The organism is Ruficoccus amylovorans (assembly GCF_014230085.1).
In the GTDB taxonomy this organism is placed as follows: Bacteria; Verrucomicrobiota; Verrucomicrobiia; order Opitutales; family Cerasicoccaceae; genus Ruficoccus; species Ruficoccus amylovorans.
This window is the reverse complement of the sequence record NZ_JACHVB010000035.1, coordinates 342,527-457,869: the sequence shown is the minus strand read 5'-3', so window position 1 is coordinate 457,869 and position 115,343 is coordinate 342,527. Positions and strand designations below refer to the sequence as shown.

General features: G+C 59.9%; 80 protein-coding genes and 1 pseudogene (2 of these 81 running past the window's edge). 35 read left to right on the top strand and 46 right to left on the bottom strand.

What is annotated here, in order from left to right; genetic code table 11:
- Nucleotides 1-542 carry the 3' end of an FAD-dependent oxidoreductase gene (locus tag H5P28_RS13480; protein WP_185676229.1) on the top strand. Its footprint begins 1,345 nt before the window's first position, so 542 of the gene's 1,887 nt are visible here — the last part of the coding sequence; the start codon falls outside the window, past its left edge; the stop codon is at nt 540-542.
- 147 nt (nt 543-689) lie between these two features.
- Nucleotides 690-1,802 (top strand): DUF481 domain-containing protein, encoded by a 1,113-nt coding sequence (locus H5P28_RS13475; protein WP_185676228.1) that lies wholly within the window; start codon nt 690-692, stop codon nt 1,800-1,802.
- Nucleotides 1,803-1,984: 182 nt separating this feature from the next.
- Here the strand turns inward: H5P28_RS13475 and H5P28_RS13470 are convergent, their stop codons facing one another.
- From H5P28_RS13470 to H5P28_RS13435, 8 genes are all read right to left on the bottom strand, one after another.
- Entirely contained in the window at nt 1,985-2,512 is a 528-nt protein-coding gene (locus tag H5P28_RS13470; RefSeq protein ID WP_185676227.1) for a hypothetical protein, read from the bottom strand.
- Between the two features lie 242 nt (nt 2,513-2,754).
- Complete coding sequence (locus H5P28_RS13465) at nt 2,755-4,458, bottom strand: flotillin family protein (protein WP_185676226.1); 1,704 nt, start codon at nt 4,456-4,458, stop codon at nt 2,755-2,757.
- Between the two features lie 107 nt (nt 4,459-4,565).
- Nucleotides 4,566-5,312: an OB-fold-containig protein gene (locus tag H5P28_RS13460; protein ID WP_185676225.1), complete on the bottom strand. Its 747-nt coding sequence runs from the start codon at nt 5,310-5,312 to the stop codon at nt 4,566-4,568.
- Between the two features lie 23 nt (nt 5,313-5,335).
- Nucleotides 5,336-6,019, bottom strand: coding sequence for a PspA/IM30 family protein (locus H5P28_RS13455; RefSeq protein WP_185676224.1), 684 nt, complete (start codon nt 6,017-6,019; stop codon nt 5,336-5,338).
- A 144-nt stretch (nt 6,020-6,163) separates the two neighbouring features.
- Nucleotides 6,164-6,679: a hypothetical protein gene (locus tag H5P28_RS13450; protein ID WP_185676223.1), complete on the bottom strand. Its 516-nt coding sequence runs from the start codon at nt 6,677-6,679 to the stop codon at nt 6,164-6,166.
- A gap of 272 nt (nt 6,680-6,951) precedes the next feature.
- Nucleotides 6,952-8,064: a ChaN family lipoprotein gene (locus H5P28_RS13445; protein WP_185676222.1), complete on the bottom strand. Its 1,113-nt coding sequence runs from the start codon at nt 8,062-8,064 to the stop codon at nt 6,952-6,954.
- 245 nt (nt 8,065-8,309) lie between these two features.
- Complete coding sequence (locus tag H5P28_RS13440) at nt 8,310-9,149, bottom strand: PEP-CTERM sorting domain-containing protein (protein WP_185676221.1); 840 nt, start codon at nt 9,147-9,149, stop codon at nt 8,310-8,312.
- Nucleotides 9,150-9,282: 133 nt separating this feature from the next.
- Nucleotides 9,283-12,651 (bottom strand): hypothetical protein, encoded by a 3,369-nt coding sequence (locus H5P28_RS13435; RefSeq protein ID WP_185676220.1) that lies wholly within the window; start codon nt 12,649-12,651, stop codon nt 9,283-9,285.
- Between the two features lie 584 nt (nt 12,652-13,235).
- Between H5P28_RS13435 and H5P28_RS13430 the strand changes: the two genes are divergently transcribed.
- A complete protein-coding gene (locus H5P28_RS13430; protein WP_185676219.1) occupies nt 13,236-14,078 on the top strand; it encodes a PEP-CTERM sorting domain-containing protein in 843 nt (280 codons plus the stop codon).
- 79 nt (nt 14,079-14,157) lie between these two features.
- Here the strand turns inward: H5P28_RS13430 and mnhG are convergent, their stop codons facing one another.
- From mnhG to H5P28_RS13395, 7 genes are all read right to left on the bottom strand, one after another.
- Nucleotides 14,158-14,460: a monovalent cation/H(+) antiporter subunit G gene (gene mnhG, locus H5P28_RS13425; RefSeq protein ID WP_185676218.1), complete on the bottom strand. Its 303-nt coding sequence runs from the start codon at nt 14,458-14,460 to the stop codon at nt 14,158-14,160.
- Nucleotides 14,457-14,741 carry an MrpF/PhaF family protein gene (locus H5P28_RS13420; RefSeq protein ID WP_185676217.1) on the bottom strand — a complete coding sequence of 95 codons (285 nt, stop codon included), beginning with the start codon at nt 14,739-14,741 and terminating at the stop codon, nt 14,457-14,459. The genes mnhG and H5P28_RS13420 overlap by 4 nt, the downstream gene beginning before the upstream one ends.
- The gene (locus tag H5P28_RS13415) at nt 14,738-15,103 is read right to left on the bottom strand and encodes a Na+/H+ antiporter subunit E (protein WP_185676216.1); all 366 of its coding nucleotides are present in this window, start codon (nt 15,101-15,103) and stop codon (nt 14,738-14,740) included. Before H5P28_RS13415 ends, H5P28_RS13420 begins: the two co-directional genes overlap by 4 nt.
- Nucleotides 15,100-16,566 (bottom strand): proton-conducting transporter transmembrane domain-containing protein, encoded by a 1,467-nt coding sequence (locus tag H5P28_RS13410; RefSeq protein ID WP_185676215.1) that lies wholly within the window; start codon nt 16,564-16,566, stop codon nt 15,100-15,102. Before H5P28_RS13410 ends, H5P28_RS13415 begins: the two co-directional genes overlap by 4 nt.
- 10 nt (nt 16,567-16,576) lie before the next feature.
- On the bottom strand, nt 16,577-16,924 hold the full coding sequence (locus tag H5P28_RS13405; RefSeq protein WP_185676214.1) for an NADH-quinone oxidoreductase subunit K: 348 nt from the start codon (nt 16,922-16,924) through the stop codon (nt 16,577-16,579).
- Nucleotides 16,925-16,940: 16 nt separating this feature from the next.
- A complete protein-coding gene (gene mbhE, locus H5P28_RS13400) occupies nt 16,941-19,700 on the bottom strand; it encodes a hydrogen gas-evolving membrane-bound hydrogenase subunit E (RefSeq protein WP_185676213.1) in 2,760 nt (919 codons plus the stop codon).
- 99 nt (nt 19,701-19,799) lie between these two features.
- Nucleotides 19,800-20,306, bottom strand: a complete 507-nt coding sequence (locus H5P28_RS13395) for a hypothetical protein (RefSeq protein WP_185676212.1) — start codon at nt 20,304-20,306, stop codon at nt 19,800-19,802.
- 941 nt (nt 20,307-21,247) lie between these two features.
- Between H5P28_RS13395 and H5P28_RS13390 the strand changes: the two genes are divergently transcribed.
- Nucleotides 21,248-27,493: a hypothetical protein gene (locus H5P28_RS13390; protein ID WP_185676211.1), complete on the top strand. Its 6,246-nt coding sequence runs from the start codon at nt 21,248-21,250 to the stop codon at nt 27,491-27,493.
- A gap of 230 nt (nt 27,494-27,723) precedes the next feature.
- Here H5P28_RS13390 and H5P28_RS20010 read toward each other — a convergent pair whose 3' ends face one another.
- The 5 genes from H5P28_RS20010 to H5P28_RS13365 form a co-directional block, all read right to left on the bottom strand.
- Nucleotides 27,724-30,594 carry a Calx-beta domain-containing protein gene (locus H5P28_RS20010; protein WP_185676210.1) on the bottom strand — a complete coding sequence of 957 codons (2,871 nt, stop codon included), beginning with the start codon at nt 30,592-30,594 and terminating at the stop codon, nt 27,724-27,726.
- A 186-nt stretch (nt 30,595-30,780) separates the two neighbouring features.
- Complete coding sequence (locus H5P28_RS13380; RefSeq protein ID WP_185676209.1) at nt 30,781-31,518, bottom strand: hypothetical protein; 738 nt, start codon at nt 31,516-31,518, stop codon at nt 30,781-30,783.
- A 54-nt stretch (nt 31,519-31,572) separates the two neighbouring features.
- Entirely contained in the window at nt 31,573-32,211 is a 639-nt protein-coding gene (locus H5P28_RS13375) for a hypothetical protein (RefSeq protein WP_185676208.1), read from the bottom strand.
- A 51-nt stretch (nt 32,212-32,262) separates the two neighbouring features.
- The gene (locus H5P28_RS13370; RefSeq protein WP_185676207.1) at nt 32,263-32,970 is read right to left on the bottom strand and encodes a hypothetical protein; all 708 of its coding nucleotides are present in this window, start codon (nt 32,968-32,970) and stop codon (nt 32,263-32,265) included.
- A gap of 125 nt (nt 32,971-33,095) precedes the next feature.
- A complete protein-coding gene (locus H5P28_RS13365; protein ID WP_185676206.1) occupies nt 33,096-36,791 on the bottom strand; it encodes a hypothetical protein in 3,696 nt (1,231 codons plus the stop codon).
- A gap of 481 nt (nt 36,792-37,272) precedes the next feature.
- On the opposite strand from H5P28_RS13365, the gene H5P28_RS13360 reads away from it, so the two are divergent.
- From H5P28_RS13360 to H5P28_RS13285, 16 genes are all read left to right on the top strand, one after another.
- Nucleotides 37,273-38,844 (top strand): sodium:solute symporter family transporter, encoded by a 1,572-nt coding sequence (locus H5P28_RS13360; RefSeq protein WP_185676205.1) that lies wholly within the window; start codon nt 37,273-37,275, stop codon nt 38,842-38,844.
- A 133-nt stretch (nt 38,845-38,977) separates the two neighbouring features.
- The gene (locus tag H5P28_RS13355) at nt 38,978-40,309 is read left to right on the top strand and encodes a sialidase family protein (RefSeq protein ID WP_221773426.1); all 1,332 of its coding nucleotides are present in this window, start codon (nt 38,978-38,980) and stop codon (nt 40,307-40,309) included.
- Between the two features lie 105 nt (nt 40,310-40,414).
- Nucleotides 40,415-41,299 (top strand): LamG domain-containing protein, encoded by an 885-nt coding sequence (locus H5P28_RS13350; protein WP_185676204.1) that lies wholly within the window; start codon nt 40,415-40,417, stop codon nt 41,297-41,299.
- Nucleotides 41,300-41,548: 249 nt separating this feature from the next.
- Nucleotides 41,549-43,534 carry an autotransporter-associated beta strand repeat-containing protein gene (locus tag H5P28_RS13345; RefSeq protein WP_185676203.1) on the top strand — a complete coding sequence of 662 codons (1,986 nt, stop codon included), beginning with the start codon at nt 41,549-41,551 and terminating at the stop codon, nt 43,532-43,534.
- A 125-nt stretch (nt 43,535-43,659) separates the two neighbouring features.
- Nucleotides 43,660-44,415, top strand: a complete 756-nt coding sequence (locus H5P28_RS13340; protein WP_185676202.1) for a type II secretion system protein — start codon at nt 43,660-43,662, stop codon at nt 44,413-44,415.
- Between the two features lie 176 nt (nt 44,416-44,591).
- Nucleotides 44,592-46,580 (top strand): FG-GAP repeat domain-containing protein, encoded by a 1,989-nt coding sequence (locus tag H5P28_RS13335; RefSeq protein ID WP_185676201.1) that lies wholly within the window; start codon nt 44,592-44,594, stop codon nt 46,578-46,580.
- A gap of 91 nt (nt 46,581-46,671) precedes the next feature.
- Nucleotides 46,672-48,666 (top strand): FG-GAP repeat domain-containing protein, encoded by a 1,995-nt coding sequence (locus tag H5P28_RS13330; RefSeq protein WP_185676200.1) that lies wholly within the window; start codon nt 46,672-46,674, stop codon nt 48,664-48,666.
- Nucleotides 48,667-48,838: 172 nt separating this feature from the next.
- Complete coding sequence (locus H5P28_RS13325; protein ID WP_221773425.1) at nt 48,839-50,320, top strand: sialate O-acetylesterase; 1,482 nt, start codon at nt 48,839-48,841, stop codon at nt 50,318-50,320.
- Between the two features lie 34 nt (nt 50,321-50,354).
- The gene (locus H5P28_RS13320) at nt 50,355-52,394 is read left to right on the top strand and encodes an FG-GAP repeat domain-containing protein (RefSeq protein WP_221773424.1); all 2,040 of its coding nucleotides are present in this window, start codon (nt 50,355-50,357) and stop codon (nt 52,392-52,394) included.
- 122 nt (nt 52,395-52,516) lie between these two features.
- On the top strand, nt 52,517-53,842 hold the full coding sequence (locus H5P28_RS13315; RefSeq protein ID WP_185676198.1) for a sialidase family protein: 1,326 nt from the start codon (nt 52,517-52,519) through the stop codon (nt 53,840-53,842).
- 37 nt (nt 53,843-53,879) lie between these two features.
- Nucleotides 53,880-55,343: a sulfatase gene (locus tag H5P28_RS13310; protein WP_185676197.1), complete on the top strand. Its 1,464-nt coding sequence runs from the start codon at nt 53,880-53,882 to the stop codon at nt 55,341-55,343.
- Between the two features lie 74 nt (nt 55,344-55,417).
- Entirely contained in the window at nt 55,418-56,872 is a 1,455-nt protein-coding gene (locus H5P28_RS13305) for a sulfatase (RefSeq protein ID WP_185676196.1), read from the top strand.
- A 46-nt stretch (nt 56,873-56,918) separates the two neighbouring features.
- On the top strand, nt 56,919-58,934 hold the full coding sequence (locus tag H5P28_RS13300) for an FG-GAP repeat domain-containing protein (RefSeq protein WP_185676195.1): 2,016 nt from the start codon (nt 56,919-56,921) through the stop codon (nt 58,932-58,934).
- Nucleotides 58,935-59,115: 181 nt separating this feature from the next.
- A complete protein-coding gene (locus tag H5P28_RS13295) occupies nt 59,116-60,690 on the top strand; it encodes an autotransporter-associated beta strand repeat-containing protein (RefSeq protein WP_185676194.1) in 1,575 nt (524 codons plus the stop codon).
- A gap of 65 nt (nt 60,691-60,755) precedes the next feature.
- A complete protein-coding gene (locus H5P28_RS13290; protein WP_185676193.1) occupies nt 60,756-63,200 on the top strand; it encodes a glycoside hydrolase family 32 protein in 2,445 nt (814 codons plus the stop codon).
- A 73-nt stretch (nt 63,201-63,273) separates the two neighbouring features.
- Complete coding sequence (locus H5P28_RS13285; RefSeq protein ID WP_185676192.1) at nt 63,274-64,944, top strand: glycoside hydrolase family 32 protein; 1,671 nt, start codon at nt 63,274-63,276, stop codon at nt 64,942-64,944.
- 29 nt (nt 64,945-64,973) lie between these two features.
- On the opposite strand, the gene H5P28_RS13280 is transcribed toward H5P28_RS13285, so the two are convergent.
- Complete coding sequence (locus H5P28_RS13280; RefSeq protein WP_185676191.1) at nt 64,974-66,167, bottom strand: GntR family transcriptional regulator; 1,194 nt, start codon at nt 66,165-66,167, stop codon at nt 64,974-64,976.
- A gap of 116 nt (nt 66,168-66,283) precedes the next feature.
- On the opposite strand from H5P28_RS13280, the gene H5P28_RS13275 reads away from it, so the two are divergent.
- Complete coding sequence (locus H5P28_RS13275) at nt 66,284-67,618, top strand: sugar porter family MFS transporter (protein WP_185676190.1); 1,335 nt, start codon at nt 66,284-66,286, stop codon at nt 67,616-67,618.
- A gap of 92 nt (nt 67,619-67,710) precedes the next feature.
- Here the strand turns inward: H5P28_RS13275 and H5P28_RS13270 are convergent, their stop codons facing one another.
- The 15 genes and pseudogenes from H5P28_RS13270 to H5P28_RS13200 form a co-directional block, all read right to left on the bottom strand.
- The gene (locus H5P28_RS13270; RefSeq protein ID WP_185676189.1) at nt 67,711-68,409 is read right to left on the bottom strand and encodes a prepilin-type N-terminal cleavage/methylation domain-containing protein; all 699 of its coding nucleotides are present in this window, start codon (nt 68,407-68,409) and stop codon (nt 67,711-67,713) included.
- A complete protein-coding gene (locus H5P28_RS13265) occupies nt 68,406-69,203 on the bottom strand; it encodes a PEP-CTERM sorting domain-containing protein (protein WP_185676188.1) in 798 nt (265 codons plus the stop codon). The genes H5P28_RS13270 and H5P28_RS13265 overlap by 4 nt, the downstream gene beginning before the upstream one ends.
- Before the next feature lie 18 nt (nt 69,204-69,221).
- Nucleotides 69,222-70,097, bottom strand: coding sequence for a PEP-CTERM sorting domain-containing protein (locus H5P28_RS13260; protein ID WP_185676187.1), 876 nt, complete (start codon nt 70,095-70,097; stop codon nt 69,222-69,224).
- Nucleotides 70,098-70,260: 163 nt separating this feature from the next.
- Nucleotides 70,261-70,770 carry a response regulator transcription factor gene (locus H5P28_RS13255; RefSeq protein WP_185676186.1) on the bottom strand — a complete coding sequence of 170 codons (510 nt, stop codon included), beginning with the start codon at nt 70,768-70,770 and terminating at the stop codon, nt 70,261-70,263.
- Nucleotides 70,751-72,058: a sensor histidine kinase gene (locus H5P28_RS13250; RefSeq protein WP_185676185.1), complete on the bottom strand. Its 1,308-nt coding sequence runs from the start codon at nt 72,056-72,058 to the stop codon at nt 70,751-70,753. Before H5P28_RS13250 ends, H5P28_RS13255 begins: the two co-directional genes overlap by 20 nt.
- Before the next feature lie 161 nt (nt 72,059-72,219).
- Nucleotides 72,220-73,608: a sulfatase-like hydrolase/transferase gene (locus tag H5P28_RS13245; protein ID WP_185676184.1), complete on the bottom strand. Its 1,389-nt coding sequence runs from the start codon at nt 73,606-73,608 to the stop codon at nt 72,220-72,222.
- A gap of 113 nt (nt 73,609-73,721) precedes the next feature.
- Nucleotides 73,722-74,423 carry a hypothetical protein gene (locus H5P28_RS13240; protein WP_185676183.1) on the bottom strand — a complete coding sequence of 234 codons (702 nt, stop codon included), beginning with the start codon at nt 74,421-74,423 and terminating at the stop codon, nt 73,722-73,724.
- 12 nt (nt 74,424-74,435) lie between these two features.
- A complete protein-coding gene (locus tag H5P28_RS13235) occupies nt 74,436-77,939 on the bottom strand; it encodes a pilus assembly PilX family protein (RefSeq protein ID WP_185676182.1) in 3,504 nt (1,167 codons plus the stop codon).
- A gap of 740 nt (nt 77,940-78,679) precedes the next feature.
- Nucleotides 78,680-79,954: pseudogene (locus H5P28_RS20135) on the bottom strand (sodium:solute symporter family transporter); the annotation flags it as partial.
- Between the two features lie 214 nt (nt 79,955-80,168).
- Nucleotides 80,169-81,977 carry a right-handed parallel beta-helix repeat-containing protein gene (locus tag H5P28_RS13225; protein ID WP_185676180.1) on the bottom strand — a complete coding sequence of 603 codons (1,809 nt, stop codon included), beginning with the start codon at nt 81,975-81,977 and terminating at the stop codon, nt 80,169-80,171.
- 317 nt (nt 81,978-82,294) lie between these two features.
- Entirely contained in the window at nt 82,295-83,737 is a 1,443-nt protein-coding gene (locus tag H5P28_RS13220; protein WP_185676179.1) for a PEP-CTERM sorting domain-containing protein, read from the bottom strand.
- Nucleotides 83,738-84,341: 604 nt separating this feature from the next.
- Nucleotides 84,342-85,676 (bottom strand): hypothetical protein, encoded by a 1,335-nt coding sequence (locus H5P28_RS13215; RefSeq protein WP_185676178.1) that lies wholly within the window; start codon nt 85,674-85,676, stop codon nt 84,342-84,344.
- Between the two features lie 226 nt (nt 85,677-85,902).
- A complete protein-coding gene (locus H5P28_RS13210) occupies nt 85,903-86,835 on the bottom strand; it encodes a helix-turn-helix domain-containing protein (RefSeq protein ID WP_185676177.1) in 933 nt (310 codons plus the stop codon).
- A 219-nt stretch (nt 86,836-87,054) separates the two neighbouring features.
- Nucleotides 87,055-88,575: a sulfatase family protein gene (locus tag H5P28_RS13205; protein ID WP_185676176.1), complete on the bottom strand. Its 1,521-nt coding sequence runs from the start codon at nt 88,573-88,575 to the stop codon at nt 87,055-87,057.
- 49 nt (nt 88,576-88,624) lie between these two features.
- Nucleotides 88,625-89,758, bottom strand: coding sequence for an exo-alpha-sialidase (locus H5P28_RS13200; protein ID WP_185676175.1), 1,134 nt, complete (start codon nt 89,756-89,758; stop codon nt 88,625-88,627).
- Between the two features lie 419 nt (nt 89,759-90,177).
- Here H5P28_RS13200 and H5P28_RS13195 point away from each other — a divergent pair, with 419 nt between their 5' ends.
- Both H5P28_RS13195 and pgmB read left to right on the top strand, forming a co-directional pair.
- Nucleotides 90,178-92,496, top strand: coding sequence for a glycoside hydrolase family 65 protein (locus tag H5P28_RS13195; protein ID WP_185676174.1), 2,319 nt, complete (start codon nt 90,178-90,180; stop codon nt 92,494-92,496).
- A gap of 4 nt (nt 92,497-92,500) precedes the next feature.
- The gene (pgmB, locus tag H5P28_RS13190) at nt 92,501-93,175 is read left to right on the top strand and encodes a beta-phosphoglucomutase (protein ID WP_185676173.1); all 675 of its coding nucleotides are present in this window, start codon (nt 92,501-92,503) and stop codon (nt 93,173-93,175) included.
- Nucleotides 93,176-93,406: 231 nt separating this feature from the next.
- On the opposite strand, the gene trpB is transcribed toward pgmB, so the two are convergent.
- Nucleotides 93,407-94,609: a tryptophan synthase subunit beta gene (gene trpB / locus H5P28_RS13185; protein ID WP_185676172.1), complete on the bottom strand. Its 1,203-nt coding sequence runs from the start codon at nt 94,607-94,609 to the stop codon at nt 93,407-93,409.
- A gap of 222 nt (nt 94,610-94,831) precedes the next feature.
- Between trpB and H5P28_RS13180 the strand changes: the two genes are divergently transcribed.
- Nucleotides 94,832-96,091, top strand: a complete 1,260-nt coding sequence (locus tag H5P28_RS13180; RefSeq protein WP_185676171.1) for a DUF2254 domain-containing protein — start codon at nt 94,832-94,834, stop codon at nt 96,089-96,091.
- Nucleotides 96,092-96,247: 156 nt separating this feature from the next.
- Here H5P28_RS13180 and H5P28_RS13175 read toward each other — a convergent pair whose 3' ends face one another.
- Nucleotides 96,248-97,249 (bottom strand): potassium channel beta subunit family protein, encoded by a 1,002-nt coding sequence (locus tag H5P28_RS13175; RefSeq protein WP_185676170.1) that lies wholly within the window; start codon nt 97,247-97,249, stop codon nt 96,248-96,250.
- Nucleotides 97,250-97,347: 98 nt separating this feature from the next.
- On the opposite strand from H5P28_RS13175, the gene H5P28_RS13170 reads away from it, so the two are divergent.
- The 3 genes from H5P28_RS13170 (at nt 97,348) to H5P28_RS13160 (ending at nt 100,302) form a co-directional block, all read left to right on the top strand.
- The gene (locus H5P28_RS13170; protein ID WP_185676169.1) at nt 97,348-97,776 is read left to right on the top strand and encodes a GNAT family N-acetyltransferase; all 429 of its coding nucleotides are present in this window, start codon (nt 97,348-97,350) and stop codon (nt 97,774-97,776) included.
- A gap of 118 nt (nt 97,777-97,894) precedes the next feature.
- A complete protein-coding gene (locus tag H5P28_RS13165) occupies nt 97,895-99,415 on the top strand; it encodes a sulfatase (protein WP_185676168.1) in 1,521 nt (506 codons plus the stop codon).
- A gap of 113 nt (nt 99,416-99,528) precedes the next feature.
- On the top strand, nt 99,529-100,302 hold the full coding sequence (locus H5P28_RS13160; RefSeq protein WP_221773423.1) for a superoxide dismutase: 774 nt from the start codon (nt 99,529-99,531) through the stop codon (nt 100,300-100,302).
- Between the two features lie 318 nt (nt 100,303-100,620).
- On the opposite strand, the gene H5P28_RS13155 is transcribed toward H5P28_RS13160, so the two are convergent.
- The 6 genes from H5P28_RS13155 to infA form a co-directional block, all read right to left on the bottom strand.
- On the bottom strand, nt 100,621-101,160 hold the full coding sequence (locus H5P28_RS13155; RefSeq protein WP_185676167.1) for a DNA-3-methyladenine glycosylase: 540 nt from the start codon (nt 101,158-101,160) through the stop codon (nt 100,621-100,623).
- 5 nt (nt 101,161-101,165) lie between these two features.
- The gene (gene dtd, locus H5P28_RS13150) at nt 101,166-101,621 is read right to left on the bottom strand and encodes a D-aminoacyl-tRNA deacylase (protein ID WP_185676166.1); all 456 of its coding nucleotides are present in this window, start codon (nt 101,619-101,621) and stop codon (nt 101,166-101,168) included.
- A gap of 4 nt (nt 101,622-101,625) precedes the next feature.
- Complete coding sequence (locus H5P28_RS13145) at nt 101,626-102,513, bottom strand: TIGR01777 family oxidoreductase (RefSeq protein WP_185676165.1); 888 nt, start codon at nt 102,511-102,513, stop codon at nt 101,626-101,628.
- An 80-nt stretch (nt 102,514-102,593) separates the two neighbouring features.
- Complete coding sequence (locus H5P28_RS13140) at nt 102,594-104,069, bottom strand: cryptochrome/photolyase family protein (protein WP_246456192.1); 1,476 nt, start codon at nt 104,067-104,069, stop codon at nt 102,594-102,596.
- A gap of 329 nt (nt 104,070-104,398) precedes the next feature.
- Nucleotides 104,399-105,358: a cysteine synthase A gene (gene cysK, locus H5P28_RS13135; protein WP_185676164.1), complete on the bottom strand. Its 960-nt coding sequence runs from the start codon at nt 105,356-105,358 to the stop codon at nt 104,399-104,401.
- A gap of 71 nt (nt 105,359-105,429) precedes the next feature.
- Complete coding sequence (infA, locus tag H5P28_RS13130; RefSeq protein WP_185676163.1) at nt 105,430-105,705, bottom strand: translation initiation factor IF-1; 276 nt, start codon at nt 105,703-105,705, stop codon at nt 105,430-105,432.
- Between the two features lie 233 nt (nt 105,706-105,938).
- On the opposite strand from infA, the gene H5P28_RS13125 reads away from it, so the two are divergent.
- The 6 genes from H5P28_RS13125 (at nt 105,939) to H5P28_RS13100 (ending at nt 111,928) form a co-directional block, all read left to right on the top strand.
- Complete coding sequence (locus H5P28_RS13125; RefSeq protein ID WP_185676370.1) at nt 105,939-106,706, top strand: exodeoxyribonuclease III; 768 nt, start codon at nt 105,939-105,941, stop codon at nt 106,704-106,706.
- A 167-nt stretch (nt 106,707-106,873) separates the two neighbouring features.
- The gene (locus H5P28_RS13120) at nt 106,874-107,914 is read left to right on the top strand and encodes a TQO small subunit DoxD (RefSeq protein WP_185676162.1); all 1,041 of its coding nucleotides are present in this window, start codon (nt 106,874-106,876) and stop codon (nt 107,912-107,914) included.
- The gene (locus tag H5P28_RS13115) at nt 107,911-108,582 is read left to right on the top strand and encodes an ArsR/SmtB family transcription factor (RefSeq protein ID WP_185676161.1); all 672 of its coding nucleotides are present in this window, start codon (nt 107,911-107,913) and stop codon (nt 108,580-108,582) included. The genes H5P28_RS13120 and H5P28_RS13115 overlap by 4 nt, the downstream gene beginning before the upstream one ends.
- A gap of 252 nt (nt 108,583-108,834) precedes the next feature.
- The gene (locus tag H5P28_RS13110) at nt 108,835-109,674 is read left to right on the top strand and encodes a hypothetical protein (protein WP_185676160.1); all 840 of its coding nucleotides are present in this window, start codon (nt 108,835-108,837) and stop codon (nt 109,672-109,674) included.
- 41 nt (nt 109,675-109,715) lie between these two features.
- Nucleotides 109,716-110,465 carry a DUF1559 family PulG-like putative transporter gene (locus H5P28_RS13105; RefSeq protein ID WP_185676159.1) on the top strand — a complete coding sequence of 250 codons (750 nt, stop codon included), beginning with the start codon at nt 109,716-109,718 and terminating at the stop codon, nt 110,463-110,465.
- A 95-nt stretch (nt 110,466-110,560) separates the two neighbouring features.
- Nucleotides 110,561-111,928, top strand: a complete 1,368-nt coding sequence (locus H5P28_RS13100) for a sialidase family protein (RefSeq protein WP_221773422.1) — start codon at nt 110,561-110,563, stop codon at nt 111,926-111,928.
- Here the strand turns inward: H5P28_RS13100 and H5P28_RS13095 are convergent.
- Nucleotides 111,922-112,071, bottom strand: coding sequence for a hypothetical protein (locus tag H5P28_RS13095; RefSeq protein ID WP_185676158.1), 150 nt, complete (start codon nt 112,069-112,071; stop codon nt 111,922-111,924). The genes H5P28_RS13100 and H5P28_RS13095 overlap by 7 nt on opposite strands.
- Before the next feature lie 68 nt (nt 112,072-112,139).
- Here H5P28_RS13095 and H5P28_RS13090 point away from each other — a divergent pair, with 68 nt between their 5' ends.
- Nucleotides 112,140-112,835, top strand: coding sequence for a hypothetical protein (locus H5P28_RS13090; protein ID WP_185676157.1), 696 nt, complete (start codon nt 112,140-112,142; stop codon nt 112,833-112,835).
- Complete coding sequence (locus H5P28_RS13085; protein ID WP_185676156.1) at nt 112,832-114,043, top strand: TolB family protein; 1,212 nt, start codon at nt 112,832-112,834, stop codon at nt 114,041-114,043. The genes H5P28_RS13090 and H5P28_RS13085 overlap by 4 nt, the downstream gene beginning before the upstream one ends.
- A 123-nt stretch (nt 114,044-114,166) precedes the next feature.
- Here the strand turns inward: H5P28_RS13085 and H5P28_RS13080 are convergent, their stop codons facing one another.
- Nucleotides 114,167-115,343, bottom strand: partial view of a Gfo/Idh/MocA family protein gene (locus H5P28_RS13080; protein ID WP_185676155.1) — the 3' portion only. Its footprint extends 137 nt past the window's final position; the window shows 1,177 of its 1,314 coding nt (coding positions 138-1,314); its start codon lies off the right edge, out of view — the gene reads right to left on this strand; its stop codon occupies nt 114,167-114,169.

Genomic DNA, 115,343 nt, shown 5'->3' with positions numbered 1-115,343 from the left:
AAGTCCGCCGCCTGCTCGATGGCCATGAGCGCATCATGGGCAAGGAAGACCACGCCTGGGAAGCCCCCGCCGGAACCCCGCTCACGGTTTCCTGGGACAGCCCGCGCAAGCTCGAATGCCTGCGCCTGGTCTTCGACAGCGACCTGAACGACTCCAAGCGCCTGCCCGAACGCTACCGCCTTCAGGAGCGCCATTGCTCCATGCCCAAGCAGCTCGTGCGCGACTACCGAATCGAGGTCCAGACGCCTTCCGGCCAGTGGGAAACGGTCCACCACGAGACCGAGAACCGCCGCCGCCTGGCCGTGCTTCCGCTCCAGCGCGAGATTCGCGGGCTGCGCTTCACCGGAGAAGCCGCCTGGGGAGACTCCCCGATCCGCGTCTTCAGCCTCGAAGCCCATGACACACCGCTTCCCCTCAGCCGCGAACCCGCCCCCGGCGCGAGCTGGGTTGAGGTCATCGCCGGGATCGACCCGGAAGACCTCAAGGAGCCTGATCACGGACTGGAGAAGGATCATCCGCATCCTTCACGCGTCGGAGCGTAACTGCCAAACCTCTGGACGCCTTTGTTCATCAACAAACGGAGAGCCTGTCGCGCTCTCCGTTTTTTTGCATAAAACCTTGGCATACGCGGTGACCTTCTCACCATGGTCCCGATGCGTTTGGCCATATCTACGCTCCTTTCCGTATCCATGCTAAGTCTGTTTCCGTTGCTGGCACAGGGCACGGAATCGGCGGCCATGCCGCATGACGTCTATACCGCCGGGGAGACCCCCGTGGTCGAGCTGCCCTCATGGATCCCCGCCGGAGTCGACCCGAACAGCAATGACGACTGGATCGAACTGACCTCGGGCGAAGTCCTGCGCGGCGAGATCAAACGCATGTACGACGAAGACCTCATCTTTAACAGCGACAAGCTCGGCGATCTCACACTGGACTGGGACGACATCCGGCAGGTTTACAGCAAACGACCCTTGAGCATGCGGCTGAACAACCGTACGACCATCACCGGCAACGTCAGCCTCAAGGACAATAACGTCGTCATCACTGAGGCCAACGGCACCGAACTGGTTTACAGCCGTGAGGAAGTCGTCTCCCTCGTCACGGCCAAGGACAGCGAACTCAAGCGCTGGAACTTCGAAGTCAGCCTCGGCGTCGATATCCAGAGCGGCAACACCAACGAGGTTTCCTACAGCGCCAGTGTGGACATCAAGCGCCGCACCGCCCTGACCCGCTTCTCCATCGACTACCTCGGCAACTACTCCAAGAACGACGGCGTCGAAAACTCCAACAACCATCGCGCCAGCAGCTACTTCGACTACTTCTGGGACAAGGACCTTTTCTTCCGCCCCGTCTTCATCCAGTACTACCGCGACCCCTTTCAGAACCTCGACTTCCAGGGGCTCATCGGGTTGGGTGCCGGTTATCAGATCGTGAAGGATTCCGACTTCGAATGGGATGTCGTGGCCGGTCCGGGCTTTCAGTACAACATTTATAACAATGTGCAGCCTGGCGAAAACAAAAGCGACAGCAGCCCCGCCGGCATGCTGACCACGACCTTCAGCTACGACGTCACCGATGATGTCACCCTGAAGGGCAACTACCAGTTCATCGTCACCGATAAGTCCTCGGGCCTGTTCACCACGAACTTCACCACGACCCTCTCCTACGAGATCAACGACATCTTTGACATCAACACCTCGCTCATCTGGAACCGCATCCAGAACCCGACCCCGAACGCCAACGGCACCCTGCCCAAGCGCAACGACCTCAACCTCATCCTCGGACTCGGCATCAGCTACTAGGAAATGGTTAAATAGCTAAATGGCTAATTGTTGTTTTCTACCTGCATCATCCAACAATTAGCAATCAGGCCACTTAGCCGACCATTCAATCATTTTGCCCACGTGGCTTAGGGGCGGGTCATAAACGCTCGGGAACAGCGCGGTGTATCGCCGGGTCTCACCTGCTCGGGCGGGGCCAAGGATTACCTCAGGCTCAGCACATAAGATGCTCCATTTTTGCTCATAATGGTCTCGGACGCTGACCGGTTCAGCTCGACTACCGCCTTCCAGCCCATGTTTCGATACTGAATCACCGTATCGTCACTGGCAAAGGGCAGGCTCTGAGTGATCGAATAATCCACCCGGTACACATTTTCCCCGACCGGGGTAATTTTTCCCGAGAAACGAAGCGTGGCCGGCCCCAGCTTATTTTCCATCACCTGATCGATCATAAAGTCCGTCTCGGCGTCTATCAGGCGAAGCTCAATGGTTTCCACGCTCCCGTCCCCGCTAATCTGCAAAGCCAGCGTGAGGTTTCCACGCGCCTGCCTCTCCTCTTCGCTCACCTGGTCCGGCATCCGCACGTAACGACGGGCAATCGGCGGCGCAGACAACGGAGTGGCCGGAGGAGTGCTCGGCTCCGGAGGAACCTGGGCGGACAGGGACAATGAACTGACAAGCAACACAGCCGCAAAAGCGGCTACGAACATCCGGGGCAGTGGTTTTTTCATATAGAGTATTTTAACCAAATACTTCGCGGACGGGAAGCATAATCGTCCCCTCGTTATGACATGACCAACCGGCAAAATAAAACGCGACGCACGCCGAAGCGTGCCACATCAAAGGCATAAGCCCCCGTATCCGAAAATGGATACAGCAGGAGGCTTTTAAAAATCACGCCTCCGATCTGCAACGTGGCAGGCGAAAAACGCCCCCTGACGGGGGGCGTTGGTTGAGGGAAAAAGCGTACAACTCAGGATTTTTTCGACTTCTCCCGTCCCCCGTCAAGGGCATCGGCCAAGTCGCTGGACAGGCCACCTGGACGGGAAGGATCGATCCCCAGCTCATGCAGCAACTTGTCCACGATGGGCGAGTTCATCCGATAGGCCAGCAGCGATTCCATCAACTGGTTGGGCATCCCGCCCGTGGCCGGGGCCAGCGACCCCGAGCCGTCGGCAGTGCCACCGTTTCCTCCGCCATTCGATCCGGGGATGTGAAATCCGTTGGTGGAAACGATCTTGATGCTGTCGATCTTTTCCATCGGCTTGACGCTGGCCTCGATGATCTGCGGCGCGACCTGGGCGAGGATCTTGCGGATCTCGAAGCTGATGATCTCCTGGCTGAGCAGGTTCTTGGCCTCGTTGATCGCCTTCTCGCCGTAAGCCTCGACCTCCAGACGCTTGTGGTCGGCCTCAGCCACGATGCGGATACGCTCGGCTTGCGCCTTGGCCTCGGTCACGGCGGCCTCGGCCTTGTCGAGGGCGGCCTGCTTCTCGGCTTCGGCGGCGACCTTCACGTCGATGGCGTCCTTTTCGGCGGCTTCGCGGGCCTTGATCAACTGGATTTCCTTTTCGCGGTTGGCCACGGAAGTCTGGCGCACGGTGACGACGTTTTCCTCTTCGCGGACCATGAGGGCGCGGGCCTTCGCGGCCTCAGCCTCGGCACCGGACTGCTCTTCGGACTTCTTGGCCACGGCAATGTCGGCGGTCTGCTTTTTGATTTCAACCGACTGGTGCCGCTCGATGTCGGCCTCCTCGACCTGACGCTTGGCATGAATGTCCCGCTCCTTAATCGCCTGATCGGCTGTAATCGCGGCTTCTTTTTCCTTCTGTTCCTGCACGATGCGGGACTCCTCGGCCTCGCGCTTGCGGGTGGCCTTTTCCGTGGCCACAAGCGCCTCCTGCGAGGCCGTGGCAAAGGCGACCTCCCGCTCCTGGTCGAGACGGGCCATCTCCTCGTCGCGCTTGATGTGGAAGCTCTGCCGGGCCGCTTCGAGGTTCTTCGTCTCAATCTTCACGCGGGTGTCCTGCTCGATGCGGTTGCGCTCCTCGCGCTTGGCTTCGGTGATGAGCGTGAGCTTGGCCAGACCCTGCGCGTCAAAGGCGTTGTCCTCCTTAAAGTAGGCGCGACCGGTCTGGTCGAGTGCGGTCAGCGAGACCGATTCGAGTTCGAGACCGTTCTTGAGCAAGTCCTCGCTGACGGACGACTGCACGGACTGGACAAACTCAGCCCGCTGCTCGTGCAACTGCTCCATGCTCAGCCCGGCGGCCACGGCGCGGAGCGCATCGACGAACTTGCCTTGCAGCAGCTCCTTGAGCATCTCCGGCTGGAGCGTGCGGTCGCCAAGGGTCTGTGCGGCCTTGGCGATGGATTCCTTCTCCGGGCGCACCCGAACGTAAAACTCCGCCGTCACGTCCACACGCATGCGGTCCGCGGTGATGAGGCCGTCCTCGTTTTTGCGGTCCACCTGGAGGCGGAGCGTGCGCATGTTGACAGCGACGATTTCCTGAAAGACAGGGAGCTTGATCGCCCCGCCGTCGAGGATGACTTTCTCCCCGCCAAGGCCGGTTCGCACGAAGGCGATTTCCTTGGAGGAGCGCTTGTAAAGCCGAGTGATAGCGACACCGAAGAAGACAAGTGCGGCAAAGGCGATGCCGACCCAGATCAAGATATTCATATCAAATATGGATTAATCGGGATATTGTTGTGGTTGGTTAGCGAAAAAAAGGGACGGCGCCTGCCCTGGCCAGGTGATGGCGGTGGCGCGGTTCCAGGTGGCGCGTCTCAATCATCGTCAAGGTTCGGATTGTTGACCGCGATGCAGGTAAAATGCCCTTCCTCTTCGGCCACGAGGAGCACATGCTCGCCCTGTCCGAAGCGCGCCCCCTCGCGGTCGGCCCGCACCATGACGTAGTGCGTGCGCCCGAGCGGCCCCCGGAGCTTGGCCTCAGCGGTACGCTCATGCGTCGCCTCGCCGATGGTGATGGTGGCAACGCGTCCGATGTAGCTGTTTTTGGATACAGCATTGGTCTCGTCGCGCGGCAGCACGCGTCCCATCAGCGCGTTCCCCCACTTGAGCGGGAAGACCGCCACGACCAGCGCCAGCGGAGCCATGAGCAGCGAAGGCCACGGGCCAATGCCCGCCTCGGTTAACAGCAGTTGGGCATTGTAGCCGATGCAGGAGAACAGAAACAGGAAGAGCAGGAAGCTGATAATGAAGGGCACCTTGCCGAAGTTCATCCAGGCGAAGGCATCGGCGATCCACGAGCCATCGCCCGGGGAGTCCGCCACGTCCGCGTCCGCTCCTGTGTCGAGATCCGCCTCCAATGCCCCGTCGAGTCCGCCCTCAACACCATCCAGCCCGAGATCACCGGGCAGATCCGCCTCGAAGTCCGGCAGCAGATTGTCAAGCCAGCCAAAGAGGCTGATGCCTGTCAGCAGGCTGACTGTCTGCAGAATGCCGATGAGGAAAAACAGCCCGAGCGCAACGGCGAAGGGAAGGTTTTCCGGGGCGGTGAAGTGAGCGAACATGCGGGGTGGCTAACAGGGTGCGGTTACTGGTTGGAAAGGGCCTTCATCCGTGCCTCGATGCGGGCCTTCTTGTTCAGGTGGGCGAGCTCGACCAGTTTGGCGCTTTCTTCGGACCCGGCTTTGATCGCCGTCCGGCGCACGCCGGTGGCATCCTGAAGGACGCGGGAAAAGGCGCGCTCGGCCCGGTCGGCGCGGGCGGCGGCTCCAGTGCCCGAAGGCTGCCCTGCAACCGTGCCGGAGTCGCCTCCGGTGGTGGCGGCTTCCTTCTGCGCCTGCTTGAACTCGAAAAGTTCGTCGTCCATCTCGTTGCGCTTGGCCACGAGCCCGGCGATGGCTTTGTTCAACTCCTCTTCCTGACGGCCCAGTTCGCCGAGCTGACTTTCCAGGGCCGGAAGCTGGTCCTCAATGTCGAGCTGGCGCGAAATCGCAGCCTCCACCAAGTCTTTGCGTCCTTGTTTATGGGCTTCGAGCGTCTGGTCCTCGATGGTCGAGTGCTCCTCGTTGAGTTTGGTCATGGCCTTGGTGACGTGGTACTTCTGCGCGGTCACGCGGCCCAGCTCGGCCTTGACCTCGTCGAGTGCGGAGTCCACCTCGGCGATGGCCTGCTCAAGCACGACCTCCGGGGCGAGGCCCTCGATTTTGGAAACAATGGAACTGGCGGTCCCGGTGATGATGCGCCGGATACGGTTGCTGATGCTATCGTTCATGACAGTGTGGCGTTAGGGGTTAAGGTCGGCACGGCAGCCGCCGCGCGGGAAAGGAAATAAAGTTACCGAATACGCAGGCCGTCCGACTGGAATGTCGCTGGCCAGAAAATCGGAAAAACAAGCTCATGGTAACCGGGGGTGAGATTAACTGTGGTCGCGTTTGGAAAGCAGTCCAACCAATTCGGTGATCGTGCCCAGTTTATCCTCCAGCAGATGAGGGTTATAAGCCGGCGCCTGCGTGGTCAGCCCCAACCGAAGTACCTGCTCCAGCAGGCGCAGCACCAGCGCGAGCAGGCGCTCCTCGGTCTCCAACAGGTAGGGCAGTTGGTCCTTTTTCGCGGGGCGTTGCTGGCGGCTGGCCAGGTAGGCCACCCCGAGCGGGAAAAGGTTCGCCGCCGCATCGACCAGTTCGGAGTGCACGCCCTGCTCGTATTCGAGGTGCTTGATATTCTTGCGGGCGGGCTCGGACAGGCGGTTCAGTTCCTCGATGCCCTCGGCGTAGCTGCCGAAATGCTCGTGATACTGGCGAAAGAAGGAGGCGACATGGCGCAGCTTTTCGCTCGCGGTGACTTTTCCACCGAAGGAGTGCTGCATCATGAAATCGTAATCCTGCTGGCTGATACGGCCACTGATGGGCACGGTTTTGACCGGTTCGTTCATGGCTTTTTACATCGGGGTGAGAGTAAGAACAAGGGGTTTGGATGGCGGGAGGCTTGCTCTGTATAAGATTTATACAAACGAATTTAATGCATGCAAGCGAAAAACAAACAAACGCGCCGTTTTTCACTCAACTCCATCCAGCAACCTCTCCCCCGCCCCGCTCGACACATCGACAAAAAGAAAGCCCGCCAACGACGGCGGGCCTTCTATCAGTAGTAGTGAAGCGATAAAAACAGGCGTTCCGGCAGGCACACGCACAGGACCGTACGCGCCTACTCCTCCGGCTCGGTCAGTTGTAGGTAGTCGGCCTTAGGGCGGCGGAGGTAACGCAAGTCCCCATGCGTAATGGTGACGGGACGGGCCATTTTCTCCTCTTGCTCGGAGAGCACGAGTTCTCCGCTCACGGTCATCAGCACGATGCGGTCGTCCAACTCAGGAAGGCGGGCGCGCACGCGGTCCACCGTCCCCAGCCCGTAGGCCAGGTGCCCGGAACCTGCGACCACCATGACCGCGTAGCCGGGGTTCTTTTCCAGAAAATCGGCCAGCGCCTGCGCCATGTTTTCGTCTCGGGCGACCTGCGCCTGAAAGATCCGGTCGAGCACACTCTCGTCCACGCTGGCGTGGACCATCATCAACTGGTCCAGTAAGCGGCGGTAGTCGGGGTCGTCGAAGTTCATCTGCCGGGGCAATTCCTTGCGTTCGCCGCGGTCGAGCGAATCGAGGCCCTTGCGACCGATCTTACGGATGGTCTCGGCCCTGCCATTGAGCGCGAGCACGGTGACGCCTTTGGCTTGGGCAAGCTCCAGCAGAGGCCGGTAGTCCTCGTAGTTGCTCCAGCGCCGACGCCAGTCGATCTCCTTCGCCAGTTCGTCGAAGTCGATCTCGCCCGCGTTGAAGCGGTCCACCTGCGGCTGGTAAAATTGCTCGATCTGCTCCAGCCCGAGCACGAGCTTGCCGTCGCGGGCCTCGATCAGGCTTTCCAAAATCTCGGCCTGCCACTGGTGGTGACGCTTGAGCGTATGCGTCTCGCCCACATAGACGACGTCCACCGCCCCGAGGTCTTCGAGCACATTGGCGAAGGGCAGCGGCTCGGCCCGGTACATGTCGAGCCAGAGCGTGACCCGTTCCGGCGCGGCGGCGGAAGACTCCGGCTCGCCGCTCCCCTGCCCTGCCGACTCCACCGGCACCATCTGGCCGTCCTCACCGACGGCAAACGTCTGCCCCGTGACCGGACACGTGACTTGCGTAGTGCCGCCTTGCGCGGAGGCGTCGGGTTTCGCGTCGGGCTTCATGCCGGGCATGGCCATGCCCGCACACGGCAAAAGCAGGGCAGCAGCCACCACCAGAAGCGGCAGCCGGACGTTACAGTTATCAATTGTAGTCATCGACGATAAGAAAGATGGCTTCATAGGAATAAAGAAAAAGCTCACACGGAGGCACAAAGGCACGGAGTTTTTTAGTGAAAAAAATAAGTGCGGTTCCGGACGGGCTTCACCGTCACGGAACCGCTTCGAGTCTCAATACAAATAGAATGCCCTGTCACCGGGCGGCGTTGCAACCGCTTCTTCGGAGAATCCGCCGCTGGCAACAATCCCCACGGCGACAGGGCGCGTGAACCATAAAAGCTCTATCAGGCAGCGAGAGCGGCGGCCTTGGACTGCGCAGCGCGGCGGCGCAGGGCGACGAACGCGAACACGGCCCCACTGATCATGAGCGCCCAGGTGGACGGCTCCGGCACGGCGTTGCTGGTCACCTGCAAGGCGATGGTGTCCACCGAGAAGCCGAACCCGAGCTGGTCCTCCAGGCTGGAGAAGTCGATGAGGAACGCCTCCAGCGCCCCGATATTCAGGTTCGACCAGGTATATTCGTAGTAGCCGTTGTTCATGCTCATGCCGATAGCATCGGAGAAGTTACCGAGGTTCGCGCCCTCAGTAATGCTGTCCGGCGACAGCGTGATGCCGCCATAGGAAAGCTCCGCGTCAAAGGCGATCATTGGGTTGAACTCCGCGTCGAAGAACGGCGTGTGCTTGATCTGAAGCGTGATGCTCGAGATCCCGTAGTCCGCCACCCCGTCGATGGTGAAGTCGTACCCACCGGTCACCAAACGACCATAGTAGTTCGTCCCACCGACATCAATAAGGCCGGTGTTGCTCGTGCCGGAAAGCTCGTCCGAAAGGCCGGCACCGCTGTTGCTCTGCGAGAGCGTTGCGTTCAGACCCATGCCGCCCGCGGTGTACTGCGCGGCCAACCCGGAGAAGGTCGGTGAGCTGAATTTTTCCCAGGCCGAGAGGCCGACATCGGCCCCGTCAAAGGAGCCATAGGAGGCGGTCAGTCCGGAGAGCTGCGCGTTGTTGGACACGCCGGTGTCCGGAGTTTCAAAACCGGTCGCGGTGTTGATCGCGCCGTAGCTCATCGTAGCGGCGCCACAGGCGAAGGAAGCCAGCAGCGTAAACCATTTGCAGGATTTCATTATCTTGGATTTTTTTAGTGTTCTTGGGCTGCGGAATCCGCGCCACCGCGTCAGGCGGCTCAGGGGACGGATTCAACAGTAGAGAGAGTTTTCATGTGAAAGACAGTGGGCGGTCGCGAAGGGGCGGCGGGGATCAGATTTCGTTTCCGCTCAGCCAGCGGAAGGAGAGTACGACAAAGCGCCGCCCCAGCGTGTCCGCCGTGGAGTCGCTGGGTTCGTAGTAATCGGCGCTCAACGGGTCGTCTCCGCGGCGCTCGACCGGATCGGGCAGACGCTGCACGACGGCCTCACACCAGGCGGTGACGGTCGGCTCGCCGCCCGCCGAGAGCGACTCGACGGCATCTCCATAGGCGCGAATGACAAAGGTATCGCTGCGCACACTCAGGACCGGCCCGAGCACGGCGAGAATGTCCGACTGCGTCAGATACGCAGGCGCATCCGCCGAACGCGGCTCCAGCGCGAGAAAATCCTCCGGGTAGCTGTTGGCCGGGGCGGTGCCGACCAGGCCCATCGAGTCCATCCCGATGACAGAGTTATCGACGATGTCGTTCTTGAGCACATCGACATTGATCGCGGGGAGGGCTTCGTCGGAGCCGCTCCAGCGGGCGAGCACCGCGTCCTCGTCTTCACCGGCCCAGGGGCCGTCGTCGATGGCGAGTTGAAGCACGCCCTTGAGCCGGGTTGCCGGTTCGCCGTCCACCTCGTCCAGCGAGCGGTTGACAAAGCCGCCCATCGACAGGAACGGCCCGCCGAAAAACGCCCCGTTGCGGCGGATCTCGCGCACGATGTTGCCAGCCAGGTTTTCGATTTCCACATCCGTGAGCACACGGATGCCCTGGTAAATATACTCCCGTTCGTCACCCTTGTGGATGTCGTTGCTCCCGGTCGTGAAGACGCCGCCTCCGGTCAGGTACGCCCCCGCCTCGTTGTTCAAAAGCGTGCGGCTGAAGCGCGGGAAAGGCGTGCCCGCCAGTGTGTCGTCGTCGCGATAATCACTGAGCGCGTCCCGCATCGAGGCCAGCACGGCCCGCCAGGCCGCCTCCGAAGTCGAGTTGACGTTAAAGCTGCCCTTGACCATGAGCTGCGAGGCAGCCGACTCAGCGTCCGTGAGCAGGCTCCGACGTTGCGCGGCTTCGAGGGAGTTGTCCGTGCGAACCGTCAGGCGGCTGCTTGGCAGCGCCGGGAGTTTCACCCAATCCTGCTCACTGCCGAGGGTGGCCTGAAACTCGGGCGTCAATGAGGAGAAGAAGTAGCGATCCCACAGCAGGTTGTTGAGCCGGAACAAGTCGTCTTCGTCACCGAGATCAACGCTGGCCGGAAAGGCCGGAGCCCAGGATGAGCCGACCGAATACGCAGGCGTGTATCGAGAATCGGATACACCCGCGTGCCGGAGCGCGCCGAGCGAATAGGGCTTCTGCGCGGGCACGTCGAAATAGACCGTCCCGACATCCACATCGCGCATGGTGGAGGTGCTGCCGCCCGTTCCATTGGTGTCCGCGCCAAAGGGACTCGGCCCGGCCCAGCCGAACTCTTCGCTCAGGTCGTCCTTCGCCGCCGGGATCCAGAAGACGCTGTGAGCCCAGGTCGCCCGCTGCTTGGTGCGCTGTGCGTAGATATCATGAAAGCTCCACTTCAGCGGCGTCAGCACCTTCGTGTAGGCGGCCTGGTTGATGGTGGACACCCGACGGTAAAAACCGTCCGGCTCGATGTAGTCCGTCGCCGGGTCGTTCCACGACTCGGGCACGGCGCGCATGTTAAAGTCCACCAGCGGGCGCACGGCAAAGCCTCCCCGCTCCGACTGGCGGCGCGACATCGGCATCTCGAAGCTCAGGCCGAAACCATCCGATAAGGAGCTGCCTGGCGGGCGAAATGTCGTGCCAATAAACTCCAGGCGGCAGTCGTCACTGGCATAGCCGTCGAGGTCAAGTGGTGAGCGAAAGCCGCTGAACCATGTCGGTTCACCACCGTCTTCGCCGGGCAGCCCGACCCGCAGTTGCACATAGAGATTGGCGTTGCGATCGAGCTCGAAAACGACCTGAGAAAACTGGTCATCGGTGCCCAGTCCGAGCTTGCTGGCATAGAGCCCGTCGTACGTGTCCGCCGCGTCTGGCTCCTGCAAAACGGCCTGCGTGTAAAGAAAGTCCGGATCGCCCACAGTCGGCTTGAGCTTTGCCACAATGGCGTCGTTGGTGTAGCCGGTGATGTCCTTGTCCGCCCCGTTCAGGTCCACGGAAAAGAGTCGCGTCTGCCCAGCGGCAAAAGTCACGGCCTCATCCATTTCCACCCGAAAGTAGAAGCGCGAGAGCCCGCCGTTATCCAAAGCCGTCCCAAGCTCCTCTTCCGTGCGGTCGGCGCCGTTACGCGCCTTCGCGGAGGCCACGCGGAAGTGGTTGACGGCGTTGCTGGTGTCGTCGGCGGGGTTGGCCTCGGCGGGCAGGATCACCTCAGCCACGAAGCCCTCGGGCAGCGTCAGCTCGGCGTTGTACGGGTTGTGCAGCGAGAAGGAAAGACACAGCCCGACGTACACCTTGCGCCCGTCCGCCCAGTGTGGAATCTCGGCAACAGTCTCGGCGGGGCCGTAAAAAAGTGTCGTCGCGAAGTTGGCCTTCACCAGCACCGGGAAGTAGCTCTGCGCCTGCCCGTCCGTGTCCACCCGCGCCGTCAGCGAGGCGTTTCCGGCGGAGCCGTAGTAGTCCCGCAGGCGGTTCCACCAGGCAGCCGGGAAGCCCGGCGGAGCCGACTGGCCCGTCTCGAAGGCCGCCGTCAGGTCGCGCTTGAGTCCGCCCGCGCTGGCATCCGCCAGCACGCCCAGGCTGTACAGGGTCACGTCGTGCACGAGTTTGTCCGCCTTGAACAAATCCGAACCCGACGGCGACAACTCAAGCTGTCCCAGCGACAACACCCGCTCCAGAAATTCCCGCTCGTCGGCCACGGCGGGATTTACCGACTGGCCCGTGTGATCCGCGCCCAGCAGCAGCGCCGCCCCCGTCTCCTGCGCGACCAGCAGGCGGTAGCGCTCACGCAGAGCGGCGGCATCCTGCGCGGCGGCGTCTTCCGCGTCCGTCGAATCGGCCACGTCCGCCAACTCGCGGTACGGATCGAGCACGTTGACCCGGGCCTTCACGCCTTCATCACTGATCCACCAGGCGTAGCCCCCGTCGCCGTCCGGCATCTCGACCCGGGGCACCCGTACCTGCTGCGCCGCCTCCAAATTGGAGAAAAAAACAACTCCCTCGCCCGCTCCCGCCCCGGCGCCGGAGAAATCGCCCTCGTTGCTGACCAGCCATTGCACGAGGTCGCCACTCTCGCTGTTCCAGACGCCCGTCCAGTGCTCACGGTCCTCTCCGAGTCCGGCCATGTCGGACGTAGCCGTCACCCGCCGGTCCGGCCCCGCAGAGGCCTGAAGCTCCCCCAGCGCGACCAGCAGACCCATGCGCGCATTGGCCCGGGCCACAGCTTGCAGCCGGTCGGCGCCGGTCGATTGCAGGCTCACGTTGGTCATAGTTCCGAGACTGACCAACAGCAAAAAGATAAAGCCCATCAGGACAATGGACACCACCAAGGCAAAGCCCCCCTTGCCTTGGTAGCCCCGGCCATATCCCTTACGGGAACGTCTGCCTGTTGCGGTAAAGTGATTCTTCATTTTCGGATCTCCGGCAATCCCCTTCCGCCCGGTGTGGACGGATGAATTCCCTGCACACAGCCCCGCTACCCAGATTACAACGTAAAAGCGCACACTTAGGATAACGAGACTCAGTCTCATATTTTATTCGTCTTCAGAAAAGCGAGCTATTGAGACAGGTCAAGCAATAAAGAACCGTTCTCTCCGAGGGGATCAACAATACCACACAAAGAATAAATCCATAAAACACTAACAAACAGAACTATAAATTAAAAAACGTACTCTCAAACACAAGGCACTTTATAGCTCCAACATATGCCTCAACAACCTCACCAAGAACACAGACTCAAAAATGAGACTCACTTTCATTTCAATTGACAACCTTTGGAAACCCGGCCTATTACCATCCGTATCCATCTCCCCCACTGCGGGTTTATCCACCCAATCCTTCCTTAACCCATACCATGACCAAGCCTTTCCTCTCTCTGCTTGCCCGTCTGGCGGGCAGCCTCGTCTTCACAGCCGGAGCCTTTGCCGGGCCTATCATTGTCGATGGCAACATCCAGCTCCCGAACCCAGCCGGCAGCACGGTGATCGCCCTGTGGAGCGGCAGCAACGCCAGCATCGTCTCTGCTCCCACCAGCGAAGACCCCGAGGCCACCCAACTGGAGTGGAGCGGCAACTGGGTCAACTCCGCCGCGACCACCACGGCCGAGGAGAAAAAGATGATCAACATCAACGCGAACTACTCGCTCGGCGGCAGCTTTGCGCTCAACTCCAGCAACAGCCTGGTCAACGCCACCTCCCCAACTTCGGTGTACACGATGAACGCGACCAACACGGTCTTTACCGGCAGCACCGACAACTACACCGGCGCGGTCTTCGGCAAGGTCATCCTCCAGCTCACCCCCAACGCCTCCAACGACCGTGACCTCCAACTCGACCCGACTTTCACCATCGGCGGAGTCAGCTACACCGCCGCCCAGGCCGGATTCAGCTACGAGCGCGGCTTCGATGGGGTGGACGGCACGGGCGGCATTTATTCCAACCCCGACAGCCAGTACAACGGCTACTACGGTACGCTCTCGCTCGTCACCTACGAGTGGGACTTGATCGCCCTCGGCTATGCGGGCAGCTACGAGGAGTTCGCTTTCACGTTCAACCTCCCCCAGACTCACACCTCCCTTTATGAGGTCCAGCTCTCCGTTGTCCCGGTGCCCGAGCCCTCGGCCTACGCCCTCTCCCTGGCCGCCCTTGTCGGCTTGCTCGCCTTCCTGCGACGCAGGCAGTATGCCGGGCGCGCGTAGCGAGACTCCCCCAGGGGAGAACTCGGATAAAACGCCCAGCTTCCGCGGTCAAGATCGGGCGGTAAGTATCCTGACCTCTTCAGCCCTCGTCCAAGCCGTCACGGGGCTTTTCACGGGTCAGGACAGAGCGCGAAAGCAGGTGCGCGGCGATGGGCAGTGTAACGAAAATAAACAACACGGCGGCGAGCATTTTCAGCCAGGCCGAGAATGTCCCCAGCGCCAACGCCACCGCCAGCGCCGAGAACCCCAACCCGAAGGTGCTCGCCTTGGTGGCGGCGTGAATGCGCGAGTAAAAATCCGGAAAGCGGTACAGGCCCAGCGCGGCCACGAGGGAGAAAAAGCCCCCTACCAGCAAGCAAAACGATGCGATGACGGTGATCATGATTTGTCCGAAGGGTTCGAGGATTCGCGCTGGAGGTAGTGGGCCAGCGCCACGGTCCCAAAAAAGGCGATAACCGAGAACACCAGCACCACATCGAGCACCGTCTCGTCGCCGCTGCGGATGACATGCGCGATCATCAGGACGGCGATCAGGAGCCCCAGCAGGTCGATGGCCACCATCCGGTCCGCCGCGCCCGGCCCCTTGATCATGCGGATCAGACACAGCACGATGGCCACCACCAGCAGGATGTCGAAGAGCGTGATTACAATAGACGGGATCATACCGCTTCCTCCTTCTTGGGCTCGCCGAGCGCTTTTTTGAGCAGGCGGTACAGGTCGGTCTTCACGGCCTCGGCGTCGGTCAGGTAAAGCGCGTGCACGCGCAGAGCGTTGGACGCGTCCGGCAGATCCACCGAGAGCGTGCCCGGTGTCATCGAGATCAGACAAGCCGCCGCCCAGCGCTGGAAAGGCCCGTATCCGGCCAGGCTGATCGTGACAAAGCCGGGCTTGAAACGCGGGCGCGGGCGAAAGGCATCCCGCGCGATGCGGAGATTCGAGAGCGTCATTTCGCGCACATAGTACGGCAGGAACCGCGGCAGGTGCGCCGCGACCAGAAGGAGAGTTTTCCAGGGTGCAGGTTTCATCGCGCGGGTGGTGTCAGCAGATCATGAGCCGCAATCTGCGCCAGTTCAAAAAGATAAGTCGGGTAAACGCTCAGGACAACCGTCCCGGCAGCCAGCAGTACCATTGGCACGACGTGCCCGGCATGGATGCGTCGCACCGGCGCGGCGTCTTCGGGACGGTCTTTCCAGAAGGCTTCGGCCCAGATCTTGGTCATGGAAAAGAGGGTAAAAATCCCCACCACCAGTGCAATCGTAGCCGCCACCCAGGCGTCCACCCCGAGGATCTCGCGCAGCAGAGCCAGCTTCGCCCAAAAGCCCGAGAAGGGCGGAATCCCCCCGAGCGAGAGCGCCGGGATCAGGAACAGCGCCGCCAGCCACGGAGCCTTCGAGTAGAGGCCGCCCGTTTTTTTCAAATCCTCCCCGCCCCCGATGCGGTCGATGGCCGAGGCCGCGAAAAAGAGGTTCGTTTTTACCAGGATGTGGTGGATGACGTAAAAGATGGCCGCGGCAATCGCGCCCGCCGTCCCCAGCGCCAGCCCGAAGGTCATGTACCCGATCTGGCTGATGATGTGGAAGGAAAGGATTTTGCGGATATGGAACTGGCTGGCCGCGCCGAGCACGCCCGTCACCATGGTCAGCAGGGAAACGACCCAGAGCACGGGCAGGACAAAACCATCCTCCACCGCAAAGGCCGCCCCGAAGGTCCGGATCAGCGCGTACACGCCAACCTTGGTCAGCAGCCCGGCGAAAACCGCCGAGACGGTGTGGTTCGGCGTGTGATAGGAGGACGGCAGCCAGGCGTAGAGCGGGAAGAGCCCGGCCTTTACACTAAAGGCCAGCAGCAGAAACACGGCTGCCAGACGAATGCCCGCCGCCCCGCCCTGCCCTTCGGCCACGCGGTGCGCGATGTCGGAAAAGTTCAGCGTCCCCAGCGTGGCATAGACCAGACCCGCCCCGATCAGGAAGACCATCGAGGCCACGATGTTGAGCACGACGTACTTGACCGCACCTTCGAGCTGGTCCTTTTTCCGGCCCATCGAAAGCAGGACAAAGGACGACAGCAGCATCACCTCGAACCACACGTAGAGGTTGAACAAGTCGTTGGTCAGGAACGACCCGCACACCCCGAAGAGCAGGAACTGATAAACCACATGGTAGCCGCGCCGCACTTCGCTGGCCGCCGCCTCGGGCAGGCTGTGCAGCGCCCCGCAAAAACCGATCACCCCGGTGATCGCCACCATCAGCGCTGAGAGCATGTCCGCCTGCAGGCGCACCCCGACCGGAGCCGTCCAGCCGCCCACATCGAGCACGACCGTACCGTTGGCTTTCACGTAGCCGACCAGGGCGATTCCACAGATCATGAGCAGTCCCGTCGCGACGACGCCGACAATGCCCTGCGCCCGCCCGCGCCCCTGCAAGAGCACTTGCAGCAGGGCCGCCCCGAGCGGGATCAATGGACAAAGATAGAGAGGAAATGTTGTCATCTTGCGCAGGTCAGGAATCCGTGTGGGTCATGCGGTCGAGGTCATCGACCTGGAGTCGCAGGTGGGCCTGCTTGAGCAGGACGATAGCGAAGGCGATTACGCCGAATCCGATCACGATGGCGGTCAGGATCAGCGCCTGCGGCAACGGATCTGGATAACCGGCGGGCAGGTAGGATTCGCCCTCCGGAATAATGGCCGAAAAGCCCGGCCCCAGTCCCGGAGCCACGAAGATGGCGAGGTTGCCCGCTTGCCCCAAAAAAAGGATGCCGATGAGCATACGCGCGAGGCTCCGGCGAAGCATCAGGTAAATGCCGCATCCGAACAAAAAGCCCGTTAATAGTATGATAAGAATTTCCATGGCTTGCTTCGTGGGCTCAGGTAGTTTGCGTGGTTTCGATCCGCTCGCGGCGCATGAGGCGGGAAAGGATCAGCAGGGCCGCCCCGATCACCGCGAAGAACACCCCCACGTCGAAGAGAAACGGCGTGCCGAGCTTAATTTTACCCGCCAGCGGCAGCCAGATAGACCCGCCCCAGACGCCCTTCATAAAGACCTGGTCCGAGAGGATCGAGGGCAAGGTACTGACAAACGCGGCCAGTATCCCCGCTGCGATCAGCAGCAAGGGCTTGCGTTGCGGGTGCAGCGGACGGCGCGTACTGGCCAGGCCACGCAACACGAGCGCAGTAGCCGCGACCAGCCCGCCGATGAAGCCGCCACCGGGGTCATTATGTCCGCGCAGCAGCAGAACCACCCCCATCAACAGCAGGAGCGGGCTAACCCACTTGATCGCCGTCCGAAACAGCGGTGTCGCCACCGTGGACTCGGCCCGGACGCGTTGCTTGCGGTCCCCCAGCAGCAGGCCCGCCACCCCGATGGCCGCGACGACCAGCACGCAGACTTCGCCCAGCGTGTCGAAGGCGCGGAAATCGACCAGGATCACGTTGACCACGTTGCGGCCGTGGGCTTCGGTCAAGCTCTTCTCGGCCATCACGGTCGAGACGCGGTCCTCCTGCGCCGAGGGGGCCATGCGCACCGCCAGCAGCGCCGCCGCCACTGCCACCCCGGCCACGGTCGCGATCACCGCGTCGCTGACACGGCGGCGTTTTGAGGAGTAAGCCTTTACCGCTGGCAACTGCCGCAACACAAAGGCGAAGAGTGCCAGCGTCAGCGTCTCCACGAGGATCTGCGTCAGGGCGAGGTCGGGTGCGCCGAAGAGCGCAAAGAGCAGCGCGATACCGAAGCCAACGCCTCCCATCGCCAGCACGGCCATAACCGTGCCGCGAGAACGCAGCGCCGCCACTGCGCCGAAAAACATCAGCGCCACCACGCCGAGCGTGACGAAACGCACCGGCCCGGCCTGCGGAATCGCCCAAGTCCAGCTACTCGCCAGCGCCGCCGCGACCAATAGCGAAAGGCACCCGACCACCACCGCAATGTAGAGCCGCAGGTTCCCGTGCTGAAAAAGCCTGGTCGTCCTCAACGCGCCCAACAGGGTGCGGGCCAGACCCAGGTCGAAACCGTTCGAAGCGTTGAACGGCAGCCGCTTCAAAATCGCCCCCGCCGCTGTCCGCACACGCTCCCGGAAGACATAGAGCAGGATCCCCGCCACGACCGTGGCGAAACTCAACACCAGCAGCAGCGTAAAGCCGTGCCAGAGCTTGAGCTTCGTATCGACCGGGCCGTGCACGATGGTCCCGACCGCGGCGTTGATAACGCCCTCTCCCAGCAGAAAGGGGAAGATGCCCACAATCATCCCGGCCAGCACCAGCACGAGCGGCCCGAGCAGGAGCGAGAATTTCTTGGCCGCCGGGTTGAACTTCGGCAGCTCGGCATGGCCGCTGAAGGGCGAGATCCCGACTTTCAGGGCGACGGCGACATTGATTGTGTTCGCGGCAAAGCCCATCACCGTCACCAACAGGGCAAAGTTGTACGCGCCCATCTGCGCCTCGTAGAGCAACTCCTTGCCGATGAAGCCGATGAATGGCGGGATGCCAGACATTGAAAACGCCGCCCCGGCCGCCGCCACCGCCAGCAATGGCATGCGTTTGCCCAGCCCTGAAAGCAGGGTGATGTTGCGCGTGCCGGTGGCCTTGTCCACCACCCCGGCAATCATGAAAAGCGGGGCCTTGTAGAGCGCGTGCACGACGAGAAACACCATCGCCGCCTGGATGGCCAGGTCCGTCCCCAGCCCCAGCAGCATGACCAACGTGCCCAGCGCGCTCATGGTCGAGTAGGCCAGCAGGCGCTTGAGGTCCGTCTGAGCCAGTGCGAAGACCCCCCCCAGCAGCATCGTGAGCGCCCCAAACAAGGTCAACGTATCGTGCCAGAGCGCGGTGCCTCCGAGCACGGGCGTCAACTGCGCCAGCAGAAAGATCCCGGCTTTCACCATAGTGGCGGAGTGCAGATAGGCGCTCACCGGAGTGGGCGCGGCCATCGCGTCGGGCAGCCAGAAATGGAAGGGAAACTGCGCCGACTTCGTAAAGGCCCCGAGCACGACCAGGACCAGTATTGCCACGTAGAAGGGACTGCCGTGGACCAGCTCACCGCGATCCTGAAGCTCGGCCAGGCTGTACGAGCCGCCCACCGTCGCCAGCAGGATGATGCCCGCCAGCAGCGCCAGCCCGCCAGCGCCGGTGATGAGCAGCGCCCGCAGGGCCGACTTGCGGGCGGCGGGGTTGGAGTGGTTGAGTCCGATCAGCAGGTAGCTGGCCAGGCTGGTCAGCTCCCAGAAGACGAACATCACCAGCAGATTGTCCGAGACGACCAGCCCCAGCATCGCCAGCATGAACAACTGCACGAACCCGAAAAACGGCCCCGCCTGCGCCGACCCCTTGAGGTAGCCGCCGCCGTAAATTAAAATCAAGGCCCCGATCCCGCTGATGAGGATCGCCAGCAGCAGGCCGAGCCCGTTGAGCTGCAAGCCGAACTCCACCCCCATCTGCGGTACCCACTGCAGGGTGCAGGCCGGGAAATCCTCCCGCACGACGTTCCCGATCTGCCCGATCAGCCAACAGAAAATCACCGTCGGCGCGATCGCCGACAACCACCCCGCCAGTACCGCGTTGCGGCGGCTGACCAGCGGCCAGACGAGCGCCCCAAGCGCAATCGCCGCCATGCCCCCAAGATACCATACCATAGATGATCCCATATATTACCCTATTCAGCTACAACCATACACACTCCTCCTGTCCGGCGACGACACGCCAGTAACCGCGCAGCAAGGCCAACCCCCAACCTATTGATTAAGAGAACGGGTTTCCCCGCCGCGCGCAAGGGTGCGTTTTCGCTCCGCGCCGATCATCACCACAATCCATACGGCCATGGCAATAATCAGAAAAACGTCTCCCGCGCCCAACGCATGGTCCCGTAGGATCAACGCCATCATGGCGACCGCCACCGTCGCGAAGATCAGCCTCCGCACCGCCCGTCGGGTCTTGAAGTACCGCGGAAAATAGAGAAACCCAAGCACCCAGGCCGTGACAGACACTACGATCAGCGTCCACTCAAAGGCCTGGATCGAGCTGTCCGTCGAAGTATTGATGACCCGCAAAAGCAGTTTCGTGCACAAGGCAACCGCCACAAACGAGGTCAGGCTGATGAATGAGCCAAGCGTCAGCGAACGGAACCGCGAATTAACATTTTCCTGCGTCCGATTACGCCATGCATTCAGAAAAATCGATGCACCAAGCACCGCCAGAAGTGGTCCGCACGCAGCGTTAAATATATGGCTCAACAGGGTCATAACAAAGTAATCATAGTTACCTGCAATGGCGACCCTACCACTGCTATTTAACTTATCACCGCTGAGTGCTGGTGAACCCTTTAAGGCAAACAAGTACGCACGAGAATATCTTTGTCAAGCGACTTTGAAAAAAAAATCCGCCGCCCGAAAACCACCATTCAGAGTCCTCCCAGGTCTGTCCCCGACGAGCCTACAGCTTTTTTTTACGCGCAAGCAAATACCACGAAATTCTCTTTTTGTAATGTTTTTTCGAATACAATTCACCTTGAATAAACCATGCCTTCCCGGGCTGTTTTGCCCCGCTTACCCTTTGGCTATAAAAAGCTCATCATAAGAGTTTCTCCACGCATTTCCTGTCGCGTGTGCCCAACCCGTTCTGCCTATTCTATCAGTCGCTAGTTCTAGTCTCATCACAACAAGGGCGCTTTGACCAGGAAGCACCCAGGCTGATGCATAAGTCGGGATTGAGGGGAACCGTAGTCCGGCTCATCATTTCCGTTCATGGTAGACGATCTGGACAAAAACATCGGCGAAACCCACAATATCGATGAGGAAAAGCAATCAACCGCCCCTTTCCCATCTAACAGACAGACACCCCCACTGGGAGTTAAGGCCAACCCCCTAACTTTAGCGACTGGCATCCCTTAGGAAATCTTATTGCTTTGATAAGACTGCGTCATTGTTTATTGGGTATTTGCCTTGGGTCAGTCTTCATATGGCGGAATCAGCCTGCCAGGGCGAGCCGTAGCGTACGCACCGTTCCCGGACAGGAGGAACTGCATACCGCCCCATACCGAGGCGGATAACGCCAGGCGCAGCCAGCAGCCCTCATCCACCGGACAGAAGGTGGCCCGAGCACGGACCGTTTTTTTTATTATCGGCCCGCCGGGCCGGGAATATTTCAGCCCCTCACGGTCTCTGATTCCCTCCTTACTCTCTGCATGAATAAAACGACGCCACTAAAAATGGCGCTGGCAGGTGCCGCGCTTCTGACTTGCACATCCGCTTCGGCGACCACTTACGAGGAGTGGACCGCCGGCTACGCCTTCCCCACCGGCCAGGAGTATCCTCTACTGAACCCGGACCAGGACCACTACATCAACGCGTTGGAGTTCGTCTTCGGCACCGATCCGCTGGTGGCCGATGTGCCCGCCGCCGTCGGCCCGGCGATGGAGAAAAGCGGCTCGTCACAGTTGGTGGTTTTCCGCCAACGCGCCGACCTCGACAGCTCGGTCCAGACCCAGCTTGAGCGTTCGAGCACACTGGCCAGCGATTCGTGGGTGGATGTGCCCATCACCGTCTCCGGCCAGCCCGACCCGGAAAACCCCGGAGTGCTCATTTACCGCCAGCCGGTTTCACCTCCGCTGGAGGCGGGCCAGCAGTACTTCTACCGGCTCAATTTCGATGTCCCCTTCAACCCCGAACTGGCGGCCAAGGTACTCGTCGGCGTGCAGGCCGGAGACGCCTGGAACGGCATCCCCGCGCTGACCGACGCCTACATTTACCAGATCAACCCGCCCGTCAGCGCCACCGACGACACCCCGCAGGACAGCAAGTACCCGAAGGCCGTCGGCGCGGACCAGGTTTCCTTTACCCAGAACCTGCTCAGCGATTACACCTCGCAGCGCGCCCAACCCCGACGCCGGAGCTGGATGGGCTGGTTCCTGTGGGGCAACGGCACGCCCCCGCCCGGCCACAGCGCCGGTTATCCCTACAAGGACCCGAGCGACAACAGCGTGACCCCGTGGGACTTCTACGTCTGGCAATACGTCCCCGAGCAGGGCATTGACAACGGCTCGTGGACGCCCGTGCGCATCGACCAGCAACCGCTCTATATGCAGCCCCTGCGCCTGAACTACAATTGGGCTCCGGGCAAGTTCGGCTACCTGACCAAGCCGATGAAAGCCTACCCCGGCGAGACGAAGTTCTGGCAGGACAAGCAGATCGTGCGCGGGGTCAACCTCTCGCCCAACTACCCGTTTTTCTACCAGTACGGCGACCGCATCGACTACGGCAGCGGGGACACTTTTCCGGACTACTGGCGCGAATCGTGGCTGCGTATGCAGGTGCGCCCGCTGGAGACACTCGTACTGGTGCCCTCCGTCGTCCCGCCCACCGACATACTCACCCAGGAGACCTGGAACAACGTCGGCACGGCCCTTGAACCCAGCTACCAGCCCTTCCCCTACCCGGTCTTCAATTCCGGGCTCCAGCCTCAGCAGCAGACGCCCTTTGCCATCCTCACCGACAAGATGGGCGACTGGCACGCCGACCTGGTCTGGGAAGGCTCGCACCCCGGTATTTCCGCCTACGACAACTACCGCTACCGCCGCAGCGACTTCAACCAGCAGGGCCGGGGCAACTACCTGAAAATGACCGTCGCGCAGGGTTCGCCCTTCGTCTGGTGCGAGTTGAACGCCAACCAGACCGCCCCCGCCGACACCGACCGTTATATGGTTTTCTACAACCTCATCCGCCAAAACCTTCAGGACTCGATGAACAACACCACCGGCACGAACGCCGGGACTGTTGCAGGCGGACCGTGGGAAGTCCCCGGCGTGACCGGCGTCAGCTATGTCCTGCTCTACGGCGACCAAACCAACCCGAACCAGTGGACGCAGGAGAACGGCCCGCAGTTCAGCTACCTGCCCGACCCCACCTCCGACCCGAACGACCAGCTCCCCGGCGGCTTCAATCCGCCCGGTGCGCAGGACAACCACACCTACTTCGCGGTCTTCTACCGTACGGACACGGTCGAGCCGCTCACCGCCGCCAACTCCGGCACCGATGCCCAGGGCAACCCGTACTTTTACCTAAAGTTCGCCGAAGACGGTTTTAACGGCACGGGCAAGAACTGGTTCGTCGTGGGCCAGGTGCCCGTCATGCGCTACTACCACACCGGCGTTACCCGAGACGCCAAAGCCGTGCTCGACCAGGCCGCCCGCGACTGGGCCGACCAGATGGGCAAGTACGCCTTCAACTTCCTCACCGACACTGATGTGCGCTACTCCGTGACCAACATGTACAAGGTCACCACACACTTCGACGCCGCTTTCCAGAACCCCTTCGTCGCCGCCGGTGACCCCTCCGCCTCCGCTATGGTCGCGGACGACTCCAAGAGCGTGATGGCGCTCTTCCCGCACCATTACCAGCCCTTCACACTCGGGCCGGACCTGACCAGTTCCAGCCACGAGGAGGTCGTCTGGAACCCCTTAAAAACGACCGGCATCGACTTCCCGGCAGTGGCCGGCCCGCCCAACGCCAACAAGAGCGAACCCGGCGCCCCCTCCCTGTGGGACTACTGGCACCCGCGCGGCAACCTGAAGTCCGTCATCACCGGCTCATTCACCACCGAGTACCTGTTCCAGAATTTCCTCCCCGCCATGCCCGAGCCCAAGTGGGAGGAAAACTACGAACAGACCGGCATCCAGGTCGTGCTCCTCTCGGACGTGGACGGCTACACCCGCGTGACCGACGAGCCCACCGCCACCCTGACCGACCTTCGCCCCGGCGGCCAAGGCGCGGGCGCGGAGTTCAAGGTCCTGCTGGAGCCCAACACCGGACGCATCCTCCAGGTCGATGTGGTCAGCCCCGGTAGCGGCTACCCGGTGGGTAATCCGCCACTGGCCTCGGAGGCGCAGTTCACCATCTCGGCCCCCACCCTGCCCGGCGGCACACAGGCCCAGGCCCGCATCCAGACCGACGGCAACGGCAGCGTGCTGGCCGTGTTCATGAATGACAAGGGCTCGGGCTACCGCAGCACCGTGCAGATCACCCAGCCGTCGAACCCGAAAGTCGATCCGGCTATCGTGGTGCCGGCCTTCGACTCGGGCAATAACGTCATCGCCGGCCCGGCACGGGTCATCAGCGGCGGCTCGGGCTACGACTTTAATGCGCCCATCTCCGCCGAACTGATCGGCAACGGCTCCGGCGCGCAGGTCCAGGTCGTCAAGCCGGGCGAGGTTTACGGCATCACCCGCACCAGCATCGGCGGCTTTGACAACGCGGGCCTGTATCCGCTCGTCCATGACAGCCTCAGCGCCACCGCCGATAACATCCGGGTCGAAGTCCCCCCGCCCTCCGGTGGCGGCACCACCCCGCAGGTTGAGCTGACGATGGCTCCGACGAACAACCTCTTCGGCATCCTGATCGAAGACCCCGGCGAGTACACCGTCCAGCCCACAGGGGCCTATTACATGAATGACGAAGACGTCCGCATCAACTGCACGATTTCCTACTTCGCCGAGGGCAAGGTGCTGAAGATCGACCTGGCCCCCGAGCAAAGCTCGGCCCTGAGTACCCGCAAGCAGATCCAGTTTGAGGGCGGCAGCGCCGTCACCCCCTGTATCGCCTACGCCTATCCCGGCGCTTCCATCGCGGACATCACACTCGCGGGCGGCGCTTCCACCGCCGTCTATGACCAGCCGGTTGAGCTGGTCGTCACCGGCGGCAGCATCGGACCCGGCACCGGGACGGACACCTTCGAGATGCCGGAATTTGACTGGAGCGTGAATGCTGCGGGCAAGCTCGTGCTCAATGGGTTCAAGAACGGCAACAACGGCTCCGGCTTCTGGGGTCCGGCGCTCTTTCAGGTGCGCGGCGGTCGCGGTCACGACGCGGCCACACGCGTCAATGTTGCCGGGGATGGTTCCATCGCCAGCATCGACGTCATCCGCCCCGGTTCGAACTACCCGGTCACACCGGGCGCGGTCGGAGCGGCGATCAACTCGACCGGCGCTGGAGCGACCTTCCAGGTCAACGTCGCCCCGGATGGCAGTCTCGCCTCCATCGACGTGCTCACTGGCGGCAGCGGCTACTCCGCCCCGGAAGTCCTTGAACTGATCGACGCGGTACGCGGCGGCACCAGCACCGACGCCTCGCCACCGCGCGGCTACTACGCCGAGATTTATGCCATCGCCGACGGCAGCGGCGGACTGGAAAATCCCTTCATCCGCAACGACTCCGGCCCGCAGGAACAGGCCGGTTACCTGCCTGACAGCGACGGCGAGACCTCCGATGCCACCGGGCGGCTTTACCTGAAGTACTTCGATGTGGAGAACCGGCAGGTGCTTTCCCCGTTGTCGCAGGGGCAGGGCTTTGTCACCGCCGCCGTACCGACGCAGATCAACGTCGAGCAGCTTTTTTACGACAACATCATCGGCGACTACACCACGTCGATGTCCGACGCCCTGCGCCCCTTCGGCGGGGCCTTTGGCGGGCGCAGCGCCCCCGACGGCTACGGCCTGGGCAATCAGCTCTCGGCCACGACCAAGTCGGTCAACGTCCTCTACCACCTCCAGCAGCACTACGCCTCGGAGGATCAGCCCTCGGTCACGCCGAGTAACTGGGCCTTCATCGAGGGCAGCACGATCTTCAAGGCCGAGGCCCCCTACACCTACGAGCGCGACCTGCCCATCCTCCGCGAGCACAACCCGCTCTTTACGCTAAGCGGCGCGTTGCAAAGCTCCGTCCAGATGATGCAGCGCACGCTCAGCCTGCTGCACCAGGACCCCGTTTACCACAACAACCCGACCGAGGACATGGAGGAAGGCGCGATCAGCCAGACCTGGAAGATGGACTACTTCTCGCTCTACGACACCGACGTGGGCCGCATGCTCATCAACCCGACCGCCACGATCCCGGTTTACGGTGTGGTCAGTTCCATTCACAACCCGCCCGCGAACCCGCCCGACAACGCGGGCAAGACCGGGCTCAACGAGTGGAAACCGGGCAAACTCTGGAGCGGCTTCGGAGTCTCCGACCAGTGGAACGACCAGCATTACTTCTTCGGCTACTACCTCGGCGTGGCCGGGTGGGCCGCGATCTTCGACCGCACTTGGGACGCGTCCCTCACTGCCAAGCCCTCCGACCTGTGGGCCTCCGAAGGCCAGATGGGCACCGCGCTGGAGCAGTGGTACCTCTCCGTCGCCTACGACCCGGACAACTCCGCCCTGCTCAACGACATCTACGAGGTCGGCGAGTTCACCTACCAGAAGTTGCCCTTCTTCGACCAGTGGACCGGCCACGGCTGGGCGACCGGTATCCCGCCCGGCCCGGCGGGCCTGCGCGACCCCGACACGCCCTGGAGCGTGGCGGTCAGCTCCGGCACGGGTAACTTCGGCTTCGGCGACGAGAACGAAAACTCCACCTGGGAGGGCCTTCAGGCTTACAGCGCGGCCATCCTCTGGGGCGCGGGCACAGACCGCAAACCGCTCGTCGATGTGGGCCTGTACATGCTCGCCACCGGCATGACCGCCAGCGACCTGTACTTCCAGGACAAGAACTACAACCTCTCCGACAACCCGACGCTAAACACCTACTCCTGGGTGCCGGTGACGACGGTCGCTTCCTCCACAATCCCCAATAACGGAGGTAACAACTCGTACCCGGCCAACTCCAGCTACAACGACGGCGCGCACGAGGCGTTCTACATGTCGGAACCGTATTTCGGCGGCGAAGCCTCACCCGGCATTTCTCTCTACCGCAAGTACGGCCCGACGCTGAACAACTTCTTCTACGCCTACCCGACGGGCTCGAAGTTTATCCTCGCCTACCCGCCCACGGCCTGGACGCTGGGCATCTCGCGCAACTCCGACTACATGCGCAAATGGGCCGGAGCCATGATGCGCGAGGAGTGGCGCGAGGCCCGCGACTCCGCCCTCTACCAGCCGGGCAACTGGCTGGGCATGGCCATGACCTCGGCGCTTTCAGGCGTGCCCTACAACCCCGGTGACGAACCGCTGAACGAAGCCGGGACCGCGCTCGACCCCAACGGCCCCGACCCCTACGTGGACCGTCTGTGGGCGAGCTGGGCCTCGCTCGACGGCGGAGCCGGGCGCGAAGCCTCCCGCCAGCCCGCCTTCACCGCGACCTCCACCCTGCACTTCTTGCACGCGCTGGACGCCTACGGCACCCCGGACTGGACCTATCTCGGCCGCGCCACCAACAGCTCCGGCAGCGACGACGATGGCTCCATCCTGATGATGGCGAGCTTCTCCAAGCTCAACGAAAGCGGCGACGCCGTGGAGACGACCTTCGTCGCCTTCAACCCCGGTTGGGAGACCCGCTACGCCGTCTTTGACCGGCTCGGCTCCGATGGCAGCGTCTCCACTCAGAACGCCTCCGGCCTCATGACCGTGCCGCCGAAGAAAATGATCAGCGTGACGAAAACCTTTACGATCGAGTAGAGTCGCCCATCGGCGCTCATCCATTGCTCGCTATCGGAACTTCGAGGCGGGGGCAGCGTGCGGCCCCCGCCTTTTTTGTACCGTTTCCAAAAGGTGTCCAGCCCGATGAACGCTCGGGATCAGTTCAAGATACGACAACCGGGATTCAGGCAGGTGTACAGCAGTAGTCGGTCCGGGGGAGTCCTCGCCCGCCGCTACCGGCAAGCCGCCCCATCTCCATTACCGCAGAATTAATCACTATCCGATTCCACCGCCAACCGCACGTAGAGAATCGGAGGAGATTCGCCATCCAGGCTCAAGGCCACCCTGACAGTTTCAAAAGCGTCGCCACTATTGGATTGCACGTTCTCGACCGCATTCACGGTCAGGCTCCCATTGCTTTGGCCACACAGGAACCAGTTCGTCAGGTCCGTGGACCAGAGGAGCTTGCCTGTCACGTCAACCACTCCCTTGACGCGCTTAAACTCAGCTACATAGCCGCCAGCCCCGGCTGTCTCCAGCGCAAACACTCCCCGGCTCGCGGGATCATCCGGTTGAGTCCCCATGTAATATTCGGCCACATTGGGCCACCGATCCTTGTCTGGATCGTCATTGGGCAAGCGGGCAGCGGCACTGGGAACGTGCTGAAAGTAAAATGCCTGCGACGGTCTGTCCGCAATGGTTGCGCTGGCACTGGAAGGAAACCCCAGCGTGTAGGCAGAGCTGGACCCGAGGCTGATCGTTACTGTTTCATCCCCCTCGGCCTCGTCGTCGGCGAGTACGGTCAGTGTGACGGTGGCACTGGCCTCCCCGTCTCCCAGCGTCAGGCTCGAAACCGCACCAGTAAAGTCGCTGCCCGGCGTCGCCGTCCCCGAAACGACCAGAGGCACAACCAATGTACCTGAAGTCGTTCCCATCCGGCTGACCGTGAAAACCAACTGATGATCGCTACCGTACTCCCCCGCCGAGGCATCCGAAGAGACAATCGTTACGGTCGGAGGAAGGGCCTCAATGCTGACAACACCGTTGTTGTAAAAGGTTGAGGTATCCCACTGCAGGCCACTCCCGAGGGCGGGCAGCACAATATTATCAAACTGCTGACCGTTGAAATTCCCCTGCCCGTCCACCAGATCAAAACTGGCTCCGGCAACGAGCGCCAAACTGCCATCCGGCTCAAAGACAATGTCGCCGTCCAGCGTCAATTGTCCCTGAGTCGGTGTCGAAAAAAGAAACGGCGACAAACCATCAACTACAAGCTCCCCGCCCCCCATCGTCAGTGCCTGGTCGAAGTCGAGAGTACCGGTTCCGGTTTTGCGGAGGCTGCGCCCGCCCAGATCCAGCCCCTCGCGAAACTCGAAACGCTGCCCGTCGGCCACATGCAGGTCCGTGTCGGAAAGCAGCGTCGTCGTCACGCGCAGCCAGTGGCTTCCCTGGAGCACGGTGATAGAGGCGCGCCCGCTGTCAGCCTTGAGTTTGAAGCTACCGCCGCCATCGATGATGTAGCGGTTGGGGCTGTTAAAGTGCAGACCCTTGACCGTGAAAACTTCACCCGCGTTGATATCCGCATAGGCGGTGTCGCTGTTGGCTGATCCGAAGCGGGCGATCTCCTCATCCGTATCCGGGCGCCCCCAATAAAGCCAGTTGAGCGGGTCACTCCAGTTGCCCCGAGTCGAACTCTGGTTGGCCCAGGCACGCCGGTCTGTTCCCGGAGCGGTAATGTTGCGCGTGGAGGTGCTCCAGCTCTGGCCGGACGGAAGACCGCTGACGAGCTCAAGGAAATTGCCGGCATTATCAAATTTCAAAATGCGACCACCCGATTCACGGACATAGACGTCGCCTTGGCTATCAGTTGACAGGCCGTTGGGGCTGCTCAGCGCGGCCCCAACGAAACTGGCCCCCAGCGCGAACGCCCCGAGCGGGGCGGGCTCATCGCCCGTTCGCTCATAGCGGTTGACCGTACCGTCTTCGAGCTTGAGGTACTGATCGGGGGCAGCCGTGCGGAAGTTGTCGATATGGTGAAATGTCATCAGATTGCTGTCGTGCCCGCGCGGAGGATTCTCTTCACCGCTGATACGGTAGGCGGTGCGCGAAACAATCGCCAGGTCATCGCTCTGTCCGTCTTCGTCCACATCGTCGATTGCAAACTGGAAGTACTGAAAGCCTTCGCCCCAGGAGCCGTTATCGATGTTGGGGGTAAAAAGAAAGATTTTCTCCACGTCCCAATTCACCAGGTCCGGAGAGGAAAGCAGAGCACCGGTCGTACGGGTCAGGGCCGCGGTTGTCACGCCCTCATGGACGGCGAGTACCGGGTTGTCCAAGACATAAAACCGACCGGAAACCGCATCGTACTGCGCGGCGAACTTTTTTTCCGCCCCCGGCAGGCTGACCCAATCTTCGTTGCCGGGCTTCACCATCGTCGTGGCCGATGACGCACGCAACAAAACCGAATTCGGGTTTTCGCCGATTTTGGGAAGCAACACCACGCCAGTCTGCGGAGAAGCCACGACCTGGGCCTCGCTGATGATCAACTCGCTTCCCAATGGTCCGTCGTTGGTATTCGCAGTGTTGGACAATGTCCACGAACTCGCCTTCAGCAGATCCGCTCCGACCGGGGCAGACATGACCCGCTTGCCACTCTGCGCGATCCAGATCCGACCGTTATAGACCACGGGCGTATTGGGGGTTCCGCCATAGGAGCCGTCCTTGAGCAGGCCGCTGTTTGCATCAGAGGGGTTCGTCCAGGTTACGCCATAGTCAGTGGATTTCCGGATCAGGATATCACCGGTTGAATCCCCGCCCCCATCGCGATACCCCCACAGGTACAGGGCTCCGTTATGAGCGAAGAGCGTTGACCAGAAAGCATAGGTGATCTCGGTCTGCCGCGTCCAGCTCTGCCCCTTGTTGGTGGAACGAAAGATGCGTGTGTAGCGGTTCTTCGAATTGTTGGACCCATAAAAAAGATCGTGCGAGGCGATATAAGAGCCATCCGGCATGACCGTAATGGATGGCGAGGCGACATATATCTCGTCGCCAAACAACCTGTCCCAGATGTCAGGTGCCTCAATGTACGAAATCACGGAGCCGGGAACTTCGCTGAAGTCAACGGCTTTCGTATCGATCACGGAACTACACAACAGCGCAGAACAAAGCGAGGCCGACCAAACGGCCTTGGTCTGAAAAAGAGTATGACTAAGCTTCATTGGGGCAAGGGGTAACGGGCAGAAACTCTACATGCAAACTGTGCCTATGCGGATGACAGGAGACACAAAGGGGAGAGGCAGCAAGCCACCTCCCCCCTTCTTCATCCGTCATCCAGTAATCCGCCGGCGACGCCTGATGATCGCAAACGGCAAAACCGCCAGCAGGAAAAAGAACGCGTAGGCGGACGGTTCCGGAACCGCGCTGACCGAACCGTTGAACGTGAGGTCGTTCCCGGCGCCACGGCCAATGACAAAGGCAAAGGAGCCATGCCCCGTGCCGGTATCCCAGGCATAGAGACGAAATTCGACCTGAGTCTTTAAGGACTGCAGCCCGCTGATCTCGCTCAAGTCCAGCCCCGGCATCATGACCCCGTCGCTGTTATACGGGCCGGTATAGGATGGGCCAATGCGCTGGGCAGCCCCAGTCATAGTAAACGTATCGCCACCATCCGTGCTGTACATCCACGCATAGGCAATGCTGTCCCAATTCATCACATCGGCCGTCAACCGCACCTGCATATCAACGCTGCTGAGCGACAACTGGTACCCCTCGGCGGCCCCCAGCGAGAAGCCGATATACTGATTGCTTGTATAGGCCGACGCCAGACTCGTCTTGTTAAAACCTGTCCCACCCCAGCCGTTATTCAGCCCGGCCAGACCGACACCACTGCCTAGACTTAATTCAGGTGTCGATATCAGGTTATTACCAACGCTCGTCGCAGCGAAGGTCGTGGGCCAGCCACCTGTCTTGGCGCTGAACCCGTGCGGATCCCAGGCCACCACCACATCCGCAGCGGCAACCTGGCAAAGAACCGAAGTGAGAATAGCCAGACATAAGTGTTTCATAGGAATATATCGTTGGGGGTTATTGTTAAGCGTACGCGCGTCATGGGATCGACGCTACTTGACGGACCCGGAGATCACGAGGTCATCGCCCGCAAGGCGTCCGAAGACGAAGGAAAAGTCGCGGCTCTTGGTCGCTGCCCAGGCCAGCAGACGGAGCTCGACCGGCTCCCGGACAGATTGCAGGGCGGATACGCCATCCAGCTTCAGCTCAGGAGCGGCAATACCTTTGGTCTCATACTCATGGCCTTTGGCCGTGGAGATCTCCACCGGCTTGCCGATATCGGTGTATGAGCCGTTTCCGATACGGTATTGCCATTGATAGACAACGCCGGGCTCATAGCTCCTGCCAACCAGCCGAATATTCATGGCAATGGATGAAAAAGCCAGTTCGCGTCCCTTGGCCGGTGACAGGGTGAAAGAGAGATACTGTCCGGTCGTCACCGCCGCCTGCGCGCTGGTGGTATCGAAGCCATTGCCCCCCCAGCCATCGTTGAGGGTCGCCAGCCTGACACCGACTCCGCAGGTCAGTCCCTGGACAACATCGACTCCATCGGCAACCGTAGTCGGCTGCCAGGGGCTCGGCCAGCCACCTTTCTCGGCGCTGAGACCTTCCGGGTCCCAGCCAGCCAGCGTTTCCGCAAATACCTGCGATGAAAAGGCGATTAAAAATGCAGCGAGTAGGATTTTCTTCATAATGTTAAGGTGTTTTATTTTCGTTAAGCTCTGCCTTGAATGGCGGGTTCATTACGGCTGTTCGATCAGCACCGGAGGGAGCCGCCTCAGGTCGGAAATCGTAATCAACTGATTCGAGCTGGGAATCGTGTCGTCGGAAAAAGGGTCAAGGTTCAGCAACACATAATGGCGCCCGTTTTTCCGTAAAAAGAGTTCCCCCTTCTTCTTTTTCCATTCTCCACCCGGAGCACTGACCGCTAATTGCATCACCGCAGACATGTCCTTTTCCAGAGGCGGATGGCTGACCAGCGTGCTCTGTCCGGGGGCCAGTTCCGCCGGAGTCTGCCCTCCGAAGGCCATCATGGTCGGATACCGGGACATATTCACGATACGAATAGAGTTTAACGGGGTACTCTTCAGCGAATCATCTAGAACCAGTGCGGTATAGGGTAGCACGGTACCGTCTTCCAATCGTTGAGGAAGCTGACACAGCACGATCAAGGGCTGACGAATCCCCGCCGGAACGGTAGCAATCGTCTGCGTCGCCTTCTCGCCAGTTGCCTCATCCTGTTTGAAGAAGACCATCCGCCGGTCTTCCAACGGATATGGTCCCGAGATGTACCGCTGGGCAATGATCGGCTGAAAACTGTCCGAGGAGGAATAACCACTGCACTTCCAGCCATCGAATGAGCCGCTCAAAGCCGTCAGCCGAAAGGTGTTTTTTGGCTGCTCCTCCACCTGCGCTCGTACGGAAGGAAGCAGCACTCCGGCGGCAAGCATCAAAAGTCCCAGACACCGGCCTCCGCCCACGACGCCTCGCCGCAGCCTGCGGAGAGACCCAAATCGTTTCATACTAACCATATTGTTCACGAGAAAATTTCCGGGGTAGACTTTGCTCATAACGCTCAAACATCATCCTTCCCAAGCCAGCGGAAAGACGTGACGACAAAGCGTCGCCCGAAAGTCTTGTTAACCTGGCTGACCAGTTCCGCCGGCGCCGTTTCCGCACTGTCGGTGTCATCCATATAGTCGGGCATCCGCTGCACAACTGCTTCGCACCAAGCCTGCGCCTTGACGCTACTGTCCAGCGCATTAAGCACTTCGCCATAGGCACGGATCGTGAATGTGTCAGAGCGTGTGGCCAAAGAGGGACCGATCGCAGCCAACACATCCCCTTGCGTGATATCCCCCGGCGCAAAGGTACTCGTACGCGTGAATGGGTTGTTCTTCACGTCCCGCGAGTTGGCCCCGGCATAGCCCAGATAAGACATCAGATCGTAACTCGAGGACCACCCATCACCATAGCCGTAATTAACAGCATCCGTATAGTTTGACAGGTGCCGACCACCGCCTTCGGTGGAGTTTGTTTCCTTCACATAATTGATTCTCTCGGCGCTGTTTCCGGCCCCTTCATCATCGATCGCAGCCTGAATCGCTCCTTTAAGGGTAAACTCGTCATCACCGTCCAGCGAGCGGTTAACGAAATCGGCTAGAGACAGAAAGGGACCACGAAGCTTCACCTGCTCGACGATGCGCTGCGCCAGCCCGGTTAGCTCATCGTCCGTCATCTCGCGATATCCGCTCCAGTAATCGACCATATACTCGGTACTGCTACCGCTGTACACCGGACGTTCACTTCGGCTCTTGGTGATGCGGTAACGCGAGAAGGGGTTGATCAAAGTGTCCGCATCATCCTTGGTGGGGTCGGTCGGGTCATAGGCGAGGCCATTCAGACCGGACAAAACCGCCCGCCAGGCCTCCACCGAAGTTGAGTTCACGTTAAAGCCACCTTCAAGCATCATCTTTGAAGCCGCCACCACCGGATCATCCGACCCGCTGCTGTTTTGAGTCAGATCATCCAACGTTGGCTGCACACCGTCCTGCTCCAGAAGCAGATGACGGCTATTGGGCAACGGAGCCTGAAGCGTCCCGGAATCCGGCAACGTCGAGAAATAATAGCGATCCCACAGAGCGTCGTTGAGCAGGTAGGACTGGTCGTACAGGGTCTGCGCCAGCGGCCCCATCTCAACAGCAGCTCCCGTCAAGGGGTCCAGATAACCAGAGCCGACATAGACACTCGTCTGGTCACGGCCAATCCGAAAGTCCGCGAGAGAATTACCAATCGCATAGCTTGGGCCGGTAGCGTGTATCGAGGTATTCGCATGCCGTAAATCGGCAATGGAAAGCAGAGGCGCCACTTGCGAAGGAACCTCAAACAAGGCCGGACGGACAAAGCGTTCGCCATAGCTGGTGTTATTGTAATCGTTGCCTATTGTAGCCTCTTCCCCCTGATAGCGGAAAGGAACCCGGTGGGTGGAGTATTCAAAGCAGTTTGAGTATCCGACATACAGCGGATTCACGACGAGGTCATCCACGTCTCCACTCTCCATGCCGGTCCGGTTTTGCATATAAGCACGACTATTGCCCGCAGCAATCCACTTTACCGGCAGGCTTGGCTGGTAAACATTCGCAATGGAAAGTTTATGATAGATCTCGTAGTTTAAGATATTCCGAGGAGAGATTGCCTCTCCGTAAGAATCAATCATGGGGGCATCATCCATCACCTCAATGACTTCTGGATTACCGCTATTATGATGCATGGGTTCCACCCGGCCGATCCATTGGTAAAAATGATTGCCGCTCCCCGGATCAATCGCCGCAGAGGCTCCGGCACCACCCGCTCCAGGTTCTCCCAGAAACATGCTGACCTCACCCATATTTCTGAGATAGGTCGTGGCCTTGATAGACCATGAGGCATTCGGGTCACTGACTGGGGCGGCCATCGGAATCACCTGCGAGGCCATCAATAGCCGGGCATCAGCAGCGTACAAACGCGGATCAACCGGCTGCTCAGGACTCAGCGTAGTGTTGCCCGAGCTAAAGACGGTATCGGTGCCAGAGGGGAGGCTGAAGGAAACCACTTCACCAGGCTCCCAGTTGCGCGGCATATCCACTCGAAAGCGCATCATCTCGCGGTCCGTATTCGTCGGCGACAGAACGAAGCCTCCTTTCCCCACGTTGAAGTAGTATTTGTAATTATTGAACGACGTCAGCGTAGACTCCGCAAAATCGAAAGTGATGATCCCTTTCTCACCCAGGCTGTCATCCTTGCGCGGAGGAATAAAGCCGATCTCAAATGTGCCGCCTTCCAGCGGACGGTTATAGGGATTCCACAGGAAAAAGCGCGGCGAGGCGTATACCGAGAGTATCATTTGCTGCGGATCGTCCGCATCCTCAAGCACGCGCCAGCTATAGACCATGCCACCATAAACGATAATCGGTGATATCCCCTGGCGGGTGGAGGTCGGGGTCTGCGATTGCAACGGAGTGGTCCAGTCGCTCAGGCTGTCCTGAAAACCCGCGAAATCGCGCAACAGCCCCCACGTCGGCGGCTGCGTGTAGAAGGCCGAACCGGAGGGACCGTATGAGCCGCTGCTGGTCGGGAAGATGAACTTGTCGTCGGCCTCGTCGGAGTTCCCGCCCCCGCTCCGCAGGATCTGCGTCAAGTCCCGCTTCAAGCCGCCGTGACGTGAATCGGCCAGCACGCTGAGGCTGTAGGGCGTGATGTCCTGAAAACGGGCCTGCACATTCGATGAGTTGACGCTGCTTGACAAAAATGAGAGCTGCGCGTTGTTGACGACTTTTTCCAGAAAATCGTTTTCCGCCAAAGCGCCCGAAGGCAAGGACTCCAGCCCGTAAATTTGCTCGGTCGCGGCCCGCTGTGCCATGCCAAAGCTGCTGATGCGCTCCTTGGCGGCGTCGGTACCTCCAGCGCTCTGGGGCCAGGGATTGACCAGATTAATCCGGGCTTTCACGCCCTCATCGCCCACCCAGTAGGCGTAGCGATTCTCCACTCCGATCCCCTGATCGGACTCGTTGATCGTCACAAGCGGGGCAAGCACATAACCATCCTCGGCCCCGGTGGCCGTGCCAAGTGTACCGGCTCCCACCAACAGGCGAGCATCCGTTGCCCCGATCTTGAAATCCGTCTGCGCGCTCGCGCCAGCCGTTAACGAGGGGCTCAAGACCTCATCGGGCTTAACGGCGGGATTCCCAGCCGACTGGATCTGCCCGAATGAACTACCAGTCATGGAAAAGCTGATCGATTCCTTCTGTTCCTCGTTACCACTGACCAGCCAGTTAAGCAGTTCCGGCTCCCGGGTGTCGTCCGCAGCCCCGGCATTACCCCAAACTCCGGTCCAGTACTTGGTGCCGACCTGAGTCTCCGAGGCTCCCAGGATACTTGAGGTGGCTGTCACACGCTGGTCCGGTCCGGCATACCACTGGAGTTCACCGATCGCAATGTTCAACCCCATCAGGGCATTCTGACGGGCCTGCGTGGTCAGCGTCGCCTGACTCTCGGTGCTAAGAGAAACACGCACCATCGTCCCCATGGAGACCAGAAGCAGAAAAATGAAGCTCATCAATCCCAGTGCGATAATGAGAGCGAATCCGCTTCTGCCACTATTCGGGAAACGAGAGGTGCTGACGGGCAAAGAATAATCGTGTCTCATGGGAGTAAAATACAAACGATCAATTTGTAGCTTTGACTTAATCTCGATAAAGGAGCCATCCCCTCCAGCGGCAACGAAGAGACCCAAAACTCGAGAATCAAAACCAGAAGGGGGCTGGGGTGGTTATATATCGCGGGTACAGGAATCAGATTGGTTAAAAATAACGTTTTTTCAATCAAAATATATGCATACTCTTAGGCTACCACTAGTATTCTTACATGTAAGTCTATTCAGCCTCAAAGACTTATTAACTACAAAATAAAAACATGAGCAGGACCCGTAACGGCCTGTCATTACATAAGCACATAGAGCCACTAGCACCTATTAACGAGCACCTTATAAATCTAAAAAGACCAACATCCGATCTTATCCCGAACCCATATCTTAGCGCCATTCCAACACCCCACTCGCCCTTTCTTCATCTTCCTTCAAACCTGAATATCCTACAATTTTCGAATAAATTTCACATCGGTGTTTGACGCCGGGAAGAAAAACGTTTTTTCTTCTTTCATTCAACTTCCCCGGCTTCCAGCTAGCCACACTGCACCCCAACCACTCCCCAACCCCAATGAAAATCGGTCCCGTAGATATCTGCGTCCTCGTCATTTACTTTATCATCCAGATCGGCATCGGCGTCTACGTAGGCCGCAAAAACAAGTCATCCGACCAATACTTCCTCGGTGGCAAGTCGTTCGGCGGGTTCGTCATCGGGATCAGTTTTATCGGCTCCGTCATCAGCTCGGTGACGTTTATAGCCACGCCGGCTGACGGGTTCAAGACGGCCTGGCTGCGCTTCATGCCCAACCTCGCTTTTCCCATCGTCACATTGCTGGCCGCCTGGTTGCTAGTCCCATTTTTCCGCCGCGGCACGATTACCTCGGCCTACCAGTACCTGTCGCTGCGCTTTCATAACTCGATCTCGACTTACGCCTCCATCATCTTCATCGGCACACAACTTCTGCGCACGAGCATGATCACGTACTTGCTCTCGCTGCTGGTCGCCGAGATGACCGGGCTGACCTTTGCCCATTCCGTTCTCCTGGTCGTCGGAGTCACCGCGGTCTATACCGTCAAGGGAGGCTTGAGCGCGGTTATCTGGACGGATGTTATCCAGACCATCGTCCTGCTCGGCAGCGCTATCGTCTGTATCGGCCTGATCATCTACCATGTGCCCGGAGGGCTGGGCGGCATCATCCATGACGGCATGGCCAACAACAAATTCTCGTTCTTCGACTTCGACCTCGAAACCCGCGGACTGGTGGCCACCCCTTGGTTTGGCGGACTGAGCGAAAAGACCGTGCTGTTGATTATCATCGTCGGCCTGATGCAGTACCTCAACCTCCAGTTCGACCAGTCAACGGTCCAGCGCTGGTGCTCCGCCAAGTCCGCCTGGGACGCACGCAAATCCATGATCGTGCTGAGCATCGGCGCGTTGCCCATCTGGGCCATGTTCTATTTCCTCGGCTCGTGCCTGTTCGTCTATTTCCTCCACAATCCCTCGGACCTGGCGGACGCGGTCCTGCAGGGCTACGAAAAGGCGGAGCGCATCCTGCCCTACTTCATCATGAATCACCTACCGGTCGGGATCGTCGGTCTGATGATTGCCGGTGCGATGGCGGCAGCCATGTCCACCCTGAGCGCCTGTATCAACGTCACCAGTATGGTCTCTGTCAACGACCTGTATGTTAAGTACATCAACCCCAGAGCCTCCGGGAAACACCAACTGATCCTGGGCAAGAGTCTGTCGATCCTGGTTTCCGTCTTTATGATTGGTGGCGCGCTGGGGATCGAGGCTCTTGATGTAATCACGCTCACGGACTTCCTGCTGGCGGCAGGCGTCGTCATTACTATCGGCATTCCCGCCATCTTCATCGCCGGGATGTTTACCCGCCGTGTCTGCACCGTCACCATCTGGCTCGGGCTGGCTCCTTCGATTTTTCTCATGCTCTGGTCAATGGCCAGCAGCACGGGCTACCTGCCTGATTCGTGCACGATCCACATTCCGCTCTACTATCTTTCGATTATCGGAAACGTCCTCACGCTGACCCTCGCACTACTGCTCTCTCTCTTTATTAAACCGAAACCCCGTGACCTCACCGACCTGACCATCTGGGACCAGAGCAAAGACTCGCTGGAGTAGCCTGCTGCACGTGCAGATAATTCCAGCAATCGCTGCGTCCGCCCACCTACCCATTTAATCTCGACCATAAGCCAGCCTCCTCTTCCCCAAAACGCACTCCCCTGGTCCGCCACACGGCCCTCTCGTTAAGCCCATGTGCAGCCTCAACCCCACGTTCCTCAGCCTGCCTGCACTCCTGCTGGTGGCGCAGGCCGTACATAGTCAGTCCGAATCCGGCGCAGCGATAAGGGCCCTGGCTCAGGACTATGTGGTCGTCGCCGAAGCCGACCCCGAATTCGGGCCGTTGTACAATCCATCGATCCTCGCCCTCGACAATGGCCGCCTGATCGCCGAATACCGCGCCAGCGGCAAAGTGGCCAAACAGCCCAGCCGCGAATATATCGTCACCTCCGACGACGGCGGGCTCACTTGGCAAAAGAAGCACACCTACGCCATCGGCCAGAGCCGCTTGTTCACCGACGGAGATTCCATCTACGCCATCGGTTCCGGTGACAGATTACGCATCATCCGCTCGACCGACAACGGCGAGACATGGTCGGAACCTTCCACCCTGGCCTCCGGCCAATGGCACCAGAGCGCTACCAATTTCATCCACCACAACGGAAATATCTATCTCGCGCTGGAGAAGCGCGCTCATGATGACATCAAGACCTGGCCCGTCGGTGATTTCACGCCGGTACTCATGCGCGGACGTTCGGGGACCGACCTGACACGCCCCGAGAACTGGACCTTCGCCAGCGAGCTGGCCTTCTCCGACACCATCCCCGGCTACCGCGACAATGACCCGCAAATCGACTTTTTCGGCGTCCCCTTCTACCCGTCGCAATACCCCGACCGGCTCATGCTCGCCCGCCGCCCTGCGACCCCGCGCTCCGTGGCTCCCATGGGCTGGCTGGAAACAAATGTGGCGCAGATCAAAGACCCGTCCCACTACTGGTACGATCCGCAGGGCAAGACCTTCCACCTGCTGATGCGGGCGCACACGGGCGGCACCGGCTACGCGGCGCTGGCCAAGGTGGTTGAGCAGGATGACGGCAGCATGACGACCATGCTGGAAGAAGTCCCCTCCGGCAAAAAGCAGTTATTCCTTCCGCTGCCCGGCGGCCAGATGCGTTTTCATATCCTCTACGATGAGCAAACCGGACTCTATTGGCTTCTCAGCTCACAGGCGACAGACTCCATGACCCGCGCCGAGCTCCTTCCCGACGACCGGTACAGCATCCCCAACAATGAGAGGCACCGGCTCGTCCTTCACTTCTCGAAGAACCTTGTCGATTGGTGCTTCGCAGGCCTGGTCGCCATGAGTGACTCTCCCAAGGAATCCCGCCACTACGCCTCCATGACGATCGACGGCGACGACCTTGTCATTCTCTCCCGCAGTGGAGATGAGCGCGCCCGAAGCGCCCACGACGGCAACCTGATTACCTTCCATCGGGTTAAGAACTTTCGCGATCTTGTTTACTGAGAACCGGAACCACGAACACAGGCTGCATCAGCCCAACTCCCGGCCGCCACGGCCAATCGACGCAATGCGTCTTCCATCACCGACCAAGTCAAACCCCTTACAAGCATGCGCCCCGAAAAAACATCCACCTTCCCCTCTCCTTTAAAAACGCTTGTCCGGCCCGTTCATATGCTGGCGGCAGCTTGCTCACTGGCGGCGCCCCTGAGCCTGCCCTCGCTCGCCCAGGCCGCTCCCACCGCCAAACCCGCGGTTCAGTATCACTTCAACGAATCCTCCGGTGATTATGACAGCACTGGCTCTCTGCGCCTCCCGCTGAGTCCTCAGGGAACAAACCAGCAGCACGGCGCGCCCGGCTCCGGGGTCTCAGGTCAGCCCAAGGACCGGGCCTGGGACTCCAGTGCCAATACAACACAAGGCGTTGGCGACACCGCCAACAACAGTGGCTTGAAATCCGGCGACACCACCGCGCTCTACGACAAGGACCTTGAAGCGTTCACCCTCTGCTTCTGGTACAAGACCGAGCAATCGCTATCCTCCGACGCCGCGACCCGCTTTGTCATGTACGCGGATCGGCCGACCGCCCCGGTCGGCGAGGGATTCGTCCTGCGCTCATATAAGGGCGCGCTGGAACTGCGCCTCGGCGCCAAAGACACCGACGGGCAGGACGCCGAAGTCATCGCCCTCTCTGACAAATTCAAGAAAGGCACCGGCCTAAACCAGACGGACCAGTGGGTCTTTGTTGCGGTCACCTGGGACGGCACCTCGATCATGTACTACATCGGCACAGACGCTAGCCCCATTATCTACGGAGGGGGCGCCCACTTCAAAGGCACCGTAAAGCCCACCGACGCCCCTCTGGTCATTGGCAATACCGCGCACTTCAACCGAGGGCTGGACGGCTTTGTTGACAACTTCCGCTTTTACGATGCGGCCCTCCCCGCCCCCTTACTGGAAGGCTTGCGCAAGCAGGATCTGCAAGGCCCGAACTAAAGGAATCGCACCTAATCCCAATAAAACTAAAGCACCGAGAAGCTAGCCCCCTTCTTTTGCTAGCTTGTCCCTGAGATAAACTTACGTAATTCACTTCACCAACATTGCTTATAGAGGAAAAACATTTTACTTGTAAAATCCCTGGAATCAGCTAAAACGTTTTTACCAAACAATAAGTTAAATCCGTTACCTATGAAGCCCCAATCAAAACATAGAAACAGAGCCCTGTGGGCTCTTCTCCCGGCGGCGGTGCTGACTGCATCGCTGTCTTCCCCCCAATCTACCCAAGCCGCTGACGGCAACTGGATCGTAACCAGCAGCACAAGCGGCAACTGGAGCGACACCAGCAACTGGGAAGATGGAATCATCGCCGACGGTGCCGGCTACACGGCAACCATCGCCCCGGAAAGCACTGGTACCGCTCGTGCCATCATCCTGAATGATGCCAGTCGCACCCTGGGTGGCCTGACGATCAACTACCAACGGCGGGCAGATACCAGCGGAAGCCTCTACTACACTTTCAGCAATGGAGGATTCGGTCACGGGTTTGTCTTCGATAACAACGGTGCGACTGCCACTCTCAACCTGCTTGGACCGAGCACCAACATCACCAACTACAGAACCACCATTGACGTGCCCATCACCCTGAGCGATTCGCTGGAAATCAGCGACTCCACCAGCGGGCCGGTTATCATCAACGGTAACATCGATGGCGCTGGCGGCCTGACCTACACAGGTACGAGCGGCTCCAGTCTCACCCTGACCGGGACCAACACCTTCACCGGGGGACTGTCGATCAACAACAGTGAGGTCATTATCGGCGAAGACTACAACCTCGGCGACGAGAGCGGTGTCATCACGATCAACGGAGGCATCCTCCATAATGCTGCAAATGTCAGCGGTGACGGCACCGTCGACAGTTACAACCGTCAGTACGTGATCGGAAGCGAGGGGGCCACCTTCAACACCGATGGAAAGTACTACCATATCCGCTCAGGCAGCATCTCCGGCGACGGACCGCTGATCAAAACCGGCAGCAGCACGCTGGCTATGTACACGGGTGTCGAGAACACCTACACCGGCGGCACCATTATCCGCGAGGGCAATGTCCGAATTGAGGCCGACAGCAACCTTGGTGCATCCACCAGTGGCGTTACGCTCGACGGCGGCACGCTTATTGTTCGTGAATCCACGCAGTTGGACGCAGGCCGTACGTTCACCATTACGGAGAATGGCGGTACTATTGATGGAGACGCATTCACCAATATAAACGGCGTCATCGAGGGTGACGGTTTGCTCAACCTGATCGGCGATAGCACGATCTCCTTCAACAATGCCGGCAACACCCACTCGGGCGGCATTGATGTCGGCGAAAGCGTGATCCTGAGAATCCGCCGTGGGGACGCCTCGCTGGGTGCCACAGGCAACAACCTGACCTTCGCGGACGGCACCAGTTTCTCGGTGAATAACTATGACTCCGTCACTGAAGCCGAGGCTGAAATCAGCGCCTCGCGTTTCTTCGCCCTGACCTCGGGCACTGTCAACTTCATCATCGAGACAGACACCCCCTTCTCGGCGACCATCAATGGCTCCGGCAAGCTCCTGAAGACCGACGATGCGATCCTCAACCTCAAGGCCGCCAACAGCTACTCGGGCGGTACCGAGGTCGAGACCGGCACCCTGCTGGCCAACAACACGACTGGCTCCGCCACCGGCTCGGGCGCGGTTCTGGTCAAAAGCGGCGCCACCCTCGGCGGCGGCGGCATCATCCAGGGAGCTACCACGCTCGAAAGCGGCGCGACCCTGAATGTTGACGGCAATCTCCGCTTCAGCAACGCCCTGCAAATGGCTGGCACGACCATGATTGACATCAACGGCACGACTCGCGGCAGCGGTTATGACGCGGTGGATGTCAGCGGGCTGCTCTCCTACGGCGGCGACCTGAGCATCGTGTTCCTCACCAGCGCACAGGACGGCTATACCTACCAAATCTTCAGCATCCTGGGCGGCTACGACGGCACCTTCAACTCTATCAGCATCGCTGGTGTTTACGATAATATCGCTCTCCTCTACGATGGTAACGGTATCTGGACCGGCACCGACGGTACCGCCAGCTTTACCTTCGATGAGGCCAGTGGCTCGCTGAATGCCGCTGTCCCCGAGCCGGCGACCTTTGCCTTGATGCTCGGAGGAGCCATTCTCGGCCTGATGATTATTCGCAGACGCCGCAAGTAAGCTTGCGCGCCCTTTTAGGGAATCCTTCTCCGGGAGGGGGCGGCATCAGCAGTCCGTCCCTTCCCGGGAAGCCCCTAAACCAATACCTCAACTACCACCAAAGGTTTATTACGGAGTCTCAATCCATGTCAGCCCTCTTACCCCAATTCCGTTTCTCAAATCTGCAAAAGCGTCGTGCAGGAAACACGCACGGCTTTTCGCTCATCGAACTGCTCGCCGTCATCGCCGTCATCGGGATCCTCGCTGCCATCCTGATCCCGGTCTCCCAGTCTGTCCGCCGCTCTGGGGATCTCGTCAAGTGCAGTAATAACCTGCGCGCCATCAGCGGAGCCCTCATGATGCATGTGAGCGAGCACGGCGGCCAGTTCCCCTACCCGGCCACACCAGGTGGCTACGTACGCTGGACCCGTGATCCGGACATGCAGGTCTATCTCCCGCTCGAACGGCGCGGCCCAAACATGAGCAACTGGGAAAACCGCATCTACGTCTCGCCGGTAACGGTCGGCCCCCTCGGCCACAGCGGCCCGGATTACCTGCGTGTCACCTACGCCGCCAGTGCCGCCATGTTTGGCCCTGACAGCAGCGGTGAACTTGGCATGAACCGCCAGGCCAAGCGTTATCTCAACACCATCGTCAGCCCGCCCACGACTCCGCTGGTTTACACCGGTAAGATCACCACTGCCGGAAACAACACAAACTACAGCCATTTCTGGCGCGAGGTATCAGACGATATTGGCAAGGATGCCAACTCCACCGTCAAGCTGGACTTCCCGCACGACGGGAAGATAAACGTCCTGATGGCCGATGGCAGCATCAAGACCATGACGCCCGACGAGTTCGCCGACCAGGTTGACGAAATGCGTTTCCGCGGACTGGAATAAGGCCCGTTCATGCGCAAAGCGGATATCGATTTCAGCGCCCGCTTACTCGTCCCGATAGAAAGGGTAAACACCACTTGCAGATGCGGCGCTTTTAGCCAGTCAACAGCAGATCCACTTACCCCACAGAATAAATCACCACACGCATGCCGTCCGTGTCGCCCACTCCAGGAAAATCAATGACCGCACGTAAAACGTTCCTCTGCCTTCTGGCCCTTCTGCTGGGAGGCAGTTTGAGCACCCCGGCCAACGATACCCTCCCATTAAAGTCCGGCGCTCCCGATGGGCTCGGCCCGCTCGCCCTGCCCTTTCTTTCAAACATCCCGATGGGATATGCCGATGTTTATGGCGGGGACCGTCCGGACATCTTTGTCCTCGGCCGAAGCAAAACCTCCGGGCTCTATCTGTGCGAGTGGCTCTACGACACGGAGGATGGGGTGCCCGTCTTCGCCGAACCGGTCGAGATCAGCGGCCCGGTCAATTCCCGAGGCTGCATTTTTCAGACGGATGACGGACAGATCCACGCCTTCTGGCCGGCAAAAAGCGAAATCCGCCACTCGGTTTTCGATAAGAAAAGCCTGTCATTCTCCGATCCGCGCACGATCTCCCTGCCCAATCTGCCTTCCAGCCCGGCCGGGCTGTGTGTCGTGCCCAACCCGGACGGCTCTTTCGAAGTCGTTCTTGAACTCACGGGCGACTCCGGCAAACGTAAACACCCCGAGTCGAATGCCTCGTCCCCCGACTGGCGCCCCTACGACGCGGACGGTACCAGCACCGAGCCTTTCCGGTTCCGCTATCTGGCGTCCACCCACCTGCCCTCCATCGACGCGCAATCGACAACCGGTCTCCAGCAGCTTTCCCCGAACAAAAAGGATGTCTTCTTTGGATTTGCCCAACTCAGCATCGCCAACTTCGGCCAGGGTCACCAGCGGAACATCATCGGCGGAACGCGGATGGGCGAGTTTCCTTACTACCGGAACACAGCCTCAAATGGTATCGAAATCAAAAGGCACGGCTACGCGGTGGACAAAAACGGCGTCATCCTCCGCCACACGAGTGTAAACTCTTCGCCACTGGCCTATCCGAAGGCGGAGCCGGACACGCACGACAGCGACCTCATCTCGGGGGGAGAAAGCGCGCTCACGTTTTACAAGCATATCGGCACTTCGGCCGAGGGAGACCCGATGTTTGACGACGCCACCCCGGTCCTTCAGGAAAATGCCAACCTCTACGCTGGCGCTCTTCCCTCCTTCAGCATCTGCGACTGGAACGGCGACGGCGTTCAGGATTTCATCTGTGGAAATTCCACCGGCTACGTGCTTTTTTTCCAGAATGTCGGGACCGATGAGCAACCCGCCTTCCTCCCCGGCACGCGCGTCCAGGCCGCGGGCGAAGACATCCACATCCAGGCCGGTTACTCAGGCAGTGTCCAGGGGACCAAGGAAGCGCGCTGGGGCTACAACTCCCCCACGGTGGTTGACTGGAACGGCGACGGACTGCTCGACATCATCATGGGCGACATTACCGGGGAATACACCGTTTACCTCAATCGCGGTACCCCGCAGGAGCCCCGGCTGGACGCGGCCAAACCCATCTACTGCTACGGAATCCCCCTCCACGGGACCTGGCGTTGCCAGGCGGCGGTCGGGCAGATGGACGGACGCACGGCGATGGTTATCATCGATGACGACGACCAGTTCCATCTCTACTGGCGCATCGACGACTACAATGTGCAAGACGGCGGAAAACTCCGCCTCCCCGACGGTCAATTCATCAACACCAGTTACGATCCCGCCGGAGGCACCGGACGCTGTAAGCTTTCCTTTTTCGATGCCGACGACGACGGACTTCTGGACCTGGTCATCGGCACGGGACGCCGCTCCGCCATCCCCGACAAAAACAGCGGCTGGCCGATGCCTGCGCTCGGCCTGCGTACCCTCGGCACGCCTCTGTTCATGAAAAACACCGGCACAGAGCAACAGCCAGTGTTTGCCTCTCCTCTACCCTTTGTCCATCGCGAGATCGGCGTCATCCAACCGGGCGGAAGCCATGAGAAAGGTGCCGTCCTGACAACGATGGGCGATGGCGACTATAGTCTCCTGACCGCTGACGAGGGCGGGCAGGTTTTCTTATACAGCCAGAAGAATCTCGAAATCAAAAAGCCGTGAAATCGCTAGCGCCTCCCCGTTAACCACTGTTAACTATCATCCCCTGTGCCCATACGCACTGCCTTCTATCACCCCTCATGCCCAACACCCTATGTCCCTACCACGTACACTGATCTTTGCCTCTCTACTCGCCATCGGCCAACACGCCACCTGTTCCGCGTTGAGCAGCGGAGTCCCGATCAAGGTCGCCAATGAGACGGAAACGGGCCCCCTCTCCCTCGGGCTGGGCACCGTACCCGTCGGCTACGCCCGCATTACCGGTGGCGAGCTGCCCGATCTGTTCGTCGCAACCGGACGCCACAGCCTCCGCCCCATGTTTTACCTGCTGCGCTATCAGGGCAGCGAAAACGACACCCCGGTCTTCGCCCCACACACGACGGTGCCCTTCCCTGCCGGGGGTAAAACGCTCGCCGACGGCACCATTTGGCAAGACGAGCAGGGCACCGTGTACGGCTTCTGGATCGACGGAATGAAGATTCGCCGGACGCGCTTCGACCCGACGACGAACACCTTCACGCAGGACGCCCCACCGCTCGCCCTTGAGGGCCTCCCGCGCGCGCCGCGCAAGATCGCCGTCCACACCAATACGGACGGTTCGCTCTCCGTCCTGCTGGCCGTCTATGACGGCACTGACCGCTCCACCCCCGACAAGCTCCATTGGCGGGATAAGGAATACCGCCCCTACGACGGTGGCCTGATCTTCCGGGGCGGTATCGGCTACGATGGATTGTGGGCCGGTACTCTCGCCCGCCCGGATGCGGACGATCTGGAAGGACTCAGGGCACTTGAGGGGCTGGACGCCGAAGGGCTTTTCGCCTTCACCGGGCTGACGGCCTTTCCGGCTCCGACTGGCCCCGCCCCGCTAGAGGGCTGGATCGGTGGCACGCGCATGGGAAATTTCCAGTACTACTCCGCCGGAAAAACCGGGGAAGCAACACCGCCGCGCAAATACGCGGTCGATGAGACCGGGATCATCGTGCGCCATCCGCTCATCAATGCCAGCCCCATCACCTACCCCTCCGGGGTGAATACCGGGAACCTCATCGCGGGCGGCGAAGGTGCGCTCTACTATCATGAGCTGACAGGACGGCGCGAGCAAAACGGAGCGCCCGTTTACGCCGCGCCCAGGCCAGTCCTTATCGCCGGGGCCAACCTTTTCCCGGGCGCGCTGCCAGTGTTGAGCACCGGAGACCTCAACGGCGACGGTGCAGACGACATTCTGGCAGGAAACTCCGAGGGCAAGATCCTTCTTTTCACCAACCACGGTACAAACGAGGCCCCGCTCTTCGATGCCGGAGTCGAAATCGAGGCCGACGGCGAGCCGATCTTCATCCAGCAAGGCTACGTCGGCGTCCAGGGACCACAAGAACACCGCTGGGGCTACGCCTGCCCGAGGCTCTTCGACTGGAACGGAAACGGGCTGCTCGACATCGTAACCAGCAGCGCCACCGCCGTTCATGAAGTGTATCCCAATACCGGCACGCCGACTGAGCCCGTCTTCGGCAAGCCCCAGACGCTTTACTGCGACGGCCTGCCGCTTCACGGGACCTGGCGGGTGCAGCCCGCCGTGGCCCGCATCGGTGATGAGGTTCTCTACCTCTATCTCGACGATCAGGACGAGCTTCACGCCGCTTGGCAGATTGACGCCCATAACCTGCGCGACGGCGGAAAACTGGTTTTTGACGACACGGACACACCGATCAAGGGAGCCATGATTGAGGCTGGCGGCACCGGTCGCATCAAGCTCAACCTCGTGGACTGGGATGGCGACGGAAAGCTCGATCTCCTGGTCGGCACGCCGCGCCACGGTCTGATGTACGACAGTCCCGACGGCCCTTTGCAGCAGCGCAAGCTCCCCGGCGCTTCTGTCCTTTTCCTCAAAAATCTCGGCACCAACGAGCAACCACGCTTCGCCCGCCCGACCTTCATGAAGTTCCGGGGCGAACCCATCACGCTCGCACAGCATGCCTGCAGCCCGGCAGCCACACGTATCGGCTCGGCCTCCACCGACGGCCCCAACCTGATCGTGGGCGACCAGGAAGGCCTGATCTTCTACTACGACCGTCAGGATCTTTCCTGGGATTAACTGCCCCCGGCCATCCGCATAGTAATCCTAGGCCTTCAAGAAATAACGTTTTACTTGAAACACGCAACGCACCGTCTTCCAAAACGACACCATGCGCCTTATGACACCCCCGTCCTCACCCCAACCTCCCACTCCGACCAGACTGCTCGGCAGCCTGGCCCTTTTTCTGGCTGTGTCTGCCGCACCGTCCGCTCATGCTGACGTGACGCTGGCCCCCCTTTTCCGCGATGGGGCTGTTTTTCAACAAAACGCTCCCGTGGTCGTCTGGGGACAAGCCGACCCGGACGAAGCTGTCGAAGTCTCATTCGGCCAGCAGTCGCTGAAAACGCAGACGGATGCCCAAGGGGACTGGAGCGTTTCGCTCGCGCCCATGGAGGCCTCTTTCGAACCGCAAACCCTCACGGTAAAGGGGAAGAATACCCTCGCGGTCAAAGACATTCTGGTCGGCGAGGTCTGGCTCTGCTCCGGGCAGTCCAATATGGAGTGGCGGGTGCGCCTGAGCAACAACGCCAGTCAGGAAATGGCCAGCGCGAACTTTCCCGCCATCCGCCAGTTCAAACCGCCCCGCACCGCCGCCTCCGACCCGCAGAAGGATGTCGTCGGCGAGTGGGTCGTTTGTTCGCCGGATACGGTCGGTGAATTCACCGCGGTGGGGTACTTCTTTGCGCGCACGCTGCGCGAGCAACTCGGCGTCCCCGTCGGCATCATCAACAGTACCTGGGGCGGCACCCAGATCGAGTCGTGGATCTCCGCCGAAGCCATTTCGCAGGTCTCCTCTATCGGCCAAATCGAAGAACGCTGGCAGGAGCGCCTGAAGGACTACCCGGCCGCCATGAGCGAGTACAACGAGAGCTACGCCCAGTGGAAAAGCGAACGCGACCAGGCCATCCAGAGCGGAAAAAAGTACACCAAACGCGCCCCGCGCGAACCCGAAGGCCCCGGCAGCCGCTGGGAGCCCTCCAGTATTTTTAACGGTATGGTCGCACCGCTGGTCCCTTACACTGTCGCCGGGGTTCTCTGGTACCAGGGTGAGAGCAACCAGGGGCACGAGAGCGAGTACGCCGAACTCTTCACCACCATGATCGGGCAATGGCGCGAGACTTTTCAAAACGAACAGATGCCTTTCTACTTCGTCCAACTGGCAAACTGTATCCGCAAATCCGATCCCACCGGAGAAGCCTGGGCCTACCTGCGCGAAGCGCAAGCGGCGGCGCTGGACCTTCCTAACACCGGCATGGCCGTCGCCATTGACATCGGCACCTCGAACGACATCCACCCCCGCAACAAGCAGGAGGTCGGCCGGCGACTGGCACTGCTCGCCCTGCGCGACCAGTACGGCTACGACCTAAGCGCCCAGGGGCCGCGCTTGCGCGGGGCCAAGACCGAAGGGGCCAGGGTGGTGCTCAGCTTCGATCACGCCGAGGGGCTCAACAGCGGCGACGAGCCGTTGACCGGCTTCTTCATCGCGGGCGAAAACCGGCAGTTCTACCCGGCCCAGGCCGTCATTGAAAACGACACCGTCGTCGTGTCTTCCGGTATGGTTCCCGAACCCGTTGCCGTCCGCTACGCCTGGGCCAACGACCCCGTCCCGGCACCCACTCTGCAAAACGCTGCCCGGCTCCCGGCCGAACCTTTTCGCACTGACAACTGGTAAATTTCGTCCATCGCCTTAACTCCTTATTCAGATCATGATCGATTTAGCAAAACTCAAACGGCTGGCCCCGGCTATCGGCCTGCTCGGCCTGGCCCTCCCCCAGGCCAGTGCCGCAGAAATGCCCGAGGCTGACAGCCCGCTTCAACGCCTCCCCTACAATGCCGAAGAAGGCCAGTTGGCCGACCTCGGGGTTGGCTTGTGGGGCTGGCCCTTTCCTTACGATGTAAACGGGAACGGCCTGACCGACCTGGTCCTCGTCAGTGGAGCCTCGCCCTACCGGGGCACTTATTTTTTTGAGAACACCGGAAAGAAAGACCCGCAAACCGGAGCGGATGTTTTTAAGAAAGCTGTTTACATCGGTCCCGGCCGCAACGACATCACCCCCTCCTACATGCCGGACGGGAGCATGCGCGTGCTGGGCGCGGGCGTCGAGTACCCCGATTTTCTCAAGAGCGGCACGAAAAAGTCCCAAAAGCTTGATATCGGTATAGACGAGAAAGACATCCACCAGACCAGCGGGCGCGTCCGCGGGAAGCAATGGAGCTACGTCGATTACGATAAAAACGGCGTCATGGACCTCATTGTCGGGGTCGGTGATTGGACCGACTACGGCTGGGACAACGCTTACGACGAAAATGGCCGCTGGACCAACGGCCCTCTCCACGGTTACGTCTATCTGCTGCGCAACGAGGGCACGAACGACAAGCCCAGCTACGCCGCCCCCGAGCGCCTGATGGTCGACGATGTGCCGCTCGACGTTTACGGGATGCCCTCCCCGGTCTTCGCGGACTTCCTCCAGGATGGTAAACAGCACCTCATTTGCGGCGAGTTTGTCGATGGCCTGACTTTCTTCGAGAATATCGGTACCGCCGACCAGCCCAAGTTCGCCCGGGGCAAGCGCCTGCGTTATCAGGGAGAACTCATTACCCTGCCCTTGTGCATGATCGTGGTCGTGGGCTACGACTGGAACGGCAACGGCCTGACCGACCTCGTCGTTGCTCAGGAAGATGGCCTCGTTGCCGTGCTTGAAAACACGGGCAACATCGTTGACGGCATGCCCGAGTTCCTTCCCCCGCGCATGCTGCGCCAGCAGGCCGACGAGGTGATGTTCGGCGTGCTCACGACGCCTTCCCTCGTTGATTTCGACGACGATGGACGCGAAGACATCATCACCGGCAACGCCGCCGGAGAGATTGGCTTTATTAAAAACCTCGGCGGCGATCCGACCCGCTGGGCCGAGCCCGTCCTGCTCGAATCCGAAGGCGAGCCGATCCGCTTCATCGCCGGTCCCAACGGTTCTATCCAGGGCCCCGCCGAATACAAATGGGGCTACACCAACCTCTCCACCGGCGACTGGGACGGCGATGGAAAACCCGACATCATGGTCAGTACGATCACCGGCAACATTTACTGGTTTAAAAACCTCGGCAACGGACCGGACGGGCTCCCCCGCCTCTCCGAAGCCATGCCCGTGCGTGTCAACTGGGGTGACACCCCTCCGCAAAAACCGGCCTGGAACTGGTGGGATCCCGAAGATGACGAGTTGGTCGTCCAGTGGCGCTGCACGCCGTTGATCGTGCACTTGCCGGGCGAAGAACGCCCCTCGCTCGTCACCGTGGACACGGAGGGCTATCTCGCGCTCTACCGCCAGAGCGTCGATGAGGACGGCAACATCCGCGTGCTTCCCGGCGAACGGGTCTTCAAGATGCGCGGCCTTTCCAGCTTCGACTCCAAGCACAAGCCCACCGGGGAAGAGAACGGCCTCCTGCGCCTCAACGACGGCGAAGCCGGACGCAGCGGACGCAGGACCTACATCATGACCGACTGGGACGGCGACGGAAAGCTCGACCTGCTCGTCAACAGTGTCAACGTGAACTTCCTCAAGAACGTCTCCGAGACCGAGGGCGAATGGGTCTTCGAAGACCAGGGCCCGATCTCCACCCGCCGGCTCGCCGGCCACAGCACGACTCCCGGCATGGGCGACTGGAACGGCGACGGCAAGCAGCAGCTCATGATCGGAGCCGAGGACGGTTTCTTCTACTACTTCCCCGATCCGGCAGACCAGCGGCCTTAACCTTAAACCTTCGATCCAAAAGATACTACTGCGACCACATCGTCACCGGCGCCCCCCACCCATCCACGGAGGGGGGCGCCACACCCCTCACTCCCATGCCCCTGTTCTTTCCAGGTCCATTATTGTCAACCATCAGGACGCTGACTCTCGCCTGCCTGCTGATGTCGACCGGCATCCTCTGGAGCGAACCAACCGGGTCACCGATTCGCCCGCTGGCCCAGGACTTCGTTGTGGTGGGGCGGTCCCCCGACCCCCAGAAGATTCCCCTCTACTCCCCGACGATACTGCGGCTGGACTCTGGCCGACTCGTCGCCGCCTACACGTTTTTCGACCGTAACAAGGGCGGCACCAAGGAGGAAGTGATGCTGACCTCGGACGACGGTGGCGCGACCTGGCAGGAGCGTGCCCGCCTCCCCCGCCTGCAAGGACGGCTGTTCCGGGCTGGAGACAGTCTGTACTATCTGGCCACGGGGCGGGGGTTGGCGATCTTCCGCTCCGACGATGACGGCGAAAGCTGGGGCGCGGCCAGTCTCCTCTCCGACTCCGAGGACACCTGGAACCAGACCCCCGCCAACGTCTGGTACGCCAATGGCAACATCTATCTCGCCTTCGAACGGGGCACTGAAAAAGCCCGCGACCTCAATGCATGGGCCCCGGCGGAAAAGGGTCTCGTCCTTCTGAGAGCCCGCGAGGGCGACGACCTGACCAAGCCCGAGGCATGGACGCAGTCGAGCATGCTTGTCTTCGCGGACCTCATCGACGGCCTGCGTGAGAACAACCCCGACACCGACTACTTCGGCGTTCCTTTTTTTGCCTACGACTACCCGGACCGTCATCCGGTCGGCGGCGGGCACTCCATGTCGCCTCCGGGCTGGGTCGAGCCCAACGTCGTGCAGATCACCGACCCGGCGCATTACTGGTACGACCCGATGGGCAAGACCTTCCACATCCTCAGCCGCTCCCACACCGGGGGAACGAATCTGGCTTGCCTGACCAAAGTGACCGAGTTGCCCGACGGCAGCATGGAAATGAGCCTGGAAAAAGTCCCCTCCGGCAAGTCCATGCTCTTCGTGCCCGTCCCCGGCGGCCACATGCGCTTCCACCTCCTCTACGACGAGCAGACCAAGCTTTACTGGCTGCTCGGCTCGCAATCCACCGACTCCATGACCCGCGCCGAACTTCTCCCGCCGGAGCGGTACAGCCTGCCCAATAACGAACGCCATCGCATGGTGCTGTATTTTTCAAAAAACCTCGTCGACTGGTGTTTCGCGGGGCTTGTCGCCATGACCGACGACCCAAGCCAGGCCAGGCACTATGCCAGCATGGATATCGACGGCGAGGATCTCGTCATCCTTTCGCGCAGCGGAGATGCCGAGGCCAAGAGCGCCCACGAGACAAACATCATCACCTTCCACCGCGTCAAAAACTTCCGCGACCTCGTTTATTAGCCTGAGGTCTCCCCTCCTGGACAACATAGACAACTCAATGTTCTCTAAACAAAGAGCGAACCGGGCAGTGCTGCTTGTTACGATCCTGTCAGCCTGCACGTATCCAGCCACGGCCACCCCGCCGCCGGAGCGTCCAAACATCCTCTTCATCGCCACGGATGACCTCCGCAATGATTTAGGCTGTTACGGAAATGACGTGGTAAAAACGCCCAACCTGGATGCCTTGTCACGGCGAGGAGTTTTATTCACAAATGCCTATGCCCAGCAGGCACTCTGCAACCCTTCCCGAGCATCCTTAATGACCGGGATGCGGCCTGACACCACGCAGGTCTGGAATCTCTCATCCCATTTTCGGGATAAGCTTCCAGATATCAAAACCCTGCCGCAATGGTTTAAGGAACACGGCTATACCGCAATAGGCATTGGAAAGATTTACCATAATCACGGGCGAGCCAGCGAAGATCCGTTGTCCTGGAGCCAACCGCAAGTCATGCACGTAAATTCTCATTATGAGGATATAGCCATTGTCAACGGGCAGCCTGTCCGGGAGTTTAACAGGAACATAAAAGTCGAGAAACTTGATGTGCCCGATGAAGCTTACTTCGACGGTAGAATCGCGCAGTTGGCCATTACCCGCTTACGTGAACTCAAGGCTGAGGCACAACCATTCTTTCTCGCCGTTGGCTTCTGGAAGCCTCACTTGCCTTTTAACGCTCCCAGGAAATACTGGGATCTGTATGATCCGGCCGACATTGGTCTTCCGTCCCCAGGCGAATGGCCGCAAGACGCGCCACAGATAGCCTGGCACAACAGCCGGGAATTACTTGGAGACAATGCCCCTCTGCCCGACGATGCAACGGCACTTGAACTCCGCCACGGCTACTACGCGGCAATCAGCTATCTCGACGCCCAAGTCGGAAAAGTCCTTGACGAACTGGAGGCCCTGGGGCTTGCGGATAACACCATTGTCGTCTTCTGGTCAGATCATGGATTTCATCTGGGCGAACAGGCGCTTTGGTGTAAAACCTCAAACTTTGAACTCGATACCCGAGCGCCCCTCATAATCGCGGTACCAGAAAACGGCTATGCGCACGGAGACAAATGCACGACGCCAGTTGAACTGCTGGACATATATCCGACACTCGTGCAATTGGGCGGTCTGCCTCTGCCAAGCGATCTGGAAGGTCAGAGCCTGGTTCCTTTACTCAAAAACCCCGAACAACCAATAGAACGGGCGGCGTTCTCTCAGCATCCCCGGCCCGCCTATCTCAAAGCTAAGGCATCGCCCACAGCCATGGGCTACACGGTCCGCACATCCCGTCATCGCTACACCGAATGGCGGGAGTGGGAAAACGGCATGCTGATCGACGCTGAATTTTACGACTACGATTCACGGCTTACAGAAACTCGGAATCTGATTAACGACCCTGACAAACACGAAGAAATCGAAGCAATTCGCAAAATCCTTCATCAACAATTCCCCCCTTCTTCAGCCGACTGAAAAGACAAGGAATTAAAACCTGTTAACTGCTTTAAGGCAGGCTTCATGACCACGTTTTTTTTACACTTTAAACCATGAAAAGTGCATCGCTATTTTGTCGTCATGCCTTAGCCGCATTTAGTCTTTTCGCAGCCGGAAGTCTCTTCGCATCGGACGAACATACGACTCCCAGGAATATTGTCTTCATCCTGGTCGATGACCTGGGCTACGCAGATATCAATACCTATGGTGGCAGCTTCGCCGAAACGCCGAACCTGAATCGCCTGGCATCCCAAAGTATGCGCTTTACCCAAGCCTATGCTCCGGCACCGATCTGCTCAGCCTCGCGCGCATCCATACTGACCGGTCAAACCCCGGCCCGACTTGGCTTTGAGTTCGTCGTCCAGGCCCGTACCGCAACGCACCCCGAAAACACCCCTTTGGTCGAACCGCCTTATCCAAGGAACCTCCCGCTGGATTCCTATACGATGGGTGAGGCATTTAGCGAGGCAGGCTTCGTCACTGGGTACTTTGGAAAATGGCATCTTTCCGAACATAAGATACCCGAAAATCCTCAATACCTGGGCTATGGGCCTACTCATGGCCCAGCCGCTCATCATTTTCAGGAAACCGACGAAGACCGAGGCAGCCATCCCTATGGCTATTCAAAGACCCAAAAACGCACAGAAGCCTATGGAGATTTTGCAGACGGCACATACGAACCGGATTCCCTCACCGACAAGGCACTCGATTTCATGGCCCGCCATAGAAACGAACGTTTTTTTCTTTTTCTGGGGCAGTACTATGTGCACACACCGGTAAGTACCCGCTGCGAATGGCTTTTTGAAAAATATCGCCAGAAAGCGGAACAGTTGGGACTGCCTTACGACAAAGAAGCCATCAAGTACGCGGCATTTATCGATACGATGGACCACTTGATCGGACGTGTCATGAACGAGTTGGACGCGCTCGGACTGGCCGACGACACGATGCTCGTCTTTACCGTGGATAATGGCGGCATGCCCCTTTACGCCGACAACGGTCATCTTCGAGGAAGTAAATGGACCCTTTATGAAGGCGGGCTGCGCGTCCCCTTGATGGTGCGCTGGCCGGGTCACATTCCCGCCGACAGCGTCAGCGAGGAGGTAATAACGGGTACGGATCTGTTCGCGACCTTCTGCGATGCTGCCGGCATAGCAACCCCCGACTCAGCCTGCGACGGGCGTTCGTTTTTTCCTTTGCTGGAAGACAATGCGGCCCCACTTCCCGAACGCGCCGCCCTCATCTGGCATTTCCCTTTTTATCACCCCCAGCACGTAGGTACCCGCCCATGCTCAGCCATCCGCAAGGGTGACATGAAATTGGTATACTTTTACGAGGACGACAGTGTGGAGCTCTACAATCTGAAAGACAATCCCGGCGAATCCAGAAACCTTGCCTCCAGTAACCGCAAGCTCGCAACTGCAATGACTGACGAACTCATGCAGACACTCAGAGAACAAGACGCGCGCTTTCCCGTAAAGAGAACAAGCGCCTCAACTGTTCAATAAGGATAGGTCTCACGAAAAAATTCTTACCGCACTGACTTTATACATCATGAACACGAGCATCCGCACACTCTCTTTTGCCTTTCTCTTAAGCGCCTGCCTGCCCGCCACAGCCGGTAGCCTACCCGGCGATGATACGCAGCCCCTCAAGTCCGCGGCTCCCTCCGGGCTCGGGATGCTAAACCTTCACAACACCAACAGCTCCCCCGTTGGCGCGGTGTACCTGAGCACGGCGAACCGCCCCGACCTCTTCATGAGCGGGACCGGCGGCCCGAAAAACCTCTCGTATTTTAAATACGCCGGCGAGCAGGATGACGGCACACCGATCTTTTCCGCTCCTCAGTTGATCACGACTCCGGCCACACAGAAAGGTACCATTTTCCAAACGCCCGATGGCGAGGTTCACGCCTACTGGATTCTCGACAAAGAGATTCTCCACACCGTCTTTAACGAAAACAGGCTTTCCTTTGACGAACAAGACCGGCTCCCGCTGAGCAAGCTCAAGCTGCCCAAAGGCCCACAGTCGCTCTCCGTCATCCCCAACGACGACGACACCGTGGACATCCTTTTCGACCTGGCCGACGACACCCCGCCCGGAGACAGCAGCAAGCGCTGGACCGAGGAATGGCGTCCCTACGACGACAAAGGTTCCTGGACCGGGCAACGCCCCTATCGCTACTTCCATGCCGTGCGGCTCTCATCCGTCGATCTCGACCGTGCTGATGTCCTCGACAGCCAGCAGGCCACTCCCAGCCAGCGGGAAGTCTATTTCCGTATCGGCGGCAGCAGCCCAGTTGACGTGCAGCCGGAGTTGTCACGCGACTTCGTTTCCGCCTCACGCCTGGGTAATCTCTACTACTACCCCAGCGCGAACACCGGCGACTACGACGCACCCATCCGGTTCAAAGAGAAGCTCCTCATCGCCGGTGAAGACGGTAATGCCCTGCGCGACACCGCCACCAGCGGACGCGCCCTCACCTATCCGAACGAGCAGGGCGCCTGGGCGGACATCATGGTCTCGGGTGAAGGCACCTTGAATTACTACGCCTTTACCGGACGCTTCACCCCCGCCGGAGCCCCCATCTATAAAGCGCCGACCAAAGTTCTGCAAAAAAACGCCGACCTCGTTTCTGGCGCACTTCCGACTCCTTCCGTAATCGACTGGGACGGCGACGGCAAGCTCGACATCCTCGTCGGTGTCTCCGAAGGACTTATCGTTTTTCACAAAAACACGGGCACCAACGACGAGCCCGCATTCACCGAGAGCAGCTATCTCCGCCTGGCCGACGGACGCCTCCTGCATGTCGAAGCCGGATACTCCGGCAGCGTCCAGGGCCTTCAGGAGGCGCACTGGGGATATATTTCCCCGAACGCGTTCGACTGGAATCGCGACGGCCTTCCCGACATCGTAACCGGCGACATCACCGGCGACTACAACGTCTACCTGAACAAAGGTACGCCCACCGAACCGGCTCTGGCCCCCGCCCATCCGCTCTACTGCGACGGAATTCCCTTGCACGGGGTCTGGCGTGCACGCCCGGCATTGGCCCATGTTGGCGACAGGACCATTCTCATCCTGCCCGACGATAAGGACACACTCCACCTCTACACCCGGATCGACGATTACAATGTCGAAGACGCCGGTATCCTCACGCTTGAGGACGGCAGCCCGATCACCGTCAGCGGGATGCCCGGCGGCGCATCCGGCCGGTGCAAGCTGGACCTGGCCGATTGGGACGGAGACGGCGTGCTTGACCTCATCATCGGCACCTCGCGCCGGAACGCCATCCCCAACCCCGAAACTGGCTACCCCTTCGCCGCCCTGGGGGAGAAGGCTCCGGGGACGGTGCTGTTTATGAAAAACACCGGTACGAACGAGCAACCTGTCTTTGCATTTCCCGTCCCCTTCAGACACAAAATAACCGGCGAACTGATTCAGCCCGGCGGCGCTCATGAGTCCGGCGCAGTGGCCACGCCGCTCGGCGGGGGACTGAATATTCTCGCGGGAGACGAGTCCAGCAGGCTTTACCTGTACCGTGGAGAAAATCTGGAGCTGGCTCGATAGTCCCGCGCCGACGAGCGGCTGCCAGAGCTCCAGACGATGCCTTACATGTAAGTAAATCTGATCTATCAGGAATGAGCATTTGCTAAATCATTTTTCCTCGATGGTTGCTACTTGAGATGACTGGATAGACGTGCTCCCCGACAGGGCAAATCCAGTCGAATACACAAACTCTAGCAGAACCATGAAAAAGCTCGTCCCCCCAAACATCCTCAAGGTTTCTGGCCTTGGCTCACTCTCACTAATGCTCCTCTCATTGTCGGCCCAGGCACAAACCTGGTCCGGCGAAGGCAGCAATAATAACTGGTCTGATGCCGGCAACTGGTCAGGCAGCGCCCCCGCGAACGACGGTACGGCAGACATCAGCTTCGAAGGAACAAACAGACTCACTCCGAACGTCGATACTGACTGGTCTATCGCTAAAATGACCTTTGGCAGTTCGGCCGGGGCCTTCGAAATCAGCGGCAACGACATCACCATCAACGGTGCCAGTTCCGGCAACTATGTCTGGCTTCAGAACAACTCGTCGAACCTCCAGACGATCAATAACAATATCATCTACTCCGGCAGTGCCAGCAACTTCCAGATCTGGGCGACGGAGGGCGACATTACCATCAATGGTGACATCGATCTGGGCACGGCTAGAAGCTGGCTGGGCATGGGAAACGCCTCATCCTCCTCCCCCGCCCGGACGATCACGCTCAACGGTAATATCTCGGGCACTGGCAGCCGTTCGCTCGACACCGGTACCTATAACATGACGATCATCCTCAGCGGGAACAACACCTTCACAGGGGATGTCCTCAACCAGCGCTCGAAGCTGATCCTCCGCCACAATAACGCGCTCGGTCTGGCCGCAGTCGAGTTCGCCCGCAACAACAACACGGGGCCCAGCGCCGACGCCGGAGTCCTGACCGAAGGCGCTTTGACCATTAACAACAACTTCGTCGTCGGGGATAACACCAACGCAACCCCCAGCCGCGCCTACATCGGTGGCAACACGGCGGACACCTCGGAGTACACCGGTAACATCACACTGGGCAACCACTCGACCCGGGGCCGTACCCTGGAACTGGTCGCGGTCGAAGGCGGCAAAGTCACATTCAGCGGAAACCTGATCGGAGCCGGTACCGACGGGAACGACGGCGTCGTCAAAGTCGGACAGGGCACGGTCGTTCTCGCCGGCACCGACAACACCTACAAGGGCACGACCTTGATCTCCGAAGGCATGCTGCTGATCAACGGCCAGTACGGCGCCACCGGCGGGAGCATCACCGTCGAATCCGGAGCCACACTTGGCGGCACGGGTGATATCGACCGCGCGGTGACCGTCGAAGACGGAGCCACCCTCCTGGCCGGCGATGGCAGCAACGCGCAGACCGCGCTCAATATCGGCGAAGATCTCCAGATGGACGCCGGCTCCATGCTTAAGTTCGTTCTCTCGGGAGCAGGCGAAAGCTCCACCCTGAACAGAACCGGGGGTACCTGGAGCTTCGACCTGAACCAGATGATCGTGCTCGAAGGCTCGGGCATACAGGTCGGGATTTACACGGGTATCATATCCGGCCTGGATGAAGCCATTGACGTCTCTGGCTGGACGATTTCCAATGAGAGCATGCAAGGCGTCTTCACCTATGAAGACGGTGAAATCAACCTTGAGCTGACCGCGGTCCCGGAAATTCGGACCAACGCCCTGTTGCTCGGCCTGGCCGTCCTCTTGTGCGTCGCGTTCCACCGCCGCCAGAACATTCGTAACTAAAGTTCTTACAGATACTGGGCGGCGGGTTGAAACACCCGCCGCCTTTCATTACCCCTGTTCAATCGATGAAAATACTACCTGCTTTTCTTGGCCTCACCCTGAGTATCATCCAGTCACCCGGAGCACAGGACCACGCTCTCGATGATTTCGAGGGCAGCGACTACGGCAGTTGGGAGATCGAGGGAGAAGCCTTTGCGCCCGGCCCCCAGGCACCGACCAAACTATACCTCAACCGCTCCGGAAACAAACTGGCCATGTCCCGGCTTGAGTTCAGCGGAGACAGCGCTACGGGCACGCTCACGTCACCGGAATTTACTATCGATCGCCGCTGGCTGCACTTCCTCATCGGAGGCGGGAATCATCCCGACGAGACCTGTGTCGAGTTGATCGTGGACGGTCAGGTCGTACGCACCGCCGCAGGCCCCAGTCAAAAATCCCTGGAGCCCGTGGCGTGGGACTTGAAAAACCTTCAGGGGAAAACCGCCCGCCTACGGCTCGCGGACCGGAAAACCGGACGCTGGGGGCACATCGCGGCGGACAACTTTGTCCTCAGCAATGACGACAGCGAGCTCACGACATTCGCGCTCCCGGCAGATGACAAGAGCGACATCGTCATTGCCGACTTCGAGCAACCGGATTACCACCCCTGGTCCGCCTCCGGCAAGGCATTCTCCGCCGGTCCCTACACTCCCGCTGCCAGCGACAGCATCTCCGGCTACGAAGGCAAATCCCTCGCCAAGTCCCAGCCCGCCGACGGCAGCAACGAGACCGGCTCCCTCCTGTCCCCTCCCTTTATCATTTCCCGGCCCTACCTCAACTTCCTTATCGGCGGCGGAGACCAAGCCTTCCGCACCGCTCTCTCGCTCTGGATCGACGGACGCATCGTCCGCACCTCGTCGGGCACGGGCAATGATTCGCTGGAATGGAAGACCTGGGATGTGAGCGAATTTGAAGGGCAAACAGCAGCCCTCGGCATCCATGATCTCACCACCGGGGAAGAGCCCGTCAACTACGTGCTGGTCGATAGTATCTCGCTCAGCAACACCCCAAAGGCAAACCACGACAGCCCATCAGGCTCGGTCGAGGCCGCCATTACCCAGGTCCGCCAAGACGCCCTCAATGCGATCCGCCGTAATCAGGCGCTGGCGGCATCCGACCCCTACCGCCCGACCTACCACTACGCGCCCCCGTCCCAGCGCATGAACGACCCCAACGGCCCCGCCTGGTCGGACGGCTACCACCATCTGTTTTACCAGCACATGGTGTTCGTCGGGCATGGCTCGGCCACCAACGTCCACTGGGGCCATGCCCGCAGCAGGGACCTCGTCAACTGGGAAACTTTGCCGCTGGCGATTCGCCCACTGTACGAGAACGGCGAGCTTAGCGTATTCTCCGGCAACATGGCTCAGGACAAGCATGGACAACCGGCCCAGTTCACAACGATGGTCCCCTATCTGCCCGACATCCCCCGACGCATCTGGATCGCCCGGCCCGAAGACGAAGACTGGATCACATGGACCACCACTCCCGCCTCTCCTCAAGGTCTCGTACCGCAGGGAGACCTTACCCGCAACATCAAGGACGCCTTTCCGTTCAGCGCCGGAGACCGCCGCTTCCTTGTCCTGACCGACCGCACCATCCCCGTCTATGAGGCCGTCAACGACGACCTGACCGAGTGGGAATACCGGGGCAATATCGACGAAGACAGTGCCGAGTGCCCGAACTTTTTCGAGGTAGACGGCCACTGGCTTTACCTGGCCTCCCCGCACTCGCCGGTGCGCTACCGGATCGGCGACTTCGATCCGGACAGTGCCAGCTTCACCCCCCGCTCGGAGGGCTATCTCAACCACGACACACGCTTTTACGCCTCGACGCTCTACAAAGACGACCAGGGGCAAACGATCCTGCTCGGCGTTACCCGGGGGCAGAAAAAAGACCGTGGCTGGACCGGCGCCCTTGCCATGCCCCGCGTGCTGTCCATCGGAGAGGATCTGAAGCCCCGCATGTCTCCGCCCGCCAGCCTGGAGAAGCTGCGGCACAGCCCGTTCTCGCTCCACACGCCGGTAACGCTGAACGACGAGGTGGAAGTCATCGAGGGACTGCGGGGAGACACCGTGGAAATCATGGCCAGATTCCGCGCGGGTGATGCCGACTCCTTCGGTCTCCAGGTCCGCCGCAGCGATGACGGCAGCCGCTTCATTCCGGTCATGTGGAAGGACGGACGGATCATTGTCCAGCGCGAACTGGAAGAATACCCCTGCGAATACGAGATCGATCCCGACACCCGGGAGGTCACCTTCCGCATCTTTCTCGACAAGGGTATCCTCGATGCCTGTACCGACGATGGCCGTGTATTCGAATCGCGGATACATTACGCTCCGCTGGAGGATCTCGATATCGCGGTCTTCGCCGCCGGGGGCAGCGCCACGCTCCTCTCGCTCGATGCCTGGCAGATGTCGCCCGCCACGATTGACCACTCCTTGCTTCTGGACAGTGACCAGTCCGAGTAAGCCCGCCAGAGCTTGCACAATTATCCCCTGACAGCCTCCACCCTCCTTTCAGACCACCTCTGCCCTCTTTCTGATGACTGCTCATAAACTGCTCGGCCTCGCCTTGATGCTCCCCCTGACCGGCTTCAGCGCCGACACAAGAGACATTGAAATCACCCACCCCTACCTGCTCTTGCCTGTCAACCCGGAGGCAAAGCGGGAGTGGATGCAGTTCCGCGTCGATGGTGAAAAGGTCCGGGATTTCAACGTCGAGTTCGACGCAGAAAATCCGCTATTCTGGATGCCCGCCGACGTCAGCGCGTTCGTCGGCAAGACCCTGACCATCGAGTTGCCGACGGGGCAGCAGGGGGACCTTGAGGTGCTCAGGCAAGCGGACAGCTTTCCCGATGAAGCTAGCATCTACCGGGAAAAATACCGCCCGCAGTTCCACTTCACCACCAAGATGGGTCGCCTGAACGACCCCAACGGACTGGTTTACCAGGACGGGGAGTACCACCTGTTCTATCAACACGGACCTTTCGGTATCGACAGCACCTCGAAACACTGGGGCCACGCCGTGAGCACTGACCTCGTCCACTGGCAGGAATTGCCGACCGCCCTGCACCCGGACGAACTGGGGCATATTTTTTCGGGCTCCGCCGTCATCGACGAACACAACACGGCCGGTTTCCAGACGGGCGACGAGCCGCCGCTCGTAGCGATCTACACCTCGGCCCCCGCCGTGCAGGGGCATGCATGGTCCAAAGGGCAGCGGCGCTCTCAGAGCCTCGCCTACTCCAATGACCGCGGACGCACTTTTACCAAATACGCCGGTAATCCCGTGGTCAAAAACATCCGGGGAAACAACCGTGACCCAAAGGTTTTCTGGCACGAGGAATCGGGCAAATGGGTCATGATCCTCTATCTGGCCAAACCGGCCTTCGCGATACTCAGCTCGGACAACCTGAAGGACTGGACGCTGGAAAGCGAACTCATCATCCCCGACGGTCACGAGTGCCCTGAGCTTTTCCAACTCCCGCTCGACGGCGATCCGACACAGCCCTACTGGATCGTCTGGGAAGGCTCCGGACGCTACTCTATCGGCACTTTCGACGGGCGTGAATTCAGCCTGAAAAGCGGACCGTTCGAGGCCGTTTACGGAGCCAACGACTATGCCGCCCAGAATTTCAACCACACGCCGGATGGCCGCACCATTCAGCTATCGTGGATGGGCAGGGGAGAGTTCAAATATCCCGGTATGCCTTTTAACCAACAGATGACGGTCCCGCGCGAACTCACCTTGCGAACAACCGAAGACGGCCCCCGCCTGTATATTTATCCGATCAAAGAACTGGAGAACCTGCGCGGTGAGCATCACCAATGGCGGGATATAACGCTCCAGCAGGACACCCAGACCCTGCAAGGCATCGCCGGCGACCTGCTGGAAGTTGACCTCACTCTGAAGCCCGGCAGTGCCACCGAGGCCGGGGTGGAGATATTCGGCCAGCGTATTTCCTACAACCTGCGGGAGCAGACGCTCGTCGCCTTTGGCCGGGAAGCTCCCCTCCCCCTTATGCCGGACGGACTCATCCGCCTGAAGATACTCGTGGACCGCACCTCCGTGGAAATATTCGCCAACGAGGGATACCGGCAGATGGCCTTCTGTGTCCTGCCTCAGCTCAGCGCCGGCATTCGGCTCTTCGCCGATCAGGGCGAGTGCGAGTTTCCGTCTGTGGACGTCTGGGAACTGCAACCCATCTGGTAAACCGCAAAGCGCCCCCGGCCCGTACCCGCTCAGGCGGGGCCACGGTCCGTGGCGGTATAAGTCCCGCAGGACTCTCTTACCACCAGGCGCGGAGTCGCAACAAAGGAGCAGGCCGGGGCCAGTGGATTATCCATCCGCCGCAACATGGCCTCGAAGGCCAGTGTCGCGATTTCATCACACGGCTGGTAAACCGTCGTCAACGGGACGGCAATCAGCGTCGCGTACTTAACGTCGTCGAAGCCCGCCAGGCGAATATCTCCCGGCACCCGGACCCCCCGGCGCATCAGGCTTTGCAGGACCTGGGCGGCCGTCCTGTCATTACCGCAGATGCAGGCATCCCAGCGGTTACCGGCCATCATGTCGGCGATGACGGCGGGGTCCTCCGGGTTCCCTTCGATGACCCACTTCGCCTCCGGACGCACCCCGTGGCGCAGGAGGGCCTCGCGAATCCCTGCGATGCGCGCATCCACCGTCGGCGCGGCATAGGGCCGGGTAAAGAAACACAACTTGCGGCACCCGAGCTTCAGCAGGTGGTCGGCCATCATGTAACCGGCGGCCAGGTTGTCGATGCCGACGAGATCCCAGTTACTGCGCCGGGGAAACGCATGGACGTCGCGGTCGAGCAGCACGACAGTTATGCCCGCCTGCGAGAGCTCATCGAGCACTTTCCGGTTAATCTCCTCCTTCGATTTCGAACACTCGAACGGTGCGAAAAAGACCCCGTTGACCTTGCGCTCGATCAATTGGCGGCACAGCTTAAAGGTATTTTCAGGCTCTGGATTATTCAGCTTGCCGTAGCTGCCATGAAGCCCTCCCCAGACCAGCGTGTAGTCCCTGTTTCTAGCCAAACTGGCCAACTGCCCGCTGATCATTTCGAAGATCTCGGTATTCTCCAGCCCGGGCATCAGAAGCCCGAGTTGGGGGACTGTGCGCTCGCTCGCTTTCGTCCGCTTCTTGTCACTGACAAATGAGCCCGAACCGGCCTTGCGTTCGATCAATCCTGAAACGACAAGTTCCTGCAAGGCCTTGGCAGCCGTAGGCCGAGATACGCCATACATACGGACCAGCGCCGATTCGCTGGGAAGCCGGTCGCCAACGGCGTAGGTGCCAGATAATATCTTATTCTGAAGCTCTTGATAAATAACTTCATACTTGGAAAGCGCATTTGGTCGTGGCGCGGAACCATTGGCCGCAACCGTGCTATCAGCCTCAAAACTTGTCATGTCAGTATTTTTAAATCTGACAATATTTAGTGTTGTCATGCAATCATTTTCAAAAAACGATTTAGCGGATAGTTGAGGTTAGTCGCCCACTCAGTCAAGTCCTACCCATTGCCCCTATGACCAAGCCCGGAAACGCCTTGTTGCATTTCTCACTCGTCGCCTCACTTGGCGGTTTTCTTTTCGGATTCGACACAGTTGTCATATCCGGCGCAGAGCAGAGCATCCAGAAGATTTGGAGTCTGAGCTCCGCCTCGCACGGCCTGGCGATGAGCATGGCTCTGTGGGGCACAGTGCTCGGATCGCTCATGGGCTACTGGCCGACGGACCGCTACGGACGCCGCAATACCCTGCTGGGCATCGGCATCCTCTATGTGGTTTCGGCCATCGGCTCCGCCCTGGCGATGGACCCCGTCACCTTCATGGTGGCCCGCTTCATCGGCGGGGTCGGTGTGGGGATTTCCACCGTCGCCGCCCCCCTTTACATCAGTGAAATCGCCCCGGCGGATAAACGCGGGCGGTTGACCGGACTTTTCCAGTTCAATATCGTGGGCGGGATTCTGATCGCCTACATATCCAACGCCCTGATTGGCGGCACCGGCGCCGATGACTGGCGCTGGATGATGGGCGTGGAAGTCTTTCCGGCCCTGCTGTTCACCGCGCTGTGCTTCACGCTGCCGGAGAGTCCGCGCTGGCTGGCAGGGAAACGCGGAGACCGGGCCGGCGCCCTCCGGACCTTCCAACTGACCCAGCCCGGGCTCAGCCGCGAAGAGCTGGAGGCCAAGGTCGATGAAATCTCCGCCCTGGCGCATACGCCGCTGCTGACCTCGAAGTTTTTCTCCCGGCAGTTGCTCTCGCCCATCAGCCTGGCCTTTCTGGTGGCCTTTTTTAACCAGCTATCGGGCATCAACGCTATTCTCTATTTCGCACCCCGCATCTTCGAGATGACCGGGCTGGGCGCGCATACCGCGCTTTTCCAGTCGATCGGCATCGGCGTCATCAACCTTATTTTCACCTTCCTCGGTATCCGGCTGATCGACCGCCTGGGGCGGCGGACCCTGCTCTACCTCGGCTGCTTTGGCTACATCGCCTCGCTGTCGATCTGCTCGTGGGCGTTCTTCTCGGAGAACTATAAAATCGTCCCGCTGTGCATCTTCGCCTTCATCGCAGCGCACGCCATCGGCCAGGGAACCGTCATCTGGGTCTTGATCTCGGAAATATTCCCAAACCGCTACCGCGCCGCAGGACAGACGCTGGGGAGCTTCACACACTGGTTTTTCGCCGCTGCGCTGACCATGGTTTTCCCGCTCATGGTGGCCAACATCCGCCCCGGCTTCATCTTCCTGTTTTTCTGCTTCATGATGATCCTGCAACTGCTCTGGGTCATCTTTAAGGTTCCCGAAACCAAGGGCCTCTCTCTGGAGGAAATCGAAAAGAACCTGGAGCGATCATAGGGCACCCCGCCCGATTGATGCCAAAACCACTTTTGATGACTCCCTCCGGCTAACTGCTGCGGGGGAGAAGGGGCATCGGTCCCTCCCTGGCCTCACCTCGCCAGGGAGGGATTCCACAAATTGGTGTCCGTCGCGGGATCAAAAGTATCTCCCGCTTTCATCGTCTGGACGCGTCCGTCAACGAATGCGTAATTAGCCCGCCCCCCATGACGGTCATGGGCCACGGCGGAGTACACCGCGCCCTGCACACGCCACTGGTGCGCCATAAAGTGATCGGCGACGGCGTGCGGGTTTTCCGCCAGCAGGATCGTACGCTCCGGGTGCGGAACGTCGGACGGGCGGTTCCAGGTGGCAGGAGCTCCGGTGTAGGTATCGCGGCTCCCGAGTATGGGAAGCCCCGCCGGGGTGTAACGCATCTGCGAACTGAGTTCGAAAAAGACATTCAGACCGTAGCCCCAGGTCGTTTCACTGGTACCGTCTGCCTCCTGCACCGGACAGGAGAAAGCCGCCAGCCCCCGGTAGTCCAGAGGGTTGGCCAATTCCCGTTCACCCAGGTAGGGAGCGACAGCCGCCGCCCATGAACTGCCCGAGTGGCCGCTGCGCGGAAAATACCCCTGATGGTCCACCGAGTAGGCCAGGACCGCCTGACTGAGTGCGCGCAGGCGGGCGGTGCAACCAATGGTCTGGGCGTTCTCACGCACATCGGCGCTGACCGCGAAAACCACGGTCCCGAGAATCGTCACAATGCTCAACCCGACCAGCAGTTCCAAAAGCGTAAAGCCGCGCCTCATCGGGCATGCCCGGTTCGGAACCGGACGCGGCGGCGAGACCCCAGCACCGGTCCCAGCACTGCCAGCGCCGCGAGCAAAGCCACCTGCGTGGAAGGCTCCGGCACTACCGGCACCTCCCAACTCAGGGTTGTCGTGTCACTCGTCCAGCCCTCCAGCGGATTCGCATAGCCGTCCCCGACGTAGATTTCAAACGTCGCGGACAGCAGCCCCGTCCGGGTCGAAACCACGACCGGGTGCCACATCTTGATTGTGCTGGCATCCCCCCAGGCCGCGATATTATCCAGCCCGTAGGCCGAGCCGAAGTTGCCCTCCCCGAACACCTGTATCCAGGTGCCCGGATCGCCTTCGTGCTGCCAGACATCGGCCCAGTAGCCCACATCGTAGATTTTCAGCCCCTCGTCGATCGAGGTCGCCTTGATATAGACATAGGAGCCCGCGGGCAGGGACGAGGCATTCCCCGAAATAACCTCAAAACCGTAGCGCGTGCTGAAGGGCAGGTTTTGCCGGGTCGGGTCCAGCAAGTCGTACCACTCCTGCTCCGACTGTGAGGGATTGAAAACCGTATCGGAAAACGGATACGCTCCCCACACTTCGTAGTCCTGGAGCGAATACATGGGAATGAGCGTACCCTGCGAACCGTCGATCGTCACGCTCTGCTGTTCCATGTTCAGGTAAACCAGCGGCATGACCATCCCGCCCGTATCGTCGGGGCCGGGAATCATGTCCAGGGTCGCGGCCTGCGTCGCCGTCTGGGACAAGACCAGCACCAGTATCAGTGTACTCAAGCGTCTCATACCTAAGCGTTCCAGTAGTTATGATTTCGCGGATAGGCGGCGCATCAAAGCGGCGCAAGCCAGCGCAACCACCCCGCCCAGCATCGCGTAGGTCGCGGGCTCGGGGACCTGGCTGTAGGCGGAGTAGCTGATGGTCAGCGGAGTTATGCCATCAACCGTGGTGACGGAGTTGACCACGGTGGCGTTCACACCGTCCTCCGGCATGTTGTAAACGATCGAAAGCGTATAGCTGAGCAAGTACTCGGACGAAAAGGTATCCGTCGTGATGACCGGGACATGCACCATGTTGGAAAAGCTCTGTCCGTTCCAGATCAGGTAAGTGGAGCCGGTCAACTCGCTCCACTCCTCCTTGGCGGCATTGGCGGTCCCCCAGTCGTCGCTGCCGGCGTTAAAGTAGTACACGCTGGTGTTGCCCGCATCCTCCCCGGCGAGCGCCCCGCTGCCGTAGGTGATCGAATCCAACTGGATGGCAATCGAGTAGTCGTTGCTCTCCAGGTAGGTCCGCAGGTCGCCCGACAGGCTGAACCCGAACAGACGGCTAAAGGCCGCCCCCTGGCCGCCCTGCGCGGGCGGATTGAGCAGTGAGGCCCACCCGCTGCCGCTGGCGAAATAGTCTCCCGGATTGGTGACGGCAAGCGGCTTCAACACCTGATTGTCGTTATAACCCGCTTCGTTCGTCCAGCTCAATGCGCCCGTTTCGGTATCGAGGTTGAAATAGGCCATGTACATTCCGTTGATAGGGATATTGGAAAGCTCACCCGCCCGGCCCCCCGGAAGCGCGCAACAGGCGGCGCAAGCCAAGAAAGCGGCCCCCACTACGCGCCGGCGGCGTCCGTGCGTGAGACCCCGCAGGCAGTTGATGAGTACAGAGAGAAAGGAATTAATAACGTACATAAGCGGAAGCCACCTTACCATGACTCATCCGCCTTGGGAATGTGGCAAAATGCCGCACCCCCTTCCCGCGTCGCCCCTCTCGCGCCACCTTCCTCGCGTGGCTGCACGGCACCGGGCCTTCCGGCAGGTGCAGCGAGACGTTGGCATTCCCAGCGAATAAATATCAACGCGATGGCGCGTACTTCGCCAGCTTGCGCTGGAGCGAGCGTCGGTCGATACCGAGAACCCGGGCGGTCTTGCTGATATTGTTGTCACAGTCGGCGAGCACGCGCTGGAGGTGTTCCCACTCCACGCGGTCGAGACTGGGCGTCTCTTCCTCCGCCTCCTGCGGACGGCCTTCGAGCGCCGTTAAAATCTGCTGAAGGCTCGCGGGCTTGGTCAGGTAATCCGCCGCGCCCTGGCGGATGGCTTCCATCGCCGTGGCAATGCTGCCATATCCTGTGAGCATGATGATGCGCGCATGCGCACAGAGCTCCCGCAACTGCGGAATGAGGGCCAGTCCCCCCTCGCCGGGCATGCGCAGGTCCAGCAGCACCCCGTCGGGCGAAACGTCCCCGGCCTGCCCGAGCGCATCGCCATCGTCCGCCGTCCACACCTCGTGCCCCCTCCGGCGCAGCGAGAGTGCCAGGCGCTCGCGGAACGTCGCGTCGTCGTCAATCAGAAGTATTTTCATCGCTGCCTGATTCGTGCCGGGGAATCACAAGCGTCACCCGCGTTCCACGGCCCACTGTAGAGTCTACCTGCAAGTCGCCATTGATACGCTCGACGAACATCCTGACAAGAAAAAGTCCCAGCCCCATGCCTTCACCCGGTGCCTTGGTCGTGAAAAACGGCTCCCCCAACCGCTCAACCACATCGGCGGGCATTCCCCTGCCCTCGTCTTCCACCATGAAGCGAATTTTACCCTCTGCCTCAGAAACAATCAGCAAAACCCCCTTGTGGTTGATGTCCGCCTGGCAGGCGTTTTTGACCAGCACAGCCAGCGACTGAAGCAACGCCGTCTGCGGGAGGCGGACCGAACGGCTCAGGCACTGATTTTTGAAATGCAACTGCCGCAGGTGCTCGGGCTTCAGGTAAGGCGTCAGCAGCGAGGGTATCTCCCCGATGGCCAATTCCAGAAACGGGTCGCCCGCGCCCTCGGTCGTTTGCAGGCGGAGTTTTTCCAACACCACCCGGCAGCGTTCGACTTCGGAGCCGATCAGCGCCGCGTCTTTCATGCAGCCGGTGCTCCTGCAGCCGTCCCCGGCCTGCTGAGCCAGATCTTCGCTGACCAGGGCAATCGTCCCCAGCGGTGTTGCCAGCTCGTGCGCAACGCCCGCAGCGAGTGTGGCCAGCGCCGCGAAACGCTCGTTACGCACGCTGCGCATATGCGCTTCCTTGAGTTGGGCCTCGCGCCGGGCCAGCATGATCCTGAGCCTCCCGACGAAAAACACGATGCCCATCCCCACGAGAACCAGCGACAGCAGCATGCCGTGCAGATGGAAGTCCATCGACCCGCAGAACTCGTGCCCGGACAGACTCGGAATGATGTGCGGCGAGCGAAACAGCAACGCGTAACACCCCGCGCACAGTAGCACCGAGGCCCACGCCATCGAGTACGACAGCAGAATGGTCGCGATGGCGATGTGCAGCAGGTAAAAAATCGCGAAAGGATTATGCGAGCCGCCCGTCCAGTAGAGCATTACTGTAAGCGTCAGTGTATCGAGCGTAAGCAGGCCCGCGCACAAGCTTTGCCCCCGGGCGATGCCCCGTTTTTTGAGGAGCACCGCCGCCGCGTTTGTCAATGCGGTCACACCCATGCAGGGCAGCAACACTCGCCAGGGCAGCAACATCCCGAGGGCCAATTGGGAAAAGATACACAGCCCGACCTGCCCGCCCAGAGCCAGCCAACGCAGGTTGATCAGCAGGCTCAGCCCGGGGTTTTTATCGACTGGACTCTCGCTGGCAGCGGAAAAAGGCATCTCCGCAGTTAAACATCGTCCCACCGCCCGCTGGCAAGGCGTAATCGAATAGACATAATGGGCCCACACGCCTCCCCCGAGAACGTCACACTCCGAACAACCAGTACGGAACGCGGAAAATAACGTGACTGGCCTGGGTTTCGGATCAGAGCGATATCGCTTTAATCCTGCTCCTGAACAGGCTCGTGTCCCTTCTTCTTTACCTCCCACCAGGCGATGCCTTCAACCAGCCTTTGGTCAATGAAATCCGGCTCCGGCAGGGCCTCGTCCCAGACAGTGAAAGCGTTCTTCATCGCCGAGAATTTGTCCGGCATCCGGGTGGAAAGGTCCATTGTCTCGCCGGGGTCGTTGACGATATCATATAATGCCCACTGCGGGGTCTTGTTGTCGCCGGTTCCGTTTTTCAGGATTTTAAAATCCCCCTCGCGCATGGCGCACATGTACGGTCCATACCGCCAGTAGAGGCGTTCGTGCGGAGCTTTGTCCGTCTGCCCACGCAGCAGGGGAAGCAGGTTCACCCCGTCGAGCGCGTGCGGGCCTGAATACTCAGCTCCGGCTGCGGCAAGAGCCGTGGGAAAGATATCCAGCGCGCTGACCGGCTCACTAAAACGCCGGGCAGCGGGAACGCCGCCCGCGGGCCATTGGACAAGAAAAGGTGTGCGGATGCCGCCCTCGTAGAGCACGTACTTGCCCCCCTGAAACGGCGCGTTGGAAGCCCAGAAACGAGGAAACCCTCCATTGTCACTGACGAAGAACACCAGCGTATTTTCGTACAGGCCGTTTTTCCGCAAAGCGTCGAGCACCAGCCCGATATTTATATCCATCGCCGTGGTCATGGCCGCGTACGTGCGGCGGCTGCGGTCCTTGATATGGTTGTAGGGTTCGATGTATTTTTCCGTCGCTTCCAGGGGCAGATGCACGGCGCTGAATGCCAGATAGAGAAAAAACGGATCGCCACGATTCTCCTCGATAAAGGCCGCCGCACGCTCGCCGAAGTCGTCGGTCATGTATTGGGTTTTCTCTACATTCCTCTCATTGTGCCAGATCATCCCCGGCTTGTCCGGAAAGTATGGCAACGAACCGCCGATGAAGCCATAAAAGTCGTCGAAGCCTTTCTGGTTCGGCAGGTATTCCTCGCGTTCCCCGAGGTGCCACTTGCCGACCGCGCCGGTCGTGTACCCATCCGCCTTCAGTTCCTGGGCCAGCGTCGGGCGATCCGCCGGGATGCCGTAGTCACGCGTCCCGCCCGGGCCGGCGAGCGTCTGCACCCCGAACCGCTCCTGATAGGTGCCGGTCATCAGCCCCATCCGGCTGGGCAGGCAGACCGGAGCGGAAATATAAGCGTCGGTGAAGAAACTCCCGTTGGCCGCGAGGCTGTCGATATTCGGCGTCTTGATCTCCTCCGAACCGGTCAGAGAGAGATCACCGTGTCCGAGGTCGTCCGCTACGATAACAATGATATTCGGATGCCCGCCCGGCACTTGATCGGCAGCCTGCCCAATCACCCCAACCGACATGGCCGCCGCGTAAAAAATCGTTTTCCCCAACATAATATTCTCCATTACCGCTTATACGAAACAAACCGCAGCCTCATTAAAGATGCGAACCACTCACCCCGAAAACGGTCGGCTGGCGGGCCATATTCAGCCCTCATCTGTTGCAGCTATTTACTGGTAAACTGGTCGATAGATTTGATTTTCAAACGGGGTTTTCGGGAAGTCACGTCATCGGTAACGAAAACGATGCTGCGTCCGTTTTTCCGGTAAACCCAACGCGTATTCACCTTGGGAACCCATTGCCCGTCGATTTTTTGGCTAAAGTGGATCTGCACATCAACTTCATCCTTGGAGTCGGGAATCACGATGCGCGATTTCTTTCCCGGCAGGACAAATTTTTCGCTCCCGATAATGCCTCCCACCTCGTACGCGCTCAGGTTGTAAATGCAATAGGAGCCCCAGGGGAACACAGACGGGCTGTCATCAATGACCACGATGTTAAACTCAGGCCCGTTCTCCTGTCCGGGCGTCGCGGGCAGGAAAAGCAAGAGCACGTCATTCATGCCTGCGGGGATAGTCGCGCTGGCCGCCGGAATGCGCTGGACGGTGCCATCCGCCAGTGCCTCGGTGCGGTAAAATACAATGGGGTTCGTGCCGGCGTATTCGTGGGACTTGCCGCGAAATACACTGGAAATGCGTAAAGGAACCAGTTCCCCTCCATCGAGGTAGTGAAGTCCGCTCGCATGAACGCCATCCCAGGCCAGACAGGTGAAATGGACCCGCAAGGGAGGCTCCTCCTGAGCGCGCAAGGGGAAGAAGGCTCCAAGAAGCAGGAGGAAGGTGAGAATCGAGAGCGGGGATTTTTTCATGTGGGTGTCTCCTTAAATCTGGTCTTCGCCCAACCAGCGGAAAGACACGACCTCGAAGCGGCGACCGAAACGCTCGTTATCCGCACTGAGCGGAGTGCCGGGCGTGTCTTCGGGGCGGTTGGAATTATCCACGTACTGCGGAGTGCGCTGGACGACAGCTTCGCACCAGGCGCGGACTTCGGCGCCTGTCACCGGATTGACCGAGTCTCCATAGGCGCGGATGGTGAAGGTATCGGAACGGGCGGACAGCACCGGCCCAAGCGTCTGCAGCAGGTCCGCCTGGCGCAGGTAGCCTGTGGCCCCCGACTCGATCGGCCCAACCGCGTGATCGACGAACGGTATGTTGTAGGAACTCAGGTCGGAACTGTTCACCTTGGAGGAAAAGTCATTATTGATCGTCGTCTCGTCGATAGCCGCCTGCAAGGCCCCCTTCAAGCCGGTATCGTCATCGGCCAGGCGGCGGTTGACGAAATCGGCCATCGAAACGAAAGGCCCGCGCAGCTTCACCTGCTCCACGATCTTTTCGGCCAAGTCTTCGATCTGCGCTTCAGTCAGCGCACGGAAGCCGGTCCAAGGCCTGTCCGCCCGGTCATTGGGGAGACTCAGACGGCTGTAGGGGTTGTCCTGGGAACTGGCGGTGGACTGGCTGCCTCCCCCGCCACTGAGGTAGGAAACGTCGATCCCGTTGGTCGCACTCAGAAGCGCTTTCCACGCCTCCACCGAGGTGGAGTTCACGTTAAACGCCCCATCCACCGCCAGTGAGGCCGCAACCTGCTCGTAGGCATCCGCGTCAATGTCATTTCCCCCGGAACTGCCGAGCACGGTTTCGACGAAGTCTGCCGGAGCGGCTCCCGGAAGCAGTCTGATGCGGGAATTTGACAACCCGTAAGTACCATTGGCAAAACCCGTGACGAACGCGTTCCAGTCACTGTCGTCCATGCCCAGGTCGGCCCGGGGCACAAGCGTGGAAAAATAGTACTCATCCCAAAGCGCCTCATTACTCAGGTAGGACCAGTCGAGCTGGGTGTAGTGCTCGGTCTTGCCGCTGTTGGTGGCGGAGATCGTGCGGCTCAGCGATTCGCGGTCAATGTACGGATTGGCGTAGGAGTTGCCAATCGGGTAAGCGGGCTGCTGCGCGTAGTGAGTCACGTTGTTAACGTGCTGGAAGCCGGCCAGTGACTGCATGGGCAGCGTCGGGATCTCGAACAACACGACATGGGTATGGCCAGTCTCGTTATCATCTCCCCAGGAGCCGGCCGTCGGGATCGAGCCGTCATTCCAGCTCGAAAGTTCCCCCAGACTGAAACTCCAGTTCCCGGGGTTGACCGGCCCTTCTCCCAAGTCCTCTTCTTCCATTACGCCCGTCGAGCGCCGGAAATGGCTCGCACGCGGATTATAGTGAGTGAGAAACTGTACCGGCTCGTTATCCGAGGCAGGCTTCAGGTAGGTATCCATCACAGCGATGGGGAGCGGAACCGCCAGCAAGCCGTCCGCGTCCAGATCCATGAGTGTGACCGCGGTTCCATCTGGAGGCCATGTGATCACATTGGAAGCCTTGAGGCGTCCGGCGTGCACGTCGCGAATCTCGTCAGATCCACCAACCGAGCGCCCGAGCCGGATAAAGCTCTGCATAAATGTGCCGGTTTCGCCGGAAATCAGGATATTCTCATCGTCTTCGACGATAAGGACATGATTGTTATTGTCCTTATCATCCAGGTCCAGCTCGTCAAAGAGAATCCCAGGGAGCTCGGCGATCGGCCCTCCATACGGATGGCAGGCACTTTCGAGGGTACCGCTTGCTGGCATATAAGTATTCTCCGACATCGCATAGATCACGATTTCGCCGGGCTCCAGCGTTGTTTTTCCTCCGCCAGCAGCTGTCAATATGAGACTGATATTCTGCCCGTTGAGCATGTTGCTCAGCTCGTACTCCCGGTTCGTGCCTTTCTCCACATTGATACTGGTCTTGATCGTGGTATGGACCAGGTTTACCACCATCGAGTCGAATTCCAGTTTCACGTTGTACGGGTTCCAGATGCTGATCCGCGGCGCAATCTTCATATTTAACCGGTATTTGGCCGGGATGCGGGGAGTGCCAGTTTCTTCGTTCGCAGCGACGGCCTCCTGTTCGAGAACGGTCTCAAGGCTCAGGATGAACTGTTCGCGAAGCACGATCGGATTGATCGGCATATCGGTTTCCCGAGCCAGATCGACATTCGCGCCACTTTTGTTCGTGTACTGGGCACGAGCCACCGGGTCAGACCCGGCAAAGTAATAGCCCTCGGTGACCGATCCGGTCTTTGAACCATTATTGGGCGGATTGGGAAAATACGGTCTCGCCTCGATCTTGTAGCCGCTGCCGCTGGACTCGACGCCGCGTGGATGACCGGTTTTGTAAGACTGGTTACGGTCGGGGTCGTCGTTTTTGTAGAGTCGGTAGTAGTTGCGCAGCAAGTGCCAGGTGGGACCGCGTGCCAAGGCGTCCGAAGCCGCCGGCCGGGGGCTGCCGAAGTCATCAAAGGCGAAAAGGTAGTTGACCCTGTGCGCGCTCAGGTTGGGGACGGACTCGCCAGCGGCGGCAAAAGCGTCATTGGCATTGAAATCCGAAAGGTCCATCTCAAAGGCCAGGCTGAGGTCTTTCTTCAGGCCTCCCTGCGCGGTATTGGTCAGCAGTCCTTTGCCATAAGTCGTCAGGTCGTGGAAGCGGTATTTGCGCACCGGGTCCAGTTCGCTGTTGATGACGCCGAGCTGATTGACCGATGCCAAGCGCAGCAGCTCAGCCTCTGAGGTTTCATCGGTCGGAGTAATGATTTCGCCGATTTTCTTTCCACCGCCGGAAGCTTCCGTCGAGATGTTCTCCACCCCGAAACGCTGCGCGCTCATGAGCGAATAACGTTTTTCCTCGTTGGTACCACTGGAAGCACGTCGGTGGGGGTCGTTCAGGTTGACCTTCGCCTTGACCCCTTCGTCGGCCACCCAGTAAGCGAAGTGACCGGTCTCCTCACCCTCGGAAGAGATCGCGACACGGCCCGCCTGCACTTGGTCGTCAGGTTCGGCCACGCTCCCCTCGCCCACCAGCAGGATGGGGTCCTTGACGGTGGAGCCCGGTTCCAGCGAACCGCCGGACGTGCTCGTCCCTGACACCAGCCACCCCGCTACCGCAGGCTCCGTGAAGGCCGCGTGGGGGTTGAGCCCGGAGACATCCCAAACACCGGTCCAGTTCGCATGCAAGGGCTGGGACAGACCTTCGACCAGTCCGGCCGTTCCCGTCACCCGCTGGTCCGGCCCAGCCATCTCCTGAAGCTGGCCGATGGCTGCACGCAGCCCGAACAGCGCGTTCTGCTGGGCGCGGCTGATTTCCACGCTCGTCGCGCTGACCTGAGACTCCAGCCGCACCAGCGTCGTCAGGCTCATGATGAGCAGAAAGATAAAAGACATCAGGGCCAGCGCGACAATGAGTGCAAAGCCTCTCCTCCGGCTCTTGGCCAGAAGTGCGTCTTTAGGGGAAACTTTCATAACAAGCGGGGGGTAAGCGGCCGAAGCCGTATGTTAACTGTCCTTATTATCGGCATTAATTGCCATTTTCTCAAAAACATCTGTCACTTTTGCCTGTAAGCAGGATCATTAGCGGGTCGGTTTATTCCCTCGGCAGCAGGGGCTTCCTCCTCCTGCACGGCCTCGTCGAGGTTCAGGTGACCCACCACCGTGCCATCGTCAAATTCGCTACTGGTCTGGGTTCTGAGGCTGACAAAGAGCCGGCGCATATCGCGGATACCGCCCCAGGTAAACCAGATGCCGGTGACAATCGTCATCAGGACCGGAATCAGGATGCCCACCACATGCCAGAACGAGGACCAGACATGAACCGGCCAGGGAGCGACCCAATTCCAGATCGAACCGGTAATGCAAACCATTGCCCAGAATATCCCCCATCCGAACAAGCCGCCTGCGATCCACTTGTCCCCGAGGGTGAAATTCCCGTCGAAGCCGATGATACGGCCCCAGTTCAGCCTGCGCCTTGGCGGAACCGGGTCCGCATCACCAACCTTGTCCTTGACCGCAGCGTATTTGCCCCGGTGGAGCATGCGGTCGAGGTTGTAGTCTTCGCGGCACGTGATAAGCGACACGGTGATGTACACCAGAATCGCGATCAGCGCCGTGAAAAACCCAATCTGAATCCCGTTCAGCGGGAAATCGTCCTTGAGAATCTGCCGCAGCAGGATCCCGCTCAGCGACAGGGTCGAGCCCGTGATCAACGCGGACCAGGCGCCCGCCGTGGTGCCTTTTTTCCAGTAAAGCCCGCCGATCACGGCAGCCCCGGCCCCTCCGACAAAGACCGCCGTCGTCACCTGCCACCACATCATGATGTACTCAGTTTGTCTAAAAAGTGAGCCGAACAGAAACGCGAACACGGCCACCCCGGTGATCGACAGCCGCAGCACGCGAATATGCTGTTTCATCCCGAAGGGACGCTTGCGCAGCGGCACGAGCACGTCCTGCACGAAAATGCTCCCCCAGGAATGCAAGTGCGTGGAGTCACCCCCGAAGATCCCCATCAGAAACACCGCGCACAGCGCACCCTTGATCCCGAGCGGGAGCAGGTACGAGAGCGCCACCGGGATCTGCATCTGCGAGCGCACCTGCGGGTCCGCAATCTGATCGATAGCATGAATGGCCGGAGCCGCCTGTGTGGCGAAATCGGCGTTGTTGAGGAAGGTCAACCCGCACACGGCCAACAGCGTCACGACCGAGGCCTTCCCGTACTCGCGCCAGCGGCTGAGCACGCCCGACATCCGCGACTCGTGGGGCGTCAACGCCGCCGCATTATACGAGCTGGCGTTCTGCCAGGCCATCGTGCCGTACACGCCGAGCAGGATTGTCATCAACACGTACCAGACGTTGAAGTCCTTGACCGAAGAGGCGTCGAAGGGATTCAGCATCGAGTGCCCGGCCTCGCGGCTGGCGAGCACCGTGCTGATTTCATCCCATGAAAACAGCAGCAGCAGCGCCGCGATAATCACGATATAGAAAAGCTGCGAAAGCATTCCCTCCAGACAATCCGTCACCATGACGGTGATCAGGCCGCCGGAAATCGTCAGCAGCAGCGTGATCGACAGGAAGAAGCCCATCAGCGGAATGTACGTCGGCAGCGCCATGAACCCCAGATCCAGCTCGGGCGGCAGCCCCAGGAAGTACACAAAAAAACGTGCCCCGACCGAGGGGATGATCCCGAAGTTGAGCACCCCGGCGACAAACCCCATGACCCCAGTGCAAACACGGAACGACTTGCTGTAGCGCAATTCGAAAAACTGAGCCAGCGTCATCGCCCGCGTCTCACGGAAGCGGTAGATGACAAAGCCGGAGATCGCCACCACCAGCATGGCCGGGACCTGAATCCACTGCCACCAGGTGATGGTGAACCCTGCCTGCCCAATCATCTCGAAGACTGCGACAAAGACGACCGCCCCGGCCTGCATCTCGCCCTTGGAAACCGTCAGCAAATAACGCCCGGCCACACGCCCGCCGGACATAAAGTCCGCCACGCTGCGCATGTAGCGCCGGGTAAAGATCCCGAAGCCCGCGACGAGGGCGATCGAAAGCAACATGATTGACCAGTCAATGATATGCATGATGGGCGTCGCTTTCGTTACTCTCTGTCACGGACTCCGGCCGTCGTTGCTGATGGTTCTCTCATTACCTCGTGTGCTGTTGCTGTATTTTCAGCTTATAAAAACATCGCTCCGGTTACTGCGGCATGAGCCCCGCCGGGATTTCCGTGTTGTTCTCAACCAGGGCAGTGGACTTCGGGTTGCTGGAGTCGACGGTGATGATACCATCGGTGGTGTTCTTCAGCACGAGGATGGAAGCCCCGGCCACATTCGAACGGATCTGACCGGAAATCGCGTCAATCCAGCCGTAAATCGCGTTATCTTCCACCAGCCCGAAGAACGGCCCGTTTGCCTCGATGGAGATCGCGGGCATGTCGCCGGTGACAGCGCCCTCCTCAGCCTCGGCGTTGGGATCGTCATCGGTGAAAAGGAAGTACGGCACCTTGCTGGCCTCGGAGGAGGCGAGCTGCTCGTCCGTGGGCATAATCGGAGCCTCCTGGCGGAAGATATTGCCCTTGACGATGACCATATCCGAGCCGCGCGGCATGATATTCACGCTGAGCGGATCATACTCCAGGCGGGAGACGAACTCGTTATCCATCACCGTGACCTTACCGGGGCCGAACTTGTTGACGCGCCCGTTGATGAACTTGTTGCCGCTCACCGTCACGTCGCGTCCGGCCTGGATGGAGATATCCGTCGTGCGGGTGGAGAGCTCGTTGGAGAAGAGATTACCGGTAATCATGACCGTGCCGGAGCCGTACATATCGCCCTCGTTGGAGGGGCCGTGGTGCAGGCGCACGAACGGCCCGAGGTACTTCGCGGGGCTGTCCCACCAGCTCCACTCCTCTTCCCACGGCTCATGGCGGACCATAATCAGGTTGCCGGTGATGAGCAGCTTTTCGCCCCAGTACATCGAGACGATACCACCCGCCGTTGAGTTGATCGAAATGTTGTTCGAGAAGACCAGGTTCTCGCCCCCTTCGCTGCCATAGGCGTAGTCCGAGATGAAGCGGGCGATATTGCTGTCAATCACGACCTGGCGGCCCTTGTTTCCCCAGGCCAGCGTGTTGCCATACTCGGCGTAGTTGTTCTGCACGAGCACGTCAAAGGCACCCGAGGTGTGGGGGTTGTAACCGGACTCGCCGGGCTTGACCTCGCGCTTGGCCACGGTCGAGGAACCGCGGGGCAGATAGGGCTTGCGCGACGGGTCAGGAGAACCGCCAAACCAGCAGACCTGGTACTTCACGTCGCGGGACCAGTTATCGTGGTGGCGAAGGTTTTCCGAACCTTCCAGAAACTTCGTCATGTAGTTGCCGCTGACCATATGGTTGCCGCGGGCAGTGACGTTAGCCGAAGACGTCGCATGCAGCATCGCGTGCAAACGGAAACCTTTGGAATTCTCGAGCACCACATCGCGGCAGTTGACCACCCAGAGCAGCACCTGGGAGTTGTAGTAGCCGTTGTGGTTGTACTTCTTGGCCGGGTCGGAACCGTCGCGGTTGAGCAGGCGGCCGCGGCGCTTGCGCTCCTTCAGAGGCACGAGACCACGCTCGTCCGTATTGCCAACGTCCGCCTCGGAGACCACCAGGTTCGACACGCCGTCGGCGTAAACCAGATTCCAGACAGCAGTCTCGTTCACATCCTTGCCCCCATCGGCAAAATCGTAATGAAGCCCCCGGAATTGCACGTCATTACCGGTCACGACGAAGAGGTTTTTATCCTTCACCTTGTCCGCTACAGGCTGCACGACCGCCTCGGGGTCGAAGATCAGCGTACGGTTGGCAGGGACTTCTACTGTGCCCGTCCGGTAAGTTCCGGCTGGGAAAAATAGCATGCCCGGTCCCTCGTTCAGGACGCGCTGGAGGTTTTCGGTGTTGTCGGTCGCATCCCCTGGTTTGACCCCGAGCGTCGAGATATCGACTTGGGCGGAAGCAACCGGCATCAGACCGGCGAACAAAAGCGCCCGGCCTATCAAAGTAAAAGTAGATCTCCTGTTTTTCATATAAGTATGGTTAAGGGTACGCATGGAACGGCTGGCGCAAGATGGACCGAAAGCCCGCCGCCGACACGCCGTTGCACCTGTTGGTAGTCAGGGCTGGTTCGTCGGGAAATGTGTGGATCCGCAAACGGGACAACACCCTTCCCCCTCCTCGGCAAACGAGTATGCAAACTCGTCTCTTTGGAGATATTAAAAAAACGTTATTCCTAAGGGTGATTTAGCATCGCCAGACGGTTAAATCTGGCGATGCCAGGAAAAAACTAACGACGCTTGCGGCGGAACAGATAAGCCACCGCGAGCACGGCCAGTCCGGCCAGAGCGGCCGTCGAGGCCGGCTCGGGAATCACCATCAGGCCGGAAATAGTGGCGTCACCGTTAAACCCGCTAAGGTCCCAGGTGTAGTAGGCCGTCTCGCCGGGAGCCGCGATGGAAACCAGCACATTGTAGCCACCTTCACTCGTGGTGGAGGCTACGATTCCGTTCTGGTCGAGGTAATTCACGAGATCGGCAATCGTCAGTCCCGTGCCGGCGTCGGCGTTGAGATAGATGCTCACCGTCGATCCCGTGCTTAGGCCGGTCAGTTCGACGTAGCCCTTACCGGTGGCGGCGAAAGCGGCGGAACCGCCGGCAGCGACCGTCCCCTGGAGAGCGGCGGCATTAAGGCTCAACTGCAAGGCCTCACGCCCACCACCGACGCTGACGACTTCGACGTTCCACAGCTCGCTGTCGGGCAGCGTGGAAAAGCCATTGGTGATGCCACCCTCAGCGGTTTCGATCAGCGAGAAGGTGTTACCCGAAGTCAGAACCATGCCGCCCATGAGATCGGTCTCCAGCGTCCCGGCAAGCGTCACGGCACCGCCGTTAGTGAGGTTGATCTTGCTCACCCCGCCATTGTCGAGGGTGTAGCGCAGGGTGGACGAGCTTTGCGTATTCTGCTTCAGCACCATGTTACCTCCCACGGAGATCGTGGACTTTGAACCGATAACGTGTCCAGTGGACTCAATCCGTCCATTGCCTGTACCTTCATCCAGGCCCTGATTCCAGTTCCCGGTGACCGCGAGGGTGCCGCCACTGACTTCATAGGTCGCATCGTTTACATTAACAGCCCCACCGCCATAGCGGCGTGACCCGATATCCAGGCTGCCCAGTGTCACGTCACCGCCTTGCTGAATGAAGGAAGTCGTGGTACTGCCACCGGAACTATTGCCGATACCAAGACTACCACTGACATCCAGTAACCCATCATAGACGGTGTAGGTGGCATCGCCACCATTGGCTGAACCTGTACCACCGAGGTACAAGGAGTTGTTGATATCAACAGAACCGCCATTTTGGATGATGGCCACCGTCGCCCCAGAAGTCAGCCCCGCAGCAAACGCCCCGGCGCCCCCATTGGTGAGCGAGGCTCCACTGTTAATGGTGAGCTGGGTGGTTCCGGCGACAGTTCCCAGACGCGCAAACCGGGTAGACCCGGTCCCGTCCAATACAACCTCACCGGTAGGGATGATAGTATCAAGAGCCGATGTTGGCAGTCCCCCATCCCAATTGCCTGCATTTGTCCAATCATCGTCAACCGCTCCTGTCCAAGAGGTTGAAGCGGCAAAGAGGCCGGGGGTGAGGCTGACTCCCGCCAGTATGGCGGCGAAGAGTCCGAAACGGCTACGCAGAGCCGGGCGAGAGAAGTTAGCTGTGGATGGACGCATGATCACGATTCCTTTCGGTGTATTGGAGTTTGAGGATAAGCAATAGAGCCCGCTCAATAGCGGTTTTCACGGTCCGACACGACTCGCGTCACTTCCGTAATACCATTAACCATAAGGGGCATCTCTGGGTTATGTTTAGGGGTAATATAGCTCTCACACCATCAAGCTTACAACCGGAAATGTTTGCAGGAATATGTCCGTATCATATCCGATTTGGTAAGCCTTCGTGGACTATGAGAAACTTTTGGCGTATGAGACAGTCCGATGGCAGCCGGTAGGCCCGGAACGGGCATCGACGACGCTTCTCGGACGCAAAATTAAATAGACGACGCTGAAGACCAGACGCAGGGTTACCAGTGCTGGCTGACAAATATCCCATTTGATTCCTGGCTCTTCCGGGAGCTGCCATGTCACGCCTCCGGCGACGCGCATCCAGCTCGTCGAGATCCACATTCGCCCTGCCAGTGGGCTCTGTGATAGCGTTTTTCATTTCAGGCTCCTTTCGTTCGGTATAATGGGGCAATTATTGTCTTATAGCAACCGGATCATGTATCTATAATTAAAAACCCGTAAGGCATGACTTCCAATTTAACGGACGTTAGTTCTAAAGACTCACTCCAACAACAGATATTCCTATATCGGATACATCCCATACCAGATAAAGCGTTTCACCATCGGCAGTCCCGCGAATGACAACCGTCCCGCCCGCGCCCGCTTCGGCCGTGATGCCCGGACGGGTAATGGACTTGGCCCAGTCGGCAGCATTGGCCGAGCCGTCGGCGGCGACCGTCAGCGTCACCTCATAGGCGGCACCCGCGGTTAAATTCCCAAGGACGGCATAGCCGGATTTGCTGGGGGCAAAAGTCGCGGGCTGTGACGAAGTGACTTCGGCTACTCGCGCCTTTTCAGCCAATGAAAGGCGAAGCTCACTGCGATCCCGACCGACCGTTGGCGTGCTCAGGCTCCACAGTTCCGCCGAAGGAAGCGTGGTAAAACTACCGCCCAACTTGCCTGTTCCGGCCTGCAGCAGCCCAAGCTCGGAGCTAGAAAGTACTGCGACTCCACCCGGAAGGTTGATTTCCAGTGCTCCGCCGAGCGAAACATCGCCTTTGGTCGCCACACGGATAAGTCCGGGTTTTGAATCGGTCAAAACATACCGGAGCGTGGGGTGACTTTTCTTGTGATCGTAAAAGTTCAGGCTGCCACGCACGAAAACATCCACCGCACCGCTGTGGACACTCAGCACCGGGCTGGCCTCGCCGCTGCCATTCGTCCCTTCGGTGCCGAGGCTGAGCGCACCGTTTACCTGAAGCTTGCCACCATAAATCGCGTACTCCGCCTGGTTGACCGGGGATTCCTTCATTCCGAGGTAGCGCTCGCCTCCGATGCTCAGGCCACCCAGTTCGGCTTCGCCGCCACGCTGCTCAAAGAGCGATTCGGACGAGCCGGTCCTGTTCCCCCCAAGCACGAGGTCTCCGCGATAGACTTTCAGGCTCCCATCCTTGAGCGTGTAGGTAGCCTTGGAACTTCCGCTGGCCTGAAAACCACCGACATAGAAAGTATTACCGATAACAACGCTGCCGCCGTTTTGCGTGACCACTCCGGTGCTCCCATCCGCTGCACCGAGTCGGGAGGCTCCTGCTGAGCCCACCTGAAGCGTACTGCCCTCCTCGACGACCAGGCTTGCGCTCTTGCCCGCCTCACACCCGATCAGGAACAGCCGTGCGGTCGCGTAGGTATTGAGCTGCACTTTCCCGGCAGGGATGTTCACATTCTTGGCCGCCGACGGGATGCCGTCGCTCCACTGGGCCTCCTGCCCCCAATTACCGTCTGATCCGTCCCAGACGGTGGTGGAGATGGCCAGCGCGCTAACCGGCATCAGCAGGCTCAGGGCCGAGGCGTGAAAAAAGGTTTTTCTCAAGGGGTTGATAGGCTTCATACTGAAGTGGGATTTGGCCACAAACCGCTGGGGTTTTCGTGGGGGGTTAAAACGCGGGGCTTTCTCTACTAGCCGTTTCCTGTAATGACTAAAAACGTTCATCACATCCATCTTTCGGTCAAATTTAAACCCTTACAGGATAAGGTGACTCTCGTGTCCGAAACGGTATAAAAAAATCGTCGCTCCGGGCTTGAATATCGACTCATCCACTCATCTATAACCATTATTATACCTCCGACCGGGCCCGGTACTCTTCCGGTGAAACTCCGGTGATTTGCTTAAAACGACGCGAGAAATACGGCTGACTGCCAAAGCCGCATTCGAAGGCGATTTCCTTAATCGAGGCGTTGCTCGTGATGAGCATGTGACAGGCCTGCTCAACCAGATTGCGGGAGCGAAACACCGTCGGTGTAACCCCGCACAGGCGTTTGAACTTTTTGCGGAAAGCCTGTTCACCGAGCCCGAAACGCTGCCCGAGCACGACCAGATCAAGCGGCTCCTCCGGAGAAAGTGAGATCAGAGCCGCCCGGGCCTTATCCGCCCATTCCACATTTTCGCTCAGTTTGGGAGAGCCCCAGGCCGTGCACATTTCGGCAATCAGGGCAACCAGTCGCCCACTGTCGCTGAGCGCGGGCTCGGCCCCGACTTTGGCCAGCGGCAGGACCACCTCGTGGAAACGCTTCAGCCAATAACCCACGTCCCTGGATTCGCTGGCCAGGCCGCGCACCGGATGGTCCGGATCCAGCAGCCCGGTGCCCATCCACGCGTCGAAAAGCAGGCCGGAAAAACCGATGTGAATTTCGTTCCAGGTCTGCTCCGGCAGAGGACGATAGGCATGCCTTTTCCCTGGAAAGAGACAGATGACGTCACCGGCACGCACACGGATCGGCTGCTCGTTCAAATCATCGCTGTACTCGCCCTCCCCTTCGTACACATAGGTCAGTCCATAGGTCGTAATTGTCCTGCGCTTCTCTTCCTGTCCGTGGAACATCATGCCCCAGTTTCGTTCGATCTGGAGACTACGCCCGATCCATCCCGGAAATAGCGGATGAAATGATTCCATGATGAGCCAATAATCACGGGTCTGCTCAGGCTCCAAACCGGTCTGCCGTGTAAACTTCCCGCCATGCAGGCGGCTGAAACTTTCCAGCGGAGACATGACCAGATTATACCAAATAAGAGATGTATCCGCAAGTGACAGGACTCATTTTAATCAAAAGAGGTACGGGCAAGACCATTCGGCTGCGACTTAAGATGGCCCTTCCAATCGTCGAAACCGCTTGCCACACCCGCGATTCACCACAACCGGATAAGACACTAACGGCCTGACCTGCCACAAGCATACCCGTGAAATTTTCCTTAAACGTAAACCCTCCGTTCAATGCGCAACCGCGCAAGCAGGGTGTTCCCGATACCAGGCCAATAGGCGCAACCGGAGGGCCTCCCGCTTCGACTCGTGGGCGGATTCTCCCCAGAGGTTGTCACACTCACCGGGATCATTGTACAGGTCGAAGAGCTGGCCGTCGAAGCCCTGCTCCGGCTTCCCCTCGGGGAAGTAGAGATTGAGCTTGTAGCGTCCGTCGAAAATCATCGCTCCGTAGATAGGCGGATCAAAATAGCTTCCCGTGTCGCAGATACCCGTCCCATGATAAACACAGATACAGGCCTCGCGAACGGGGTCGCCGGGCGCTCCGAGCAGATCGAAAGAGTCGGGCATGTTTCCTCGCAGCCATTGGGGGTCTACCCCGGCGGCATGCAGGAGTGTCGCGGTCAGGTCATGCAATTGAACCGGCGCCACACTGACTGTCTCGGGCCGAATACGCTGCGGCCAGCGCAGAATCAGCGGCACACGCACGGACGGGTCGTAGAAGTAGGCACCCTTGGCCAACAGGCTGTGGTCGCCGAGCATGTCCCCGTGATCGCTGCAAAAGACAACCAGCGTATTTTCCTTCAAGCCCTCGTCGTCAAGCGCGTCAAGCACACGGCCGACTTCGGCGTCGAGAAGCGCGATCGACGCCAGGTAATCAACACGGTCACGGCGGATAGCTTCATCCGTATAAAAGCTCTCCACCGGCGCGCGTTCGGGAGGCTCGGTGGTGCCTTTTTTCCCGCCCCAGGCTGGGCCCTTCGTGGTGCCCGCCAGCATGTAGCCGTGCTCATGCTCGCGCCGGACAGCCTCGGGTAAAGCTGAGATTTCAACTTTATCCGTAATCGCCGGCGGTATTTTCTCCGCATCCACTTTTTCCCTGAACTCGCCCGGATAGTCGCGGTAGGGATTATGCGGATCGAAGACGCTCATTTTACAAAAAAACGGACGCTCTTTGTCGCGGTTGCGCAGATAGTCAATCGTCCGCCCGGCGGCCCAATGCGTCATGTGACACTCGCGGGGCACATCCTGGACCTGGCGTCCGTTCGCCAGTAATTCGCGGTAAAACGCCGGGTGCTCACGCTCCAGCCAGCGTCCGTAAGCCTGCTCCGGATGATCCAGCAGGAGGCTCGGCTCGGGACACCATTCGTACACGTCAAAGCCATCGTTGGGCTTGCGGTTCTCAAGCTCGTGGCGGATCGCACTGACGTGGAGTTTCCCGAAAAGCGCGGTCTGGTAGCCCTGCTCCCGCAGGTAAACCGGAAATAACGGCGTCTGCGGCGGAAGCACGTCGTAGAGGCGCTCAACCGTATGCACCGGAACCGGTTGCCCGGTCATCAAACTGGCCCGCGAGGGCGTGCAGATCGGGTTCGAGCAGTAGCAACGGTCAAAGCGCATTCCCTCCCCGGCAAGCCGGTCGAGATTCGGTGTTTCGATGGCTTTGCAGCCGTAGCACGAGAGGCTGTCCCAACGCTGCTGGTCGGTCATGATCAGCAGGATGTTTGGCTGGGTCCGGTTCTGGTCGGGGGTCATGGGGCGTAATCCTGATTAAAGCGAAACAAAGATTCAGTCCGCGGCGTCCTCAAATCTCCATGCCCGCGCATAGGCGACGGAAATTTTTAAACTGATGGTAGGTGATCCGGTTGGAATCGTGAAAACGTACCGCGCCGCGCCAAGCCGTGCGCACAAGCGCGATAATATCGTCCCCGTCGAACTGCCAGTCCGCGTATTGAAAACCGGTCAGGCGCAAGGAATCCTCCTGGCTCAGGCCGGATTCGTCTACGATCATGGGCTTGAGGATCTTCCACTCCCGCAGGTCGCGTGAGGCCGCAAGCGAAAGCACGTTACGCTGGCTGGCCTTACCGGGGACGGTGTTGTTATTGCCAAGGGTGAAGTAAAGTCCGCTCACCGGATCGCGCCGGATGGTGAACTTATGGGTGCCGCCGGGCAGGCGAATGATGTCCCTGTCGTAATCGAAGCTCAGTTCCCGGCCGTCAGCGGAGACCTTGACCATGGCGGCGTAATCCGAATGCGGCTCCGTGCTCATGCGCAGGATATTCCAGAGCTGCCCGTCGGGACCGGCGACCATGTTACCTTCGAGGAAGCCGGGACCGGTTTCGCCCCAATCCGAGGGAACGCGGGTGGGATCGAAGGGCACCTTGTTGCTCATCGTCCAACTTGAAGCCTTGAGCAGGTCGGAGCCAACCTCAGCGGAAATGACAAAGGCCTGAAAACCGGAGGGCCAGAGCGCCGTCACATTATCTTCGTAAGCGCGGTAAATCCGCCCCTCGTGGACAAGTACCGGCGTCGGCGCACAGTGGTAGTTCGGTGGCTCCGCCGCCTTGCCTCCCTGGAAAAGCAGGCCACGGTCGGCGTCGAGCGGGAAGGTCCAGGAGAAGCCACCATCGTCACTGCGACGGATGACAATCGAGCCGTAGCGACGGTCACACCCGAGCATGTAGAGGGCTCCCTCATAGAGAAATAACGAACTCCAGAAAGCGCCGATCAGTTGCGAGCAATTCTGCCAACTCGCCCCGTCATCTTCCGAACGATAGACGCTGCACATGCGCATCAGGCCATCATCGAAGCCATCGCTCTCGGCGTAGAAATAATCGTGCGAGGCGACCAGCGAGCCATCTTCGAGACGGACAACAGACGGGCTGCCAAGGAACGTCTTGCTGCGTTCAGGCATGTATTTGACTTCTGTATAAAGCATGACGGGATGGATGTTTCAGTGACGGTTCGGGGATTAAAGAGGTTTCCGGTTGTTATCCAAAATGTTTCTTTCCTGCGGACAGAACAACGAACCAGGTGGGGGCTGGAAAAAACCTTATAGCTACGAATTTATAACGGCCATACAGCGAGACGAAAGATTCAACAATGGTAGATAACGGTAGCTGTCCTATCCGATCCGGTAAGGGCATTATGTTTCCGGGGGCAGCAAACATGTCTCACTATATATACGTATTTGCGTAATTCGCAAACCGTTACCAAATCGTTCAGCCCATTTACCGGGGTGGATACCACTAGACACTTGTGAGCACGCTTTTAAACGGGCATGTTCTGGCTATACTCAACACTAGCCGCAACAGATTCACTTCCCCTTTATTCAGGTTCCATCCCATTCTCCTTTCCATGAGCGCCTCCCTTTCCTCTCCCAGTAATCCGTGGTCGGTCAGCGACGAAGCCTACAGCGCCAACGACGTTGAAAAGAACGGAAACAAGTTCCTCATCGGCAACGGCTACCTCGGCCTGCGCGGCACTCTGGAGGAGCACGGCCCCGCCGAACTGGCGGCTTGTACCATTTCCGGCCTCTACGACCGGGACGGTGACAAATGGCGCGAGCCAGTCAATGCCCCTGCCGCCTTCGGGGTCAAAGTCAGCGCGAATGGAGAAGCCTGCTCCACGCTCACGGCAAGTATTGTCAGCCACCGCCAGTGGCTCGAACTCGACAAGGCCGTCCACTACCGCCAGACACGTCTGCGCCTGAGCGGCGGTAACGAAATCACCCTCGCCTCGAGCCGTTTCCTCAGTCTGGAAAACAAACACCTGGGCGTGTTGCGTTTCAGCGTAAACACTCAGGAAGACTGCGAACTGCTTATCGAAACCGGCATCGACGGAGACATCTGGGACATCAACGGCCCGCACCTGAAAGACTTCCGTGCGGCCCAAATCGAGGGGATGCTCACCCTCGACGCCCAGACCGGCGAGCTTGCCATCCCTGTGACCACCGCTGCCGTCGTCCACGGGGAGAAGCTTCCCGCTCCAGAGTTCGCCGCGGGTCCACAATCGGTGTACCACCGTTACCGGCTGCAGGCCAGAGCAGGCGATACCTTCACTTTTACCAAATACATTGGGCTGCATACCGGTGCCGACACCGAAGCTCCCGCAGCCTCGGCGGCGGACACGGTCACAAACGCGGCCACCACCGGCTACGAAAGCCTGCTTGAGAGCCATGTCCGCTGTTGGGAAAAACGCTGGCGCAACAGCGACGTGCGCATAGAGGGGGACGAAGACGCCCAACTCGCCCTGCGCTACTCCATCTATCATCTGCTCATCGCCTGCCCGACCGACGACCGTGCCTCCATTCCCGCACGGGGCCTTTCCGGTCAGGTTTACAAGGGGGCGATCTTCTGGGACACGGAGATTTTCATGCTGCCGTTCTTCGACCACACGCAGCCCGAACTGGCCCGGCACCTCGTCAACTACCGCTACCACACACTCGACGGTGCCCGCCGTAAGGCCGCCGAATACGGCTTCCGCGGGGCCTACTACGCCTGGGAAAGCCAGGAAACCGGCGACGACGCTTGCACGCTTTTCAATATCACCGACGTACTCACCAACCGCCCGATGCGGACCTACTTCCGCGACAAGCAGGTGCACATCAGCGCGGATGTGGCGCTGGCCGTCTGGCGGCATGCCACCCTCACCGGCGATCTGGATGTACTGACGGACGGCGGAGCCGAGGTCATCCTCGAATGCGCCCGTTTCTTTTACTCCTACGCCTGGTACAAGCCGGAACGCGACCGCTACGAGATACTTGATGTGGACGGCCCCGACGAATACCACGAGCGCGTCAACAACAACGCCTTCACCAGTGTGATGGCAAGAGCTACGCTCGACATTGCGCTCAAAGCCGTAGAGTTGCTCGAACGCGAGCGTCCCGATTTTTGCGCGGCACTGATCGAGCGCCTCGGTTTCGCCGAAGACCTCCCCCGTCTCGCCGACATGCGCGACAAGCTCTTTATCCCAGCCCCCGACGCCCGGACCAGGGTCATCGAGCAGTTCAGCGATTACTTCAAGCTGGAAGACTCCACCCCCGCCGCGCTCAAGGAGCGCCTTCTCGATCCGAACGAATACTGGGGCGGGGCCAATGGCGTTGCCACCTCCACCCAGGTCATCAAGCAGGCCGACGTGGTGCTCATGCTGCACCTGTTTTCCGGGAGTTACGATGCCGCCACCAAAGCCGCCAACTGGGACTACTACGAACCGCGCACCGAGCACGGCTCCAGCCTCAGTCCCTGCGTCTATGCTCTCCTCGCCGCCGAACTCGGGCGCACCGAGTGGGCTTACAAATATTTCCTGAGGACGGCCACCATCGACCTCACCGGCAAATCCAAGCAGTTCGTTGGGCCGCTCTACATCGGAGGGACCCATCCCGCCGCCAACGGCGGAGCCTGGATGGCCGCCGTGCTCGGCTTCGGTGGGCTGCGCACCGGAGAGGGCGATGTCGTCTGCATCGCCCCCCGTCTGCCCTCGGCCTGGACGGGGCTGAGCTTCCGCTTCTGCCGACGGGGGCAGTGGTTCACGGTCTCCGTCACAACTGACGAGATCAGCGTCAGCGCCGACCCCGTGAACACGGCCCAACAGGATTTCAACCTCGACGGTACCCCACGCTCCTGCTCGCCGGGTGAAACCGTTAAAGCCGCCAGAAAAAACCTTCCCGAACGCTGAGCCGATGAACCATCTGCCCGACTTCATTTCACGCGCCCGCGGCGCGCTCTTCGATCTCGACGGCGTGATCGTGGACACCGCCAAATACCACTACCTGGCCTGGAAACGCCTGGCCAACGAACTGCGCTTCGACTTCACCGAAGCCGACAATGAGCGCCTCAAGGGCGTCAGTCGCATGCGCTCACTGGACATCCTGCTGGAGTTGGGCAAGTTCGATATCGGCGAGGCCCTGCGCGAACGCATGAGCATCCTCAAGGACAACTGGTATGTGGAGTACATCTCGCACATGACGCAGGACGAAATTCTGCCCGGTGCCCGGGAGTACATCCAGTCCTTGCGCGAGCAGGGGGTAAGAATCGCTCTCGGTTCGGCCAGCCGAAACGCACCGCTGATTCTGGACAAGCTCCATATCACTGACCTTTTCGACGCCGTCATCGACGGTAATAGCGTAACCAACGCCAAGCCCGACCCTGAAGTTTTTCTGCGAGGGGCCAAAAGTCTCGGCCTGCAACCCGGCGAATGCGTTGTCTATGAAGATGCCGAAGCGGGCGTCGAGGCCGCCCACCGAGCGGGGATGAAAGCTGTCGGCATCGGCACCTCCCAAACCCTGCCCGAGGCCGATTACATCATCAGCGGGCTGCACGAACTGGTCGGAAAATCTGTCTTGCAGGAAAGGTAAAACCTTTTTCCGAGTCACGTCTGCGCCACTCGGCCCCGCAGATCACCTGTGCGCCCTAAAAGTCGTTATCCAGCAGAGTGGTAGCACAGGACGATGGAGCCTTCTCCCCCGCAACAGAAAAGGTGGCAGCAAAAAGATAAAGCAGCCAGCCTTGGTACAACTGCGGGCTGCGTGAGCCCGCAGTTGTCATGCAGAAGCTTTGAAGAATCCAGTCTGCGCCCCAAGCGGCAGTTACTTGTCCTCGGGCAGTCCGTAGGTGTCCACGATGAAGTCGATGTCCTTGTCACCGCGTCCGCTGAGGTTGACCAGGATCGACTCGCGCGGTTTTTCCTGGGCCAGCTTGAAGGCGTAAGCCACGGCGTGCGAACTCTCCAGCGCCGGGATGATGCCCTCCATCCGGCTGAGCCGGTAAAAGGCGTCAATGGCTTCGTCGTCGTTGGCATCGACGTAGTTGACACGCCCCTGCTCGGCCAGCAGGCAGTGCTCCGGTCCCACACCGGGGTAGTCCAGGCCGCTCGCCACCGAGTAGACCGGGGCCGGTTCGCCCGCCTCGTCCTGGAGCATCTTGCACTTGAAGCCGTGGATGACACCGGTCTTGCCGAACTTCATCGAGCAGGCGTGGTCGCCCATCTTGTAGGAGCGGCCCGAGGGCTCGACCCCGTATATCTCGCACTCGTCGGCGAGGAAAGCGGAGAAAATGCCCATCGCGTTGCTGCCGCCGCCCACGCAGGCGACGACATTGTCCGGCAGCTCTCCGGTCATGTCGAGATACTGGGCGCGCGCCTCGATCCCGACCACGCGCTGGAAATCCCGCACCATCATCGGGAAGGGGTGCGGCCCTACGACCGAGCCGATGCAGTAAATCGTGTTGATGGGGTCTTTCAGGTAGGACAGGAAGGCCGAATCGACCGCCTCCTTGAGCGTTTTCAATCCGTGGGTGACGGGCACGACTTCCGCCCCGAGGATCTTCATGCGTACCACATTCGGGTGCTCCTTGGCGATGTCCACCTCGCCCATGTGGATCTCGCATTCGAGCCCGAAGTAGGCGGCCGCTGTGGCCAGCGCCACCCCATGCTGGCCGGCCCCGGTTTCAGCGATGAGGCGCTTCTTGCCCATGTACTTGGCCAGCAGGGCCTCGCCCATGCAGTGGTTGAGCTTGTGCGCGCCGGTGTGGTTGAGATCCTCGCGCTTGAGGTACAGCCGCGCCCCGATCTGCTCGGAAAGGCGGCGGCAATAATAGACCGGCGTCGGGCGCCCCTGGAAATGCGTGCGGATGCTGCGCAGTTCCGAGATAAACTCGTGCGATTTGCTGATCGTGTAGTACGCCTCGGTGATCTTATCCATCTCGGCCTGAAGCTCAGGCGGGATAAAGCTGCCGCCGAATTCGCCGAACAGACCGTCCTTGTCGGGGGTATTTTTAAAATAATTGGTCATCGCTAAGCAGGTGAAAATCAGCCCGCCCGGACGGCAATGCTGCCGGACCCGGCTGAGGTTGTCATTGAACCTTCGAGTATGTGGATATCAGCCCCGAAAATCAATACCCATCCCACCTGGTTCCCGCATTGTCTTTGTGCACCGTCAAGCGCTCCCCGGTGGAAGAAGCGTATGCGTGTTGCAGCGGAGGCAAAAACGCTTTTTTGTACCAGAACCCAAAAGATGCTCAGTACCCTGCAATTTATCCGAAACCGTCTGGCCGAAGCCCTCTGGGTGCGCCCCCTGCTCATGTGTATAGTCTCCGTGGTGGCGACCGTCATCGCCTACCTGCTGGGGCGCTGGGTGGACGACAGCCTCGTGCCCGACATCAGCCGCGAATCCCTTCAGATCCTGCTTGGCGTGCTCAGTTCCGGCATGCTCGCCATCGCGGTTTTTGCGGTCGGGGCCATGGTTTCGGCCTACTCCTCCGCCGGGCAGACCGCCACCCCGCGCGCATTCTCGCTCATCATCGCCGACGACGTTTCCCAGAACGCGCTCTCGACCTTTATCGGGGCTTTCCTGTTCTCGGTCATCGCCGTGCTCGCCCTGATGAACGGGTTCTACAGCGGCTCCGGACGCTTCTTTCTCCTGCTGCTGACGCTGACGGTCTTCTGGGTCGTGGTCATCACCTTTATCCGCTGGGTGGACCGCATCGCCCGTCTCGGGCGGCTCGGCATGACCCTGGAAAAAGTAGAAGCCGCAACCGTCCGCTCCATCGGTCGCTACCAGCGCTCCTGGCTCTGGCATGCCTGCGCCCAGGAGGACACCGACGGTGGCATCGAAATCCGGGGGGCCGACATCGGCTACCTTCAGCGGGTGGACTGGGCTTTTCTGCAAAAATGGGCCACTCAGGCGGACCTGAAAGTCCACGCCGAGGTGTTGCCCGGGGCGTTCATCACGCCGGACCGGGTGCTGGCCCGCATCGCGGGCAAGCCGCAAGCCCCCCTCGAAGAAGAGGAAATCAACCGCGTGCGCCGCGCCTTCCGTATCGGCGAGCAACGGCTCTTCGACGAGGACCCGCGCTTTGGCTTCATCGTTCTCTCGGAAATCGCCAGCCGCGCCCTCTCCCCCGCTGTCAACGACCCCGGCACCGCCATTCAGGTCACCGGGCAGCTCGTCCGCCTACTCCACCGCTGGAGTAACCCCCAAAACGAATCGGACGCCGAAACGGACAACCGCTACGACCGGGTGGATGCGCCCTGCATCCCCCTGGACGCGCTGTTTGACGACGCCTTTACCGGCATCGCCCGCGACGGCGCACCCATGCGCGAGGTGATGATCCGCCTGCAAAAAGCCTTCCGCGCCCTCGCTGCCGTGGACGAGGACTTAAAAGCCGTCTGCGAACGCCACGCCGAACAAGCCCTTAAACGCGCCAAGCTCGGCCTCGCCCTGGACGAAGACTACCAAAGCGTAGCCGATATCTGTAAACAGCCCAGCGCATAGGTCATGTTAGCCAAGTTCCTGGCATAAGTTTGGGGTGTAACTCAGTTTGGATACCCCTCAGGGGTCGGGGCAGCGCCCCTCAATGTCCAGTGCGCTCACGCACTTGGGGGGCGCGCAGCCCCCAATATTTATAGGAAGAATTTTGGTAGCGGACCCCTAGAAAAGCGGTTCGGGCTCGGGCCGGGTTCCGGCGACGGCGTCGATCCGCGCCATAACCTCGTCGGTGAGCAGTGCCACGTCGTTCATCGCCTTGAGGTTTTCCTCCAACTGGTAAACTTTGGATGCGCCCATGATGGCGGTGCTGACATTCGGGTTTTTCAGGCACCAGGCCAGGCCCAGCCGGGGAAGTGTCGTTCCGAGTTCGCCAGCCAGGTTGCCCAGTTCGGCCACGATTTTGCACTTCTGCTCAAACTCTTCCCCCTCGAAACGCTCCTTCAGCCACTCCATCCCCTGCATGGAGATACGGGTGTCGCCGGGGTCGCCTTCGAGGTACTTGCCCGAGAGCAGTCCGGAGGCCAAGGGCGACCACACAGTGGTGCCCAGACCGGGGTCTTCGTAGAGCCGGCTGTACTCGACCTCCACCCGGGCGCGATGAAAGAGGTTATACTGCGGCTGTTCCACCACGGGCGCGTAGAGTCCGTACTCCCGGGCGGCAGCGTGCGCCAGCGCAATATCGCGGGCGGTCCACTCGGAGGTGCCCCAATAAAGCACCTTGCCCTGACGGATGAGGTCGGTCATCGCGGCCACCGTCTCGGCGATGGGGGTTTCCCGGTCGGGTCGGTGGCAGAAATACAGGTCCAGGTAATCCACGCGCAAGCGCTTGAGCGCGGCATGGCAAACCTCGGTCACATGCTTGCGGGAGAGTCCGCGGGTGGTCGGGTGGGTGTTCGAGGTTGTCGGCCCCCAATAGACCTTACTGGAGACACAGAAGCTGTCGCGGGCAAAACCCAGGTCGGCCAGGGCCTTGCCCATGACCCGCTCAGCCTGCCCGGCGGCGTAGACCTCGGCATTGTCGAAAAATGTCACCCCACCATCGTAGGCGGTTTTGATCAGAGCCTTGGCTGTCTCATCGTCAATCTGCTGCCCGAAAGTAACCCAGGCGCCATAGGAGAGCGCGCTCACTTTCAACCCTGTCTTTCCCAATCGGCGGTATTCCATGCGTAAACTTTAGCAAATAGCGGTTAGCCTAACCAGCATGAAAAAAGGCTCTACGAACTAAAGTAGTCACCCATTGCTCCGATTAAGGACTAGACCCCATGAAAGATGTTCATCTACAGCTCGCATGCTGGGAGCAGGACTACCTGCACATTGAGGCGATCCGTTTCATCGTCTACATGGAGGAAAAGAAAAATCCGACCGCGCTGGAAACGGATCGTGAAGACCGTTACTGTCGGCACGCCTTGGCCAAAGACCCCGAAGGGCGCTATGTCGGCACAGGACGACTGGAGTGCGACGGCAAGCTCAGCCGCATCGTCGTACTGCCCGAATACCGCGGGCACCGCCTCGGCGATGATATTCTGATCTATCTGTCCCAAGTCGCCCGGCAGTTGGGCCTGAAGTCTGTCTATGTCCACGCCGAAGAGCGCCACTTGCCCTTCCTCATCCGCCAGGGATACCGCAAGCAAGGTTCGCTCACCCCCGCCTTTGGAATCGCCCGCTACAAGATGGAACTCCCCTTGGATTAAACGGCGTAGGCAAGAAACCTTCGCGCGGTGCAAGCTACGCCTCAAAATACATATGTATGGATTTTAGGGTACGCTTTTGGAATTGGAGAAGCGAAAAGCCGGGATCAGACTGGGGGACATGAAAGTGATCTACGTCATGTTCGACTCGCTCAACCGGCATATGCTGCCCCCCTACGGCGGCTCCATCGTGGCTCCGAACTTCGAACGCCTCGCACGCCAGAGCGTGACCTTCGACACGTCGTACGTTTGCAGCATGCCCTGCATGCCCGCCCGGCGCGACCTGCACACCGGCCGTCCGAACTTCCTGCACCGAGGCTGGGGACCGCTCGAACCCTGCGACGACTCCATGCCCCGGATACTCAAGGAGGCTGGCGTCTACACCCACCTCATCAGCGACCACGGCCACTACTGGGAAGAAGGCGGTACCAACTACCACACCAAGTACAACACCTGGGAGTGCATCCGCGGGCAGGAAGGGGATCCGTGGATTCCTCAAGTGCGCTCCCCCGACCCCATCGAGGCCCACGCCCTGCGCAACTGCTCGATGAAACTCCCAGCCGACGACAACTCTCAAATGGTACGCCAGGACGCCATCAACCGCCAGGTCATGCCCGACCCCCATCTCCAGCCCATGTCGCAGGTTTTCACGCAGGCGAGGGAGTTTCTGGACCGCAACCGCGACGAGGACAACTGGTTCCTCCAAATCGAGACCTTCGACCCACACGAACCCTTTTTCTCGCACCGCCGCTACAAGGATCTCTACCGCGAGCACTACGGGAAGTACAAGGGCCGCGACATCGACTGGCCCCCGTACCGCCGGGTCGAGGAGAGCCCCGAGGAGGTCGAGCACATGCGCTACCAGTACGCCGCTCTCGTCTCCATGTGCGACGAAAAGCTCGGCGACGTGCTCGACTACATGGACGCGCACCAGATGTGGGATGACACCATGCTCATCGTCGGAACCGACCACGGATTCCTCCTCGGCGAACACGACTGCTGGGCCAAATGCTGGATGCCCTTTTATGAAGAAGTGGCCCGCACGCCGTTCTTCGTCTGGGACCCGCGCTGCCGTAAACGCGGCGAACGCCGCCAGTCCCTTGTCCAGCCCGCCATCGACATCGCCCCGACCGTGCTGAACTTTTTCGACCTCTGTCCCACCCCGCGCATGAGCGGCCACAACCTCGCCGCCACCATCGCCACGGACAAGCCGGTCCGCGAAACCGCCGTCTTCGGGATGTTCGGGGCGCACGTCAACATCACCGACGGCCGCCACGTTTACATGCGTGGCAATCCCCCGGACGCAGAAAACGCCCCTCTCAACGCCTACACCCTCATGCCCGCGCACATGCGAGCCGCCTTTTCCACCGAAGTTTTCCAGCAGCCCTTCGAGCCGGTCAGTTTCGGATTCACCCAGGGCTGCCACCTGATGAAATTGCCCTCTGGCGGCGGTATGCCCGGCAACGAACGGATCTCGCGCACCTTCGGGACTCTCCTTTTCGACCTGGAGGCCGACCCACAGCAACAATCGCCACTGACAGACGAAGCCGTCGAAAACCGTCTCCTGGCCGAACTCGACCGTCACCTGCACGCCCTCGACGCCCCCGCCGAACAGTGGGAACGTCTCGGCATGAGCCGTTAGCAGAGTCTCAGCAGTTTATCTAACGCGTATCAATAAATACGGCACCCACAAAAAGCCCCGGCAAAAATCACCCGTCCGTTTGACTTGACCTCGCACCTTCTCTACGCTGCGGGATGGAAACGACACCTGACAGCACTCCCCCCGTCAATCTGAACCGCCGCGCCTTTGTCGGTGCCGCAGGCCTCGCCGGACTGGGGCTTCTCGGTGCCAGCCGCGCCCAGGCCGCCCCTGCCACCTCTTCTTCCACCACCAATTCGCTCCTCTACACTGTGCCCATGAACAGTGCGGGCGAGTACGAACTCCCCCCGCTCCCCTATGCCTACGACGCGCTGGAGCCGGCCATCGACGCCGAGACCATGCGCCTGCACCACGACATCCACTTCAACGGCTACAAGAACGGGCTCAACAAGGCGCTCGCCCAACTCAAGCAGTTCCGCTCCGCCGGAGACTACCCGGAGATTTCCTACTGGGAGAACGAGCTGGCCTTCAACGGCGCGGGCTACAACCTGCACACCGTTTTTTTCGCAAACATGGCCCCGGAAGGGACAACCAAGCCCTCCTCCACCCTGAGCAAGACCCTCGACACGCACTTCGGTGGCCTCGACGCCTTCAAGGGGCAATTCTCCGCCGCCGCCGCCAAGGTCCAGGGCAGCGGCTGGGCCATCCTCGGCTACCAGCCCTTCGGCGGCAAGCTCGTCGTCCTCCAGGCCGAGAAGCACCAGAATCTGACCCAGTGGGGCGTCATCCCGATCCTCGCGCTCGATGTCTGGGAGCACGCCTATTACCTCAAGTATCAGAACCGCCGCGGCGACTACATCAAGAACTGGTGGAACGTCGTCAACTGGGATAACGTCGCCCAGCGCACCGAGGCAGCCATGACGGCCTGAGCTTTTAATCGTAGCAGAACCTTTTAACAGGAAGGCCGGAAAGTGTGGTGAAACACGCTTTCCGGTTTTTTCTTGTCCATCCCCCGCGCCCTTATGGACAAGGGTTGAGGGTTCTTATTTCAGGCCCTGAAAATGAAAAAATGCTCACACGGCGGCACAGAGGCACGGAGAGAGTACCGGCTCTCTCCTGAGTTGAAGATTACTGCTCTTGCGAAGGAACGAAGTTCCGGCTCAAAAGTTTTTTAGGGAGAGCGCGAGAGGGTTTTTTTTTCAAAAAACCCCCTCTCGCATAACCCCCAAAACTACTTAGGACCGGTATTACTTGGGGCGCACGAGGTAGCGCAGCGGCTGGTTCACCCAGTATTCCCCCGCATAGTTGATGCCGATGCGGGGCGTGCGCTCGACTTGTGTATCCAAAATTTCGATACCGACATCCTCCACCCAAAGGCCGCTGGTCCGGCGGACGGGCAGCGCGTTCTGCTCGCGCCCGATGCCGAGCTGCTTCGTCACGCGACCGGGACCGGAAATCTCCTCCACTCCCCGCACAAGCACCGCCGCCGGGTAGTCCTTCGCGCCGGTGACGATGTTCAGCATCCAGTGCATGCCATAGCACAAGTACACGTAAAAGACACCGCCGGGCTCGAACATCACGGCCGTGCGCGGCGTCTTACCCTTGCTCGCGTGGCAGGCCTTATCGTGCGGGCCGACGTAGGCCTCCAGCTCCGTCAGCAGGCAACGCCGTACCCCGCCGCCGGGCAACGCCCGGCACAGCGCCTTCCCCAACAACTCGCGGGTCACGGTTTCGGCCTCGCGCCGGTAAAAAGCAACCGGCAGCACTTTTCCTTTCGGGATGGACATCTGGGTTAAAAATCTTTCTGGCGGGTATCGAGAATGAGCGTGACGGGGCCGTTGTTGACGGCGTGGATCGTCATGTCGGCGGCGAAACGGCCCGAGGGCACGGGCTTTTCCAACAACCGCGAGGCCTCCGAGATAAACGCCTCGTACAGCGGGATGGCCAGCTCCGGCGGGGCCGAACGGTTGAACGACGGGCGCGTGCCCTTTTTCAGGTTCCCAAAGAGCGTGAACTGGCTGATGACAAGCACGCCGCCGCCGGTTTCGGTCAAGGCGCGGTTCATCCGGCCCTCCCCGTCCTCGAAGACACGCAGTTTGCAGACCTTCGACGCGAGCCAGGCCACATCCTCCATCGTATCGCCCTCCCCCACGCCGAGAAAGACAAGCAGGCCCGGCCCGATTTCACCCACCGTTTCCCCCGCGACGCTGACCGAGGCCGCGTCCACTCGCTGAATGACGGCACGCATGTTACTACGACAAGAGGTGTTCGAGCGCCGGTTGCAAGGTCGGAAAACGGAAAACATACCCGGCGGCTTCGGCCTTGGCCGGGAGCACCCGCACGCTGGAGAGAACCGTCTCCTCCGCCATCTGCCCGAAGGCGAACTTGACCGCGAAGGCGGGCGTGGTGATGGCCGAGGGCTTGTCCATGACCTCACCCAGCGTGGTGGCAAATTCCGCGTTGGTCACGGGTGCGGGGGCGGTGGCGTTGACCGGCCCACTGATTGAATCGTGGTTGAGGCAGAAACGGATCAGCCCCACCACATCGTCGAGCGCGATCCAGCTCATCCACTGCTTGCCGTCGCCGATGGGGCCGCCGATCCCGGCCTTGAACGGCGTCAGAATTTTTTCCAGCGCGCCGCCATCGGGCGTCAGAACCACCCCGTTTCGCAGGAGCACCGTACGGACGCCCGAGGCGATGGCCGGGGCGGCAGCGGCTTCCCACTCACGGCAGACATCGGCCAGAAAGCCTTCCCCGGCGGGGGCATCCTCCGCCAAATCCCCGTCGCGCTCGATGCCATAGTAACCGATGGCCGAGGCATTGATGAAAACGCGTGGCTTCGGCTCCAGTTCGGCAATGAGGCGAGCCAGCAGTTCCGTTCCAGCGACACGGCTTTCGCGGATCTCACGCTTGACCGACTCGCTCCAGCGGCCGCCGATATTGCGCCCGGCCAGGTTGACGACAGCATCAACTCCTGCCAGCGCCCCGGCGTCGATTTCGCCGGTCTCGGGGTCCCAGCGGACGGTGTTCTCGCCCGGCGAACGGGAAAGGATCAGGCAACGGTGCCCGTCGGCTTCGAGTGAAGCGCGCAGAGCGCTTCCGATCAGGCCGGTTCCTCCGGCAATGGCGACTGTCATCATGGTGAATATGGTTTAGGCAGTATCGCCCGATGGCGAGGGAGAATCCCCGCCCCCCGGTAAAAGTTCACAGCAGTAAAAATTCACGAGCGGGCGGATTTGAATTTCTCGAACGCGGCCAGCGCGCGCCCGCGCCCCTCGACATGCCCCACGATTGGCTCGGGGTAATCGTTCCCCAACACCACCCCGCAATCCTCCAGCAGCGAAGCCGGAGCCTCCCACGGACGGTGGATGAACTTCGGAGGCAGCTTGGCCAGTTCGGGCACCCAGCGGCGCACGTAGTCGCCCTGCGGATCGAAACGCTCGCCCTGCGTCACGGGGTTGAAGACGCGAAAATACGGCGCGGCATCAGCCCCGCAACCGGCGGTCCATTGCCAGCCTTGGGTGTTGTTGGCCAGGTCGGCGTCCACCAACGTGTCCCAGAACCAGCGCGCGCCTGCCTGCCAGGGCTGAAGCAGGTGCTTGACCAGCAGGGAGGCCGCCACCATACGCACGCGATTGTGCATCCAGCCGGTCGACCAGAGCTGCCGCATCCCGGCATCGACCAAGGGGTAACCCGTTCGGCCGCGTTGCCAGGCCCGGAGCAAGTCAGCGTTTTCCCGCCAGGGGAAGTCGGCAAACTCCGGCCTCAGTGGCGCTTCCGGCGTCTGCGGGAAATGGTACAGCAGGTGATGCGAGAACTCGCGCCAGCCGATTTCAGCCAGGTACTTGTCCGCTCCGGCAGCAACCGCGCCCGCCCCCTGCTTTAGCGCGGCGGCAACCTCTCGCGGTCCAATCTGCCCGAAGTGAAGGTACGGCGAAAGCCGCGAAGTCCCGTCCTGGTCCGGACGGTCACGCTCTCCCTCGTACTCGTCAAGCCCCTCGCGGACAAAGGTCTCCAGTCTCGCCAACGCCCCCTCCCGCGTCGGCTGCCAAGCCTCGTAAAAGCCCGCATCCCAGTCCTTGTCGGGCAGCAGGCCAAGCTCGTCCAGCGCGAGCGAACGCGGGCATTCTTTGGCGGGTATTTTTGCCAGCTTTTTTAAATCCACCCGTACCGGGCCGGGCCACCCCTGCTCCCGGCAGGTCCGCCAGTAGGGCGTAAACACCTGAAAGGGATTACCGGACTTGTTACGGATCTCCCAGGGCTCAAAAAGCAGCGCCGCGTTACTAAAATAAATTTTAGCCCCGGATGCCAGCACGCCCTCCGCTACCTCCGCCTCCTGCGCGATAGCCGCAGGTTCGTAACGGCGATTGGCATACACCGCTTCGGCCCCTGTCTCGGCCAGAAGCTCACGCAGGCAGCCCGACGCATCCCCCTCGCGTAAAATCAGCGGGAGACCAAGCCGGTCGAGTTGATCAGCCAGATCAGCCAGCGCATGATGCAGCCACCAGCGGGAAGCGCCGCCGAGAGCCCAAGCCCCTTCGCCTGCCGGATCATGAACAAAGACCGGGAGCACCGGCCCGCCTGCCGCGAGTGCGTCGGCCAGGGCGGGGTTATCTTCCAGCCGCAGATCGAGCCGGAACCAGAGCAGAGAGGGTCGCGCAGGTGAGGAAAGCATCTGCCGGACAACCAATAGCATGTCCCGCAAATCGCAAGCCCGGGCGATTATCCCTTCGGTATTCTCACAAAAGACCCTTCAATCGCGGCCTTGCTCATATGCGGTCGGGTAGCAAAAACCGCCACCCCGAAGGGCGGCGGTCCTTAAGCTACCACTACTGCTACTACATCTACCTGTAGAAGAACTACAGCATCCTGAGCTATTCCACCCAAGACAAGCCTATTTTACCTCTATTTTACCAAAAGCCAATCCGTCAGATCCTGTAGATGTGCAGGATTTTTATACCGAGAGACAAAAAGACTCCCGGCCAAACCGGGAGTCTTTCAAAGCAAACGGGTTGCGAAATCGGCTCAGATATTGAATCCGGCGGCAACCTCCTGCCGGGCCTTTTCAGCCAGCGGGGTGCTCAGGTAACGCTCGACCGAGCTGCAGGCCACCGTGACGATCTTCTTCCCGGCCATTTCAGGACGGGCGGCCAGCGTCAGCGCGGCGCGAACATTAGCCCCAGAGGAAATGCCGACCGGAATACCTTCCAATGCGGTAAGTTCCTGCGCAGTGGAGAAGGCCTGCTCATTGGTAATCTGGATGACCTCGTCCACGATCTCCGTGTTCAGGTTCTTCGGGATGAAGCCGGCACCGATGCCCTGGATCTTGTGCGGGCCGGGCTTACCGCCGCTGATGACGGGGCTGGCCTCGGGCTCGACGGCCACGGCGTAAAGTTCCTTGCGCGACTTGATAACCTCAGAAACACCGGTGATGGTCCCGCCCGTGCCCACGCCAGAGACAAAGGCGTCGATCTTGCCGCCGGTCGCCTTCCAGATCTCCTCCGCTGTGGTACGGCGGTGGGCCTCCGGGTTGGCCGGGTTTTCAAACTGCTGCGGCATGAAGGCCTCACCCTTGTACTCCTCGACCAGTTCGGCGGCGCGGGTGATGGCCCCGCCCATGCCCTTCGGGCCGGGTGTCAGGACGATCTCGGCGCCGAGCATACGCAGGAGCACGCGGCGCTCCAGCGACATCGTCTCGGGCATGGTCAGCAGGCAGCGGTAGCCGCGCGAGGCGCAGACAAAGGCCAGGGCGATCCCGGTATTACCGGAGGTCGGCTCGATCACAAAACCACCGGGCTTGAGCTTGCCCGCCTTTTCCGCCGCTTCAATCATGGCCAGGCCGATACGGTCCTTGACGCTGGAGAGCGGGTTGAAAAATTCGCACTTGAGCCAGACTTCGGCTTCAAGGCCTTCGGTCAGTTTGTTGAGTTTGATCAACGGCGTGTTGCCGACCGTTTCCGTGATGCTGTTATAGGCTCCAGACATGACTGATAAGGGATTGGTGGGTTAAACGGGTGAGAGGACAAAAAGCAGGACGCGAAAGGCCACCGCGTTGCCTAGCGGCCGCGGCGGCGGGGGCCGAAGCTGCGCATGGGCGCATTGCGGTTATGGTTGGCGTTGCGCAGGCGGTAGGTGATGCGGGCGCGGTTGAGATCCATCGGGGTCATTTCCATCTTTACCATGTCCCCCGTCGTGATCTTGATAAAATTCTTACGCAGCTTGCCGGAGATGGTGGCAAGCACGACGTGCTTGTTGGGCAGTTCTACCCGGAACATGGTACCGGGCAGAACGGCGACGATCTTACCCTCGACTTCGATGACTTCGTTGGACATGCAGTGTGAACTAACTTTCGCTGGAATGAGCTGGAATGGAGTTGTGTAAAGGGTAATAAATGAGCCCGGTTGCCTAGTTTAGTCAAGTATTTACGGGCACAGCGGCCTATCCGCCCTGCGAAATAACCCCAAATCCGGCAGAAAAAACAAAGACACGCTAAAATCTTGTCCACCGCGACGGCAGGGCTTTGGCTGTACCGGTGAGTGAATCCAATCCGTCCCTGCCCAACGAACTGACCCTCGTCTCCTGGAATGTGAACGGCCTGCGCGCCGTCATGAAAAAAGGCTTTGGCGACTTCGTCGGCACCCACCAACCCGATATCCTCTGCCTGCAGGAGATTAAAGCGTCCGAGGCAGACATCCCCAAACTCGAAATCCCCTACGCCTGCCAGTACTACCACTCGGCGGAAAAAAAAGGCTACTCGGGCACGGCTATTTTTTCCAACGTTCCGGCCGCCAGTGTAAACCTCGACTGGCCCGACCGCGCCCTGCACCCGCAGGAGGGCCGCGTGCAGGTGGCCGACTTCGGACGCTTCTACCTGGTCAATGTCTATGTCCCCAATTCGCAGAACGAGCTGCGGCGACTCGGCTACCGCACAGGTGAGTTCGACCCGGCCTTCCGGGAAATGCTGACCGCATTGGCGAAGGAAAAATCCGTCGTCGTGTGCGGGGACTTTAACGTCGCCCACGAGGAAATCGATATCGCCCGCCCGCAGGCCAACCGCCGCAACGCGGGCTTCACCGACGAAGAACGGGCGGAATTCACCCGGCACCTCGAAAGCGGCCTCATCGACACCTTCCGTCACCTCAACCCCGGCCTGGCCGAACAGTACACATGGTGGAGCTTCCGCGCCGGAGCCCGCGCCCGCAACATCGGCTGGCGCATCGACTACTTCCTCGTCTCCAAAGACCTTGAGCCCCACCTGGCCGACGCGTTTATCCTCAAGGACGTCATGGGTTCCGACCACTGCCCGCTGGGCATCCGGCTCAAGTGGGACTAGGTCTTAAGCCTTCGGCATAATTATTGCGGGCTTACGCAGCCCGCACGCGCGGTGCGTGACCGCACAGGACAATAAGGGCTTCGCCCCGGCAGGAGCGTCTTTCGATTCCTACGTAAAATAATCAATTGATTATTTGACAATACGTTTATAGCGTATTGACTGCGGGCATGAAGCAGCAAGCCCTCCCCTCTCCCGCCGTCCGCCTTCCTCTGATCGCGGACGCTTTTTTCGCCGTTCGCCTCGTTCTGGGCTGGACCTATTTTTCCGCCTTCTGGCGGCGGATGATCATCGACTACAAGCTCGACCCCGAAGCGGCGGGCTACATCGGAGCCAAGTTCAATCACTTTTTGCCCAATGCTTTCCTGATCAAACCCGGGATCGAGTTCTTCGTCAGCCACCCCGAACTGCTGTGGTGGAAGCTGCTGCTCTTCACACTGGTGGAGGGCGTGGTCGGGTTGGCGCTCATGACGGGCTTTTTGACGCGTGCCGCCGGACTGGCCACCAGCCTGCTCGCGCTGGGTATCCTGCTGGGGGCGGGCTGGCTCGGCACAACCTGTCTCGACGAGTGGCAAATAGGCATCCTCGGCGTGGCCGGGGGGCTGGCCGTCGCCATCACCGGCGGAGGACGCTATTCCCTGGATTACCTTATCTCCACCCGCAAGCCGCAGTGGGACCGGCACGGGCTCTGCCGATGGCTTTCTCTCGGTTTCATTGAAAAATGGCCGCTGTCGCGCCTGGCGTTCTGGGGCGGGCTGGCCGCCTTCGCGCTCGCGCTGTTGACCAACCAGGTTTTTCACGGTGGCCTCTGGGGACCGCTGCATAACAAATCCGTGCGCCCGCTGGTGGAAGTTCAGAAAGCCCAGATCAGTGGGGATACCCTCAGCTTCACCGCCTACCGGGTCGAAGGGGCGGACGTTTACGGTTCGTTCCTGATCGGGGTTAGCATCCGCAGCGCTGACGGAGAAACGGTTGCTCACTGGGGGATGGAGGAGCTTGCCGACCTCCCCGAAGCTGACATTAAAAACAGCTACGTGGCCAAGATTCGCCCCGGTCCGCACGGGTTGATCCTGCCGCTTGGGGCACGGGCGCAGATCCACTTGCGCGACAAGGCGCTGGCCTCGCTCGCTCCCGGTGATTACAGCGTTGAACTTGAGGACATCAGCGGCGCACAATGGACGTCCCCCCTCCATATCGAAGCACAACCATGACCATCCCCCTCCAGGAGAAACAGCAGCAGCTCTACCGGCAACTCGCCCGCATCGGCGAGGCGCTGGCCAGCCCGCAACGCCTGAAGCTGCTCAGCCTGCTCAGCCAGGGGGAAAAGCACGTGGACCAACTGGCCGAGCTGACCGGTCAGTCGAAGGCCGCCGCCAGCGCCCACCTGAAAGTCCTGCGCGGGTCGCGGCTCGCGGACACGCGCAAGGACGGGCGCAACGTTTACTACCGCCTGGCCGGTGAGAACGTCAGCCGCTTCTGGCTGACGTTGCGGACGCTCGGCGAAGACCTCGACCCGGAAATGCGCGAGATCCTGCACGCCCATTTCGAAACCCCCGAAAGCCTCTCCGCGCTCTCAATGAGCGACGTGCTCCAGCAGGTTCAATCCCGCAAAAGCCTTTTGCTCGACCTGCGCCCCGAGGACGAATTCGCCGCCGGGCACCTCCCCCATGCCCGCAACCTGCCCTTTCCCCGCCTTGAGGCGCACCTTGGAGACATCCCAGCCAAGCGGCCCGTCCTCGTCTATTGCCGCGGCCCCTACTGCCTCATGGCGATCAAGGGTACTTCGCTCCTGCGCGATAGTGGCGTGCCTGCCCATCGGCTGCGCTTCAGCGTCCCCGAGTGGCGAGCCGCCGACCTGCCGCTGGACGACTCCCAATAGCCGCATCCAGCTTTTTTGGGAGTCTCAAGCAACGAGCCACTCACCACGGCAAGCAGAATCTGCCGTGCGATCGAGAACATAGGCAACAGCCATTTGGGACTGCCGCCAACCTCCATGTTATCATAACACGACGCCACAATTGAAAACCATCCCACAACCGCCAGTATCCACTCGCAGACCCGAAACCTATTCACCCCCATATTACCCATGAATAAAATGATTACGCCCACAAGAAAAAAGGTTTTTTCCGCAATGGCAATCGCCCTGCTTGCTCAATACGCAGGCGCTCAAACGACCTACCTCAACGATACTTTCAGCGACAACAATTGGCAGAACCAAAATCTCCCGTCCTCGGCGGAATGGTTCCAGTCGTTTAACAACCTGAGCACCGTGGAGGTATCGACCGGCAACTATGCCCTGCAAAACGCCCCGACCAGTGCCACCGTCCGGCAGGGAGTCGCCTACTTTACCTCGTCCACCGCTCCCGCGACGCTGAATTCGACCGGTGAAATCCTGAACGTTTCTTTCGATCTGACGCCAACCTCAGGCACACCCCAAAGCAACATCAACGGCTTGCGCTTCATGCTGGCGGATTCGGGATCGGCCCGGATCACCGAGCAGAACAGCAACCCGAATCTGACACTGAACGGAGCCTATGGCTTTTTCATCAACCCCACGGTCCAGCGCGTACGGGTCTATAACCGCACCTCCGAATCCGGATCGCTGTTGACCTCGCTGGGTGACCAATGGGGCAATGCCCTCGGTGACGACACCCCGGCCGATACATTTGCCATGTCTCAAGGGACCACCTACCAGGTATCAATCCAGTTCGAGCGTCTGTCCAATGGTGATGTCAGTATCACCTACACCACGAGCGACGGCAATAGTTCGGTCAGCAGCACCATCGTGGATTCGGTGTACAAAAACTACAGCTTCGATACCTTCGCCTTCGCGTGGAACAACGGTTTTGGAGACGGCACGATCGATAATGTCATGATCAGCACCGCCATCCCCGAGGTGTCCGGCAGTTCGCTTATCCTCGGCTCAATCGCCCTCGGACTGCTTGCTCTGTCCCGCCGCAGCAAGCGTTAATGCCTCGCGCCAGCATCTGTTGACAAACAGGGTAAGCCGACATGGAACTGATACTATCTCAGCGCAAGCGCACCCCCGGTGGTCACTACAAAGGGATGACTACAATCGAGCTTGTGGTGACGATCGCGGTGATCGTTATCCTGGCCGCCATCATCCTTCCGGCCATCGGGGTGGTTCGCGACAATGCACGAAGAACGCAGTGCGTCAGCAACCTGCACCAGATATACACAACGCTACAGTTGTACGCCGCAGACCATCAGGGGTACCTGCCTGCCGCCTCGCGCGCGACCGATCCATCCGTCCCCGCCAAGCAATCGCCAAATACCCGCTGGTCACGCGATCTCGATGAATACCTCCCTCAAAGCCGCCGGGCGGCGGAGACCTCGCTGCTCTGGGAAAATGAGTTGTTCGTCTGTCCGGCCGCTGTCACTCCCAGCGGTAGAAGCGGCCCCAAGTACATCCGGATGGCGTACAACTCAAGTGCTGCCTGGTACGGCGATGGCGGGACGAACCGCTTCGAACCCCGCCATTACAACTCCATTGCCAACCCCGCGTTGACGCCGCTGGTTTACGACGGTCGTCTGGGTCCGCGCTTCGAGATGCAGACCAACTATTACGCCAACTGGCCTCAGGCCAGCAGCGACCGCAACAACCCGCCGGACAGTATGTTGTACTTCTCGTTTCGCCACAACGGGAACATGAACGTGCTCACGGCCGATGGCGCCGTCAAATCCGTGGACCCCGTGTGGCTGGACAACCTGACCGAGCAAAAATGGAAGGGCATTGATTAACGCGCAACGCCCCAACGTTTTATTTCGTTCATCACGCCGTGGACTGGGCAGCCCTCTGCACGGATGACGACTCCCTTAAGCCCCTTATGCCCCTTATGCCAAGCTCCCCTCTTTTTCGTCGCCTTTTTTCTCATGGCTCACTCCCGGTCGCTGGCGTGCTCCTCTCGATGCTCGCAGGCGTCCGACCTGCATACGGTATCGACACGCCAACCGGGGCCCCGATCCGCCCCCTGGCACAAGACTATGTAATTGTCGCCGAGGCGGACCCGAAAATCGGGCCGCTGTTCAACCCGTCCATCGTCGCCCTCGACGATGGACGCCTCGTGGCCGCCTACCTCGTCAGCAAGAAGTACGCGAAATTACCTTCCGAACAGCACATTGCGACCTCGGATGACGGTGGCAAAACCTGGCAGCTCCGCCACACCGACTCCATCGGACAAAGCCGGCTGTTTGTCGATGGGGACAGCATCTATTCGCTCGGGTCGGGCAAATCCCTGCGCATTATCCGCTCCACCGATGACGGAGAGACGTGGTCCGCCCCTTCCCTGATCGCCACCGGACGCTGGCACCAAAGCGCGACCAATTACATCCATGCCAACGGCAATATCTATCTGCCGCTGGAAAAGCGCATTCACAACGACATCGATGCCTGGCCAGTGGGTGACTTCGCCCCGGTGTTGCTGCGCGGGCGCTCGGGCACGGACTTGACGCGACCTGAGAACTGGACGTTCGCAAGTGAGCTGGCGTTCGCCGACCTCATCCCCGGATACCGGGAAAACGATCCGGACCTCGACTGGTTCGGCGTTCCTTTTTATCCGTCAAACTATCCCGACAGCCAGTTGCTCGATCGCTCCTCCGGCGTTATCAGGTCCGTTGCGCCGATGGGCTGGCTGGAGACCAATGTAGCCCAAATCACCGATCCCAATCACTACTGGTACGACCCCGAGGGCAAGACCTTTCACCTGCTCATGCGCGCTCACACCGGCGGCACCGGATACGCGGCGCTGCTCAAAGTCGTAGAGCAGGAGGACGGAAGCATGCTGACTGAGTTGGAAAAAGTCCCCTCTGGTCGCACTCAACTTTTTCTCCCCCTGCCCGGCGGGCAGATGCGCTTTCACATCCTCTATGACGAAGAGACAGAGCTGTACTGGCTACTCGGCTCGCAGGCCACAGACTCCATGACGCGTGCCGACCGCCTCCCTGCGGCCCGCTTCGGCACTCCCAATAACGAACGCCACCGGATGGTCCTGCATTTCTCCAAAAACCTCGTGGACTGGTGCTTCGCCGGGGTAGTGGCGATGACTGACGCTCCCGACCAGACCCGGCATTACGCATCTATGGCGGTGGACGGAGACGACCTCGTGATCCTCTCCCGCAGCGGAGACGAGCGGGCCCATAGCGCCCACAACGGTAACCTGATCACCTTCCACCGCGTCAAGAATTTCCGCGACCTGGTTTACTGATCTCCCGCTCGCCGGGCCAGTATCCGCTTGATCGCGGCTCCGACATAGTTCCCGATTTCGAGCATCCCCTGCGGGGCGGGATGGACGAGATCCCGAGTCACCCCCAAGGGACGAAGCGGACGTGTATTTTTTTGTGAATACATCAAACGAGCCGGTGGCGTTTGCTCCTTCCTTCAAAGACTCAGACGGACAATTCACCTGGATACGCCCTATGGACGGCCAGGCATTTCAAATGGGGCTGGAGTCATCCATCAAATTGGAACCGTTTGAAAGCGTAATCACGGTCCGGACCCTTACATATGACAGAGATGGAGAATCACCCTCACCGAAGGAGCCCTCTCCAGCTATCCGTGAATGCCAGATCAAGCAGCCCTGGGCCTTACATGTCCCTGACAGGGGCATCACGCTTGAGCTTGAATCGCTCAAGCCGTGGACCGATTTCAGCGAACTGGCGGACTACTCCGGCCAGGCTGAATATCGCTGCACATTCGATTGCGAACAGGAGTTATCATCCGGACTGACGGCATTTCTGGAATTTGAAAAACCCGTAGCCGTAAAGCCGCATCGCTTTAGACCCGAACGCCGGAACATCGGCTTCTCGGTCTTCCTCAAAACCCCGGTCATGGATGCCGCACGTCTCTGGCTCAACGGGCAATATATCGGCTCATTATTCGCTCCGCCTTACCGGGTTGACGCGACGAGTGCCCTGAAGCGGGGCGTGAACACGCTCGCAATCAAAGTAAGCAACAGGCTCATCAACCAACTGAGTAATGCCATGCTTTACGACTTTGAGTACGTTCATAAAGCCTATGGAAAGCGCATCGAGGACATCCATGATTTCGAGAACCTGAGCCCGGCGTCATCTGGACTGGCGGGCAAACTCAAACTCATCTTTAGCCCAAAATGAGAAACACACCCACAATGACGGGCAACGCTCATTCCGGTGAATGCTCCCAACTTGAACGCATCACGCCGGAGTCAGGACACTTTTTTTACGGTTACTATGATCTGCCCGCCTGGGATAGTTCCGGGCAGCGGCATCTCGCGCACAGGGTAACGTTTATAGACCGCATTCCTAAGCCTGAAGATGCCACGGAGTTGGGATTCGTCACTACCGGCGACACTTCTTTTCATCCAGTGGCAACCACGAATGCCTGGAACTTTCAGCAGGGATCGATGCTCCAGTGGCACCCGCAGGAGCCGAACCAGATCCTGTTTAATCAGCGCGAGGGTCAGCAGTTCAAAGGCGTGATCCACGATCTGCACAAAAACCAAACGATCCGATTGCCCGCCCCCATCGCCAACGTCGATCCCCTCGGACGCTACGCGCTCAGTGTCAATTTCTCCCGCATGTTTGATTTCCGTCCCGGCTACGGCTACGCCGGGACGCCCGACCCGTTCGCCAGCCAAACGCAGCCGAACGCGGACGGCATCTGGCGCATGGAGCTGCCCGATGGCCCATGCAGATTAATCCTCTCCCTGGCCGAGCTCGGCGACATCTGCCGTCCCTATTTCGGGCAACAAAAGCTCCTCGTCAATCACCTGAATCTGAATCCTTCCGGGACCCGCTTTGTCGCACTGGTGCGGCATTTCCCGGACAAGCCCGGCGCCCCCTTGCGAACCATCGCCATAACTGCCAACGCGGACGGTTCCCGCCCCTTTATCCTTTGGGATGGAGGTGTCGCCTCGCACTACCATTGGCGCGATGACACCACACTCTCAATGGTCATCCGAACTCCGCAAGGGGCAATCACGCTGGCCGAGTTCCGCGATGAACAACCCGGATACACCCTGGTGGACCCAGCCTTCTTTCTAGACGACGGGCACCAGAGCTATTCCCCCGACCGCCAATGGTTGCTCTATGACAGCTATCCACAGGACGAAAAGCGCAGCCTCTATCTCTACGACTTGCGGCAAAAAATCGGTCACCGCCTTGCGACCGTCAAGTCCCACTCCATCAATACACCAGTCCGGCTGGAAACACGCTGCGACCTCCATCCGCGCTGGCATCCCGATGGTCGTCGCTTGTCCTTCGACTCGGTCCATGAGGGCTTTCGCGGGATCTATCGTCTCAATTTGCAGCACCTTCAGGCTTCCGCCAATCACAACGATTAGGATAACCTCGCTCTCCTCGCGGGGGAAACGGTCCGCTGCAATGAAAACAGCCCCGACCGTGTGCACGTAGGCCCGGCCGGAGCTGTTTATAGTTTGCTTAAACTTCGTTGGACTGGTTCAGCCTCAGTCGCGATTAAGTTTTATCAACTCCCCCACGCGGACAGGAAGGCCGGTCTCAAAGGACTGATTAGCCGCAATTCCGGTCAGGATAGACTTTGCGCCATCGATATGGAAAGCTGCCCGACTAAAGGGATCCTCTTCCTTATCTTGGCCGAAGATATCCCTCAACATGACAACATCGCCTCCCCCGTGTGACCCTTGGCATTCGCCGGGATCGACTTCGTAGGGCTTCTCCCATAAGGGACGAACCAGAATTTTACGGGTTTGGCTCTCCCCTTCGCCCTCTGCCCCCTTTCCGGTGTTGACGTAGGACTTCTCGACTTCTTCCAGTTCGATGCGTCCCTTGGTTCCATTAAAAGCGATACGAAATCCTTCCCAGGGAGAAAAAGCGGTCAGCGCATAGCTCATCTGAGCACCGTTCACGTAGCGGACCAGCACATTCATCGTATCCTCGATGTTGATTCCGTCGCCGAAGACGGACTGGTCCCGCAGATAACCGTCTTCGCTCTCGGCGTCGTAATATAAACCTTTCAGGTGATCGTCCGCTTTCAAATCGAGCGCAAAGGGATCATCCTTCGCCGCCGGGCAACCCGTACTCCTGTAGTAGAAATTCGTGACGCCCCGCTTTTCAGCGTTGGCACGTCCATAAAAGCCGAGCTTACCGAAACCGAAGACAATCTCAGGAGTCGAGTCCAGCCACCAGTTCACGAGGTCGAAGTGATGCGTGGATTTATGGACCATCAACCCGCCGGAGTTGATCTTGTTACGGTGCCAGCGGCGAAAATAGTCTGCCCCGTGGCGAGTATCCAGCAGCCACTCAAAGTGAACGGACTGCACATCTCCGATCACCCCCGACATAATGAGTTCCTTGACCTTGGTCCGTGAGGGAGAATATCGGTAATTAAAGGTTACGGTCAGGTTTTTGCCAGTTCGCTCAACCACATCGAGGATCGCCCGGCACTTGCCGGCATCTACCGTCATCGGTTTCTCCGTAATGACATCGCACCCGGATTTCATGGCACGAATAATATAGTCATGGTGCGTACGGTCCATCGTGGTGACGATGACCACATCAGGTTTTTGCTCGGCGATCATGCGATCAAAGTCGCTGGCCAGATAAGTCGGCACGGGATCTATTTTATGTTTTTTCCCATAAATACCGTTATGGTAGTCCATCCGA

What these genes read in the sequence shown, in the direction of transcription:
- trpB (WP_185676172.1), bottom strand. Translation starts at nt 94,609, where the DNA reads ATGACCAATTATTTTAAAAATACCCCCGACAAGGACGGTCTGTTCGGC.
- H5P28_RS13300 (WP_185676195.1), top strand. Translation starts at nt 56,919, where the DNA reads ATGAACACGAGCATCCGCACACTCTCTTTTGCCTTTCTCTTAAGCGCC.
- H5P28_RS13350 (WP_185676204.1), top strand. Translation starts at nt 40,415, where the DNA reads ATGCGCCCCGAAAAAACATCCACCTTCCCCTCTCCTTTAAAAACGCTT.
- H5P28_RS13095 (WP_185676158.1), bottom strand. Translation starts at nt 112,071, where the DNA reads ATGTATTCACAAAAAAATACACGTCCGCTTCGTCCCTTGGGGGTGACT.
- H5P28_RS13275 (WP_185676190.1), top strand. Translation starts at nt 66,284, where the DNA reads ATGACCAAGCCCGGAAACGCCTTGTTGCATTTCTCACTCGTCGCCTCA.
- dtd (WP_185676166.1), bottom strand. Translation starts at nt 101,621, where the DNA reads ATGCGTGCCGTCATTCAGCGAGTGGACGCGGCCTCGGTCAGCGTCGCG.
- H5P28_RS13320 (WP_221773424.1), top strand. Translation starts at nt 50,355, where the DNA reads ATGATCGATTTAGCAAAACTCAAACGGCTGGCCCCGGCTATCGGCCTG.
- H5P28_RS13105 (WP_185676159.1), top strand. Translation starts at nt 109,716, where the DNA reads ATGGAACTGATACTATCTCAGCGCAAGCGCACCCCCGGTGGTCACTAC.
- H5P28_RS13435 (WP_185676220.1), bottom strand. Translation starts at nt 12,651, where the DNA reads ATGACCAACGTGAGCCTGCAATCGACCGGCGCCGACCGGCTGCAAGCT.
- H5P28_RS13145 (WP_185676165.1), bottom strand. Translation starts at nt 102,513, where the DNA reads ATGATGACAGTCGCCATTGCCGGAGGAACCGGCCTGATCGGAAGCGCT.
- H5P28_RS13200 (WP_185676175.1), bottom strand. Translation starts at nt 89,758, where the DNA reads ATGCTTTATACAGAAGTCAAATACATGCCTGAACGCAGCAAGACGTTC.
- H5P28_RS13465 (WP_185676226.1), bottom strand. Translation starts at nt 4,458, where the DNA reads ATGAATATCTTGATCTGGGTCGGCATCGCCTTTGCCGCACTTGTCTTC.
- H5P28_RS13340 (WP_185676202.1), top strand. Translation starts at nt 43,660, where the DNA reads ATGTCAGCCCTCTTACCCCAATTCCGTTTCTCAAATCTGCAAAAGCGT.
- H5P28_RS13455 (WP_185676224.1), bottom strand. Translation starts at nt 6,019, where the DNA reads ATGAACGATAGCATCAGCAACCGTATCCGGCGCATCATCACCGGGACC.
- H5P28_RS13175 (WP_185676170.1), bottom strand. Translation starts at nt 97,249, where the DNA reads ATGGAATACCGCCGATTGGGAAAGACAGGGTTGAAAGTGAGCGCGCTC.
- H5P28_RS13265 (WP_185676188.1), bottom strand. Translation starts at nt 69,203, where the DNA reads ATGAGACGCTTGAGTACACTGATACTGGTGCTGGTCTTGTCCCAGACG.
- H5P28_RS13140 (WP_246456192.1), bottom strand. Translation starts at nt 104,069, where the DNA reads ATGCTATTGGTTGTCCGGCAGATGCTTTCCTCACCTGCGCGACCCTCT.
- H5P28_RS13235 (WP_185676182.1), bottom strand. Translation starts at nt 77,939, where the DNA reads ATGAAAGTTTCCCCTAAAGACGCACTTCTGGCCAAGAGCCGGAGGAGA.
- H5P28_RS13370 (WP_185676207.1), bottom strand. Translation starts at nt 32,970, where the DNA reads ATGCTTGCCGCCGGAGTGCTGCTTCCTTCCGTACGAGCGCAGGTGGAG.
- H5P28_RS13280 (WP_185676191.1), bottom strand. Translation starts at nt 66,167, where the DNA reads ATGACAAGTTTTGAGGCTGATAGCACGGTTGCGGCCAATGGTTCCGCG.
- infA (WP_185676163.1), bottom strand. Translation starts at nt 105,705, where the DNA reads ATGTCCAACGAAGTCATCGAAGTCGAGGGTAAGATCGTCGCCGTTCTG.
- H5P28_RS13210 (WP_185676177.1), bottom strand. Translation starts at nt 86,835, where the DNA reads ATGTCTCCGCTGGAAAGTTTCAGCCGCCTGCATGGCGGGAAGTTTACA.
- H5P28_RS13450 (WP_185676223.1), bottom strand. Translation starts at nt 6,679, where the DNA reads ATGAACGAACCGGTCAAAACCGTGCCCATCAGTGGCCGTATCAGCCAG.
- H5P28_RS13460 (WP_185676225.1), bottom strand. Translation starts at nt 5,312, where the DNA reads ATGTTCGCTCACTTCACCGCCCCGGAAAACCTTCCCTTCGCCGTTGCG.
- H5P28_RS13085 (WP_185676156.1), top strand. Translation starts at nt 112,832, where the DNA reads ATGAGAAACACACCCACAATGACGGGCAACGCTCATTCCGGTGAATGC.
- H5P28_RS13395 (WP_185676212.1), bottom strand. Translation starts at nt 20,306, where the DNA reads ATGACCCTGTTGAGCCATATATTTAACGCTGCGTGCGGACCACTTCTG.
- H5P28_RS13295 (WP_185676194.1), top strand. Translation starts at nt 59,116, where the DNA reads ATGAAAAAGCTCGTCCCCCCAAACATCCTCAAGGTTTCTGGCCTTGGC.
- H5P28_RS13430 (WP_185676219.1), top strand. Translation starts at nt 13,236, where the DNA reads ATGACCAAGCCTTTCCTCTCTCTGCTTGCCCGTCTGGCGGGCAGCCTC.
- H5P28_RS13170 (WP_185676169.1), top strand. Translation starts at nt 97,348, where the DNA reads ATGAAAGATGTTCATCTACAGCTCGCATGCTGGGAGCAGGACTACCTG.
- H5P28_RS13390 (WP_185676211.1), top strand. Translation starts at nt 21,248, where the DNA reads ATGAATAAAACGACGCCACTAAAAATGGCGCTGGCAGGTGCCGCGCTT.
- H5P28_RS13475 (WP_185676228.1), top strand. Translation starts at nt 690, where the DNA reads ATGCTAAGTCTGTTTCCGTTGCTGGCACAGGGCACGGAATCGGCGGCC.
- H5P28_RS13415 (WP_185676216.1), bottom strand. Translation starts at nt 15,103, where the DNA reads ATGAAACCTGCACCCTGGAAAACTCTCCTTCTGGTCGCGGCGCACCTG.
- H5P28_RS13245 (WP_185676184.1), bottom strand. Translation starts at nt 73,608, where the DNA reads ATGTTGGGGAAAACGATTTTTTACGCGGCGGCCATGTCGGTTGGGGTG.
- H5P28_RS13405 (WP_185676214.1), bottom strand. Translation starts at nt 16,924, where the DNA reads ATGGAAATTCTTATCATACTATTAACGGGCTTTTTGTTCGGATGCGGC.
- H5P28_RS13215 (WP_185676178.1), bottom strand. Translation starts at nt 85,676, where the DNA reads ATGAAGCCTATCAACCCCTTGAGAAAAACCTTTTTTCACGCCTCGGCC.
- cysK (WP_185676164.1), bottom strand. Translation starts at nt 105,358, where the DNA reads ATGTCTGGAGCCTATAACAGCATCACGGAAACGGTCGGCAACACGCCG.
- H5P28_RS13250 (WP_185676185.1), bottom strand. Translation starts at nt 72,058, where the DNA reads ATGCCTTTTTCCGCTGCCAGCGAGAGTCCAGTCGATAAAAACCCCGGG.
- pgmB (WP_185676173.1), top strand. Translation starts at nt 92,501, where the DNA reads ATGAACCATCTGCCCGACTTCATTTCACGCGCCCGCGGCGCGCTCTTC.
- H5P28_RS13160 (WP_221773423.1), top strand. Translation starts at nt 99,529, where the DNA reads ATGGAAACGACACCTGACAGCACTCCCCCCGTCAATCTGAACCGCCGC.
- H5P28_RS13355 (WP_221773426.1), top strand. Translation starts at nt 38,978, where the DNA reads ATGTGCAGCCTCAACCCCACGTTCCTCAGCCTGCCTGCACTCCTGCTG.
- H5P28_RS13220 (WP_185676179.1), bottom strand. Translation starts at nt 83,737, where the DNA reads ATGCGTCCATCCACAGCTAACTTCTCTCGCCCGGCTCTGCGTAGCCGT.
- H5P28_RS13470 (WP_185676227.1), bottom strand. Translation starts at nt 2,512, where the DNA reads ATGAAAAAACCACTGCCCCGGATGTTCGTAGCCGCTTTTGCGGCTGTG.
- H5P28_RS13375 (WP_185676208.1), bottom strand. Translation starts at nt 32,211, where the DNA reads ATGAAGAAAATCCTACTCGCTGCATTTTTAATCGCCTTTTCATCGCAG.
- H5P28_RS13270 (WP_185676189.1), bottom strand. Translation starts at nt 68,409, where the DNA reads ATGAGGCGCGGCTTTACGCTTTTGGAACTGCTGGTCGGGTTGAGCATT.
- H5P28_RS13240 (WP_185676183.1), bottom strand. Translation starts at nt 74,423, where the DNA reads ATGAAAAAATCCCCGCTCTCGATTCTCACCTTCCTCCTGCTTCTTGGA.
- H5P28_RS13225 (WP_185676180.1), bottom strand. Translation starts at nt 81,977, where the DNA reads ATGCCGGTTGCTTCCGCCCAAGTCGATATCTCGACGCTCGGGGTCAAA.
- H5P28_RS13380 (WP_185676209.1), bottom strand. Translation starts at nt 31,518, where the DNA reads ATGAAACACTTATGTCTGGCTATTCTCACTTCGGTTCTTTGCCAGGTT.
- H5P28_RS13330 (WP_185676200.1), top strand. Translation starts at nt 46,672, where the DNA reads ATGTCCCTACCACGTACACTGATCTTTGCCTCTCTACTCGCCATCGGC.
- H5P28_RS13445 (WP_185676222.1), bottom strand. Translation starts at nt 8,064, where the DNA reads ATGACTACAATTGATAACTGTAACGTCCGGCTGCCGCTTCTGGTGGTG.
- mnhG (WP_185676218.1), bottom strand. Translation starts at nt 14,460, where the DNA reads ATGATCACCGTCATCGCATCGTTTTGCTTGCTGGTAGGGGGCTTTTTC.
- H5P28_RS13195 (WP_185676174.1), top strand. Translation starts at nt 90,178, where the DNA reads ATGAGCGCCTCCCTTTCCTCTCCCAGTAATCCGTGGTCGGTCAGCGAC.
- H5P28_RS13310 (WP_185676197.1), top strand. Translation starts at nt 53,880, where the DNA reads ATGTTCTCTAAACAAAGAGCGAACCGGGCAGTGCTGCTTGTTACGATC.
- H5P28_RS13100 (WP_221773422.1), top strand. Translation starts at nt 110,561, where the DNA reads ATGCCAAGCTCCCCTCTTTTTCGTCGCCTTTTTTCTCATGGCTCACTC.
- H5P28_RS13110 (WP_185676160.1), top strand. Translation starts at nt 108,835, where the DNA reads ATGGCAATCGCCCTGCTTGCTCAATACGCAGGCGCTCAAACGACCTAC.
- mbhE (WP_185676213.1), bottom strand. Translation starts at nt 19,700, where the DNA reads ATGGTATGGTATCTTGGGGGCATGGCGGCGATTGCGCTTGGGGCGCTC.
- H5P28_RS13360 (WP_185676205.1), top strand. Translation starts at nt 37,273, where the DNA reads ATGAAAATCGGTCCCGTAGATATCTGCGTCCTCGTCATTTACTTTATC.
- H5P28_RS13410 (WP_185676215.1), bottom strand. Translation starts at nt 16,566, where the DNA reads ATGACAACATTTCCTCTCTATCTTTGTCCATTGATCCCGCTCGGGGCG.
- H5P28_RS13260 (WP_185676187.1), bottom strand. Translation starts at nt 70,097, where the DNA reads ATGTACGTTATTAATTCCTTTCTCTCTGTACTCATCAACTGCCTGCGG.
- H5P28_RS13115 (WP_185676161.1), top strand. Translation starts at nt 107,911, where the DNA reads ATGACCATCCCCCTCCAGGAGAAACAGCAGCAGCTCTACCGGCAACTC.
- H5P28_RS13120 (WP_185676162.1), top strand. Translation starts at nt 106,874, where the DNA reads ATGAAGCAGCAAGCCCTCCCCTCTCCCGCCGTCCGCCTTCCTCTGATC.
- H5P28_RS13205 (WP_185676176.1), bottom strand. Translation starts at nt 88,575, where the DNA reads ATGACCCCCGACCAGAACCGGACCCAGCCAAACATCCTGCTGATCATG.
- H5P28_RS13440 (WP_185676221.1), bottom strand. Translation starts at nt 9,149, where the DNA reads ATGAAATCCTGCAAATGGTTTACGCTGCTGGCTTCCTTCGCCTGTGGC.
- H5P28_RS13180 (WP_185676171.1), top strand. Translation starts at nt 94,832, where the DNA reads ATGCTCAGTACCCTGCAATTTATCCGAAACCGTCTGGCCGAAGCCCTC.
- H5P28_RS13305 (WP_185676196.1), top strand. Translation starts at nt 55,418, where the DNA reads ATGAAAAGTGCATCGCTATTTTGTCGTCATGCCTTAGCCGCATTTAGT.
- H5P28_RS13165 (WP_185676168.1), top strand. Translation starts at nt 97,895, where the DNA reads ATGAAAGTGATCTACGTCATGTTCGACTCGCTCAACCGGCATATGCTG.
- H5P28_RS13335 (WP_185676201.1), top strand. Translation starts at nt 44,592, where the DNA reads ATGACCGCACGTAAAACGTTCCTCTGCCTTCTGGCCCTTCTGCTGGGA.
- H5P28_RS13290 (WP_185676193.1), top strand. Translation starts at nt 60,756, where the DNA reads ATGAAAATACTACCTGCTTTTCTTGGCCTCACCCTGAGTATCATCCAG.
- H5P28_RS13155 (WP_185676167.1), bottom strand. Translation starts at nt 101,160, where the DNA reads ATGTCCATCCCGAAAGGAAAAGTGCTGCCGGTTGCTTTTTACCGGCGC.
- H5P28_RS13090 (WP_185676157.1), top strand. Translation starts at nt 112,140, where the DNA reads ATGGACGGCCAGGCATTTCAAATGGGGCTGGAGTCATCCATCAAATTG.
- H5P28_RS13285 (WP_185676192.1), top strand. Translation starts at nt 63,274, where the DNA reads ATGACTGCTCATAAACTGCTCGGCCTCGCCTTGATGCTCCCCCTGACC.
- H5P28_RS13255 (WP_185676186.1), bottom strand. Translation starts at nt 70,770, where the DNA reads ATGAAAATACTTCTGATTGACGACGACGCGACGTTCCGCGAGCGCCTG.
- H5P28_RS13420 (WP_185676217.1), bottom strand. Translation starts at nt 14,741, where the DNA reads ATGATCCCGTCTATTGTAATCACGCTCTTCGACATCCTGCTGGTGGTG.